Raw genomic sequence first — 115,343 nt, 5'->3', positions numbered from 1 at the left:
GCCGGGAGCTGCACACCGTCCTCGACGGGGCGCCCCCGACCGACCCCTGGTCGCCCGGGCCGGCCCCGCCCCCGGCGGAGCCCGCAGCGGAGCCCGAGGCGAACGGCGACCGGCTGCAGCGGATCGACGCCGCGGACCTCCGGGCCCTGGCGGCCGCGTCGGCGACCGCGCTCGGAGCCGTGGCACGCGACGCCCGCGAGCAGGCGCGGCACCTCGCCGAGCGGCGGCGCGAGCGCAAGCGCCGGGCGGAGACGTCGGAGACGGCCGCTCCCCCGCCGTCCCGGCCCGCCGGAACGCCCCCGCCCGCCTGGCCGCCTCCGCCGGCCTCGTCGCCTCCGCCCGCCTGGTCGCCCCCGCCCGCCGCGGTGCCTCCTGCCCCGCCGCCCGTCGCGACCCGCCCCAGGGAGCAGCGGCGGCGGCGGTTCCGCCGCCGCTGGGTCGTCGTCCCCCTGCTGCTGCTCGGGCTCGTGCTGCTCGCCGTGGCGGTCGGCGTCGTCGCCCTGTTCGGCACCCTGTACGGCTGGTGACGCGGACCGACCCGTCCTGGGGCAGGCTCGGGCCATGACGACGCCGTCCGCCGACACCCCGCAGCCCCGCGACATCGCCCTGGAGCTCGAGACCCCCGAGCAGGCCTCCGAGCTGGAGGCGCAGAGCGAGCCCGAGGAGCCGGACGGCGAGTGACCGGCCGGGCGGCGGGTAGCGGTCGACCATGCGCAGCCGCGACGTCCTGGTCTACGCCTACGAGCAGACCGAGGAGACGTTCACCCGCACCGTCGAGGGTCTGGAGCCCGACGACCTGAACCGCCGGGTGCAGCCCGGCGCCAACCCGATCGGCTGGCTGGCCTGGCACGGGCTGCGGATACAGGACGACCACGTCGCCGACGTCGCCGGCACCGAGCAGGTGTGGACGAGCGGGGGCTGGGCCGGCCGCTTCGGCCTCCCCGTCGACGACGCGGCGACCGGCTACGGCATGAGCGACGACGAGGTCGACGCCGTGCGGGTGCCCTCGGCCGACCTGCTGCTGGGCTACTCCGGCGCCGTGCACGCGCGGTCGGCGGAGTTCCTGCGCGGCCTGTCCGACGAGGACCTCGACCGGGTCGTCGACACCAGCTGGGACCCGCCGGTCACCCTGGGCGTCCGGCTGGTCAGCGTGCTGTCGGACGACCTGCAGCACCTGGGTCAGGCGGCCTACGTCCGCGGCCTGCTGGGGCGCTGAGGCTCACGTGCCGGCGCGCAGCCGGGCGGCGTCGATGCGCTGTGCGGCGACGTAGTAGAGCGTCGTCCCCTCGGGCACCGGGGTGTCCCAGCCGGGGCTGACCACCAGCGGCCCGCCGTCGGTGCGCAGGGCCAGCACCGTGGCGCCGAAGGTGCGGCCGAACCAGGTCTGGCAGTCGCCGAAGGTGCGGTGCGGGAAGCCGCTCGGGACGCGCGCCGAGTACGTGTTGCCGTGTCCACCGCTGGTCATGAGGTCGGTGTAGACCTGCGCGATGCCGGGGTCGGTGGCCTCCTCGGTCAGCATGAAGGGCATGTGCCACTGCACCGCCTGGACGTCGGGGTGCACGTAGCGCAGCGTGCCCAGCCGGCCGAGGTCGCGGAGCGCGGTGACCAGGTGGATCCGCGGGTTGGCGTGGGTGACGGCGAGCGCGACCGCCAGGGCCTCGTTGTCGTCGCGGACGTCGACGACCGCCGTTCGGGCGCGGGCCACGCAGGCGCGGGCCATGACGTCCTCGGAGGTCAGGTCGCCGCGGACGAACTGCACGTCGAGCCGCTCGGGCAGCGGGTCCTCGGGGACGTCCTCGTCCCAGGCGCAGAGCACCACGCGGGTACGGCCCTCGGCGCACAGTTCGGCGACGATGCGCGCCGTCCGCCCCGGGGTGTAGCCGAGCAGGATGACGTGGTCGGCGAGGTCCAGCTCGACCAGCCCCCTCAGTCTCTTGCCCCTCACCGACTGCAGCGCGGCGGACAGCTGCGTGAAGAGCAGGGTGAGCGTGACGATGCCGCCGACGATGACGTACACGCCGACGACGCGGCCGCCGGCCGAGGCCGGGTAGACGTCGCCGTAGCCCACCGTGGCCGCGGTGACGACGAAGTACCACCAGTAGGTGCCCGGCGCGGCGATGCCGGTCGCGGCCGGCTCCACCAGGGCCATGGCCGCCCAACTGGTCAGGAAGACGACGAGCGCCACGGCCAGGGGCAGCCGCCACCCGGGCAGCCTCACGCGCAGCAGGCGCGCCAGGCGCGCGATCAGAAACGGCACCCGACCCTCCCGACGACGACCGGGGCAACGTAGCGGACGTGATCACGGATCGGTGGCACAGCGACCGACGGGGGCCGGTCAGCGGGTCGCACCCGCGCCACGGGTGCTGCACGCACCCGCGGCACGGGACGTCGAGGCACGTCCGGTCCGTGGCGAGGCCGACGACCTTGCGCCCCGGGTCGGCGGGGGGTCTCATCGGTCCGCTCGGGACGGTGCGACCACACAGCCACCGCGCAGCGCCAGCACGGGAGTCGAGATGGACCGGGAGACGGTCGTCCGCGACTGGTCGACGCCCCTGGAGGTCCGCCTGGGGGGACAGCGCTGGATCGTCCCCGTGGGCGAGTCGCTCACGATCGGTCGCGACGACTCGTCGTCGATCCCCGTCGACCACGCCCGGGTGTCCCGGCACCACGCCACGGTCGACGCCACGGCCGAGGGATGGCTCCTGGTCGACCACAGCCGCAACGGGGTCTTCCTCGACGGGCGCCGGATGCCACAGGTGTTGATCACCACCCCGACCGCCGTGGCGCTGGGCCACCCCGTCGACGGGGTCGTGCTCACCCTGGCCCCGGTCCGGGTTGGTGCGGGGCCAGAGACCGCGGAGTCCACCCACGCCGCGAGGACCGGGGTGCACGACGTCGCGGGCTCCCGGATCACCGTCGGGCGGCTCGCGGACAACGACGTCGTCATCGACGACCTCCTGGTCTCCCGGCACCACGCCGTCCTCGAGCGCGTCGGTGGCAGGTGGCACATCCGCGACGCCGGCAGTGCCAACGGCACGTACCTCAACGGGCAGCGGGTCACCGAGGCCGACGTGGCCGAGGGTGACCTGATCGGCATCGGGCACGCGGTCCTCCACCTGTCCGGGAACCGCTTGCTGGCTCACCAGGACGACGGGGACGTCGACATCGAGGCGGCGGACCTGGTCGTGACCCGCGACGGACGCCGCCTGCTCGACGGCCTCGCCCTGCGGGTGGCCGGGCGCAGCCTGCTGGCGATCCTCGGGCCGAGTGGCTCCGGCAAGTCGACCCTGCTCGGCGCCCTGACCGGGACCCGCCCGGCGGATGCGGGCGTGGTGCGGTACGGCGGACGGGACCTGTACGCGGACTACGAGGAGGTGCGACACCGGATCGGGGTGGTCCCCCAGGACGACATCCTCCACCCGCAGCTGAGTGTGCTGCGCGCCCTGTCCCACGCGGCCCGCCTGCGCTTCCCCCCGGACGCGCCGCGGGAGGACCGCACCAGGCGCATCGAGGAGGTGCTGGAGGAACTCGGACTCACCGAGAGGGCGCACCAGCGGATCGAGAAGCTCTCCGGCGGTCAGCGCAAGCGGACCAGCGTGGCGCTGGAGCTCCTCACCCGGCCCTCCCTGCTCTTCCTCGACGAGCCCACGTCGGGACTCGACCCGGGGCTGGACAAACAGGTGATGCAGACGCTGCGGGCGCTGGCGGACTCGGGACGAACCGTCGTCGTCGTCACCCACAGCGTCCTCAACCTGGAGGTCTGCGACCACCTCGTCGTCCTCGCGCCCGGCGGGCGGATGGCCTACGACGGTCCACCGGACCGGGTGTTGGAGTACTTCGGGGTCGCGGACTTCGCCGACGTGTTCCTGCTGCTGGAGCGCCAGACAGGGGTCGACTGGCACGACCGGCTGCGGCGCTCGGGCCTCGACCGCCGCCGCTCCGGCCGGCCGTCGGATCGGCCTCCGCCTGAGCCCGCTCCCCCGCCGAGGGGCTCCGCGCTCGTCCAGTACCGCGTGCTGTCCCGACGCACGCTCGACGTCCTGCTGGCCGACCGTACGTACCTGGCGTTCCTCGGCCTGCTGCCGGTGTTGCTGAGCGGCCTGGCCCACACCATGACCGCCCCCCGAGGGCTCTCCGTCTCGGGGGCGAACCCGGTGCAGGCCCGTCAACTCCTGCTCGTGCTGATCCTGGGGGGCGCCCTGATGGGCACGGCCAGCTCGGTCCGGGAGCTGGTCAAGGAGCGCACCATCTACCACCGCGAGCGTGCGATCGGGCTGTCACGCGTGGCGTACGTGGCGGCCAAGGTGACCGTGCTGACCGTGGTGACGGCCGTCCAGGCTGCAGCGTTCGCGGCGCTCGCGATGGTGGGCAGGCCCGGCCCGGACGGCGCGGTGCTGCTCCCTTCGGGAGAGCTGGAGGTGGCGCTCGCGGTCGTGGCCGTCACCGTCGCCTCCATGGTCGTCGGACTCGTCATCTCCGCCCTGATCAGCAACGCGGACCGTGGCATGCCCCTGCTCGTGGTGGTGGTCATGGTGCAGTTCGTCCTGTCCGGCGGGCTGTTCGGCCTCGCCGGACGGCCGGGGCTCGAGCAGCTCTCCTGGGCCGTCCCGTCCCGGTGGGCCTACGCCATGGGTGCGGTGACGATGGACCTGCGGGTGACCCAGCCGACGACGGACGACCCGCTGTGGCGGCACAGCGCCACGACGTGGCTCGCGGACGCTCTCGTCCTGGGCGGCATGGTCCTCCTGCTGGTCGTCCTGGTGGGCATCGTGCTGCGGCGCCACGAGCCACGTCGGCGCCGACGCCGGCACTGAACAGCCGGGGGCGTGCCTCCCTCTCGGGCGGGACGGCTGGGTCGGTCGGCCCTGGACACGGTGCTGACGGTGAAGCCAGACTGGCCGCCCCCGCGGGCCAGCGGGTCAGCCGGCGCCTCCGATCCCCGGGACGGCGATCATGGTCGTGGAGCTCTTCGGACCCTACGAACTCCAGGAACTCCTCGGCCGCGGGGGCATGGGTGAGGTCCACCGGGCACACGACACGGTGCACGGACGGATGGTCGCCCTCAAGCGGCTGCGCCCGGAGTTCGTCGCCGACGAGCGTCTCCGCGCGCGGTTCCTGTCGGAGTGCCGGCGAGCCGCGCAGCTGACCGAGGCGCACGTCATCCCGATCCACGACTTCGGCGAGATCGAGGGTCGGCTCTACCTCGACATGCGGCTGGTCGACGGCGAGGACCTCGGGGAGGTGCTGGCGGCTCAGGGGCCGATGACACCGGCCCGCGCCGTTGCCGTCATCGGTCAGGTGGCGGCCGCGCTGGACGCCGCTCATGGGGCAGGCCTCGTGCACCGGGACGTGAAGCCGTCCAACGTGCTGCTCGCCGACGACGGCCACGGACCACACTGCTACCTGGCGGACTTCGGCGTGGTCGCCGCCGTGGGTGGCAGCCGACGGCACACCACGGCCGGGACGACGGTCGGGACCATCGACTACATCGCGCCCGAGCGGCTCCTCGGCCGCCCCACCGACCACCGGGTCGACGTCTACTCGCTGGCCTGCCTCCTGTACGAGACCCTCACCGGGCGCCCGCCGTTCCAGGCTGACGAGATCCCCGCCCTGATGTACGCCCACCTGACCCTGGAGCCACCGAGGGCGTCGGAGGCGGTGCCGGACGTCCCGGCGAGCCTCGACGAGGTCGTGGCCCGCGGCATGGCCAAGGACCCGGACCGGCGCCACCGGAGCGCCGGTGAGCTGGCCGCCGCCGCAGCTGCAGCGCTGCGCGGGCCCCGGAACGCCTCCCCGGCCGCCGCGGCGACGGTGTCCGTGGACCTGTCCCAGGTGGCTCCCGCCGCCAGGGCGCTCACCGGCGCGTCGGTCGGGAGGCGCGGGTCGCATGGCCGGTGGCGACGCCTGGTGTCGCAGGTGCTCCTCGTCGCGCTGACGGTCCTCGCGGCAGGAGCTGTCGTGGTGGGTGTCGACCTGCTGCGGTCGGTCGAGGCCGTGCCGGCAGAGGCCGTGCGGGTCGAGGCCGAGCCCGCGACGTCCACCGGTGAGGACCCCTTCGTGCCCCCGGACGGCAACGCGACACCCGGGTCGCCGCCGGCTCCCTCCTCCGAGGCGGCCGGCAGCAGCCCCGGGAACGGGACGCGCCCGCAGGCGGACGTGCCCGTGTCCGGGGACACGGCGGGGCTGTACGGCGGCACGGGCGCCGAGGTGTGCGACTCCGACGAGTTGGCGACCCACCTCGAGGCGCACCCGGCCAAGGCGCGGGCGTGGGCCGGCGCGCAGGGCATCCAGGGCGAGGACATCCGATCGTTCCTGGTGTCGCTCACCCCGGTCGTGCTCCGCGCCGACACGGCCGTCACCAACCACGGGCACCGCGACGGCCGGGCGAACGCATACCAGTCCGTCCTGCAGACCGGGACCGCGGTGCTGGTCGACGATCGCGGCGTCCCCCGGGTGCGGTGTTCCTGCGGCAACCCGCTCGGCGATCCCGTGCCGCGCGACCGGGCCCGCTACGAGGGGCAGACGTGGCCGGAGCTCGAGAGCCGGCCCGTGACCGTGGTGCAGCCGGCTCCCACCGTCGTCGAGGACTTCGTCATCGTCCACGAGGCACCGGACGCCACCGTGGCCGTCGAGCGGCCGCAGGGCAGTCACGGCGACGAGGACGGACCCACCGATCCGGAGGAGGTCCGGGCGGCCCTGGACTTCTCCCCCGAGGCAGCGGCCGAACAGGCCGACCAGGACTCGCACGCACCGGCACCGGGAGGCGGGACGGGGTCCGGCTCCCCCTCGCCGGCCACGCCCACGCCCCCCGGGCCGAACGGCGAGAGCCCGATCGACCAGGACACGACCTCCGCCGGCTCCAGCCCCTCGGGGTCGCCGTCCGGCGCCAGCACCACGCCCGTCGGCCCGACGTCCGCCAGCCCCACCCCCGGCGCCAGCACCACGTCCGCCAGCCCCACCTCGGACAGCACGCTGCCCGGCCAGGGGGTCACCGACCAGCGCGCGCTCCCCTCGGACGGCACCGCCTCCGGCGTCACCGTCCCCGACGTGTCGGCGCCCCCGGGCTGACCCCGCGCGTCGACGTCGTCCCTGTGCTCGGCCGTCCTGGTCCTCTGGCGCGTGTCTGCGCGCATGCGGACGCCGATCTCCACCGGCTGCAGCCGAGGACACCCGTCACCGCCGGGAGTCGTCACGCGCTGCCGGACCGGGCGGATCAGCCACGCCGGTCGTAGCGTCCGTGCATGAGCGAGTCGAGCCCTGACTTCTACGACCTGGAGGAACTCCTCGAGCCCGAGGAGATCGAGATCCGCGACCGGGTGCGCGCCTTCTGCGAGAAGGAGGTGACCCCGCGGATCAACGAGTACTGGGAGCGCGCCGAGTTCCCCTTCGAGCTGGTGCCCAAGCTCGCCGAGGTGGGCATCGCCGGCGGCACCATCGAGGGCTACGGCTGCCCGGGGATGAGCAACGTCTCCGCCGGGCTGGTGGCCGCGGAGCTCGCCCGCGCCGACGGCAGCATCGGGACCTTCAACGGCGTGCACAGCTTCCTGGCGATGCAGTCGATCGCGATGCTCGGCGACGAGGAGCAGCGCGAGCGCTGGCTGCCCGCCATGGCCCGGCTGGAGGAGGTCGGCGCCTTCGGCCTCACCGAGCCCGCCCACGGGTCGGACGCCGTCGGCCTGGAGACCTCCGCCCGCCGCGACGGCGACTCCTACGTGCTCAACGGGCAGAAGAAGTGGATCGGCAACGGCAGCATCGCCGACCACGTGATCATCTGGGCCCGCGGTGAGGACGGCGCGGTGGGCGGCTACGTCGTCGACAAGGGGACGCCGGGCTACGAGGCCCGGGTGATGACCGGCAAGACGGCGCTGCGCGCGGTGTGGCAGGCCGAGATCACGCTGACCGACGTCCGGGTGCCCGCGGAGAACAGGCTGGCCAACTGCCACAGCTTCAAGGACGTCTCGAAGGTGCTCGACCGCACCCGCTACACCGTCGCCTGGCGGGCGCTCGGGCTGGCCACCGCCTCCTACGAGCTGGCGCTGGCGCACGCCCTGCGCCGGGAGCAGTTCGGCCAGCCGATCGCCGGATACCAGCTGGTGCAGGACAAGCTGGCCCGGATGCTCGCCGAGATCACCGCGATGCAGCTGATGTGCTGGCGGCTGTCCAAGCTGGCCGACGCCGGCCGGATGACCGCGGCCATGGCCTCCCTGGCCAAGATGAACCACGCCGCCAAGGCCCGGGCCATCGTCGCCGACGCCCGCGACATCCTCGGCGGCGACGGGATCCTCATCGACCACCACGTGGCCCGGCACCACGCCGACATGGAGGCCGTCTTCACGTTCGAGGGCACCGACTCGGTGCAGGCGCTCATCGTGGGCCGGGAGATCACCGGGCTCTCGGCGATCAGCGGGCGGCGGCCCGAGCGCCGCTGATCGGACGGCGGAGGTGCCGGCCGCTCAGCCGACCCGGCTGAGCGGCCGCGACACCGACGTCAGCTCACGGCACTCCGGGCACGCCGTCCGGCCGGCGCCGACGCGCTGCCAGTCCTGCGAACCCCACACCTGCACGATCGCCCCGCAGACGGCGAGCTCCACCTCGCCGTCCAGCTCGGTCGACGGCCGGTGGGCCTCGACGGCGTGCCACGGTCTGCTCTGCTCGGTCGGCCGCCCCGGCGACCAGCGGTCCGGCCGGGCAAACCCCACTGCATAGGACTGCACGCTCGAGTTGTGCCCTACCTCACATCGGCAAAACAACACGAACAGGTCACGGCGGTCCTGGTCAGGAGGTGTGTCCGTCGCCACCGCGGGGAACCCAGCAGGGGTCCCCGCACCCCGAGGAGTCAGCCGTGACCCAGACCGAGAGCCAGCGCGACGTGGTGGACCTGCTGAGCGCCGACCACCGGGAGTTCGACGCCATCTTCACCCAGCTCGAGGGCCTGCTCGGGCAGACCGACCCCGACTCCCTGCGGCGCAAGCGGGAGCTGGTCGATGAGGTGACGATCGGCCTCGTCAAGCACTCCGTCGCCGAGGAGACGCAGGTCTATCCGCGCGTGGAGAAGCAGGTGGACAAGGAGGAGGCCGAGCACTCCAAGCACGAGCACGCGGAGGCCGAGGAGACCATGAAGCGGCTGGAGCGGATGGACCCCGACGACCCGCAGTTCGACACCGAGGTGGCCACCCTGATCCGCGAGATCCGCCACCACGTCGAGCACGAGGAGAGCCGGATGTTCACCGAGCTGCGCGCCAGCTTCAGCCGCGACGAGCTGGTGGAGATGGCCCAGAAGGTGGAGCGGGTCAAGGCCATGGCGCCGACTCGCGCGCACCCGATGACCCCGAACGAGCCGGGCGTGCGCACCGTCCTCGGACCGGTCGCCAGCCTGCTGGACCACCTCCGCGACGCCGTCAGCGGCCGAGGCAAGCACAAGAGCTGAGCGCACCGGCCGAGCCCACCGGCGGCTCCTCGCGCGCGCTACCGTCGAGGGGTCGCGATCACGGAGGAGCACGTCGGTGGAACCTGTCAGCCTGCTGGTCGGTGCGGCGCTGCTCGCGGTCGGCTTCCTCGGCGGTCGGCTGAGCCGCCGCCGTCCCGTTCCCCCGCCGCAGCCGCCCGCGCCGCTGTGCGGATGCGGCCACACGCTCAGCCAGCACGACACCGAGACCAACACCTGCTATGCCGAGCTGCGCCGCGACGTGCACGACAAGCGCGGCCGTTGGACCGGGCACCAGTGGGTGCCGTGCACCTGCCGGCAGTACGTCGGCCCGCGCCCGATCGACGAGGTGTTCATGCCGCGGCTGCTGCCGCCGGCCACCGACTGAGTGAGCCGCCGTCCTGGAGAGCGACCAGGGACACCCTCGTGGTGCCGTCGCGTTCGACGGCGTGCACGACCGCCTGCGGGAGACCGCGGCGGCCTACCTGGCGCAGCGCTGACGACGCTGCGGGGGAGCCCGGTCCGGGCTCCCGCGCAGGGCACCGGGTCGGTGATCCGTTGTCGAGACGGTATCGTTCCGTTAGCCTGTCCTCGGGTCCAGACGCCGGCCCGCCGCTCGTCCCGCAGCACGGTGGCCGGCTCCCCGTCGCCTGGTGTGCGCCCGGAGGTGATCGCTTGCCCCTCCCGCCGTCTCCCCAGGCCGGAGCTCTCGTCGTCGAGGTCGACCTCGGTGCCGGCCGCCTGAGCGTGACCGGCCGGCTGGACGCCCGGACCGCCCGCGTCCTGCACTCCGCGGTGTCCGGCCTGCTGCTCACCGAGCAGCAACGGTGGGTGCTCGACGTCGGCGGGGTCACCGTGACCGACCACACCGGACTGCGCGCGATCGGCGCGGCCTACCGTCGCCTGCTGCGACACGGCCGCCGGCTGACGCTGTGCCGCGCCTCTCCCGAGCTCCAGCGGGTGCTGGTGCGGCTGCACCTCGGCCGCCACCTGCTGGACGACGACCACGCCGAGCGCGTCCCGGCCTGACCGGCGTCCGGCGCCGGACCCGGGGACCGCGACGACCCCACCCACCGGTCGCCTCGCGCGGCGGAGGCCGGCCGACGCGGTCACACCGGGACGACGGCCCCGGGCCGGCGACCGACCCGGGGCCGCGGGTGGGGAGGACGGGGTCCTCTGTCAGTCCGGGGTCTCGACGGCGGCGAGGACCTCGTCGTCGCTCGGGTTGCGCAGGACCCCACCGTGCCGCCACACCACCACGGGCAGGTCGTCCTCGGTGACCCCCAGCTCGGCGAGCACCGCAGCGCCGTCGCCGCCGGCGTCCAGGTCGACGAAGCCGGCCGCCAGCCGGTGGCTGCGCGCCAGCTCCTGCAGCCGCCGGCTGTCCGGTGACCCGCCCCGGCCGACGATGCGCAGGTCGGCGGCGAGCTCCAGCAGCCGGGAACGGCGCAGCAGGAAGGCCCGCAGCACCATCTCCTTGAGCGCCGGGTCGGCCGTGAACACCTGCCGCAGCTGCTCGCGCTCGACGCGCAGCACCTCGGCCGGCTGCAGCACCAGCGCGGTCAGGGACACCGGCTGCTCGCTGAACAGGTCGAGCTCGCCGAGGAAGCGGTGCGGTCCGTGCACCGAGATGACCCGCTGATCGGGCCGGCCGAGGTCCTCCACGATGGCGACGGTCCCCGAGACGACGACGTGGAAGGCGTACCCGGCGTCGCCCTCGCGGAAGAGCGTGTCCCCCGGCGCGCACCGCAGCCGGGTGGCAGAGCGCTCGACCAGCGCGATCTGCTCGTCGGTCAGCCGGGGGAAGGCGCCGTCCCGGTCCGGGCTCTCGGGGAGGTCGGCCGGCACGTCCGCGGGCACGTCGCCCGCCTCGGGGCGGGACTGGCCGCGCCGTTGACCGAGCGCCGGCACCACGAGCCCGGTCAGTCCGTCGTCGCCGGAGGGCGACAGCGCCTCCTCCCCGGCGGCGGCGAGCAGCGCGGCGGTCAGGGAGTCGGTGTCGAACGGCCCGGTGTGCCGGCGGCCGTTGACGAAGAAGGTCGGGGTACCGGTGACACCGCTGGCCTCGGCCGACTCGACGTCCTCCTCGACCCGGCGGGCGAACCGGCCCGACCCCAGGTCGCGGGCGAAACGGGACACGTCGAGGCCGACTGCCGCGGCGTACTCGAGGAGGTCGGTCGGCATCAGCCGGTCCTGGCCGGCGAACAGCCGGTCGTGCATCTCCCAGAACCGGCCCTGGGCCCCCGCCGCCTCGGCGGCCTCCGCGGCCAGCCGGGCGTGCGGGTGGACGTCGACCAGCGGCACGTGCCGGAAGACGTAGCGCAGCCGGTCGCCGAAGCGCTCCCGCAGCTCCTCGACCGTCCCGGTGGCGCGGCCGCAGAACGGGCACTCGAAGTCGCCGTACTCGACGAGGGTGAGCGGCGCGTCGACCGGCCCGCGGACGTGGTCGCGCTCGAGGTCCACCGGCGGGTCGAGCAGGACCGGGCGGATCCCGGCACCGGGGGGGCGGCGACGGTCGGCCACCCGGAACAGCGCCCAGCCCAGCAGCGCGGCCAGGACCGAGGCGACCAGGACGCCGACCCGCGCCTGGTCGGCCCGCCCCTCGTCGTCGAAGGCGAGGTCGACGATGAACAGCGAGATGGTGAAGCCGATGCCCGACAGCGCGGCTCCGCCGGCCAGCTGCAGCCAGGTCAGACCGGGGGCCAGCTCCCCGAGGCGCAGCCGGACCGCGAGGCCGGTGCCGAGCAGGATGCCGACGAGCTTGCCGAGCACCAGGCCCGCGACGACGCCGAGGGTGATCGGCGAGGTGGCCGCGGTGCGCAGCGTCTCCCCGGTGAACGGGACGCCGGCGTTGGCGAGGGCGAACACCGGGACGATCACGAAGCTGGTCCACGGCTGCCACAGCTGCTGCAGCCGCTCGCTGGCCGACACCGACCGGTCGATCGACAGCCGGGCGGCGCGGGCGAACTCGGGGTTGGGCGACTGCTGGTAGGCCCGCGTCAGCCGGGCGGCGTCCGCCACCTCGTCCCGGCGGGCCGCGTAGGCCGGCGTGAAGAGGGCGATCACCACCCCGGCGAGGGTGGGGTGGACGCCGGAGAGGTACATCGCGATCCAGACCGCGATGCCGAGCACCAGGTAGGCGGGCCCGCGCCAGACGTTGAGGTAGGGCAGGCCCACCATGAGCGCCAGCCCGAGCAGTGCCAGGACGAGCGGGCCGACGGCGAGGTCCTCGGTGTAGAAGAGCGCGATCACGGTCAGCGCACCGACGTCGTCGGCGATGGCCAGGGTGAGCAGGAACAGCCGCAGCTGCGCCGGGCAGGCCGGCCCCACGAGGGCGAGCACGCCCAGCAGGAACGCGGTGTCGGTGGAGATGACCACGCCCCACGCCGAGGCCGCCTCGTCGCCGAGGGTGAAGCCGACGTAGACCAGCGCCGGCACCGCGAGGCCGGTGACCGCCGCCAGCGCGGGCACCGCGGCCCGCCGCCGGTCGGTGAGCTCGCCCAGCACCAGCTCGCGCTTGATCTCCAGGCCGACGACGAAGAAGAAGAACACCATCAGGCCGTCGTTGACCCAGTGCTGCAGGTCCAGGGCGAGCTCGGCGCCGGCGAACCGGACGGCGAACTCGGTGTGCCAGAAGTCCTCGTAGCTGCCACCCCACGGCGAGTTGACCCACAGCAGCGCGGCGACGGTGGCGGCGAGCAGCAGCCCGGCGCTCCCGGCCTCGGTGCGCAGCCGCCGCCGCAGCGGGGCGACCCGCGCCAGCAGGCCCCACCCGCCGGACGTGGACTGCCGGGTGACGCTGGTGCTCACCGCGACGCCTCCCCCGCCGTCGGAGTCGGCTGCTGGGGGTAGAGCTGGGGCCCGGTGACGCCGCAGTGCAGGCACTCCTCCAGGGGGATGCGGGTGGCCGGCCCCGGTTGCTCGACGCCCAGCGGACGGCGGACGAGGACGGCAGCCACGAGCGCCCCGGCGACCAGCAGCCCGGCGCAGAGGAGCATCGCCGTCCGGAAGCCGGCGTCGAGAGCGGTGGGGTCGGTGTACGCGTCGCCGGTGATGCCTGCCGCGACGGGCACCACGGCGACCGCGAGCAGCCCGGCGGCCCGGGCGACGGCGTTGTTCACGCCCGAGGCGACACCGGCGAAGCGGTCGGCGGCGGAGTCCAGCACCGTCGCGGTCAGGGGCGCCACGAGCAGGGTCAGCCCGGCGCCGAAGAGGGCCGCCGCAGGGAGCACGTCGGGGACGTAGGAGGCGTCGGGTCCGATCCGCCGCATGAGCAGCACCCCCGCGGCGGCGACCAGCGGACCGGCGGTCATCAGCGGGCGCGGACCGATCCGCTGGGCGAGGGCCCCGACGCGGGCGGAGAACAGCAGCATCAGCACGGTGACCGGCAACAGCGCGGTGCCGGCGAGCAGGGGGGAGAAGCCGGAGACCACCTGCAGCTGGAGCACGAGCAGGACGAACAACGCGCCCAGGGCGGCGTAGACCAGCAGCGTCACGGCGTTGGCCGCACTGAACTGGGGGTCCCGGAAGAGGGCGGGCGGCACCAACGGGTCCGTCGAGCGGCGCTGGGCGAACGCGAAGGCGACGAGCGCGACCACCCCGACCGCGCCCCAGGCCAGGTACGCCGTACCACCCCCGGGCTCCCCCGCCGCCGTCAGTGCGTAGGTCAGGCAGCCCAGGCCCGCGGCGACCAGCGCCGTCCCGGCCCAGTCCAGCCGCTGCGTGGCCTCCGGGTCCCGCGACTCGGGCACGTGCCGGGCGGCCACGGCGACGATCACCACGGCCAGCGGCAGGTTGACCAGGAAGACCGCGCGCCAGCTCCACTCCACCAGCCAGCCGCCGACGAACGGACCGATCGCTCCGGCGACCCCGCCCAGCCCCGACCAGGCACCGACCGCCGCGGCACGGTCACTGCCGTGGAAGGACGCCGAGATGATCGCCAGGCTGCCGGGGGTCAGGAGCGCCCCCCCGACCCCCTGCAGGGCCCGGGCCGCGACGAGGGTCCGCACGTCGGGCGCCAGGCCGCAGAGCAGGGAGGCGCCGGCGAACCAGACGACGCCGACGATGAACACCCGCCGCCGGCCGAACCGGTCGCCGAGCGAGCCGCCCAGGAGGATCAGCGACGCCAGGGTGAGGGTGTAGGCGTTGACCGTCCACTGCAGGCCGGAGAAGCCGGCGTCGAGGTCGGTGCCGATCCGCTCGAGGGCCACGTTGACCACGGTCGCGTCGAGGAACGCCAGGCCCGAGCCCAGCACCGTGGTGAGCAGCACCCACCGGGCCCGCGGCGTGCCCATGCGCAGGCCGCCGTCCGGGGCCACCGCTGCTCGACCCATGGCACCTCCCACTCCTGCCTTCCTGCAGGCGGCCCCTGCAGGGTCCCACCGCGAGCCTGCGAGTGGTGGGGGCAGGGAGTCCTCGGTCAGCCGTACCGCGCGACGAAGTTGGCCAGCAGGCGGCTCGGCTCGGTGACCACCGCCTGGCTGACCCGGGTGATGAGCTCCTCCATCTCCGCGGGCGGGAAGTAGCCGGCGTGCTGGTAGACCCGCACCCGGGTGACGACGCCGGCGACGTCGAGCTCGGGGTGGAACTGGGTGGCGTAGACGTTGCGGCCGACCCGGAACATCTGCACGGGGCAGCGGGCCGACGTCGCCAGGAGCACGGCCGAGCGCGGCAGCACGCGGCAGGCCTCCTTGTGCCCGACCAGCGCGTCGAAGACGTCCGGCACCCCGGCGAGCAACGGGTCGGCCCGGCCGGCGTCGGTCAGCGTCACCGGGATGCAGGAGACCGGCTCACCGTGGGTGCGGTCGACCACCCCGCCCTGGTGGACGCCGAGGGTGCCGATGCCGTAGCAGGCGCCGAGGAAGGGCAGGTCGCGGGCGACGACCTCGTCCAGCAGTCCCGACAGCTCCGCCTCGATCCGGTGCTGGACGGCGGACTTGTCCTCGGCCGGGTCGCTGGAGTTGAACGGCCCGCCGCCGAGGAACACCCCCGCGTAGTCGTCGAGGTCCAGGGGCGGCAGCGGGCCGGCCTCCAACCGGATCCGCCGCAGCTGGTGCTCCTCCAGGCCGGTCGCGCGCAGGAAGGCGGCGTACTCGTCGTCCGCGGCCTCGTCCTCGGGCCGCGAGGCCAGCAGGAGGAAGGGCCGCACGGGCGCCGATGCTAGGACGTGCCCGACGGGCCCGTGCCGACGGGAGCGCCGCACAGGTGGGTGCTCGGCGAGGCCGACGGGCCGTCGGCCACCGGGTTCGTGCCCGACGGTCCGTCGGGCACCGCGGAGCGCCGCCGCGGCGCCACCGACGCCGGAGGTCCGTGGGACACCCCCTGGCCGCGCGACCCCCGCCCCGGAAGTCCTTCCGCCGCTCGCGCGTCCGTGGTCGACTTCGCTGCACCGCCCCGGCGGGGGTGTGACCGGCACCTGGAGGCAGGGATGTCCCTGGAGCAGGACGTGGCGGCGGCCCGCCGGGCCGTCGACGAACTCGAGGCGGCGTGCAGCCCGCTCACCCGGTACTTCGGGGACACGGTGGACGCACGCCGGCTCAGGATCGACGTCGCCCGCTTGCGCGACGACCTGACCCTGTTGTGCGGGGCCGCGGCGACCCGGGGGGTGCCCGGCGTCCCGTTCTCGCCCGGCGTCTCCTGGGACGACGGCTACGACGACGGGGTCGCCGGGTCCGGGCGCACCGTCCGGTGACGAGGACCGCGCCGCACGGCACCGGGGCGGCCTCCCCGGGGCACGGCGACGGGCCCGCCCCGGGGCGTGCGGCCATCACGGCGCGCACCCTGCGCACGGACCGGTGGTGGGTGCAGCCGCTGCTGACCGCGCTGGCGCTGGTGGCCTTCGTCGTCTACTCGAGCTTCCGGGCGTTCCAGAACGCGTACTACTTCTCCGAGCCCTACATCTCGCCGTTCTACTCACCGTGCATCACCACGGCCTGCGAGGGCGACACCTTCCCGAAGCTGTTCACCGGCCCGGACTGGATCTCCCCGGCGATCTACATCCTGGTCTTCCCGCTGGGCATCCGGCTCACCTGCTACTACTACCGCAAGGCCTACTACCGGTCCTTCTGGCTCTCCCCACCGGCCTGCGCGGTCGCCGAGCCGCACCGGCGCTACAGCGGTGAGACGCGCTTCCCCCTCATCGGGCAGAACCTGCACCGCTACTTCCTCTACACGGCGCTGGTCATCAACGTGATCCTCTTCTACGACGCCGTCCTCGCGTTCCGCGACGAGACCGGCGCGTGGGGGCACATGGGGCTCGGCACGGTGATCCTGCTGGTCAACGCGGTCCTGCTGTTCCTCTACTCGCTGTCGTGCCACTCGTGCCGGCACATCGTCGGCGGCCGGCTCAACTCCTTCTCCCGGCACCCGGTGCGCTACCGCTTCTGGACCGTCGTCTCCCGGCTCAACGCCCGGCACATGCAGTACGCGTGGGCCTCGCTGGCCAGCGTGGCGCTCGCCGACCTCTACGTGTTCCTGCTGGCCACCGGCACGATCTCGGACCTGAGGTTCTTCTGATGACGGAGTCCATCTGATGGAGCTCGAGAGGCACGCCTACGACGTCGTGGTCGTCGGAGCCGGCGGCGCCGGCCTGCGGGCCGCGATCGCCGCGCACGAGGCAGGGGCGCGCACGGCCGTCGTCTGCAAGTCCCTGCTCGGCAAGGCGCACACCGTCATGGCCGAGGGCGGGATCGCCGCGGCGATGGGCAACGCCTACCCCGAGGACGACTGGCGGGTGCACTTCCGGGACACCATGCGCGGCGGGAAGATGCTCAACCACTGGCGGATGGCCCAGCTGCACGCGCAGGAGGCGCCCGACCGGGTGCGCGAGCTCGAGGACTGGGGCGCGCTGTTCGACCGCACCCCCGACGGGCTGATCAGCCAGCGCGACTTCGGCGGCCACCGCTACGCCCGCCTCGCGCACGTCGGCGACCGCACCGGTCTGGAGCTGATCCGCACCCTGCAGCAGCGCACCGTCGCGCTCGGCGTGGACGTCTACATGGAGTGCACGGTCACCCGGCTGCTCACCGACGAGGAGGGGATCACCGGCGCGTTCGGCTACTGGCGCGAGTCGGGGCGCTTCCTCGTTTGGGAGGCCCCGTCGGTCGTGCTGGCCACCGGCGGGATCGGCAAGGCCTGGAAGGTCACCTCGAACTCGTGGGAGTACACCGGCGACGGGCACTCCCTGGCGCTGGCGGCCGGCGCCGGGCTGGTGAACATGGAGTTCGTCCAGTTCCACCCCACCGGGATGGTGTGGCCGCCGTCGGTGCGCGGGATCCTGGTCACCGAGAGCGTCCGGGGCGACGGCGGCGTGCTGAGGAACTCCAGCGGCAACCGCTTCATGTTCGACTACATCCCGGACTTCTTCCGCAAGGAGACGGCGGAGACCGAGGACGAGGCCGACCGCTGGTACGACGACAAGAAGAACAACCGGCGTCCGCCCGAGCTGCTGCCCCGCGACGAGGTCGCCCGCGCCATCAACAGCGAGGTCAAGGCCGGCCGGGGCTCGCCGCACGGCGGGGTGTTCCTCGACATCGCCAGCCGGCGCCCCGCCGAGTACGTCCGCCGGCGGCTGCCGTCGATGTACCACCAGTTCAAGGAGCTGGCCGACGTCGACATCACCGCCGAGGCGATGGAGGTCGGCCCCACCTGCCACTACGTGATGGGCGGCGTCGAGGTCGACCCGGACACCGCTGCGGCGTCGGTCCCCGGGCTGTTCGCGGCCGGCGAGGTCGCCGGCGGCATGCACGGGTCCAACCGGCTGGGCGGCAACTCGCTGTCGGACCTGCTGGTGTTCGGCCGGCGCGCGGGTGCGGCCGCGGCCGAGCACGCGAGCAAGCGGGCCGGCGTGGTCGCGCTGCGCGAGGAGGCGCTCGCCGAGGCGGCGCGGGCGGCGCTGGCACCGTTCGAGCGGGAGGGCGGGGAGAACCCGTACGCGGTGCAGTCCGAGCTGCAGCAGACGATGCACGACCTGGTCGGCATCATCCGCACCGCCCCGGAGATGGAGCGCGCGCTGGAGCGGATCGCCGTCCTGCGGGAGCGGGTGGCGGCGCTGTCGGTGGAGGGCCACCGGCAGTACAACCCCGGCTGGCACCTGGCGCTGGACCTGCCCCACCTGCTGGCGGTCAGCGAGTGCGTCGCGCGGGCCGCGCTCGCCCGCGAGGAGAGCCGCGGCGGGCACACCCGCGACGACTTCCCCGCCACCGACCCGGAGTGGGGGCGCACCAACCTCGTCTGCCGGCGGGCGCCGGACGGCACGGTCGTGATCGACCGGCAGCCGCTCCCGCAGATGCCGCCGGAGCTGGCCGAGGTCTTCGAGGAGCAGCCGTGACGGAGCCGGGTGAACCCAGCATCGGTGCGACCGACGACGGCCGGGGCGGTGGCGCCGGTGACGGAGGCGGCGGGGGCTACGACGCCACCTTCCGCGTCTGGCGCGGCGACGCCTCCGGCGGTCAGCTGCAGACCTTCACCGTCCCGGTCAACGAGGGCGAGGTGGTCCTCGACGTCATCCACCGCCTGCAAGCCACCCAGGCCGGCGACCTCGCCGTCCGGTGGAACTGCAAGGCGGGCAAGTGCGGGTCGTGCAGCGCGGAGGTCAACGGGCGGCCGCGGCTGATGTGCCTGACCCGGATGAGCACCTTCGCCGAGGACGAGACGGTGACGGTCACCCCGCTGCGGACCTTCCCGGTCATCCGCGACCTGGTCACCGACGTCTCCTACAACTACGAGAAGGCCGCGCGGATCCCGGCGTTCACCCCCCGGCCCCGGGACCCCGACGGCAACCACCGGATGCAGCAGGTCGACGTCGACCGGCCGCAGGAGTTCCGCAAGTGCATCGAGTGCTGGCTGTGCCAGAACACCTGCCACGTCATCCGGGACCACGAGGAGAACAAGCGCGCCTTCGCCGGGCCGCGGTTCCTCATCCGGCTGGCCGAGCTCGACATGCACCCGCTCGACGTCGTCGACCGGCGGGACGCCGCCCAGGAGGAGTTCGGCCTCGGCTACTGCAACATCACCAAGTGCTGCAGCGAGGTCTGCCCGGAGGGCATCCACCTCACCGACAACGGGATCATCCCGCTCAAGGAGCGGGTGGTCGACCGCAGGTACGACCCGCTCACCTGGCTCGGCTCGAAGATCCGGCGGCGCCGCCCGGACTGATCACGGGCGCTGGCCGGAGTGATCACGGCGCCCGCTCACCCCGGGCAGGCGCGCGCCGTCCGCGGTGACGGCTGCTTGACGTCCTCGTGACGCCCGCGCCCGATGCTGTGCGTGGAGCCCGCGTGCCCGTGGGCACGCGGGAGGGCCGGCGTCCGCCACGCGCGCCGGTGTCGCTGCTGGGGCTCGCCGGCCGCGGCGTCCTCCGCGTCGCCCGGCGGCTCCGTACGTGATCCACCCACCCGAGAGGAGCAGTACCCCCATGACCGCTCCAGAGCCCGAGATCGACTGCGACGACTCCCCGAAGCTCACCGCCGAGGAGTGGGAGGCGGTCGCCGTCCTGTCCGCGGAGCAGGAGGACGACGCCTGATGGCCCGGATGCCCGGGGCCCACTGGAAGCCCCTCCCCCGCCCCTCCAACTCCCGCATGGCCCGCTACGACCTCGTGGTCATCCACACCATGGTGGGCTCCCTGGCCGGCACCGACGGCTACTTCCGACGGCTGACCAACGGCGTCAACTCCCACTTCGGCACCGGCGGCGGTGGCGAGGTCTACCAGTGGGTCGACACCGCCGTCCGCTCCGGCGCGAACGCCGCCGGCAACCACCGCTCCATCACCATCGAGAACGCCGACATGGGGCCGGGCTTCGCGCCCTGGAACACCAACGACGGCGCGGCCGTGCCGGCCTTCACCGACGACCAGGTCGAGACCATCGCCCAGATCTGCGCGTGGGCTCACCGGGAGCACGGCGTCCCGCTGGTGGCCGCCCCGAACAGCCTGCCCCGCTCCCGCGGCGTCGCGTTCCACCGCCAGGGCATCGACCCGTGGCGCGTCCCCGGTGGCGAGGTCTGGTCCTCGAGGCGCGGCAAGGTCTGTCCGGGCAACCGCCGGGTGGCCCAGATCCCGCAGATCATCGCCCGCGCTCGGCAGATCGCGGGGCTCGACCACATCCCCGAGGAGGACTGGACCTCCGCACCCATCAGCGAGGAGGACCCCGGCCGCACCCGCCGGGCGGTGCACCACACCCCGATCGCGCCCAACGGCTAGATCGAGAACGGCAGCCCTGGGCGGCTACCCGCGACGCCGGTGTCGACGCCGAGACCGGGCCCCGGCAGCGCGAGGGGACCGACGCGGGTCCCGGGGACCGGGAACACCACCCGACCCCCGAGGATGGGCGCCGACGGGCGTCGGGTGGTACCGGGACGACCGCCGGGCGGCCCCCGTGGGGCCTGCGGTCAGCCGTCCCGCTGCTCGGCGGCCCGCCGCTCGGCGCCGGTCTCCTCGGCGTAGCCGACGTCCTGACCGGCCACCCGGCCGACGAACGTGTCCGACTCGCCGGTCCCGGTGGTGGCCTGCGCATCAGGGGCGTCGTCCGGCCCGCCGCCGGTCGCGCGGCTCAGTGCCTCGGCGTCGTCGCGGTCGACGTCGTCCTCACCGGGTCGGGGGTCTGTGTCCATCGTCGTCCTCCCGTCGACGTGCGCGGTCCGCGCCGTCCCGGAGTACCCCGGCGGCCGCGGCCAGAGCCCACCGACCACGCCCGTCACGGGCGTCACACGCGACCTGGGCGGTTGGCGGGATCTGCCAGCATCACCTCATCAGTTCGTGGGACCTGCTGCACAACCTCGCCCCCGGGTCCGCCGATGGTGGCGGCATGGCACGCCGCCTCTCCCTCGCGAGGACCCAGACCCAGCGCCGGGTCGCCCCCGCAGCCGCGCCTGCCCCCTGGTGGCGGGACGCGGTCGTCTACCAGGTCTACCTGCGCTCGTTCGCCGACAGCGACGGCGACGGGATCGGTGACCTGCGCGGGCTGCGGCAGCGGCTGCCCTACCTGTCCTGGCTCGGCGTGGACGCCGTGTGGATCAACCCGCACTACCCCTCGGGCGGCGCGGACGGCGGCTACGACGTCGTCGACTACCGGGCGGTGGACCCCGACTACGGCGACGTGTCCGACCTCGAGGCGCTGGTGGACGACGCCCGCAGGCTGGGTCTCCGGGTCGTGCTCGACGTCGTCCCCAACCACACCTCGGACCAGCACCCGTGGTTCCAGGCGGCGCTGGCCGACCCGGACTGCCCCGAGGCCGCGCGCTACCACTTCGCCCCGCCGTCGGAGGAACCGCCGAACAACTGGCAGTCGCTGTTCGGCGGACCGGCCTGGTCGCGCACCCCGGACGGTCGCTGGTACCTGCACCTGTTCGCCCCTGAGCAGCCCGACCTGAACTGGCGCGACCCGGCCGTGGCCGAGGACTTCGAGCGCACGCTGCGCTTCTGGCTGGACCGCGGCGTGAGCGGCTTCCGCGTCGACGTCGCCTACGGCCTGTACAAGGACGCCGGCCTGCGGGACAACCCCGGCGCCTACTCCCCCACGCTGTTCGGCCACGGCCCCGAGCAGGCGATGACGTGGAACCAGCCCGAGGTGCACGACGTGTGGCGCCGCTGGCGGTCCATCTGCGACGAGTACCCCGACACCATGCTGGTCGGCGAGGTCTGCCTGGCCGACCTCGATCAGGTCGCGCTGTACTCCCGCCCCGACGAACTGCACCAGTCGCTGTCGTTCCGGCTGCTGAAGTCGCCGTGGGCCGTCGCACCGTTCGCCGAGGCCATCACCAGTGCCCTGGACGCCTACGGGCGGGTGGGCGCCCCGGTGTCGTGGGTGCTGGGCAACCACGACAAGGAGCGGCAGGTCACCCGCTTCGGCGGCGGCGAGGTCGGGGCCGCCCGCGCCCGGGCCGCGGCGCTGCTGACGCTGGCGCTGCCGGGCTCGGCCTACCTGTACGCCGGTGACGAGCTGGGCCTGCCGCAGGCGCACGTGCCCGACGAGGCCAAGCAGGACCCGATCTTCCACCGCAGCGGCGGCGCCCGTGCCGGCCGCGACGGCTGCCGCGTGCCGATGCCGTGGAACCCGACCGAGGGGGTCGGTTTCTCCCCCGAGGGCGCGGCCGAGCCGTGGCTGCCCATCCCCGCCGACTGGGGCCGCTACGCCGTCTCGGTGCAGACCGGGCAGGGCGGCTCCACGCTGACCCTGCACCGGCGCGCGCTGGCGCTGCGCAGGGCGCACCCGGCGTTCTCCGCGGGTGCGGCGACGGTGACCACCCGCGGCGACGTGCTGACCATCCGGTCGGTCGGCCACGGCGAGGCGGTGCGCTGCGTGGTCAACACGGGCAGCGAGACGGTGCTCGCCGGCTGCCCGGGCCAGGTGCTGCTCGCCTCCACCGCGGCGGTCCGGCGCTCCGGCGGCACGGTCGCGCTCCCGCCGAACAGCGCGGTCTGGGTGCTCGAGGAGTGAGGAAGGCCCCCTGGCCGGCGGACGTGACGGGGCGTTGACGGCGGCCTGCGACCGTGTCTCCCCTGCGTGTCCACCGACCCGGGAGGAGGGCCATGAGCGAGCTCCTGCTCTGCGGCGCGACCGGCGACCTGGGCGGCCGGATCGCCGTCCGGCTGGCCGAGCGACGGATCCCGTTCCGGGCGCTGGTCCGGCCGTGCAGCGACACCGCCGCCCTGCGGTCCGCGGGCGTCGAGCTCAGGGTCGGCGACCTCACCGACCCGCCGAGTCTCGACCGGGCGCTGGCCGGGGTGCGGACGGTCGTCACCACCGTCCACGGCATGGGACGCAGCCTGGGCGGGGCGCGGGACGTCTCCATCGAGCGGGTAGACCGCGACGGGAACGCCGCGCTGGTCCGGGCGGCCGAGGCGGCCGGCGTCGAGCGGTTCGTGTTCGTCTCCGCGCAGGGCATGACCGACGCCATCGTGGACCTGGTGCCCCTCTTCGCCGCGAAGCGGGCCACCGAACGGTTGCTGCAGGCCTCACCCGTGCGGTCGGTGCTCGTCCGGCCGGCCGCGTTCCAGGAGACCTGGTTCGGCCCGGAGGCCGGCATCCGGCCGGACAAGCGGCTGGCCGTCATCCACGGTCGCGGTCGCACGCCGCAGCCGTACGTCGCCGAGGACGACGTCGCCGAGGCCTGCGTGCGCCTGGCCACGATGGACGACCCGCCCGAGGCGGTGGACCTCGGAGGACCGGAGGCGCTGACCCGGCACGAGGTCGTCGACGCCTTCGAGCGCGCGCTCGGCGTGCGCATGCGCCGGGTCGTCGTCCCCCGCCGGGTGCTCGCGGTCGGCGCCCGGGCCCTGCGCCGGCGTCGCCCGGAGCTCGCCTCGGCCCTGGGCATCGCGTGGTGCAGGGACGTGCGCGAGGACGGGGGCGCCGAGTCGCTGCGGGCCCTCGGCATCGAGCCGCGGGCGGCATCGGCGCACATCGCCGCCCGGGCACGAGCCGTCGCCGCCGCCTGACGTCGCGGGTCCCCGCGGCCGCCGCTCGGGCACGTGCGCAGTGACCGCACCCCGCCGCAGCGTCCGGCCGAGGGCCTCGCTCAGCCCTCGGTGCCGGTGGCCGTCGTGAGCTGGTCGGCGTACCTGCGCCGGGCGTCCTCCAGCGCCTCGACGGCCTTGTCCCGGCGCTCCCAGCCGCGGGTCTCGGCGGACTTGTCGGGTGCGAGGGCCTCGTAGATCTCGAAGAAGTGCCAGATCTCGGCGATCTGGTGCATCGGCACGTCCTCCAGCTCCTGCAGGTGGCGGTGCCGCGGGTCGGTCGCGGGGACGCACAGCAGCTTGGCGTCCGGGCCCCGCCGGTCGTGCACCCAGAACACGGCGATGACCCGGGCGCGGACGAGGCACCCGGGGAAGGTGGGCTCGGCGAGCAGCAGCAGGGCGTCGATGGGGTCGCCGTCCTCGGCCAGTGTCTCGGGGACGAACCCGTAGTCGCCCGGGTAGCCGGTCGCGGTGAAGAGCATCCGGTCGAGCCGGATCCGACCGAGCCGCTGGTCGTACTCGTACTTGTTCCGGGATCCCTTGGGGATCTCGACGATCACGTCGGCTTCCACGGACTCCCCCTCCTCGGTGGGACCCCAGCGCCCGGGTCCGTCATGGCCCAGGCGACCCTGGCCCGGCGCCCGCCGTGCGTCAACCCGATCACGGGCGGTTCCAGGACACGGGCCGATCCCGCCCGACCCACTCCCGGAGCCGACGCGTCGGGGAGTGCGAGGACCCGGGCCGACGCCGCGCGCGCCGCGACGGCCGACTCAGTCGCCGGTCACCGCGTCGGCGGGGGTGCGCAGCCGGACGGCGTCCAGGCCGACCAGCACGCCCAGCTCGTCGGCGACCATGACGATGTCGGTGATCCGACCGTCGGCGACGGTGAGGACGTCGATCACCCGCAGCCAGAACTCCCGCCCGGTGGCCGGTAGCGGACCGGCGGACGTCGTCCAGGTGCCGACCTGGCGGCCGCCCATCCGGAAGGCGACGGCGACCCGGTCCCCCTGCTCGACGACCGACAGCACCTCGCGCCGCACCGGGGCGAAGGCGTTCTGCACCGCCCGCGCCCGGGCGACGAAGTCCGCGGGCGACATCGACGTGCCGTTGACCGTCACCGGATCGGCGTACAGCTCGCGGAAGGCCGCGGCCGCGGCACCGTCGTCCACCGGCAGCGGGTCCGACCAGAGGCGCAGCAGTCGCTCGACGTCGAAGGCCACCCGTCCAGGCTGGCGACCGCGGCTCGACCCGCACAGGGCCCGACGTCCCGCCGCGGGTCCGATGCGGTGTACAAGGAGGAGGCACCGACCCGCGGCACGAGGAGCCCCATGGTCCCCCTGACGAGCAGCCCGGCGACCGACCTGACCGCGGCGCTGCGCCGCGCGGGGGTCGGCGACGTCGACGACTCCGGCCTGGCCCGGGCGCTGTACTCCTCCGACGGCTCCCTGTACCGGGTGCTGCCCCGCGCCGTGGTGCGACCGCGGCACCCCGACGAGATCGAGGCGACCCTCGCCGTCTGCCGCGAGCTCGGCGTGCCCGTCACCGCCCGGGGCGCGGGCACCTCGATCGCCGGCAACGCGGTCGGCCCCGGCGTCGTCCTCGACACCAGCCGGTACCTGTCCCGCGTGCACGGCATCGACCCCGAGGCCCGCACGGCGACCGTGGACCCCGGCCTGGTGCAGGCGGCGCTGCAGACCGCTGCCCGGCCGCACGGGCTGCGCTTCGGCCCCGACCCGAGCACCCACAACCGCTGCACGATCGGCGGGATGATCGGCAACAACGCCTGCGGGTCGCGTGCCCTGGGCTACGGCCGGACGTCGGACAACGTGGTCGGCCTCGACGTCGTCACCGGTGCCGGCGAGCGGCTCAGGCTCGGGCCGGGCGGCGCGGCGAGCGGCGGCGTGCTCGACGAGCTGCGACGGCTGGTGGACGGCGAGCTGGCGGCGATCCGCACGGAGCTGGGCCGCTTCGGCCGGCAGGTGTCGGGCTACTCGCTGGAGCACCTGCTGCCCGAGCGCGGCTTCGACGTCGCCCGTGCGCTGGTCGGGAGCGAGGGCACGCTCGCGGTGGTCCTCGGCGCGACCGTGCGGCTGGTCGCCGACGCCCCCTTCCGCGGCCTGGTCGTGCTCGGCTACCCGTCGATGGCCGACGCCGCCGACGCCACCCCGGGCCTGCTGCGGCACGGGCCGACCGCCGTCGAGGGGCTCGACCAGCGGATCGTGCAGCGGCTGCGGGACGTCCCTGCCGCCGTCGTCCCGGACCTCCCCCGTGGCGACGGCTGGCTGATCGTCGAGCTGACCGGCGACAGCGTCGCCGAGATCGAGGCGACGGCGAAGGGCCTGGTCGCCGACGCCGGCGCGCTGGACACCCTCGTGGTCACCGACGCCGCCGAGGCCGCGGCGATCTGGCGGATCCGCGAGGACGGCGCCGGGCTGGCCGGCCGCACCTCCGAGGGCCGGCCCGCGCACGCCGGCTGGGAGGACGCCGCCGTCCCGGTCGAGCAGCTGGGCGCCTACCTGCGCGACTTCGAGGCGCTGCTGGACCGGCACGGGCTGCAGGGCGTCCCGTACGGCCACTTCGGCGACGGCTGCGTGCACGTGCGGATCGACTTCCCGCTCGGCAAGGGCCCCGACCGCGGCCGCGAGGCCTACCGGGCCTTCGTGACCGACGCCGCCGCGCTGGTCGCCCGCTACGGCGGCTCGGTGTCCGGCGAGCACGGTGACGGCCGGGCGCGCAGCGAGCTGCTGTCGGCCATGTACTCGCCGCACGTGCTCGGCCTCTTCGAGCGGGTGAAGGGCCTGTTCGACCCCGACGACGTGCTCAACCCCGGCGTCCTGGTGCGTCCGGCACGGGTCGAGGACGACATCCGGGTGGCCGCCGCACCGCGGTGGGCGGCGACCACCCCGCCCACCCTGGCGCTGGCCTACCGTCACGACGGCGGCGACTTCTCCGCCGCGGTGCACCGCTGCACCGGCGTCGGCAAGTGCCGGGCCGACCTGCAGGCCAGCGGCGGGGTGATGTGCCCGTCGTGGCCGGCGACGCGGGAGGAGAAGGACACCACCCGCGGCCGGGCCCGCGTGCTGCAGGAGATGCTGGCGCCGGGTGGGCCGGTGCGGGACTGGCGGTCCCCGGAGGTGCACGCGGCCCTGGACCTGTGCCTGTCGTGCAAGGGCTGCTCGCGCGACTGCCCGACCGGCGTGGACATGGCCTCCTACAAGGCCGAGGTGCTGCACCAGAGCTACCGCCGCCGGCTGCGCCCGCGCTCGCACTACACGCTGGGCTGGCTGCCGCGCTGGGCCGACGTCGCCGCCCGCGCGCCCCGGCTGGCCAACGCGGTCACGAGGTCGCGTCTCGGCGGCCGGCTGGCCAAGTGGGGCGCCGGCGTCGACCAGCGCCGCTCCCTGCCGGCGTTCGCCTCCCGCACCTTCCGCGATCAGTGGCGTTCCCGCCCCGACCGAGGGCCGGCTCCGGCCGGGGACGGCCGCGGGGCGGGTGGGCGCGCGGTGGCGCTGTGGGTCGACTCCTTCACCGACCACTTCGCCCCCGAGGTCGCTCTCGCCACCGCGGCGGTGCTGGAGGACGCCGGCTACCGGGTGCAGGTGCCCCCCGCCGAGGCGTGCTGCGGGCTGACCTGGATCACCACCGGACAGCTGGACGCCGCCCGCCGCACCCTGGGCCGCACCGTCGAGCTGCTGACCCCCCTGGTGGACGACGGCATCCCGGTGGTGGGCGTGGAGCCCTCGTGCACCGCGGTGCTGCGGCACGAGGCCCTCGAGCTGGTCGGCGGACCGGCTGCCGGACGGGTCGCCGCGGGCACCCGCACGCTGGCCGAGCTGCTGCGGGAGACGCCGGGCTGGTCGCCGCCGTCCCTGGCCGGCGTCGAGGTCGTCGCCCAGCCGCACTGCCACCACCACGCCGTCCTGGGGTGGGCGACCGACGAGCGGCTGCTGCGCGAGGCCGGCGCCACGGTGACCCGGGTCGGCGGCTGCTGCGGGCTGGCCGGCAACTGGGGCGTCGAGCGCGGCCACCACGAGGTGTCGGTGGCGATCGCCGAGCACCAGCTGCTGCCCGCCGTCCGGGCCGCGGGGCCGGACGCCGTCGTCCTCGCCGACGGCTTCTCCTGCCGCACGCAGCTCGACCAGCTGGCCGGCCGCGACGCGGTGCACCTGGCCCAGCTGCTGGCCCGGGCCGCGGGTGCCTGACGTCATGGCGGGATTCGACGACGTGACCGTCGAGGAGCTGCGGGCGGGTGGCAGCCTCAAGTGGTCGCTGTACCCCGACGCGATCGGGTCGTTCGTCGCGGAGATGGACTTCGGCACCGCGCCGGCGGTCACCAAGGCCCTGCACGCGGCGGTCGAGGGCGCCGTGTTCGGCTACCTGCCGCCGGCGCTCCTGGAGGGGATGTCGGAGGCGTACGCGGCGTGGTCGGCCGACCGGTACGGCTGGGCGGTGCCGCCCGCGCGGGTGCGGCCGCTGGCCGACGTCCTGGCCGGCCTGGCCGCGGCGATCGAGCACTGCTCCCGGCCGGGCAGCCCGGTGATCCTGCCGACGCCGGCCTACATGCCCTTCCTCGTCGTGCCGCCGGCGCTGGGCCGCGAGGTCCTCCAGGTGCCGATGGCGCGGGACGGCGACCGGTACGTCTACGACCTCGACGCGCTCGACGCGGCGTTCCGGGCCGGCGGTCACCTGCTGGTGCTCTGCAACCCGCACAACCCGATCGGCCGGGTGCTGGAGCCCGCGGAGATGACGGCGGTCGCCGAGGTGGTGGAGCGGCACGGCGGCCGGGTGTTCTCCGACGAGATCCACGCGCCGTTGGTGTACGAGGGCCACCGGCACGTGCCCTACGCCGCGCTCGGCGAGGTCCTGGCCGGGCACGCGATCAGCGCGACCTCGGCGTCCAAGGCGTGGAACCTGCCGGGCCTGAAGTGCGCGCAGCTGGTGCTCTCGAACGACGCCGACGCCGCCACGTGGGCCCGGGTCGGCCAGCACGCCGAGCACGGTGCCTCGACCCTCGGCGTCGTGGCGAACACCGCCGCCTACACCGGCGGCGCCGGCTGGCTGGACGAGGTCCTGGCGTACCTGGACGGCAACCGCCGGCTGCTGGCCGACCTCGTCGCCGAGCACCTGCCCGGCGTCCGGTACACCCCGCCCGAGGGCACCTACCTGGCCTGGCTGGACTGCCGGGAGCTGGATCTGCCCGAGCCGGGCGCCTTCTTCCTCGACCGGGCCGGGGTGGCCCTGACCGACGGCGTGCTGTGTGGCGCCGCCGGCGCGGTCCGGCTGAACTTCGCCACCCCGCGGCCGGTGCTGACCGAGGTCGTCGAGCGGATGGGCGCCGCGCTCGCGGCCCGTTGACCGCGGCAGGGGCCCGCCCTGCCAGCGGGCGGGAGCGCGCTGCCGCGTCCGCCGGGCTACGTGCCCAGGTGGAGGACCACCCGGCCCTCGATGACCTCGGGGACGCTCACCGCCGACTGGGGCAGGTTCTGCCTGACCCAGTCCGCCGCCGCGCGGGTGGACTCGTCCGTCCCGGACCTGTCCTGGTAGACGCTGATGCTGAAGCCGCCGTCCGCCGTCCGCACCAGGAAGTAGCCGACGAGACCGGACACACCGCGGATCACCTGCTCGACCTCAGCGGTCCGCCGCTCCAGCTCGTCGAACAGTTGCGAGTTGTCCCTGTAGTGCCGGATGACCGCGTGCACCTCGCCCTCCCGCACAGCCTCGACGGTCGACCTCACCCCGGTGGGATGTTGTGGTTCACGTGGAAGAGGTTCTCGGGGTCGTAGCGTCGCTTCACCCCGACGAGCCGCTCGTACTTCGTCGGTCCGAAGACCGCGCGGGGGTCGAACGCGCGGTGCCCTGCCGGCTCGAGGCCCTGGAAGTTGACGTACTGACCTCCGGTGGCGAACGGCTCCATGTCCGCGGACAGGCCACGGACGAACGCGATCCGGTCGGCGTCGTCGGCCGGATCGCTCCAGAACCCGTAGATGTTGAGCCAGAACCGGGCGCCCCGGTGGGGGAACGGGGTCGCCTCCTCCGGCACGCGGCCGAACGCGCCGCCCATGTGGTGGACGTCGAACCCGGTGCCGGCCCAGGTCTGCTCGGCCCCCCGGCGGACCAGGACGTCGATCACCTCGTCGTCCAGCCGGTCGAAGGAGGTGTTGCGCCAGTACGCCCGCACACCCTTGGGGAACACGGGGTCGAAGGCCTGTTGCCACTCGACCCACCGCATCTCGCCGACCTCCTCCTCGTCCGGAGGCGCGAGCTCCCGCAGCCGCCCGACGAGGGCCTCCCCGGTGGCGCGGTCGGCGGAGGCCCACGTGAACCCCACCAGCAACAGGGGTTCGTCCCCCATGTCCGCGATGGGGGGTGGGGTCATCGTCGTCGTGATCGCCGTCATCGCGTCCGGCAGGTCCCGGGTCCACTCCTCCAGCGCCGCCCACGCCCGTCCCCAGCGGTCCTGGCGGTACACCAGGTTGCCGGCGAACAGTCGGGGACCGTGCGGGTGGGCGCGGAAGGTGAACGCGGTGACGACGCCGAAGTTGCCGCCGCCGCCGTGCAGCGCCCAGAAGAGGTCGGGGTGCTCCGTCTCGCTGGCCGTGATCTGCCGGCCGTCGGCGGTCACCAGCTCGACCGAGACCAGGTTGTCGGCAGCCAGCCCATGGGGTCGGGTCAGCCAGCCGACGCCCCCGCCGAGGGTGAGCCCCGCGATCCCGGTGCTCGACACCACCCCGCTCGGGACGACGAGCCCGTACGGCTCGGTGGCCGCGTCGACGTGGGCCAGCGTGGCCCCCGCCTCGACCCGCACCGTCGCCGCCGCCGGGTCGACGGACACGGCGTGCACGTCCCCGAGGTCCAGCACGAGACCGTCGTCGACCACTCCGTTGCCGGCGACGTTGTGGCCACCGCCGCGCACGGCCAGGTCCAGCCCGTGCTCCCGGGCATAGGTGACGGCCGGGACGACGTCGCCCACGCCGGCCGCGCGGACCACCGCCCAGGGGCGACGGTCCGTCATCCCGTTCCACACGGCGCGGGCCTCGTCGTAGCCCGGCTCCTCGCGCCCGGTCACGGTGCCCGACACGCGGGTGCGGAGATCGTCCAGCTCGGGTCGCAGCGCCGAGGTGGTCATGGCAACGCCTCGTCCGGCCAGGTCATCCCAGGCCACCATGCTCAGTCGGGCGCCGAGGGCGGGTCCAGAGGACAAGGGCCTGTCCGGGGTGCGCCGCCCCGGGACACCGGGCACGGTCCCGCCCCCCGGGTGACCTCGGCCGCGCCGCCGCGCGCTGAGCCGGGCCACCGGCCGGGTCAGTTCGACGGGGTACCCGGGGGTGGGCCGCTCGGCGGCGTGCCGCCGGGGCCGCCGGTCGGCGGAGCACCGGAGGGCGCTCCGTCCCCACCCGTGCCACCACCGGTCGGGGTCGTGGTGGTGTCGACGCCGACCGCGAGCCGGACGGTGTAGCCGCTGGTGACGTCACCGGTCACGGAGGCGAGCTGGCCGGCGCCGCCGTCGTCCCCGAAGACGTTGTCGCTGGCGAGGCCGACCCGCGCCAGGTTGCCCACCGAGGCCTCGTAGCCGGGAGTCGCGTAGACCGCCTCGCAGACGTCCTGGGGCAGCGCGACCTGCGAGGTGGCGATGGCGTTGGTGGAGTCGGCGATGCTGCTCTGGTCCGGGTAGACCTCGAAGTGCACGTGCGGCCAGCGCCCGTCGTAGCAGGCCGGGAAGACGCTGCTGAAGCGCACGAGGCCGTCGGCGTCGGCGACCTGCACGCCGCGCAGGTAGTTCTGGTCCTCGATGCCCGCGGAGTACAGCGAGTAGCCGCCCTCGCGGGTGCAGTGCCACACGTAGACCGCGACACCCTCGAACGGCACCCCACCGTCGGCGAGGTCCCGAACGGTCAGCTCCAGGGTCATCGGCACGCCCTCGGCGGTCCCGCTGTACTGCCCGAAGCTGGAGCGGATGTCGCTGCGGACGATGCCGCTCTGCTCCAGCACGTCCGGGCCGTTGGAGCCGTCGCCCGGGAAGGGGCCGGCGGTCTCGTCGGGGATCTCGCCCGCGGTGGCGGTCGAGGACGGCGACGCCGACGAACTCGTCGACCCGCCCCCGCCGCAGGCCGCCAGCCCCACCGACGCCGCGCCGAGACCGAGCACGGTCAGCAGCCGGCGCCGGCTGAGCAGCGTCCCGACGTCGAAGCCGAGCCCCTGGTCGACCAGCTCCTCGTCGGGCCGGGGCAGCGGGCGCCCCTCGTAGGTGGGCGTCCGGTCCTGTCGCGGGTGCTGCACGGGGTCTCCTGGGCTCGTCGCTACGGACAGCGACGGTAGGACCCGTCTCCGCGCCCGGGCTGGACGCGACCTGGGAGTCGGCTGGGTCTCAGCGCACCCGGAGCTCCCGGGGGACGCGCGCCACCGACGGGTGCAGCCGGAGGTGCGGGTGGGCGGACACCGCGGTCGGCAGCGCCATCGGCAGGTGCTCGGGCGGCGCCGGGCGGGCCAGCAGGTAGCCGCAGGCCGAGTCGACGCCGAGCGCGCCGAGCACGCGCAGTTGCTCGAGGGTCTCCACGCCCTCGGCGACGACGTCGGCGTCCAGGGCGTGGGCGAGGGTGACGATGCTCGACAGCAACGCCTCCCCCCGCGCCGTCCCGAGGTCGCACACGAACGACCGGTCGATCTTGATGACGTCGACGGGGACCGTGCCCAGCCGGGCCAGCGAGCTGTAGCCGGTGCCGAAGTCGTCGATCGCGACCGCGACGCCCAGCGCCCGAACCTCGGCCAGCACCGCCGCCATGCAGGAGGAGTCGGCGAAGGTGGACTCGGTGACCTCGATGCCCAGCCGGTCCGCGGCCACGCCCACCCGGGTGAGGTGTCCGGCGATCAGCTCGGGCATCCGGCGGTCGACCAGCTGCTGCGGGGAGACGTTGAGCCACACCCGCAAGCCGGGGACGTGCGCCCAGCGGGCGGCCTGCTCGACCACCCGCGCGAGCACCCACTCCCCCAGCCGCGAGACCAGCCCGGCCTCCTCGGCGACCGGGACGAACTCCCCCGGCGGGACGACGCCGCGCTCCGGGTGCCGCCAGCGGACCAGCGCCTCGACGTGGGTGATCCGCTCGAAGCGCAGGTCGAAGGCCGGCTGGTACTCCAGGAAGAGCTCGTCGCGGTCCAGCGCCAGGCGCAGGTCGCGCTCGGTCCGCACGCGGTGCACCGACTGCCGGTGCATCTGCTCGTCGAACCAGGCCGCCCGTCCGCCGCCGTCGTCCTTCGCCCGGTGCAGGGCCGCGTCGGCCTCGCGCAGCAGGGTGTCCAGGTCGGCCGGCCCGGCCGACGAGGAGAGCCCGACGCTGGCGGTGACCGCCAGGCGGGCGCCGCTCTCCACCGGCTCGGAGAGCGCTGCGACCACCGCGGCCGCCATCCGGTCGGCCGCGGCGGCGGAGGCGTCGAACATCGCCATGACGAAGGCGTCCCCGCCGAACCGGGCCACGAGCTCGGTCGGCTTCGCCAGGTCGGCCAGCCGGCGCGCGGCGACGGCGAGCAGCGCGTCACCGGCACCGTGGCCCAGGCCGTCGTTGACCAGCTTGAGGCGGTCGAGGTCGACGAACAGCACGGTGACCCCGACGCCCGGCCACCGGTCGAGGACCGCGCCGACCTGCTGCACGAGCCCGGCGCGGTTGGGCAGGCCGGTGAGGTCGTCGTGGGTGGCCCGGTGGGCGAGATCGTGCTGCGCCTGCTCGGCCGCGGCGCGGGCCCGGCGCTCGGCGGCCAGCAGCCGGTCCCGCTCCTGCTCCATGGCCCGCCGTTCCCCGACGTCCCGGAAGTAGACGCCGAGTCCGCCTCGCCGCAGCGGGAACACCCGCGTCTCGGACCACAGGTCGGCCGCCGTGTAGCGGGCCTCCACCGTCACCGGCCGCCCGGTGCGCACGGCCTCGCGGTAGGCCGCCTCGATCGGCGTGCCGAGGAGATCCGGGAAGCACTCCCAGACGTCCCTGCCGACGACGTGGGCCCGCGAGACGCCCAGTCGCGCCTCGGCCTGCGCGTTGATGTAGGTGATCCGCCAGTCGGCGTCCACCCCGACGTACATGTCGCTGAACGACTCGAGGCTGTCGACCACCTCGGCTGCCGCGCGACGGCTCTCCGCCGTCCGGGCCGCCTCGGCCTCGGCCGCGGTCATGTCGCGGAACACGGCGTAGGCCATGGTGGTCCCGCCGTCGGAGAAGAGCGCGGTGGTGACCTCGGCGGGGAAGGTGGAGCCGTCGCGCCGGCGCATGCGGAGCACCCCGCGGTAGGCGCCGTCCCGGCGGCGCACGGCGGCGGCCTCGGCCCAGCCCGCATCCCGCCGGTCGGCGATGTCCGCCCGGCCGAGCCGGACGATCTCGGCCTCGGTCCAGCCCAGCAGCTGGCACGCCCGCGCGTTCGCCCGGTGGATGCGTCCCTCCGGCGAGGCCAGCAGGAAGCCGTCGATGCCATGGGTGAACATCGCCTCGTAGACGCCACCGGGCAGCGACGGGTGCGGCGAGACCTGAGACATGGCAACGGAGTCGGCCGGAACCCGGTTCCACTTGATCCGGTTCCACAATCGGGGTGAGGGACGCGGTGGTCGCGCGGGTCGGCATGCCGAGCGCGTGACCGCCGAGGGGGTGCGGGCGCTACGCGTCCCCGCTCGACCGCCGGGCGCCGACCGTCCGCCGCCCGCGGGTCGGGGTGTCCTGGGACCCGAGGAGCTCGAGGGCTCTCGGGACCTCGTCCACCACCACGGCGTCGGCCCCCGCCTCGAGCAGCGCACCGGCCGAGGCCGGCGCGGGGCACCACACCATGAGCCGCCGACCGGCGCCGTGCACGAACGGCAGCGCCCCGGCGACGGTCGCCGGTCCGACGGTCCCCGAGCCGCGGTGGGCGAGCGATCCCACGTGCAGCCCGAGGACGTCCACGTCCATGTGCGCGCAGGCTGCGACCGCGGCGTCGAGGGGGAAGTGGTGCCAGGTGAGCCAGCCCAGCGGCAACGAGGGCTCCTGGCCGCGCAGCCAGCACAGCGCCGCCGGGTCGAACGACGTGACCAGCAGCGGGCGACGCCGCACCTCGGCGGCGGCGACGGGCGCGAGCAGGGCCGCGGTGGTGCGCGAGGGCGGTCGCAGGCTGTCGTCGATCGCGGACTTGAGGTCCAGGTCCAACCCCACCGCAGGTGGCAGGTGCTCCACCAGCGTGAGCAGCCGGAGCGTGCCGCGGCGGTCGGCCTCCGCCACGTGGACGTCGGCCACGCGCGTGCCGTCCGGGTACACCTCGTCGTGCGCCACCACCAGGACGTCGTCCGCCGTCCGCCGCACGTCGGCCTCCACCCAGGTCATCCCCAGGGCGGCCGCGGTCGTGAACGCCTCCAGCGTGTTCTCCCGGTGGCCGCGGACGACCCCGCAGCCCAGGCCGCGGTGCCCGATGACCACCGGACCGGCGCCGAACACGCGGGCCGTCGGGCGCGGGGACGCGGTGGGCACGGCCTGGTGCCCGCTCGTGCGCCCGCTGCGGGGAGGAGGCACCCCGATGTGCGTCATGAGCGGTGTCCCCTCTGTTCGGGACAGGTAGAGCGGCCGTGCCCGTCCATTCCACCGCCGCGCTCGACGCACGTCGAGGAGGAACGGCGCCGATCGGTCAGTCAGCGGCGCAGGGCCCGCACCAGCCGGCGGGCGCCGGTGTAGGTGACCGCGGCGCCGGCGATCCACGGCCCGGCGACGACCACCGGGTCGAGGACGTGGTGCCGGGCGTCCGAGCGTCCGCGTCGCGAGCGCAGGCCGCCGCGGGTGAACTCGGCCGTCACGCCGGTCTCGGTCACCGGGTTGTCCGGGTGCAGCGTGGCGAACGAGCGCAGGTGGCTCCCCCAGGCGTCGACCCGGTCACCGACGATCAGCAGCAGCCAGTGCGCCAGGCGGCCCTCGCTGAAGCGGCGGTAGGCCAGCTTCCGGATGGCCCCGGACAGTCCCCGGGGCGGCTGCGCGGTGCCGAAGACCGGGGTGACGAAGGCGTGCTCGATGGACCGCTCCCGCGGCTCCTTCTCGGGCTGCCGCTCCGGGAAGTCCCAGTGCGCGCCGGTGGTGTCCGGCGCGTAGCGCAGCTTGGGGTGCGACGGCCGGTCGGCGGGGTCGAGGTCAGCCCCCCAGCCGGGGATCCGGGCCCGCAACTGCTCGGGCGTCTCGCGGGGTGCGCGCTTGTCCCGGACGTAGGCGCTCGGGATCTCGGGGTCGGTCATCGTTCCTCCTCGCTCAGGCCGCGTCGGGCAGGACCAGCGGCTTGATGCAGCCGTCGAGCTTGGCGGAGAACACGTGGTAGGCCTCGGCGATGTGCTCCAGCGGGAACCGGTGGGTGACCACCGCCCGCGGCGTCAGGTGGCCGTTGCGCACGTGCTCGAACATCCGCGGCCACTGCCGCTTCACCGGCGTCTGGTTCATCCGCAGGGTGAGCCCCTTGTTCAGGGCGTCACCGAACTTCACCGCGTTGGGGATCGGCCCGTAGGCGCCGACGACGGAGATGGTGCCGCCCTTGCGGGCCGCGTCGATCGCCCAGTTCAGCGCGACCGGGGAGCCGCCCTGCAGCTTCAGCTTGGTCCCGGTCACCTGCTGCAGGAGGTTGCCGTCGGCCTCCGCGCCCGCCGCCTCGATGACGACGTCGGCGCCGAGGAAGTCGGTCTGCTTCTTCAGCTCGACCACGATGTCGTCGTACTGGTCGTAGTCGAGGGTCTCGGCGTAGGCCATGCTCCGCGCCTTCTCCAGCCGCTCCTGCAGGTGGTCGACGACGATGACCCGGCCCGCACCCATCAGCCACGACGACTGGGCGGCGATCAGGCCGACCGGCCCGGCGCCGAGGACGACGACCGTGTCGCCCTCCACGATGTCGCCCAGCTGCGCGCCGAAGTAGCCGGTGGCGGCGGCGTCGGTCAGCAGGACGGCGTCCTCGTCGTGCATCCAGTCGGGGATCCGCACCGGCCCGACGTCGGCGAACGGGACGCGCACGTACTGCGACTGACCGCCGTCGTAGCCGCCGGTGGTGTGCGAGTAGCCGTAGATCCCACCGACGGCCGTGGCGTTCGGGTTGACGTTGTGGCAGTTGGAGTACAGGCCGCGGGCGCAGAACCAGCAGCTGCCGCAGAAGATGTTGAAGGGCACCATCACCCGGTCGCCGACCTGCAGGTTCTGGACCGACGACCCGACCTGCTCCACGACCCCGATGAACTCGTGGCCGAACGTGTGCCCGATCCGGGTGTCCGGCATGAGGCCGTGGTACAGGTGCAGGTCCGAGCCGCAGATCGCGGCCAGCGTGACGCGCACGATCGCGTCGTTGGGGTGCTCGACGGCCGGGACGTCCTTGTCCTCGACCCGCACCTTGTAGGGACCCCGGTAGACCATGGCCCGCATCGCAGGACCTCCTCGCACTCGCAGGTGGCGGAACGACTGCCACCCCTCGCCGGGGACGGTCTCCCGGCGTCCTCCGCACCCTGACCGACCCGCCGGCCGGCGGCCAGTCGGGACCAGCCGGCGCACTGGTCCCCCGGACGGGTGAGGCGCGCCGGACCGCGCTGGAGCGTCCCGGCCGCGGGGTCGAGGACAGCTGCATGCTCACCGCACTGCACCAGCGGCTCGCCACGGCCCTGCCCGAGGGCCGGCACCTGCCCGAGGAGGTCTGGCAGCGGCGTCACCGGGCCGTCCTGCGGGTGGCCGCCGCGCAGGCGGGGGGTCTGGGCGTCACGGCGCTGCTGCTCGGCCGGTCGCCGCTGACCGCCCTGCTGCTCGTGCTGGCGGTCGCCTACCCCCTGGTGTTCACGGCGCTGCCCGGGGCCGGCCGTGGGCTGCGGTCGGCGGCGGCCACGGCCTCCCTGCTCGCCGCCTCGGTGGTCCTGGTCTACCTGATGGACGGCCTCACCGAGGCCCACTTCCACTTCTTCGTCATGGTCGGGCTCTCGGCCCTGTACCAGAACTGGGTGCCCTTCGGGATGGCGCTGGCCGTCGTCCTCGCCCACCACGGCGTCGTCGGCACGCTGTTCCCGCACTCGGTGTTCGGGCACGCCAACGCGCAGCACTCGCCGTGGACGTGGACCCTGGTGCACGGGGTGTTCGTGCTGGCCGCGAGCCTGGCCCACCTCGCCGCCTGGCGGCTCAACGAGCAGCAGGGGCTGCGCGACCCGCTCACCGGCCTGGCCAACCGCACCCTGCTGCTGGAGACCACCGCCCGGATGCTGGCCCGCCGCTCGGGTCCCACCAGCGTGCTGTTCCTCGACCTCGACGACTTCAAGGACGTCAACGACTCCCGCGGGCACGCCGTCGGTGACCGGTTGCTGACCGCGGTCAGCCAGCGGATCGAGGGTTGCGTGCGCTCGGTGGACCAGGTGGCCCGGCTCGGCGGCGACGAGTTCGCCGTCGTGGTCGCCGGCGCCGCCCGCGCGGCGGCGGAGGTCGCCGAGCGGGTGCTGGGAGCCCTGGCCGACCCGGTGGTCGTCGACGGCCGGGCGATCCACGTGCGGGTGAGCATCGGCGTCGCCGACTCCACCTCGGCCGGGGACCGCTCCGCGGACACGCTGCTGCGCAACGCCGACCTGGCGATGTACCTGGCGAAGTCCTCCGGCAAGAACCGCGTGGTCGTGTACGCGGAGGGCATGGAGCAGGCCGCCCAGACCAAGGCCGAGCTGATCACCGACCTGGACTCCGCCGTCGCCGAGGGCCAGCTCGCCGTCCACTACCAGCCGACCGTCGAGCTGGGCGAGGGAGTGACCACCGGCTACGAGGCCCTGCTGCGCTGGGAGCACCCTGCCCGCGGGCTGGTACCTCCCGTGGAGTTCATCCCGCTGGCCGAGGAGAGCGGCGCCATCGTCGAGATCGGCCGCTGGGTGCTCGCCGAGGCGACCGGCCAGGCGGCCCGGTGGTCGCGGGAGGCCGGCCGGCCCATCGACATCGCGGTCAACCTCTCCCCGCGGCAGCTGCTCGACGACGACGTGGTGTCCACCGTCCGCGCCGCGCTGGTCGAGAGCGGGCTGCCCGCGGGGCAGCTGACCCTCGAGGTGACCGAGGGCGTGCTCATCGACGACGTCGAGGCGGTGGTCGACGTCCTCCGCGCGCTGCGCGGCCTGGGCGTCCGCATCGCCATCGACGACTTCGGCACGGGCTACTCGAGCCTGTCCTACCTGCGCCGGCTGCCCGCGGACGTGGTGAAGATCGACCGCAGCTTCGTGCAGGACCTGGGCTCCGGTGGGCGGTCGACCACCCTGGTGGCCTCGATCATCGAGCTGGCCCGCAGCCTCGAGCTCGAGGTGGTCGCCGAGGGCGTCGGGACCGAGGAGCAGCACGCCGTCCTCGGCCGGCTGGCCTGCTCGCACGCGCAGGGCTACCTTTTCGGCCGCCCCCGGCCCGCCGCCGTGCAGCGGCCGGCCGCCCCCGCGGAGGTCCCGCTGCCCCGCCCGGAGCCGCTGCTCGCCGTCCGGACCTGACCGGCCCGGTCAGGACGGCCGGTCGCCCACGGCGACCGGCCGGTCCGGGTCGGCGCTGTACTGCGACCAGGAGCCCGGGTAGAGCCGCCCCTGCGGGAGGCCGGCCAGTTCCAGCGCGAGCAGGTTGTGGCAGGCCGTCACCCCGGAGCCGCAGTAGGAGACCACGTCGCTGTCGGCGGTGACCCCGGCCGCGGCGAAGGTGGCCCGCAGCTGCTCGACCGGCAGGAAGCGGCCGTCGGCGTCGAGGTTGGCCCGGCACGGCACGTTGACCGCGCCAGGCACGTGCCCGGCGCGCGGGTCGACCGGCTCGCGGTCCCCGCGGTAGCGCTCGGGGTCGCGCGCGTCGAGCACCACCGCGGCCGGGTCGAGGGCGTCGTCGGTCCCGGCCAGCCGCTCCGCCGGCCACGGGCGCGGGGTGAAGACCGCTGGCGGCCGCTCCGGGACGGCCTGCTCCAGCGACCCGTCCCACGCCGCCGTGCCCCCGTCGAGCAGCGCGGCGTCGTGCCCGGTCACCCGCAGCATCCAGACCAGCCGGGCGGCGGTCACCCCACCGGCGTCGTCGTAGGCCACCACGGGATCGCCGTCCCCGATGCCGAGCGCGGCCATGCCCTCGGCGAAGACCTCCGGCTCCGGCAGCGGGTGCCGCCCCGCGTCGGGCCCCGGGGGCGCGGCCAGCCAGCGGTCCAGGTCGACGAAGACCGCACCCGGCAGGTGACCGGCGTCGTAGGCGGCGCGGCCGGACCGGCCGTCGAGGTACCAGCGGACGTCGGCGAGGACGACCTCGTCGCGGTGCTCGCGCACCCAGGACACGTCGACGACGGGAGGCAGCACGGCGGCGACCCTACGACCGGGCTCCCCGCCCGGCCGCCCCCACCCCGTGCGGCCGTGCCCCGCGTCGGCGGACGCCGCGGCCGGCCTCACCATCGGTGACCGCGGTCCACCGCGGCGCCGCGCCACTCCGTCGCCGACCCCGCCGCGGGTTTGCGCCGGCCGCGGGCGAGGCACGGCACCAGCCCCCCGCGTAGAGGCACGCAGCCGGGCTCACCCGAGGAGCTGCCCGTGACCCTGCCGACCGTGGCCGCCTCCCCGGAGGCCCTGCAGCAGCTGCCCACCCCCGCCCGCCCTCGGCTGGACCCGGCCGACGTCGTGCTGCCGCCCGGCTACCGCGCCGAGGTGGTGCTCGCCGGGCTGTCCATGCCCTGCGGGATGGGCGTGGACGACGAGGGCACCGTCTACGTCCTGGAGGGCGGGAGCACCTGGCCCACCCGCCCCCACCTGCCGGCCCGCATCCTGCGGCTGCGCCCCGACGGCACCCTGGACACCCTCGGCGAGGAGCCGCTCGGCGGCCCCCGCCACATCGCGCTGCGCGACGGCGCGGCCTACGTCTCCGCGAAGGGCGGGCACCAGGCACGGATCGTGCGCTACGACCTGGCCGACGGTGGCGTCACGACCATCGTGGACGGGCTGCCCGACGGCGGCTGGCACGAGCCGGGCGGCCCGGTCTTCGGCCCCGACGGGCTCATGTACTTCGGCCAGGGCTCGGTGTCGCAGAACGGCGTCGTCCTGCCGCAGGGCTACGTCGTCGACCTCGCCCGGCACCAGCGCGTCCACGACGTCCCCGGCGTGGACGTGACGCTCACCGGCAACGACGTCGTCACCCACGACCCCACGGCGCCCTACCCCTTCTACGCGACCACCGGCGCCTTCAAGCCCTTCGGCGTCCCCGCCGAGCCCGGCGAGGTGGTGCGCGGCGAGCTCAGGTGCAGCAGCGGCATCTGGCGCGCCCACCCCGACGGCAGCGGGATGGAGCTGCTGGCCTGGGGGGTGCGCAACCCGTACGGCATGGTCTTCGCCGAGGACGGGGAGCTCTACGTCACCGACAACGACTACGAGGAGACCGGCGACCGGGCGATCGCGAACGACCCCGACCGGGTCTGGCGGATCGACGCCGCGCGGAGGCCGCACGGCGAGGTGGGGACGCCGGCCTGGTACGGCTTCCCCGACCTGTGCGGTGACGGCCTGCCGGTCTGGCACGAGTCGCACCGGCCGTCCCGCGGCCGCCCGGCCGAGCAGCTGATCGCCGACCCGCTGCCGGAGTGGGCGGGGCCCGCGGTGTGGCTGGAGCAGCCGCACTCGGCGCTGTGCGGCCTCGACGTCTCCCGGTCGGACGCCTTCGGCATGCGCGGCCTGCTGCTGGTCGCCGAGTGGGGCACCCTCGCGCCGATGAACTCGCCCCGCGCGGAGGACCTCGACCACGGGTTCCGGGTGGTCGCCGTCGACCCGGCCACCGGGTCGGCCGAGCCGTTCATGGCCAACCGGCACCCCGGACCGGCGTCGGCGCACGGCAGCGGCGGCATCGAGCGGCCGGTCGACGTGAAGGTCGCGCCCGACGGGAGCCTGTACGTCCTCGACTTCGGCGTCTCGACCGTCGACCCGAGCAAGCACCTGTCCTACGGGCACACCGGCGTGCTGTGGCGCGTCGTCCGCGACGGCTCCGGGACGGCGTCGTGACGACGACACCACTGCTGGTCGAGCTGGACGAGGCCACCCTCACCGCCCAGCGGCAGCGCGCGGCGACCTGGCTGGCCACCCTCGCCTCGCTGCAGACCGGCTACCAGCAGCTGCTCGGCCGGACCGTGCCGCTGGTCCGCGACCCCCAGGTGCGGACCTGGTTGACCGAGCTGCACGACGCCGCGCGCCGGCACGAGGCCGCGGTCGACGAGATCGCCGCCGGCCTGGAGGTGCGTCCCGCGGCCCCGCACCCGCTCACCGCCCTGACCGGGGCCGTGCTCGGCCTGGGCCGGGAGCTGGCCGGCCAGGTGCAGGGACTGCTCGCCGGCGGCCGCGGCCCGGCCTGGCGCGACCTGCGGCAGCTGAACCTGTCCAACCTCGACTCGATGAGCGCCTTCGCCGTCGCCGAGCAGCTCGGCCTGGCCCTCGGCCGGCCGCGGGCGGTGGACGTCGCCTTCCGGGTCGTGGCGGAGAAGAGCGCGCACCAGCTGCTGCTGCGCGAGGTCTTCCTGGAGTTCGCCGCGGACGCCGTGCTGTACCGCCGCGACGTGTGACGCCCGTGCTCCCCCGCGGCTACCGGCTGGTCGTCGCCGTCCTGGCGGGCACCTCGGTGCTGCTGTTCGCCGTGGTCGAGGCGGCCGGCGTCCCGCTGCTCACCGATCCGCTGCCCACGCTGCGGGCCGCGGGCGCGCTGGCCGCGGTGCTCGGCGTCGCCCTGCTCGTGGCCGACGTCGCCGTCCCGGTCCCGGCCAGCCTGGTGATGCTGGCCCACGGCGCGCTCTTCGGCCTGCTGCCCGGGGCCGCGCTCTCCCTGCTCGGCGGCGTGGGCGCGACCGCCGTGGGCTTCGCCGTGGGACGCCGCGCACGCGGGCTGGTCGACCGGGTGACCACCCCGGCCCAGCGGCAGCGGGCCGACCGACTGCTGGCCCGCTGGGGCGCGCTCGCCATCCTGGTCACCCGCCCGGTCCCGGTGCTCGCCGAGACCGTCGCCGTCCTGGCCGGCACCTCGCCGCTGCGCTGGCCGGCCGCCGTGCTCGCCGCCACGGCCGGGACGGCGGTACCCGCGGTGCTCTACGCCGCGGCGGGTGCGGCCGCGGCGGACGCGGTCGACGGCGTGCTCGTCTCCGTCCTGGGCGCGGGCCTGGCCGCCACCCTGGGGCTCACCGGGCACCTGCGTTCGCGCCGTGCCCGGTGCCCGCACACGTGAGGGGCTGCCTCAGCCCCGGGGCAGCCAGGTCAGCACGTCCCTGCTGTGCGCCCCGCCCCGGAACACCGGCGCCGGCTCGAGGTGCCGCACGGTCCGCCACTGACCGGGAGCCCAGGCGCGCAGTACCAGCCCCTCCTCGGAGAACGCGATGAGCGCTCCTCCCTCCGTGACCAGGATCCCGGCCTCGACCTGCTCGTCCTGGTCCTCCGCGACCTGCACCGTCCACGCCGGCATACCGTGCTCCCCCCTGGCCCAGGCACCCTGTGCGACACCTGGTGTCAGGAATCAACTCGGGTCACCCCCGGCCGTCAACTGCCCGCCTCGCGCGCCTTGGCCCTGTGTGACGAGACCACGCCTGACGGGATGGGCTTTCGGACCCCCGGGCGTGTCGGGACCGCCTCAGGCCGCGGACCGGCCGAGCACGTCGGCCAGCGTGAGGCGACCGGCCCGCACCCGGTCGACGACGGTCACCGCGTCCGGCCCGGCGCCGCCGTCCGGGCCGGCGACCGCTCGCAGCAGCGCGTCCCAGCGCTCGGCGTGCCGACGCATCGACCGCGCCGGGATCCCGCGCCCGCGGGCGGCCTGCCCGCTCTCGGCCAGCGCCCGCGACGCGTCGAGCAGCACCAGCCGCACCGAGCGCCCGGCCCGCCGCGCGGTCCGCAGGACGGCGGCCCGCCACCACGGGCGGGTCCAGGGGTCGGTGAGGACCACGACCGGCGCGGGCCCGGCGACGACGCGCAGCACCCGCACCCGGTGCCAGGCGTGCACCAGCGGCCGGAGCACCCGGTACGGGACGCGGACGGCGACCGCCTGCACCCGCGCGGCGACGTCCTCGGAGTCCAGGCCGACGACCCCGGGCGCGCCCTCGGCCAGGAGCCGGCGCAGCAACGTCGTCTTGCCGCTGCCCGGGAGCCCGCCGACGACCACTAGGACGCCGTGCGGCCCCCCGTGTCCGCGGCCCACGGTGGGGGCGGGTCCGGTCTGCACGACCACGTGCGGCCACCTCCTCCTTCTCGCCTCCCATGGTCCCCGCCGGACCTCCCCGGGAGCAGGGAAACGGCTGCGAGGAGGCTGTGGGATCCGGCCGTCCGGGTTCCACTGGCAGGACGCTGACCTGCACGTTAGGGCAGGCTCAGCTTGCTGGCGGGTCCCTCCGGTACGTGCCAACCTGGGGCATGACGTCTCTCCAGGACATGCCCCAGGTCCAGAACTGCGCCGTCGACAGCTGTTCGTACAACGCCGAGCACCACTGTCACGCGGGCGCGATCACCGTGGGTGGCGACCACGCGCACTGCGGCACCTTCGTGGAGATCAGCTTCCGCGGCGGGCTCGACCGGAACGGACTGGTCGGCGCCTGCCACCGCTCGGACTGCGTGCACAACGACAAGCTCGAGTGCCACGCCCCCGGAGTGCAGGTCGGGCCGGGCACCGACGCCGCCGACTGCCTCACCTACGAGGCCAGGTAGTCCAGGTCCCCGAGCGACTCGGCGGACAACCCGCCGGCCGGGTCGGCGCGCAGCGCGCCGTCGGCCACCGCCAGCGCGGCGACCGGGTCGTCGTCGTCCACCAGGACCGCTCGGCCGCTCGTGGCCACCGGACGCAGCGCCGCGAGCACCGAGCGGCGGTCCGGCGCGGCCAGCCCCTCGGTGAGCCGGTCGACGAGCACGATCGTCGCCCCGGCCTCGCGCACGGCCTCGATCGCCGCGATGCGCCGCTGCACGTCGTCGTCCGCGGCCGCCGCGAGGCGCTGCACGCCGACGGCGGAGTGCCCGGAGGCGCAGCGGCCACCGTCGTCGTCGAGCGCGGCCATCACCCGACGGCGGGCCGCCGCCGGGCCCAGCAGCACGGTCACGTCGCCGACCGGCAGTCGCAGCCCCACGCGGATCTCCCTCGCCTCGTACTCCCGCCCGTCCGGACGCGGTAAGGCGAGGCTAACCTCCGCTCCGCGCCACCGTCCACTCCCTCCCGGACACGGCAGCGGCGCCGTCCCCCCGGGGGGACGGCGCCGCTGCCGTGTCCGGTGTCAGTCGTCCTTGCTGCCGCGGTGGCCCCACCAGCCGCCCCACGGCCGGTCGTCGCTGGTCGAGTTGACCCACTCGGTGACCTCTTGCTGCAGGTCGGCCAGCCGCTGGTCGGCCTGATCCTGGGTGAGCCGGCCCGCCTGGACGGCCTCGGCGACGCGCTCCCGCACGTCCGCGGCGAGCGCGTCGACGACCGTCTGCGCGTCGACACCCCGGTCCTGTGCGACCTTCGCCAGCGACGCCCCGTCGGCCTGGAGCGCGGTCCGCAGGTCGTCCTCGGTCATGCCCAGCGCCTCGGCGGCGGTCTCGAGGCCGTGCCAGCCGCCGTGGTGGCCGTGCCACCCGAGGTCGGCCTGGCCGAGCGTGGTAGCCACCTCGTCGGCCTGCTCCTGGCTGATCGACCCGTCCTGGACCAGGCCGGAGAGCGCGTCCTTGATCCGGTCCACGACGGACGACGACGTGCTGCCCGTCTCGTCGGTCTCGGCCAGTGCGGGAACGGCCACGGCCAGCCCGGTCAGCGTCAGGGCTCCGGCTGCGGCGGCGACGACCAGCTTCTTGCGCACGGCATCTCCTCGATCAGCGACCGGTGTGTCCGGCCGTCGGGATCAGCCTCGACCGGGAACCTGTGACGGAGCTGTCAGCGGCCCGTGGCGTCGCTGGAGACCGCGACGGACGACGTCCCGCCGGGGCCGCCGGTCTCGGCCACCAGCGCCTCGAGGGTGGCCCGGGCGCCGCGCTCGTACAGCGAGCGCAGCGTCGCCAGGTACGGCGCGGTGAAGCGCTCGTCGTCCACCAGGTCGCCGAACAGCTCGCGGTCGGCGATGAACGCCAGGGGGTCCTCCCGCTGGCGGAGGGCGGTGACCATGAGCGTGTCCCGCCTCCGGTCAGCGATCTCGATCGGCTGCCCCTGCTCGTCCACGCCCTCGGAGTACCGCGCCCAGCCGGCGACGACCGCGGCCGACCGGCGGACCTCGCCACCGGCGGCGAGGTTGTCCCGGACGACCGGGAGCAGCCACTTCGTCAGCCGCTCGGAGCCGTCGAAGGCCAGCCGCGCGAGGGTGTCCCGGATGTGGGGGTTGGAGAAGCGGGCGATCAGCTCCTTCCGGTAGGCGTCGAGGTCGATCCCGGGGACCGGCCGGAGGGTGGGCGTCGCCTCCCGCTCCATGTAGCCGAGCAGGAACGACTGGAAGAGCGGGTCCTGGGCGGTGTCGTGGACCAGCCGGTACCCGGCGAGCCGGCCGAGGTAGGCCAGGCCCTGGTGGCTGGCGTTGAGCAGCCGCAGCTTCATCCGCTCGTAGGGGTCCACGTCCTCGACGACCTGGACGCCGGCGTCCTCCAGCGGCGGGCGCCCGAGGCCGAAGCGGTCCTCGAGGACCCACTGGGTGAAGGGTTCGCAGACCACCGGCCACCGGTCCTCGACGCCGAACCGCCGGGCGACCTCGGCCCGGTCCTCGTCCGTGGTCGCGGGGGTGATCCGGTCGACCATGGAGTTCGGGAACGGCACCTCCCGCTCCACCCAGGCGCCCAGCTCCGGGTCCCGCAGCCGGGCGAAGGCGGCGAAGCTGCGCCGGGCGACGTCGCCGTTGTGCTGGATGTTGTCGCAGGAGACCACGGTGAAGGGGGCCAGGCCGCGGTCGCGCCGGCGCACCAGTGCCTCGGTGACCAGCCCGAAGGACGTCCGCAGCGCAGCGCCGGGCCGGAGGTCGGCGACGACGTCGGGATGGGTCGCGTCGAACTCGCCGGTGACCGCGGCGATGTTGTAGCCGCCCTCGGTGACCGTCAGGGAGACGATCCGCGTGGTCTCCGCCGCCATCTTCTCCACCACGGCGTCCGGGTCGTCGGGCGCGAGGAGGTACTCGACGATCGAGCCCACCACCCGCGGCTCGAAGGTGCCGTCGGCGTGCTTGACGACCAGTGTGTAGAGGCAGTCCTGGGCGGCCATGGTGTCGGCCATCCCCCGGTCGGAGGGCAGCACCCCGACGCCGCAGATCGCCCAGTCCTGGGCCTGCCCCTGCTCGAGGAGCCGGTCGACGTACATCGCCTGGTGCGACCGGTGGAAGGCGCCCACGCCCAGGTGCACGATGCCGGCCCGCAGCCGCGACCGGTCGTAGGTGGGCACGGGCAGGGAACCGGCCAGCGAGGGCAGGGACCGGGTGTCGAGCTGCTGCATCGCGAGGACTCCTGCGGTCAGACCGGCAGCCGACGGCCGGTCGACGGTGAGAAGAGGTGCTCCTTGCCGGGCTGGATGCGCAGGTGGACCCGCTGGCCCTTCGCCGGCGGCTGGGCGGGGTCGACCCGCGCCACGATGTTCTCGCCGAGGGGGCCCGAGGCCTCACGGAGCTCCGGCAGCGTGCCGTGCAGGAACGCGTCGGAGCCGAGCTCCTCCACGACGCCGACGTCCACGGGGAAGGCGCCGGGCTCCTGCTCCGTGGTGAGGTCGAGGGCCTCCGGACGGAAACCGACGACGACGCGGTCGGCCCCCTCGGCAGAGAGCGCACCGAGGGCCGTGGTGGTCAGCGGCAGGCGCGCCCTCCCGAGCACGGCGTGCCCGTCGTCCAGCCGGAACTCCGCGATGTTCATCCCGGGGGAACCGATGAACCCGGCGACGAAGACGTTGGCCGGCTCCTGGTAGAGCCGCAGCGGGGTGTCGCACTGTTCCAGGAGGCCGGCCCGGAGCACCGCCACGCGGTCCCCCATGGTCATGGCCTCGACCTGGTCGTGGGTGACGTAGACGGTCGTGGTGCCGAGCCGGCGCTGCAGCGCGGCGATCTGGGTGCGGGTCTGCACGCGCAGCTTGGCGTCCAGGTTGGACAGCGGCTCGTCCATGAGGAACACCTGCGGCGAGCGCACGATCGCCCGGCCCATGGCGACGCGCTGTCGCTGCCCACCGGAGAGGGCCTTCGGCTTGCGGTCGAGGAAGCTCTCGAGGTCGAGGATCTTCGCCGCCTCCCGGACCCGCTGGGCGATCTCGTCCTTGCCGACACCGGCGATCTTCAGCGCGAAGCCCATGTTGTCCCCGACCGTCATGTGCGGGTAGAGCGCGTAGCTCTGGAAGACCATCGCGATGTCGCGGTCCTTGGACTTGAGGTGGGTGACGTCGCGGTCACCGATGAGGATGCTCCCGCGGTCGACGTCCTCCAGGCCGGCGAGCATCCGGAGGCTGGTGGACTTGCCGCAGCCCGACGGGCCGACGAGGACGAGGAACTCACCGTCGGCGATCTGGAGGTCGAGCGAATCCACCGCGGGCTTCTCGGCACCGGGGTAGATGCGGCTCGCCCGGTCGTAGGTGACGGAGGCCATCGGGTTCTCTCCTTCTCGGAGGGGGCTGGAGGGACGGGCGTCAGAGCTGGGGGTGGACGACGACCTTGACCGCCTGTGGGTCGCGGCGGCCGGCCGTCAGCGCGTCCTCGGCCTGGTCCAGGCGGTAGGTGCCGGTGACCAGGCGGTCGAGGTCGATCCGTCCGGCCGCGACCAGCGCGATCGCCGTCGGCCAGGTCCCGGCGTAGCGGAAGGTGCCGGTGATCTCGAGCTCGCGCTCCTGCACCACCGACAGCGGCAGGGCCAGCTCGTCGCCGCCCATGCCGACGAGCACCGCCCGGCCCGCCCGGTCGAGGGCGCGGATGGCCTCCCCGGTTGCCGCCGGGTGACCGGAGCACTCCAGCAGCACCTCGGGCGGGCGCGGCAGGTCCGTGACGCGGGCGGTCCGGGCGTCGACGACGTCGGTGGCACCGAGGTCACGGGCGAGGGACAGCCGCGCGGGGTTGACGTCGGACACCACGACCTCGGTGGCGCCGAAGGCCAGCGCGGCCTGGACGCCGACCAGCCCTATCGGTCCGGCCCCGGTGACCAGCACCCGGGACCCGGCACCCACCCGGCCCTTGCGGCAGGCCCAGATGCCGACCGACAGGGGCTCCATCAGCGCGGCGGCATCGTCGCTGATCGTGTCGGGGACCGGGTGGGCGAAGGCTCCGTGGACGACGACGTACTCGGCGAAGGCCCCGTCGATCGGCGGGGTCGCGAAGAACCGCATCGCCGGACAGAGGTTGTAGCGCCCGGCCAGGCACTGCGGGCAGGTCAGGTCCGGGACGCCCGGCTCGACCGACACCCGCTGGCCGACGGTCAGCGCGGTGGCACCGGGGCCGAGTGCGGCCACCTCGCCCGCCGCCTCGTGACCCAGCACGAGCGGGGACTCGACGACGAACCGACCGATGCGCCCGTGGTCGTAGTAGTGCGTGTCCGACCCGCAGACCCCGACCGAGGCGACGCGGACCACCACCTCGCCGGGTCCCGGCTGCGGGACGGGCCGCTCCTCGACCACCACGTCGCCGGGCCCGCGCAGGACCGCGGCCCGCATGGTGGCCGCCGAACGGAGGTCCTCGGTCCCCGGGACCGTCCCGGTCGCCGCGCTCACTTGACCGCTCCCAGCGACAGCCCCTGCACCAGCTTGTCCTGGGCGGCGAAGCCGGCGACGAGCACCGGGAGTGACACCACGAACGAGGCCGCGCAGACCTGGGCGAGGAACAGCCCCTGGCTGGTCACGAAGCCGGTCAGGTACACCGGCGCGGTCCCGGCCACAGTGCCCGTCAGGGTCCGGGCCAGCAGCAGCTCGTTCCAGCTGAAGATGAAGCAGATCAGCGAGGTCGCGGCGATGCCCGGCAGGACGATGGGCGCCACGACCTGCCGGAGGGTCAGCAGGAGCCCCGCGCCGTCCATCGACGCCGCTTCGAGGATCTCGACCGGGACCTCGGCGAGGAACGAGCGCATCATCCACACCGCGATCGGCAGGTTCATGGCCGTGTACAGCACGATCAGCAGCCAGATGTTGTCCAGCAGGCCGCTCCACTGGGCGAACAGGTAGATGGGCAGCAGCCCGGCCACGATCGGCAGCATCCGGGTGGAGAGGAAGAAGAACATGACGTCGGTCCACTTGCGGACCGGCTTGATCGACAGCGCGTAGGCGGCCGGGATGGCCAGCACCAGCACGATGATCGTGGAGACGACGCTGGCCGTCAGGGAGTTGAGCAGCGACGGCCAGGGACTCGTGCCGGTGCCCACGCCGAAGAAGGACTGGTAGCCCTCCGTGGTCAGCGGGGCGAAGACCGATGGTGGGTTGGTGGCGGCGTCCTCCTCACTGTGGAACGACGTGAGCACCATCCACAGCACGGGAACGACGAAGAGGAAGCCGATCAGCCAAGCGGCCACCCCCAGCAGGGCCCCGGACCGCGGCTTGCGCGGCCGGCGGGGCTCGCCCTCGGGCGTGCGGGTGGCGGGGACCGGTGCGACGTCGGTGACGGAGCTCATCGCGCGTTCTCCTCCTGGAACAGCGTTGACACCGTCCGCAGCGCCAGCGTGGCGATGACGATCGTGCCGATGACGACCACGACGCCGGCGGCGGACGCCCGGCCGTAGTCGTGGGCCTGGTAGAAGGTCTGGTAGATCACGTACGGCAGGTTCGCCGTGCCGAGCCCGCCCGAGGTGATCGTGAAGACCGCGTCGAAGTTCTGCACGATGTAGATCGACCCCAGCAGCCCGCCCAGCTCCAGGTAGCGGCGCAGGTGCGGGAAGGTCATGTAGCGGAAGATCTGCCAGCTGCTCGCGCCGTCGATGCGCGCCGCCTCGATGACGTCCAGCGGCCGGCTCTGCAGCCCCGCCAGCAGGATCAGCATCATGAACGGCGTCCACTGCCAGATGAGGGCGACCTCGACCGAGACCAGTGGCGCCATGGTGATCCAGTCCGGCTGCGGCGCATTGTCGGAGCCGAACAGCCGCCAGATCGCGGTGAGCGTGCCGTTGAGCAGGCCGTACTCGGGGTTGAACAGCGCGTGCTTCCACAGCAGCGCCGCGGCGACCGGGACGATGAGGAACGGCGTGATCATCATGGTGCGCACCGCGCTGCGGCCGCGGAACTGCCGGTCCAGCAGCAGCGCGATGACCATCCCCAGCAGCAGGCTCACCAGGACGACGACCGCGGTGAGGATGACCGTGGTGAGGATGGCCTGGCGCATGTTGACGTCGGTCAGCACGCTCGCGTAGTTGCCGAACCCGGCGAAGCCGCGCTCGTCGGGGTAGTAGGCGTTCCAGTCCATGAACGAGACGATCAGCGTGACCACGAACGGCAGCTGGGTCACCACGATGGTGAAGATCAGGGCCGGTAGCAGTGGTGCGCGCCGAGCCCAGTCGGCGGACCGGCGGAGCGCTCCCCCCGGCGACGGCGTGGGCGGCGCCGGAGGCGGTGGGGGCGGTTGCTGACCGCGCCCGCGGCTGGTCTCGAGAGTCGTGCTCATCCCGCTGCCTTCCCCTGGTGTCGTGCTGCCGGCTCGGTCACTTCGACTCCCGCTCCCGGTAGCGCTCGGCCACGTCCTCGGCGAGCTGCTGTCCCCGCTGGAGCGCCTCGTCCACCGTCGTCCGGCCGGCGATAGCGGAGCTGACGTCCTGGGACACCTGGGTGGCCAGGTCCGGGAACTCCGGGATGCCGATGAACTGGATCCCCGGCGCCGGACGGGGCTGCACGCCCGGGTCGTTGGGGTCGGCGGCCTGGATGGCCGCCAGCGTGGGCGCGGCGAACGCCGACGCCTCGGCCAGGTAGTCCGGGTTCTCGTACGTCGACGCCCGCTTGCCCGCAGGGACCTTGGACCAGCCGAGCTCCTCGCCCACGAGCTGCTCGTACTCCGCGCTGGAGGCCCAGGAGATGAACTCCCAGGCGGCGTCCTTCTTGGCGCTCGCCTGCTGGATGCTCCAGGACCAGGCGTACAGCCAGCCCGAGCTGTCGGTCTCGACCACGGGGGCGGCGACGTAGCCGATCTTGCCCTTCACCGGGGAGTCGGCGGCCTCGAGGGACCCGGCGGCCGAGGTCGCGTCGTACCACATCGCGGCGTTGCCTTGGATGAGGTTGTTGAGGCACTCGGTGAAGCCGGCCTGCGGGGCACCGACCTCGCCGTGCTCGCGGACCAGGTCGACGTAGAACTGGGTGGCCTCGCGGAACTCCGGGCTGTCGACGCCGGGCTGCCAGTCCTCGGTGAACCAGGTGCCCCCGAAAGTGTTGACCACCGTGGTGAGCGGTGCGAACAGCTGGCCCCAGCCGGGCTGGCCGCGCAGGCAGATCCCGGCCATCCCCGGCTCGGCGCCGTCGACCTGCGCGGCGATGTCCGCGACCTGCTGCCAGGTGGGGTTGGCCGGCATCTCGATACCGGCGGCCTCCAGGACGTCGGTGCGGTACATGAGGAAGGACGACTCGCCGTAGAACGGCTCGCCGTAGAGCCGCCCGTCGTCCCCGGACAGGGACGCGGTCATGGGGGCCAGGATGTCGTCCTGGTCGAACTCGGCGTCGGCGGCGACGTAGTCGTCCAGCGGGGCGATCCACTCGCTTCGGGCATAGATGGGGATCTCGAAGTTGCTCAGCGTCGCGACGTCATACTGCCCGGCCTGACTGGAGAACTCCTGACTGATCTTGTCCCGGACGTCGTTCTCGGGCAGGACCGTGTAGTTCACCGTGATACCGGTCTCGGCGGTGAAGTGCTCGGCGGTCAGCTGTTGCAGGTCGACCATCTGCGGGTTGTTGACCATCAGCACGTTGATGGTGTCCTCCCCACCGGCAGCGGGACCCCCGCCCCAGCCGGCGCACCCGCCGACGCCCACGGCCAGTGCGGTCGCCGTCGCGGCGGCGAGTGCCGGTCGCACGTGTCTGTGCACGATGCAGTCCTCCCTGAGGCCGACCACCGGGCGCTCATATGAGCGAAAAAGGTCTCAGATGTGTGTGAGGTGAGTCTCATGCTGGCACCCGAGTCCGTCAAGAGCTGTGTCATAGTGAGCAGCGGAACGCTCATCTGAGCAGAGGTGACACATGGCAGAGGTGGACGACGGCCCGGCCCGGGTCGTCCTCACGGCATCGGTCGCGCGGCGGTACTACCTCGACGGCCGGTCGAAGGTCGAGATCGCCGAGGAGTTCGGCCTCAGCCGCTTCAAGGTCGCCCGGCTGCTCGACGCGGCGCGCGCGAGCGGACTGGTGCGCATCGAGATCCGCCACCAGGGCGAGATCGACGTGGACCTGTCGGCGCGGCTGCAGGACCGGTTCGGGCTGCAGCACTCGGTCGTCGTCGACACTCCCGACGACGACGCCGACTCCCTCCGCGGTCACCTCGGGCGGGCGGCGGCCCGACTGCTCGCGGAGATCATCACGCCGCAGGACGTGCTGGGTCTCGCCTGGGCCCGGGCGGTGAGCGCGATGGCCCGGGCGCTGCCGCCGCTACCGGGGACGCCGGTCGTCCAGCTCACCGGAGCGCTCTCGATCCCGGGTGGCCCCGACACCTCGGTGGACGTCGTCCGGGAGGTGGCCAGCGCGTCCGGCGGCGCGGCGCACGTGTTCTACGCGCCGTTCACGGTCCCCGATGCGGCCACCGCACGGGCGCTGCGGGGGCAGCCCGAGGTGGCGCGCGCCTTCGCCCAGCTGCCCCTCGTGACGAAGGCCGTGGCCGGGGTCGGGCTGTGGGAGCCCGGCCAGTCCACCCTGCACGACGCCCTGTCCGAGGACGACCGCGCGGCACTCCACCGGCTCGGGGTCTGCGCCGACGTGTCGGGGGTGTTCCTCTCGGCCGACGGCGAGCCGATCAGGACGGAACTGTCCGAACGCATGATCGGCATCACCGCCGAGCAGATGCGGGCCATCCCCGAGGTGATCGTCATCCCCTACGGCGAGGGGAAGGGCTCCGCTGTCCGCGCCGCGCTCCGCAGCGGTCTGGTGGGTGGCATCGTGACCCACACGGCCCTGGCCCACGCCGCCCTGGAGCGGTGAGCGTCGGCGCCGACCGGCCGCCGACGACCTGAGGGAGGCCGATGCCCAGGGAAAGCGAACCCGAGGTCCTCCTCCACGGCGGCACCGCCAACCGCGGCCAGGTCGTCCGCGTCGGCGACACCGTCCGCCGGCCGCAGCGCGCCACGAGTCCGGCCACCCACGCCCTGCTGTGCCACCTGGCGGACGTCGGGTTCGCCGGCGCGCCCCGGTTCCTCGGCGTGGACGAGCACGGGCGCGAGGTCCTCTCGTACGTGCCGGGCACGGCCATCACCCCGCCCTATCCCGCGTGGGCCCTCACCGACGACGCGCTCGTGAGCGTCGCCCAGTTGCTCCGCGACTACCACCGCGCGGTGAGCACCTTCGACCAGACGGCCCACACCTGGCCGCCCTCACCGCCGGCGCCCTTCGCCGGCGGGCTGGTCAGCCACAACGACGTGAACCTGGACAACGTCGTCTTCCGCGGCGGGCGTGCCGTCGCGCTGATCGACTTCGACCTCGCCAGCCCCGGCTCCCGGATCTGGGACGTCGCCTGCGCGGCGCGGCTGTGGGCACCGCTGCGGCCCGACACCGACATCGTCGACACCCGGCGCGGACGGGCGGTCGAGCGGTTCCGGCTCCTCGTCGACAGCTACGGCCTCGACCGCGGCGAGCGGGAGGCCGTCGTCCGGGCGGTTCTGCGCAACCACGACTGGTGCTACGACGTCGTCGGCACCGCGGCCGCGAACGGCCACGCCGCGTTCTCTGAGTACCTGGTCGGCGGGGCGCAGGACCGGGCCGAGCGGGCCCGCCGGTGGTACGCCGACAACGCCGACCGGCTGCGGGAGGCACTCCTCTGACAGCCCCCCGGGCGGGATGAGCAGGCGTCCCCGTGTCCACAAGGTGCTCGCGGCCCGTGCACGGGCGCGTCGTCCCGGTGCCCGCCCCGGACAGCAGCGTGGGTCCCGACCCGACACCTTGAGGAAGGAGCGCTCCGTGTCCCACTCCCCCGACGCCCTCCCCGGCCCGGCCGCGGCCGGACTGTCCCGCCGCCGACTGCTGCAGGGCGCGGCCGTCCTCGGTGCCGGGATCGGCCTGGGTGCCCTCGGCGGGTCGGCACCCGTGGCGTTCGGCACGCCGGGGCTGGTGCGGTCCCGGCCCGAGGTGCGCTGGGGCGTGCAGAGCGGCGACGTCACCGGGTGCTCGGCGGTGGTGTGGTCCAAGACCGACCGCCCGGCCCGGATGCTGGTGGAGGTCGCGGCGACGGCCGACTTCCGCCGTCCCCGCGGACGGTGGCGGGTGGACGTGGGACCGGACACCGACCACACCGGGAAGGTGCGCCTCGCCGGCCTGCCGTCCGGCACGGAGCTGTTCTACCGGGTGCACTTCGACGGGGACGGGCAGCGCAGCGAGCCGGTGGTCGGCCGGCTGCGCACGGCGCCGTGCGACCGCCGGGACGTCACCCTCGCCTGGTCCGGGGACGTCGCCGGGCAGGGCTGGGGCATCAACCCCGACAGCGGCGGCATGACCGGGTTCGAGGCGGTCCGCCGTCTGCAGCCGGACTTCTTCGTCCACTCCGGCGACAACGTCTACGCCGACGGGCCGCTGCAGGAGCGGGTCGCGCTGCCCGACGGCCGGGTGTGGCGCAACCTCGTCACGCCGGAGAAGAGCAAGGTCGCCGAGACGCTCGACGAGTACCGGGGGCAGTACCGCTACAACCTGCTCGACGCCAACGTGCGCGGACTGGCCGCCGAGGTGCCGCTGCTGGTCCAGTGGGACGACCACGAGGTCACCGACAACTGGTACCCCGGCGAGGTCCTCACCGACGAGCGGTACACCGTGACGGACGTCGACACCCTCGCCGCCCGCGCGCGCCGGGCCTTCCGCGAGTACACCCCGATCGGTGGCGCCCGGGTGCAGCGCGTGCTGCCGTACGGGCCGCTCGTGGACGTCGTCGCCCTCGACCTGCGCACCCACCGAGGCCCGAACACCGACAACCTGGCCGCGGAGGGGCCGGGCACCCGGATCCTCGGCGAGGACCAGCTGGCCCGGGTCGGCCGGCAGCTGCGGACGTCGCGGGCGCTGTGGAAGGTGGTCGCCTCCGACATGCCCATCGGGCTGGTCGTGCCCGACGGGGAGGTCGCCCAGGAGGGCATCGCCAACCGCGACCCCGGCCGGCCCGCGGGCCGCGAGCTGGAGCTCGCCCGGCTGCTGTCGGACCTCAAGCGGCACGGCGTCCGCAACGTCGTCTGGCTGACCGCCGACGTCCACTACACCGCCGCGCACCACTACTCCCCCGACCGCGCCGCCTTCGACGACTTCGACCCCTTCTGGGAGTTCGTGTCCGGACCGCTGCACGCCGGCACGTTCGGCCCCACCGAGCTCGACGGCACCTTCGGCCCCCGGGTGGTCTTCTCGCGGACCGGGGCGCGGGCGGGCGAGGAGCCCAACGACTCCTCGCAGTTCCTCGGGCACGTCCGCATCGACGGCGACAGCGGCGTGATGACCGTGCAGCTGCGGGACGTCGGCGGCCGGGTGCTGCACCGCACCGACCTGACGCCGTCCTGAGTGCCTGCTCCTGCGCGTCCCGCCGCGCTGGTCACCGAGGTCGCCGCCGAGGAGGGGGTCCGACCGCAGGTCCTGGCCGCGCGCATCGACCGGAGCTGACGGGCCCTCACGGTCAGACGAGGAAGCGGTAGGCCGTCGTCCCCGGAGCGACGTGCTGGATGCGCAGAGGGCTGGCCTCGATCCGGGCCATCAGCGTCGCGAAGTCCGCCGCGCTGCCGAGCTCGATGCCGGTGAGCGCGGCGCCGGTCTCGCGGTTGTCGCGCTTGACGTACTCGAACAGCACGATGTCGTCGTCGGGGCCGAGCACCTCGTCGAGGAAGCGCCGCAGCGCGCCGGGCTCCTGCGGGAACTCGATGAGGAAGTAGTGCTTGAGGCCGCGGTGCACCAGCGAGCGCTCCACCACCTCGCCGTAGCGGCTGACGTCGTTGTTGCCGCCCGACAGCAGGCAGACCACCGTCTGCCCCGGCTCGACCGGCACCAGCCCGCCGGTCAGCGCGGCGGTCGCCAGCGCCCCGGCGGGCTCGGCGATGACGCCGTCCACCTGGTAGAGGTCCAGCATCTCGGTGCAGATCTGGCCCTCGGGCACGGCGACCAGCTCCGCACCCGAGTCGCGCACGAGCGGGAACGTCACCGCGCCGACCCGGCGGACGGCCGCGCCGTCGACGAACGTGTCCAGCTGCGGCAGCTCCACCGGCTCCCCGGCCGCCAGCGCCGCGGCCATGCTCGCCGCCCCGGCCGGCTCGACACCGATGATGCGGGTGCCGGGGCTGTGCTGCCGCAGCCACGTCGCGCAGCCGGCCAGCAGGCCACCGCCGCCGACGGGGAGGACGACGACGTCCGGCGGGGCGGGCAGCTGCTCGAGGACCTCCAGGGCCACGGTCCCCTGCCCGACCACGGTGGTGAGGGCGTCGAAGGCGGGAACCAGCGTCGCGCCGGTGTCCCGCGCGTGGGCCAGCGCGGCGGCCGCGGCCTCGTCGTAGGTGTCGCCGGTGACCACCAGGTCGACCATCTCCCCGCCGAGCGCCGCGATGCGGTCGCGCTTCTGCCGCGGCGTCGTCCCCGGGACGACGACCGCGCCGCGCACCCCCAGCGCCCGGCAGGCGTAGGCGACGCCCTGCCCGTGGTTGCCGGCGCTGGCGCACACGACGCCGGCGGCCTGCCGGGCGGCGTCGAGCTGGCTGATCGTGTTGTAGGCGCCGCGGATCTTGTAGGACCGGCCGACCTGCAGGTCCTCGCGCTTGACCCAGATGTCGGCCCCGGTCGCCTGCGACAGCCGCGCGTTGCGCTGCAGCGGCGTCCGCTCGACCACCCCGGCCAGCCGGCGGGCGGCCGCCTCCACCTCGGCGCCCAGGCGCCCCGCCGTCCCGGCACGTGCGACGTCGACGGTGTTCTCCACGCCACCATCCTCCGCGACGGACGACCGACCACGCCCGGGTCCCCGCGGCACCGGAGGCCGGTCACCACCGGTCGACGCACACTGGGGCGGTGAGCCCGGAGACGCCCGACAGCCCCGCGAGCCGGCGCGGCGTCGTCCGCCTGCTGAACACCACCGGGGGGCGGCTGCTCTGCCTGGCCGGCGCGGTCGACGCCGCCGCCGTCGACGCGTTCTGGCGGCGCTACGGCCGCGAGCCGGCGCGCATCGACCGCATCGACGCCCGCTCGGTGACCGCGCTGTCCGAGCCCGGCGTGCGGCTGCTGCTCGACCACGTCGAGGCCGCCGAGCTCGCCGGCCGCCCCGTGGAGCTGCGCCCCTCCCCCGCGGTGACGAGCGTGCTCACCGGGCCGGGCGGTCCCGAGCGACGGTGAGTGGAGTCGCTACACCACGGGTACCCCGGCGGCCATGAGCGGGAAGTCGGCGGAGGACTACGCGGCGGACTACACGGACCCGGAGCTGCGTGCCCGGCTCAAGGAGGAGATCAAGGCGGGCGACCGCGGCGGGCAGCCGGGGCAGTGGAGCGCCCGCAAGAGCCAGCTGCTCGCGCACGAGTACGAGGCGCACGGCGGCGGCTACCGGCACGAGGGCGAGCGCACCGAGTCCCAGGAGCACCTGCGGGAGTGGACCGAGCAGGAGTGGCACACCGCGGACGGCGGCGACCGCGCCCGCGGCGCCGACGGGACCCGGCGCTACCTGCCCGACGCCGCCTGGCAACTGCTCAGCGACGACGAGAGGGAGGCCACCGACCGGCGGAAGCGGAGCGGCGACGCGCAGCACGTGGCCGACACCGACGCGGCCAGGGAGGCCCGCAAGGCCGCCGAGCTCCTCGACGTCGACGCGGCCGAGGCGCGCAGGCGCGTGTCGGCGATGAGCGGCGACTCCCAGCTCGACCGCGCCGAGCGGGCCGAACGCGAGCTGGGCAAGGGCCGCAAGACGGTGCTCGACGCGATCGAGCGCCGGCGCGATCGCGCCTAGCCCAGCCGCCCCTCCGCGGCGTCCCAGGCGGCGCCCGAGCCCGGCGTCGGCAGGTAGAGCTGCGCGTCTTGGGTCTGCCGCAGCAGCGCGCGCAGCTCCGGCAGCCCGCCGGAGAGCACGCCCAGCCCGCGGGCCTGGACCAGGACGTTGCCCAGCGCGGCGGCCTCCACCGGCCCGGCGAGGACCGGCAGCCCGCAGGCGTCCGCGGTGAGCCGGCAGAGCAGGGTGTTCCGCGCTCCCCCGCCGACCAGGTGCACCACCTCGATCTCGCGCCCGGACAGCTCGGCCGCCCGGCGGACGGTCCTGCGGTAGGCCAGCGCGAGGCTGTCGAGGATGCAGCGCACGGTCTCGGCCGGCGTGCGCGGCACGGGCTGCCCGGTCTCCGCGCAGGCCTGTGCGATCCGCGCCGGCATGTCGCCGGGCGGCAGGAAGTGCGGGTCGTCGGGATCGACCAGCGCCGTGAAGGCCGGCACCCCGGCCGCGGCGGTGAGCAGGTCGGGCAGGTCGGCCAGCACCCCCTGCGCCGTCCAGGTGCGCTGCGACTCCTGCAGCAGCCACAGTCCCATGACGTTGCGCAGGTACCGGACCGTGCCGTCCACGCCCAGTTCGTTGGTGAACCCGGCGGCCCGGCTGGCCTCGGTGAGCACCGGCTTCTCCAGCTCCACGCCGACCAGCGACCAGGTGCCGCAGGAGACGTAGGCGAACCTCTCGGTCGCCGCCGGGACACCGACGACGGCCGAGGCGGTGTCGTGCGACCCGACGGCGACGACCGGCACCGGCCCGGTGAGCCCGGTCTCGGCCAGGACGTCGGCGGTCAGCTCACCCAGCCGCTCGCCCGGCTGCCGCAGCGGCGGGAACAGGCCGCGGTCGAACCAGAGCCGGTCGACCAGCTCCCACGACCACTCCCGGGTCGTCGCGTCCAGCAGCCCGGTGGTCGAGGCGTTGGTGACCTCCGCGCCGACCGCGCCGGTGAGCCAGTGCGCCAGCAGGTCGGGGACCATGAGCGCCGTCCGGGCCGCGGTCATCCGGGCGCTGCCGCGGGCGGCAGCCAGCTGGAAGACCGTGTTGAACGGCAGGTGTTGGAGGCCGTTGACCCGGTACAGCTCCTCGGGTGGGACGACGGCGTGCACCCCCGGCACCCCCGTCTCGTGCCGGGCGTCCCGGTAGTGCACCGGGTTGCCCAGCAGCGCACCGTCGGCGTCGAGCAGGCCGACGTCGACCGCCCAACTGTCGATCCCGATCCCGTCGACCCGTCCCACGTCGCGGCCGGTGGCACGCAGCCCGTCGAGGACGCCCGCGTACAGGCCCAGGACGTCCCACTGCAGGATGCCGCCGGCCCGCACCGGCCGGTTGGGGAACCGGTGCACCTCGGTGAGGTCGAGCCGGTCCGGGCCGACCCGCGCGGCCATCACCCGGCCGCTGGACGCGCCCAGATCGACGGCCGCGAGGGTCAGCTCCTCGCTCATGGCTCGACTCCGGCTCGCTCCGCTCCTCGCTCGTTCCTCGCTGCGATGCTCACTCGCTCGTCGTGTTCGTACGTCATCGCAGGAATGCCGCCGCGACGCCGGAGTCGACCGGGACGTGCAGGCCGGTCGTCCGGGTGAGGTCGCCGCCGGTCAGCGCGAAGACGGCGTCGGCCACGTGGTCGGGCAGCACCTCGCGCTTGAGCAGGGTCCGCTGGGCGTAGAACTCCCCCAGCTTCTCCTCCGGGACGCCGTAGACCGCGGCGCGGGAGGCGCCCCAGCCGCCGGCGAAGATGCCCGAGCCGCGGACGACGCCGTCGGGGTTGATGCCGTTGACCCGGATCTGGTGGGGGCCGAGCTCGGCGGCCAGCAGGCGCACCTGGTGGGCCTGGTCGGCCTTGGTGGCGCCGTAGGCGATGTTGTTCGGCCCGGCGAACAGCGAGTTCTTGCTGGAGATGTAGACGATGTCCCCGCCCATCCCCTGCTCGATCATGATCCGGGCCGCCTCGCGGGAGACGAGGAAGCTGCCCTTGGCCATGACGTCGTGCTGCAGGTCCCAGTCGCGCTCGGTGGTCTCCAGCAGCGGCTTGGAGATCGACAGCCCGGCGTTGTTGACCACCAGGTCCACCCCGCCGAAGGCCAGCACCGCCGACCGGAACGCCTCGGCCACCGCGTCGGCGTCGGACACGTCGGCGGCCACCCCCACCGCGACGTCGGTGCCGCCGATCTCGGCCGCGGCGTCGGCCGCCTTCTGCAGGTCGAGGTCGGCGGCGACGACGCAGGCCCCCTCGGCCGCCAGGCGGTGCGCGATGGCCTTGCCGATGCCGCTCGCTGCGCCGGTGACCAGGGCGACGCGGGTGGCCAGCGGCTTGGGCCTCGGCATCCGCTGGAGCTTGGCCTCCTCCAGCGCCCAGTACTCGATGCGGAACTTCTCGCGCTCGTCGATCGGCGCGTAGGTGGAGACCGCCTCGGCGCCGCGCATCACGTTGATCGCGTTGACGTAGAACTCGCCGGCCACCCGGGCGGTCTGCTTGTTCGCGCCGAAGCTGAACATGCCGACGCCCGGCACCAGCACGATCGCCGGGTCGGCGCCGCGCATGGGCGGGCTGTCCGGGGTCGCGTGCCGCGAGTAGTAGGCGGCGTACTCGGCGCGGTACTCCTCGTGCAGTTCGCGCAGCCGCGCGACGACGTCCTCCAGCGGTGCCGTGGCCGGCAGGTCGACGACCAGCGGGCGCACCTTGGTGCGCAGGAAGTGGTCCGGACACGAGGTGCCCAGTGCCGCCAGGGGCCGCAGCTTCTCCCGCGACAGGAACTCCAGGACCACGTCGGAGTCGGTGAAGTGCCCGACCTGCGGCCGGTCCGTGCTGGCCAGCCCGCGAACCACCGGGGCGAGTGCGGCGGCCCTGCGGCGGCGCTCGGCCTCGGGCAGCGCCTCGAAGCCGGGGACGACGGCGCCGAAGGGCTCGGCCGTGCCGCGCTCGGCGAGGAACCGCTCCGCCGTCCGGATGATCTCCAGGCTGTTGGCCTCGCACTGCTCGCCGGTCTCGCCCCACGCGGTGATCCCGTGGCCCCCGAGGATGCAGCCGATGGCCTGCGGGTTCTTCTCCTTGATCTCGGCGATGTCCAGGCCGAGCTGGAAGCCGGGACGGCGCCACGGCACCCAGACGACGCTGTCGCCGAAGCACTCGCGGGTCAGCGCCTCACCGTCCGCGGCGGTGGCCAGCGCGATGCCGGAGTCGGGGTGCAGGTGGTCCACGTGCGCGGCCTCGACCAGCCCGTGCATCGCGGTGTCGATGGACGGCGCCGCGCCGCCCCGGCCGTGCAGGCAGAAGTCGAAGGCGGCGACCATCTCGTCCTCGCGCTCGACGCCCGGGTAGACGTCGACCAGCGAGCGCAGGCGGTCCAGCCGCAGGACGGCGAGGCCTGACTCGGTCAGGGTGCCCAGGTCGCCGCCGGAGCCCTTGACCCAGACCAGCTCGACCGGCTGCCCGGTCACCGGGTCTGTCTCGGTGCCCTTGGCGGAGGTGTTGCCGCCGGCGTAGTTGGTGTTGCGCGGATCGGCGCCCAGCCGGTTGGAGCGGGCGAGCAGGTCACTGACCACGGAATTGGTCATGATGTCTGGTCCTTCCGAGGCTGTCGTGAGTCGCGCGGCCCTGCTGCAGGGGCCCGCCGCGAGCGGAGCGAGTGGGGGCAGCAGGGTCCTTCTTCAGGCGCCCCAGCCGGCCTGCTGGCCGCCGACGCGCTCGCGGGCGATGCGCTCCTGGTGGCCGGAGCGGGCGTAGGCGGCGTACGGGTCGGGGGCCAGGCCCTTCGACGCGCGCAGCTCGGCCAGCAGGGGGCGGACGTCGGTGGAGTAGGCGTCCATCAGCACGCCGTGGGCGCCGAGCACGTCACCGGCGAGCTGCGCCTCGCGCAGCGCGGCGCGGTCGACCAGCAGCGCCTTGGCCGTGGCCTCCTGGACGTTCATCACCGAGCGGATCTGGCCGGGGATCTTGGGCTCGATGTTGTGGCACTGGTCGAGCATGAAGTTGACGCCCGACTCGGGACGGTGGGCGTCCTGGGCGACGATCTCGTTCATGATCCGGAACAGCTGGAAGGGGTCGGCCGAGCCGACGATGAGGTCGTCGTCGGCGTAGTTGCGCGAGTTGAAGTCGAACGCGCCCAGCCGGCCCACCCGCAGGAGCTGCATGACGATGAACTCGATGTTGGTGCCCGGCGCGTGGTGGCCGGTGTCGAGCACGACGGTCGCCTGCTCGCCCAGGGCCAGGCAGTGCACCAGCGAGGTGCCCCAGTCGGGGATGTCCATCGCGTAGAAGTAGGGCTCGAAGAACTTGTACTCGAGCAGGATCCGGTGCTGCGGGTCGAGCATCGCGTAGACCTGCTGCAGGGAGTCGGCGAGCCGGTCCTGGCGGGCGCGCAGGTCGTCCTGGCCCGGGTAGTTGGTGCCGTCGGGCAGCCAGATCTTCAGGTCGGTCGAGCCGGTCTGGCGCATGACCTCGATGCACTGCGCGTGGTGCTCGACGGCCCGGCGGCGGATCGCGGGGTCGGCGGAGGTCAGCGAGCCGAGCTTGTACTCGTCGTCCTGGAACAGGTTGGAGTTGATCGCCCCGATCGAGACGCCCAGGTCGGCGGCGTGCGCGGCGAGCTTGCCGTAGTCGTCGACCAGGTCCCACGGGATGTGCAGCGACACCCGCGGGGCGGCACCGGTGTAGCGGTGCACCTGGGCGGCGTCCTCGAGCTTCTCGAACGGGTCGCGGGCGACGCCGGGCTGGCCGAACACCTTGAACCGGGTGCCGGAGTTGCCGAACGCCCAGGAGGGCAGCTCGATGGTCTGCTCGGCCAGCGCGGCGAGGGCGCGGGTGCGGTGCTCGGTCACGGTCGGGCTCCTGTGGGTGCGGTCGCTTCTCCCGCCGCCCTGAGCTGGGCGTCGAGGTCGAAGACGAGGTCGAGCGTGGACTTGCCGCGGCCGTCGCCGGTCGCGAAGAACGGGGCCATCTCCGCCTCCCAGCGGGCGCTCACCTCGGTGGCGTCCACGGCCGCCTGCGCGGCGGCGAGGTCGTCGGTCTCCACGACGCCGACGAGCAGGCCGTCCTCGCGCAGGAAGAGCTGGTAGTCGTGCCAGCCGGCGTCGCGCAGCGCGCAGAGCATCTCCGGCCAGACGGTGGCGTGGCGTTCCCGGTACTCGGCCAGCCGGTCGGGCCGGACCTGGAGGGTGAAGCAGACGCGGGGCACGGGGTGCCGGTCCTCTCGGGTGGGTCCCCTGCCGCTGCCGGTGCCGGCGGCGGCAGGGGGACGACGTCAGAAGTCGAAGTCGTCGATGTTCTCGGCGTTGAAGACGGTCGGGTCACCGAGGACGACGACGCCGTCGGCCCCGACGGTGAACTGGCCCAGCTCACCGGCCTCGAAGGTCTCCCCCTCGGCGCCGGTGATCTGGCCCGCGGCGAGCGCGGCGCCGGCGTAGGCGGCCAGGTAGCCCAGGTCCTCGGGGTTCCAGAGCGCGAAGGACTGCACCGTGCCGTCCTTGACGTACTCGCGCATCTGGTTGGGCGTCCCCAGGCCGGTCAGCGCCACCTGGCCCTTGAACTCCGAGCCGGACAGGTAGCGGGCCGCGGCGGCGATGCCGACGGTGGTCGGCGAGATGATCCCGGCGAGGTCGGGGTACGTCTGCAGCAGACCCTGGGTCTCCTGGAAGGACTTCTCGTCCTCGTCGTCGCCGTAGACGGTGGCCACGAACTCGATGTCGGGGTACTTCGAGGAGGCGTACTCCTGCATCTCCGCGATCCAGGTGTTCTGGTTCGTGGCGTTCGCCGTCGCCGACAGGATCGCCACCTGGCCGGCGCCGCCGATCTGCTCGGCGATGAGGTCGACCTGGGTCTGGGCGATGCCCTCCGTGGTCGCCTGGTTGATGAAGACGTCGCGGCACTCCGGGTCGGTGTCGGAGTCGAAGGTGACCACGCTCGAGCCGGCCGTCCGCGCCTGGTCCAGGGCGCTGCAGATGGCGTTCGGGTCGTTGGCGGAGGTCAGGATGACGTCGGTGCCCTGCTGGCTGAGCGTGTTGATGTAGCTCACCTGGGACGAGGCGCTGGCCTCCGAGGGACCGGTCTCGGTGTACTGGCCGTTGAACTCGCCGGTCGCGGCCTCGGCGCCGGCGGAGGCCACCGAGAAGTACGGGTTGTTGACCTGCTTGGGCAGGAAGCCCACCGCCAGGTCGGCGGGGATCTCGGCGTCCGGGTTTGCGCTGGCGGCCGCGCCGCCGCCGTCGGAGGTGGTCTCCTCCTCCCCGCGGGTGGTGCCACCGCACGCGGCGGTGGTGAGCACCATGGCGGCCACGGCGACCCCGGTCACCGCGCCCTGCAGGCGGCGGCGGGTCAGGAAGCTGGTCATCGGTTCCCTCTCTGGTCAGCCGGCACCTGGGGAGCCGGGTCGGTCGATGGGCGCGGGTCCGGGGCTGGACGCGCGGGTGGTGCGCTCGGGGGGCCGCCGGGCCGGGCGCGGGTCCGACCACGGACCCATCCGGCGACCTGCGGAGCGACGACGGCGACGACGAGCAGTCCGCCGGTGACGATGTTCAGGACGTCGGCGGGCACGTTCTCCAACTGCAGCGCGTTGCGCACCGAGCCCAGCAGCAGGGCGCCGGCGAGGACGCCGAGCAGCCCGCCGCGGCCGCCGAAGATCGACACCCCGCCCAGCAGGATCGCCGCGATGACCTGCAGCTCCAGGCCCTGGGCGTTGTCGGCGCGGGCGCTGCCGTACCGCAGGGTCCAGTAGACGCCGCCCAGCGCGCTGACCACGCCGGTGACGACGAACAGCCAGGCCTTGGTACGGGCGACGTCGATGCCGCTGAAGCGGGCGGCGTCCTCGCTGTTGCCCATGGCGTACAGCGACCGGCCGATCGGGGTCGCGTGCAGCACGACCGCGGTGACGAGGACGAGGACCAGCAGCGGGACGACCACCACCGGGATGCCGGTGCCGCCGATGCTGCTGATCGCCCAGGTGGTCCAGGACCGCGGGAAGTCCGCGACCGCCCGGTCACCGAGGACGACGAAGGCCAGCCCGCGGTAGAGGGCCAGGGTGCCGATGGTGACCGCGAGCGAGGGCAGCCCCAGCCGGGTCACCAGGAAGCCGTTGACCGCGCCGAGCACCGCGCCCAGCAGCAGGCACAGCGGGATGATCGTCTCCAGCGGCAGCCCGGCGAACCACAGCTGACCCATGACCGCGCTGGACAGGCCCACCGTGCTGGCCACCGACAGGTCGATCTCGCCGGTGACGATGACGAGGGTCAGCGGCAGCGCGATCAGCACGATGACCACGACGTCCAGCAGCAGGAAGCCGGTGTTGCGGGCCGAGGCGAAGCCGTCGACGGTGAGCGCCGCGACGATCAGGAACAGCACCAGCACGCCGGTGATCACCGCGTCGCCGCTGCCGAGCAGGCGCAGCCGGGACCCCGTCCCCGGCCGCTGCGCCGACGCCTGACCGGCCGGGGTGGCGGGGGTGGTGTCAACTGCCACGGAGGTTCCTCCCTCGGAGGCGGCGGGCCAGCCGCAGGGACAGCGACCGGTCGAGCACGATGGCGGCGAGGATCAGCGCGCCGACGGCGGCCTCCCGCCAGAACGGGTTGAGCCCCAGCTGTGGCAGCGCCGCGCCGATGGTGGTGAGCAGCAGCGCACCCAGCGCCGCGCCGTAGACCGAGCCGCTGCCGCCGAAGATCGCCACGCCACCGACGACGGCGGCCGCGACGACGAAGAGCTCCTGGCCGGTGCCGGCGGTGGCATCCAGGGTCTGGAAGCGGGCGGCGTACATGACCCCGGCCAGCCCGGCCAGCGCGCCGCTGACCACGAAGGCGGCCAGCACGCGCCGGCCGACCGGGATGCCCGACAGCCGGGCCGCCTCCGGGTCGCTGCCGATGCCGTAGAGCTCCCGGCCGCTGCGGTAGGTGCGCAGGTGGTACCCGACCGCCACGACCACGAGGACGGCGACGAGGAACAGCACCGGGACGCCGAGGACCCGTGCGCCGGCGATGGCCTTGAACCCCGAGGGGAGGTCGGCGGCGTTGATCTGCAGCCGGCCGCTCTGGCTCGCCCACAGCGAGTCCAGCCCGCGGATGGCGTACAGCGTCCCCAGCGTGACCACCAGCGACGGCACCTTGGCCACCGCGACGATCACCCCGTTGAGCAGGCCGCACAGCGCGCCGACCGCGATGCCGGCGAGGACGGCCAGCACCACCGGTGTCCCGGGGGCGGCGACCAGCAGGGTGCCGGTCGCGTAGGCCGACAGCCCCAGCGTCGAGCCGACCGAGAGGTCGACGTTGCGGGTGATGATCACGACCGTCTGCCCCGCTGCCAGGACCGTGAGGATGGACGCCGAGATCAGCAGGTCGCGCAGGTTCTGCGCCGAGAGGAAGCGCGGGTTGGCGGCCACCGTGACGACCACGAGCAGCAGCAGCGCGGCGAGGATGCCCAGCTCGCGGACGACGACCAGCCGGTGCACCAGGGCGGCGCCGCGACCGGCGCGCTCGGCTGCCGGCGCGGTGGGAGGGGCGGGCACGGTCGTGCTCGCTTCGCTCGCACGTGCTGCTGTGTCCATGCGTGAGCTCGCACGCTCGCTCACGGCGCCACCGCCGTCCGGCCGCCCTGCCCGGTGGCCGCGAGCATGACGCTGTCCTCGTCGGCGCGGGCACGGGGGATGTCGTCGACGAGGCGGCCCTCGTGCATGACGAGGACGCGGTCGGCCATGCCGAGCACCTCCGGCAGTTCGCTGGAGACCATGACGACGGCCAGGCCGTCGGCGGCGAGCTGGGAGAGCAGCCGGTGCACCTCCGCCTTGGTGCCGACGTCGATGCCGCGGGTCGGCTCGTCGACGATCAGCACCTTGGGGTCGGTCGACAGCCACTTGGCGAGCACGACCTTCTGTTGGTTGCCGCCGGAGAGCGTGGACACCGGGTCGGCCAGCTTGCCTGCCTTGACCTGCAGCTTCCTCGACCACTCGGCGGCCGTGGCGCGCTCCGCGCGGGACGAGAGCAGGCCGCCCCTCGCCAGTTGCCAGCGCCGGGTCAGCGTGGCGTTGCGCTCGACCGAGAGCTCCATGACCAGGCCCTGCTGGCGACGGTCCTCGGGCACCAGGGCGATGCCGGCAGCCATCGCGGCGGCGGGTCGACCGGGACGCAGCGGGCGGCCGGCCACCTCCACACTGCCCTCGTCGTAGGGATCGACGCCGAAGACCGCGCGGACCACCTCGCTGCGGCCGGCGCCGACCAGGCCGGCCAGCGCGACGATCTCGCCGGCGCGGACGTCGAAGGAGACGTCGGAGAAGACGCCCCGGCGGGTCAGCCCGCGGACCGACAGGACCACCTCCCCGGGCTCGACGTCGATCTTCGGGAACAGCGAGGAGACGTCCCTGCCGACCATGCGGCGGACCACCTGGTCGACGGTGAGCTCGGCCGTCGGGTCGGTGGACACCCACTGGCCGTCGCGCATGACGGTGATCCGGTCGCAGAGGTCGAAGACCTCCTCGAACCGGTGCGAGATGAACAGCACGGCGGCGCCGCCGTCCCGCAGCGAGCGGGCGACGGTGAACAGCCGTTCGACCTCGACGCCGGAGAGCGCCGCGGTCGGCTCGTCCATGACCAGCACGCGGGCGTCGAAGGACAGCGCCTTGGCGATCTCGACCATCTGCTGGTCGGCGATGGAGAGCCCGCGCGCGGGGCGCTCGGGGTCCAGCCGGACCCCGAGCCGCTCGAACAGTGCCGCGCAGCGGGCGTGCAGCTCCCTGCGGTCGATCCGCCGTCCGGAACTCAGCGGCTGGCGCCCCATGAAGATGTTCTCCGCGACCGAGAGGTCGGGGAACAGCGTCGGCTCCTGGTAGATGACCGCGATGCCGGCTGCGCGGGCCGCGGCCGGGCTGTCCAGGTGCACGGGCCGCCCGTCGAGGAGCACGCGGCCGCTGTCCGGGCCGTGCACGCCGGCCAGGACCTTCACCAGCGTCGACTTGCCGGCCCCGTTCTCGCCGACCAGCGCGTGGGCCTCCCCCGCACGCAGCTCCAGGTGCGCACTGCGCAGGGCAGCGACCGCGCCGAAGGACTTGCTCACGTCGTCGAGGGCGAGCACGACCGCTCCCGGCGCGGGGATCCGCGGCGTCTGGTCCATGTGGACCACCTTCCGTGAAACGATTCACAGGCAATGTGGCGCAGACCATACGGAGGGGGCCGGAGTGTGTCAACGACCACGTGCGTGCCCGGCCCGTCGCCTCGTCGGGACCGGCCCAGCACGCCGTTGACACGTTTCACGCGGTACCGGACGATGTGGTCCGCCACACTGGACCTCGACCGAGGAGGGGCCCTGAGTGCGAGCATCCGCGATGTGGCCGGCCGGGCCGGGGTGTCGGTCGGCACGGTGAGCAACGTCCTCAACCGGCCCGACGTGGTCAGCGAGGCCACCCGTACCAAGGTGCTCGACGCGATCGCCGCCCTCGGCTTCGTGCGCAACGAGTCGGCTCGTCAGCTGCGCGCGGGCTCCAGCCGCACCGTCGGCCTGGTCGTGCTCGACATGGCCAACCCCTTCTTCACCGACGTCGCCCGTGGGGTCGAGGACGTCGTCAACGCCGCAGGCCTCGCGATGGTCCTGTGCAACTCCGACGACCGCCCGGAGAAGGAGGCCGCGCACCTGGGCCTGCTCGCCGAGCAACGGGTGCACGGGGTCCTCATCACCCCGACGGCGGAGCTGACCCCCCAGTTGGACGCCCTCCGCGACCGCGGCGTCCCCGTCGTGCTGGTCGACCGGCGCGCGCCGAACCCGCACCAGTGCGCCGTCGCGACCGACGACGTCCTCGGCGGCCGGCTCGCCGCCGAGCACCTGCTCGAGCGCGGGCACCGGCGGATCGCCTTCGTGGGCGGGCACGCCGCCCTCCCCCAGATCCAGGAGCGGCACGCCGGCGTGGTCTCGGCGGTGCGCGAGGTCCCCGACGCCGAGCTGACCGTCCTGTCCCCCGACGAGCTCAGCGTCGCCGGCGGGCGCGAGGCCGCCGCCCGGGTCATCGGCCTGCCGGCGTCCCGCCGTCCCACGGCCGCCGTCTGCGCCAACGACCTGCTCGCCCTGGGCGTGCTGCAGGAGATGGTGCGGCACGGGGTCCCGGTGCCCGGGGACTTCGCCATCGTGGGATACGACGACATCGACTTCGCCGCGGCCGCCGCCGTCCCCCTGAGCTCGGTGCGCAAGCCGCGGCAGGAGCTCGGCCGGCGCGCGGCGGAGCTGTTGCTGGACGAGGGTCGGGAGGGACACCGGCACGAGCAGCCGGTGTTCGAGCCGGTCCTCGTGGTCCGGGAGTCGAGCATGGTGCGCCGCGACGTCGCGGCCGATCGGGAGGGAGCGGCATGAGGGTGGCGCTGTTCGCCACGTGTCTGGTGGACACGGTGGCGCCGCAGGTCGCGATGGCCACGGCGAGGCTGCTGGAGCGGCTCGGTCACGAGGTCGTCGTCCCGGCCGGGCAGGCCTGCTGCGGGCAGATGCACGTCAACACCGGCTACCGCCGCGAGGCGGTGCCGATCGTGGCCAACCACGTGCGCGCCTTCGCCGGTGCGGAGGCGGTCGTGTCGCCGTCCGGGTCGTGCGTGGCCTCGATCCACCACCAGCAGGCCATGGTGCTGCGGCGGGCCGGCGAGGACGAGCTGGCCGCCGAGGCCGAGGCCCTGGCCGAGCGCACCTACGAGCTCTCGCAGTTCCTCGTCGACGTCCTCGGGGTGACCGACGTGGGCGCCTACTACCCGCACCGGGTCACCTACCACCCGACCTGCCACTCGCTGCGGCTGCTCCGGGTCGGCGACCGGCCGCTGCAGCTGCTGCGCGCGGTGCGCGGGCTGGAGCTGGTCGAGCTGCCGGCCGCCGAGCAGTGCTGCGGCTTCGGGGGCACCTTCTCGATCAAGAACTCCGACACCTCGACGGCGATGCTGACCGACAAGATGGCCAACGTCCTGTCCACCCACGCGGAGGTGTGCACCGCCGGTGACGCCTCCTGCCTCATGCACATCGGCGGTGGGCTCTCCCGGCTGCGGTCGGGGACGCGCACCGTGCACCTGGCCGAGATCCTGGCCTCGACGGAGGACGCCGTGAGCCCGCACCAGACCACGAAGCCATCACTCCCCCGCCCCACCACCCCGGTGGCGACGGCATGACCACCGCTCCCGAGCGCACCGGACCCACACCGCTGGCCCCGGGCGCGCCCCGGTCCGGGACGACGTTCCTCGGCCTGCCCACCGCACCCCGCGGGGTCGGCCACCTGCGCGGCGACCGGCCCTTCCCGGACGCCGCCCGCGACGCGCTGCGCGACGGCCAGCTGCGCGCCAACCTCGGCCACGCCACCACGACCATCCGCGGCAAGCGCGCCCGGGTCGTCGGCGAGGTGCCCGACTGGGAGCAGCTGCGCCAGGCCGGCAAGGCGCTGAAGACCACCACCATGGCCCGCCTCGACGAGCACCTGGTGGAGCTCGAACGCCAGGTGACCGCCCGCGGCGGCACGGTGCACTGGGCGCGCGACGCCGAGGAGGCCAACGCGATCGTCACCCGGTTGGTGCAGGCCACCGGCACCGACGAGGTCGTCAAGGTCAAGTCGATGGCCACCCAGGAGATCGGCCTCAACGAGGCGCTCGAGGCCGCCGGCATCACCGCGCACGAGACCGACCTCGCCGAGCTGATCGTGCAGCTCGGGGACGACGCGCCCAGCCACATCCTGGTGCCGGCGATCCACAAGAACCGCGCCGAGATCCGCGAGATCTTCCTGCGCACCATGCCGCAGTTCCAGGGACCCGGTGCCGATCGCGACCTCCCCGACGAGCCGCGCCGGCTGGCCATGGCCGCGCGCACGCACCTGCGCGAGCGGTTCCTGCGGGCCAAGGTGGCGATCAGCGGCGCCAACTTCGCCGTCGCCGAGACCGGCACCCTCGCCGTCGTCGAGAGCGAGGGCAACGGCCGGATGTGCCTGACGCTGCCGCAGACGCTGATCACCGTCATGGGCATCGAGAAGCTGGTGCCGACCTGGCGGGACCTCGAGGTCTTCCTGCAGCTGCTGCCCCGCTCCTCCACCGGGGAGCGGATGAACCCCTACACCTCGATGTGGACCGGCGTGACCCCCGGCGACGGCCCGCAGGAGTTCCACCTCGTGCTGCTCGACAACGGGCGGACGGCGGTGCTCGCCGACGAGGTGGGCCGCGAGGCGCTGCACTGCATCCGCTGCTCGGCCTGCCTCAACGTCTGCCCGGTGTACGAGCGCACCGGCGGGCACTCCTACGGCTCGGTGTACCCGGGACCCATCGGCGCCGTCCTCTCCCCACAGCTCACCGGGGTCGAGGACAACGCCTCGCTGCCGTACGCCTCCTCGCTGTGCGGCGCCTGCTACGAGGTCTGCCCGGTGGCCATCGACATCCCCTCCATCCTGGTGCACCTGCGCGGCGAGCACGTCGAGGCGCAGGAGAGGACGACGCCGGAAGCAGTGGCCTTCAAGGCGCTGTCCACGGCGATGTCACACCCGCGGCTGTGGCGGCTGACCCAGCGGGCCGCCGGTCTCGGCCGGTTCCTCGCCGGTGGGAGGCCGACGATGCCGCCGGTGCTCCCACCACCGGCCTCGAAGTGGACCCGCAGCCGCGACCTGCCCGCCCCGCCGCGGGAGACCTTCACCCAGGCCTGGGCGCGGGAGCACGGGGGTCGGTCGTGACCGGCGCGCGCGAGGAGGTGCTCGGCCGGATCCGCACCGCGCTCGGCGAGCGCCGTCCCGACGTGGTGGTCCCCCGCGACTACCGCACGACCGACGAGCGCTCGGCCGAGCAGCTGCGCGAGGTCCTCGTCGACCGGCTCGAGGACTACAAGGCCTCGGTGCTGCACTGCGGCCCGGACGAGGTGGGGGCCACCGTCGCCGCCGCCCTCGACACCGGGCTGGGTCCCGGCTGGGACCCGGCGTCGGTCGTCGTGGCCCCGGGGGTGCCGGCCGCGTGGCGGCCGGATGGCGCCACCGAGGACGACGGCCGCCCCGCCGTCGAGCTCGCCGCGTTCGCCGCCACGCTGACCGGGGTGGCCGTGGCGATCGCGGAGACCGGCACGCTCGTGCTCGACGGCGGTCCGGTGTCCGGACGGCGGGCCGTCTCGCTGCTGCCCGACTGCCTGGTCTGCGTGGTGGAGGCCGGGCAGGTCGTGGGCGGCGTGCCCGAGGCGCTGCGCCGGCTGGACCCGAACGCGCCGCTGACGATGGTCAGCGGCCCCTCGGCGACCAGCGACATCGAGCTGGAGCGGGTCGAGGGCGTGCACGGCCCGCGGACGCTGGTCGTGGTGCTGGTCGCCTGACGGCGCCGGGGAGCACCGCAGCGGTGCTCCCCGGCCACTCCCGCGCGGGTCCTGCAGCACGCGCGCTGGTGCGGCTGCACCAGCGCGCGGAACAGCGCGAGAGTGGCCGCCGTCCGCCTCCGGTCGCCGCCGCCCGTGACCCGGGTGCCGCCGCGAGGCGGCCGACCGGCCCGGCCGTGCGTCCTCACCGGAGGACGACGAGCAGGTCACCGCCCTCCACCTGCTGGACGGCGCTGATGGCCAGCCGCTCCACGGTGCCGCTGACCGGCGCGGTGATCGAGGCCTCCATCTTCATCGCCTCGATGGTGGCGATCGCCTGACCGGACTCCACGGTGTCGGCCTCCTTCACCTGCAGGGTGACCACGCCGGCGAACGGCGCGGCGACCTGGCCGGGGTCGCTGCGGTCGGCCTTCTCGGCGGCCTTCACCGCGGCGTCGACCGAGCGGTCGCGCACCGACACCGGCCGGAGCTGTCCGTTGAGCGTGCACATGACGGTGCGCATGCCGCGCTCGTCGGCGTCGCTGATCGCCTCGATGCCCATGAGCAGGGTGACGCCGGGCTCGAGGTCCACGGCGTGCTCGTCGCCGGGTCGCAGGCCGTAGAGGAACTCCTTGGTGGGCAGCACGGAGACGTCGCCGTACTGCTCGTCGTGGGCGTGGAACTCGCGGGTGGGCGCCGGGAAGAGCAACCGGTTGAGGGTCTCCCGCGGCGCCTCGGCCAGTCCGCGCTCGTCGTCGGCCGACAGCTCGGCCGGCGGCTCGGCGGGACGGCGGCCCTCCAGCGCCCGGGTGCGGAAGGGCTCGGGCCAGCCGCCGGGCGGGTCGCCGAGCTCGCCGCGCAGGAACCCGATCACCGAGTCGGGCAGGTCGTACTTGCCCGGTTCGGCGGCGAAGTCCTCGACGCTCACACCCGAGCCGACCAGCTGCAGCGCCAGGTCGCCGACCACCTTGGACGACGGCGTGACCTTGACCAGCCGGCCCAGCAGCCGGTCGGCGGCGGCGTAGGCGTCCTCGACCTCCTCGAAGCGCTGCCCGAGGCCCAGGGCGATGGCCTGCTGGCGCAGGTTGGACAGCTGCCCGCCGGGGATCTCGTGCCGGTAGACCCGCCCGGTGGGAGCGGCCAGGCCGGACTCGAACGGCGCGTAGACCCGGCGCACCGCTTCCCAGTACGGCTCCAGGTCGTTGACCGCGGCCAGCGAGAGGCCGGTGGCCCGCTCGGTGGCGTCGGTGCCGGCGACGATCGCCGACAGCGGCGGCTGGCTGGTCGTGCCGGCCATGGCGGCGACCGCGCCGTCGACGGCGTCCACCCCGGCCGACCACGCGGCCAGCAGGGTGGCCAGCTGCCCGCCGGCGGTGTCGTGGGTGTGCAGGTGGACGGGGAGGTCGAAGCGCTCCCGCAGCGCCGTCACCAGCCGGGCGGCCGCCGGCGGCCGCAGCAGGCCGGCCATGTCCTTGATCGCCAGCACGTGCGCGCCCGCCTCGACGATCTGCTCGGCCAGCCGCAGGTAGTAGTCGAGGGTGTAGAGCGTCTCGCCCGGGTCGGAGAGGTCACCGGTGTAGCAGAGCGCCACCTCGGCCACCGCCGTCCCGGCCCCGCGGACGGCGTCGATCGCCGGGCGCATCTGGGAGACGTCGTTGAGCGCGTCGAACATCCGGAAGACGTCGAGGCCGGTGGCCGCCGCCTCGCGGACGAAGGCGTCGGTGACCGCCTCGGGGTAGGGCGTGTAGCCCACGGTGTTGCGCCCGCGCAGCAGCATCTGCAGGCAGGTGTTCGGGACCGCCGCGCGCAGCGCGGCCAGCCGTTCCCACGGGTCCTCGTGCAGGAACCGCAGCGCGACGTCGTAGGTCGCCCCGCCCCAGCACTCCAGGCTGAACAGCTGCGGGACGGTGCGGGCGACGTGCCCGGCGACGGCGAGCAGGTCCTTGGTGCGGACCCGGGTGGCCAGCAGCGACTGGTGGGCGTCGCGGAAGGTGGTGTCGGTGACCGCCAGCGCGGTCTGCCCCCGCAGCTCCGCCGCGAACCGCTCCGGCCCGAGCGCCAGCAGCCGCTGCCGGGAGCCGTCCGGCGGCGGGGTGCGCAGGTCCACCCGCGGCAGCTTCTGCACCGGGTCGACCAGGTGCGGGCGCTCCCCGTGCGGCTGGTTGACGGTGACGTCGGCCAGGAAGGTCAGCAGCCGGGTCCCCCGGTCGGCCGAGCTGCGCGCGGTGAGCAGGTGCGGCCGCTGCTCGATGAACGACGTCGTGATCCGCCCGGCGGCGAAGTCCGGGTCGTCGAGCAGCGCCTGCAGGAAGGGGATGTTGGTGGCCACGCCGCGGATGCGGAACTCGGCCACCGCGCGGCGGGCACGGGCGACCGCGGTGGCGAAGTCCCGCCCGCGGCAGGTCAGCTTCACCAGCATCGAGTCGAAGTGCGCGCCGACCTCCGCGCCCAGCGACGAGCCGCCGTCCAGGCGGATGCCGGCCCCACCCGGGGAGCGGTAGGCGGTGATCCGGCCGGTGTCCGGGCGGAACCCGTTGGCCGGGTCCTCGGTGGTGATCCGGCACTGCAGCGCCGCGCCCCGCAGGGCGATGGTGTCCTGCGACAGGCCGAGGTCGGCGAGGGTCTCCCCCGAGGCGATCCGCAGCTGGCTCTGCACCAGGTCGACGTCGGTGACCTCCTCGGTGACCGTGTGCTCGACCTGGATCCGCGGGTTCATCTCGATGAACACGTGCCGGCCCTCGCGGTCGAGGAGGAACTCCACGGTGCCGGCGTTGACGTAGCCGATGGCCCGGGCGAAGGCGACCGCGTCGGCGCAGATCCGCTCGCGCAGCGCGGGGTCCAGGTTCGGCGCCGGCGCCAGCTCGACGACCTTCTGGTGCCGGCGCTGCACCGAGCAGTCGCGCTCGAAGAGGTGGACGACGCCGCCGTGGGCGTCGGCGAGGATCTGCACCTCGATGTGCCGTGGGTCGACCACCGCCTGCTCGAGGAAGACGGTGGGGTCGCCGAAGGCCGACTCGGCCTCGCGCATGGCCGCCTCGATGGCACCGCGCAGCTGGGCGCGGTCGTCGACCCGGCGCATGCCGCGCCCGCCGCCACCGGCGACCGCCTTGACGAAGACCGGTCCCTCGATCTGCTCGGCGGCGCCGAGCAGCGCGTCGACGTCGTCGCCGGGGTCGGTCCCCTGCAGCGTCGGCAGCCCGGCCTCGCGGGCGGCGGCGATCGCGCGGGACTTGTCACCGGTCAGCTCGAGCACCGACGCCGGCGGGCCCACGAAGGTGATGCCCGCCTGGGCGCACGCCTCGGCCAGCTCGGGGTTCTCCGACAGGAAGCCGTAGCCCGGGTAGACCGCGTCGGCGCCGGCCCTCCGGGCGGCACCGACGATCTCGTCGACGGAGAGGTAGGCCCGGACGGGGTGCCCCTCCTCGCCGATCTGGTAGCTCTCGTCGGCCTTGAGCCGGTGCACCGAGTTGCGGTCCTCCCACGGGAAGACGGCCACCGTCTGCGCACCCAGCTCGTAGGCCGCGCGGAACGCCCGGACCGCGATCTCGCCTCGGTTCGCGACCAGCACCTTGGTGAACACAGCACTCCTCCAGGGTCGGGACGGCGCGACGAGCCTCTCAGAACACCCCGCGTGACGCGGTACCCCTGCAAGCCGTCCGCCGACCCCGTCGGCGTGTCGACCGGCCCGCGGCGGTGCACTCTGCACCTCGGGGACGGCGGGATCGGTGCGGGACGACCTGGGGAGCGTGAACCCCGTCACGCAGGATGAGGACCTCGTCGGGACGGGAGGCGACACGTGGCGGTGCGCAGTACGGTCCGCTGGGCCGCGACGCACGGGGCGATGCGGCTGGCGATCCGCGCCCGGGCGCGGGCGGGGAACCCGGACGCCCAGGTGCTCGTCGACCCGGGGGTCCGCGAGGACCCCTACGCCCACTACGAGCGGCTGCGGACCGCGGCACCCTTCACCGGTGGCGCCTTCGCGCGGGTCAGCGTCCACCACGACGTGTGCACCGACGTCCTGCGCAGCGACGACTTCGGGCAGATCGGCGGGTCCCGCACCGAGGGCCTGCCGCCCCTGCTGGCCGCGGCGCTGCGGCTGGCCGGCCCGCGGCCGAGCGTGGGCCCCATCGACCCGCCGTCGATGCTCGCCGTCGACCCCCCGGAGCACACCCGCTACCGCCGGCTGGTCACCCGGGCCTTCAGCGCCCGCGCCGTCGCCCGGCTGCGCGACCGCACCGAGGCGATCGCCGACGAGCTGCTCGACGACCTCGAGCGGGAGGCCGCAGCGAACGACGGCCGGGTCGATCTGGTGGCCCGCTACGCGAGCCTGCTGCCGGTCACGGTGATCTCCGAGGTGCTCGGCGTCCCGGTGGCGATGCGCGAGCAGTTCCTCGCCTGGGGCGACGGCGCCACCCCGAGCCTGGACATGGGGCTGGACCTGCGCACCCACCGCAGCGTCGAGCGCAACCTCGGCGAGCTCGACGCCTGGTTCCGCGGGCACCTGCGGCACCTGCGCCGCTCCCCCGGCGAGGACCTGCTCTCCACGCTGGTGAGCACCGCCGACGACGACGGCAGCGGGCTCACCGAGCACGAGCTGCTGTCCACGGCCGCGCTCGTCTTCGGCGCGGGGTTCGAGACGACGGTCAACCTGGTGGCCAACGGCGCCGCGCTGCTGTTCGCCCACCCCGACCAGCGGCGGCTGCTGGCCGAGGACCCGTCGCTGTGGCCCGACGCCGTGGACGAGGTCCTGCGCGTCGAGTCCCCGGTGCAGCGGACCGGACGGCGGGCCAGGCGCGACACCACGGTGCACGGGGTGCCGATCGCCGAGGGCGAGCTGGTGCTGTGCCTGCTGGCCGGGGCCAACCGGGACCCGCGGGTGTTCACCGACCCGCACGTCTTCGACGTCACGCGCGCCAACGCCCGCGACCACGTCGCCTTCTCCAGCGGCATCCACTACTGCCTCGGCGCCGCGCTGGCCCGGATGGAGGGCGAGGTGGCGCTGCGGGCGCTGTTCCAGCGGTTCCCCGACCTCGCCGCCGCGGCTCCCGGCCGCCGGCGTCGCACGATCGTCCTGCGCGGCTACGAGTCGCTGCCCGCCCTCGTCCCGTCACTGACCCGCACCGGCTGAGCGGCGCGCGGCGGGGTGTGACGAAGACGACCGACCGAAGTGGTCTGTCGACCGACCGAAATGGTCGGTGAGGACGTACCGTCCCTCCCGTGACACGACCGTTCCGGCAGCAGGTCGACGAGGGCATCCTCGACCGGGCCGCTGCCCTCTTCGCCCGGCGCGGGTTCGCCAAGACCTCGGTGCAGGACGTCGCGGACGCCGTCGGTCTGTCCAAGACCGGGCTGCTGCACCACTACCCGAGCAAGGACGCGCTGCACGAGGCGGTGCTGGCCCAGGCCGGCACGCTGGGCCGGCGGGTGCTCGACCAGGTGGGCGACCTGCCTCCCGGTCCGACGCGCGACCGGCACGTGCTGGAGGTGCTGGTCGACGTCGCGCTGGCCCACCCCGGGCTGGTCGCGCTGCTGCTGGCGCCGGTGACCGACCTCGACGCCGAGCCGCACCCGGCCGTGACCGGCCCGGTGCTGCACGCCTTCGGCGTCGACCCGGAGACCACCGAGGCGCCGCGGCTGGTCCGGGTCATCGGCGCGCTCGCCGCGCTGGCCGTCCTGACCCTGGCCGCGCACGCCCAGGACCGGACCACCGCGTGGCGGCAGCACATCGTCGCCACCTGCTTCGACGCGCTCGGCCACCGCCGCCCGGACGCCGCTCCTTCCCATCCCGACCAGGTGGAGGCCTGATCACGCATGGCTGTTCTGTTGTCCCGGCTCGGTGCGTTCTCGCACCGGCACCGCGTGGCCGTCGTCCTCGTGTGGCTGCTCGTGCTCGTCGGCGGAGGCGTGGGAGCGGGGACCCTGGCGGGTGAGACGTCGGACAGCTTCTCCATCCCCGGCCAGGAGTCGACGACCGCGCTGGAGCGCATCAGCGAGGAGTTCGGCGCCGCGGGCGGTGCGACCGCGCAGGTGGTGGTCGTCGCACCGGACGGCCAGACGCTGACCACCCCGGACAGCGCCGCGGCCGTCGGCGCGCTGGTCGCCGAGCTGGGCGAGCTGCCCGGCGTCGCGTCCGCCAGCAACCCGCTGGACCCGGCCGCCCCCTCGGTCGACCCCGAGCTGACCACCGGCTACAGCACCGTCACCTACGAGGCGCCGGTCGGCGAGGTCACCCCCGCGCAGCAGGACGCGTTGACCAGCGCGGTCGAGGACGCCGGAGCGGGCCCGCTGACCGTCGAGGTGACCGGCCAGGCGATCCAGGCGCCCCCGCACGTCAGCGGCCCCGCCGAGGTAATCGGTGTCGTCGTCGCGCTCGTCGTCCTCGCCGTCACCTACGGCTCGCTGGTCGTCGCCGGCCTGAACCTGCTGACCGCGCTCGTCGGCGTCGGCATCGGCGTCCTGGGCATCACCATCGCCACCGGCTTCACCGACCTGTCGTCGACCACCCCGATCCTGGCCGCGATGCTCGGCCTGGCCGTCGGCATCGACTACGCGCTGTTCATCGTCAGCCGGTTCCGGCAGGAGCTGCGGCGCGGTGCCGACGTCGGCACCGCGGTCGCCACGGCCGTCGGCACCGCGGGCTCCGCGGTCGTCACCGCCGGGCTCACCGTCGTCATCGCGCTGACCGGGCTGTTCGTCGCCGGCATCCCGTTCCTCACCCAGATGGGCCTCGCCGCGGCCGCGACGATCGTCGTCGCCGTCCTCGTCGCGCTCACCCTGGTCCCCGCCGCCCTGGGCTTCCTCGGCCTGCGCGCGCTGCCGAGACGGCAGCGCGCCACCGCGCCGACGCACCACGCGGCGAGCCAGGGCCTGCTCGCCGGCTGGGTCGGCGCGGTCACCCGGCACCGCCTGGTCGCCCTGCTGCTCACCGTCGTCGCGCTGGGCACCGTCGCCGTCCCCTTCTTCTCGATGCAGACCACGTTGGTGCAGACCCCGCCGGAGGACAGCACCCAGGCCCGGGCCGAGCAGCTGCTCGCCGACGGCTTCGGCGCGGGCTTCAACGGCCCGCTCACCGTGCTGTTCGAGGGGGACGGCGCGGTGCAGGCGGCGACCACGGCCGCCGGCGAGATCCCCGGGCTGGACGACGTCGCGATGGTGACCCCGCCGGTGCCCGACGCCGACGGCACCGCCGCGCTGGTCACCGTCGTCCCGCAGTCCGGCCCGACCGACCCGGCCACCGAGCAGCTCGTCACCGACCTGCGCGACCTGCTGGCCGACGTCGACGGCGCGCAGGCCTCGGTCACCGGCGCCACCGCGGTCAGCGTGGACGTCGCCAGCAGCCTGGACGCCGCCCTGCCGGTCTACCTGGCGCTGGTCGTGGGCCTGGCCCTGGTGCTGCTGGTGCTGGTCTTCCGCTCGCTGCTGGTGCCGCTGGTCGGCGTCCTCGGCTTCGTGCTCACCGTCGGCGCCGCACTGGGCGCCACCGTCGCGGTGTTCCAGTGGGGCTGGCTGGCCGACCTGGTCAACCTCGAGGGCACCGGCCCGCTGATCAGCCTCACGCCGATCCTGGTCATCGGCATCCTGTTCGGGCTGGCGATGGACTACCAGATCTTCCTGGTGTCCCGGATGCACGAGGCACACAGCCACGGCGCCTCGCCGCTGGAGGCGATCCGCACCGGGTTCCGGCAGGCCGCCCCGGTCGTCGTCGCGGCCGCGCTGATCATGTTCTCGGTGTTCGCCGGCTTCGTGCCCTCCGGGGACGCGACCATCAAGTCGATCGCCTTCGCGCTGGCCGCCGGCATCGCCTTCGACGCCTTCGTCGTCCGCATGGTGCTCGTCCCCGCGGCGCTGGCCCTGCTCGGCGACCGGGCGTGGTGGCTGCCGCGCTGGCTGCGCTGGCTGCCCCTCCTCGACGTCGAGGGCGCCGCGCTGGAGCGGCAGGCTCCCCGCCCGCGGGTCCCGCAGCCCGAGGTGGTCGGCGCCGGCGAGCGCTGAGCCCTCCCGCTCGAACGGCGCGGCCCGTCTCCCCCGAGGGGAGGCGGGCCGCGCTGCTACTCGGAGCGGTCCGGCGTCACTCGTCGAAGACGAGCGAGGGGGTGTCGACCCGCAGGGTCTGGCCGCGGAAGAACTCCGGGTGCCGCGCCCGCCAGGCCAGCATGAGGACTCCGCCGAGGAGCAGCAGTCCGATGCCGACGACGAAGACGCTGCCGATGCCGAACACCGAGGAGCCGCTGCCGTAGGCGGGGTCGAGGGTGTCGACCGCCGTCTGCACGAACACCGCGGTCAGCATCAGCGCGCCCAGCAGCGGCAGGACGCCCTTGAACACCAGGTCCCGCGCGCTGCGACGCAGCTCGTGCCGGAAGTACCAGACACAGGCGTAGGCGGTCAGGCCGTAGTAGAAGCAGATCATCAGGCCCAGCGCGTAGATGGTGTCGATGAGGACGTTCTCGCTGATGATCGTCATCCCCACGTAGAACGCCGCCGTGGCGGCCCCGGCGACCAGGGTGGCGGTGGACGGCGCCCGGAAGCGCGGGTGCACCTCCGCCAGCCGCTGGGGCAGGGCCCCGTAGGTCCCCATCGCCAGCATGGTCCGGGTCGTCGGCAGGAACGTCGTCTGCAGCGACGACGCCGAGCTCGCGACGACAGCGAGGAAGAGCAGGAACGCCAGGCCCGGGCCCATCACCGGGCCGGCCAGCGCGGCGAAGACGTTGTCCCCGGTCTCGGGGTTACCCAGGCCGGTGCCCTCGGTCCCGATGCCGGCGTACATCTGCACGGCGATCGCCACGCCGACGTAGGTCACGATGATGACCACCATGGTCAGGAGGGCGGCCCGGCCCGGCGTGCGGGCGCTCCCGGCGGTCTCCTCGTTGACCGTCAGGCAGGTGTCCCAGCCCCAGTAGATGAACAGGGAGAGCGACAGGCCGGCGGTGAAGGCGCTGAAGCTGGTGACGGCCGTCGGGTCGAGCCAGGAGATGTCGAAGGAGATGGCGCCGGGTGCGGAGCCGGACTCGACCAGCGCGAGGACGGCGAACACCGCGAGCACGGCCATCTGGAAGCCGACCAGCACGTACTGCACCCGCTTGGTGGCCTCCACGCCCCGGTAGGTGATCCAGGTGGCGACGGCGACGAAGGCCACGCAGGTGAGGGCGTTGACGACCGTGTCGTCGCCGAGCGTGGCCACCGACTCCGAGCCGGTGATCTCACCGAGCAGCAGGTAGAAGAAGGAGACCGCCACGCCGGCGAGGTTCGACAGCACGATGACCGTGGCCAGCAGCGCACCCCAGCCGCACAGCCAGCCGACGTAGGGGTTGAACGCCTTGGTCGTCCAGGTGAAGGACGTCCCGCAGTCCGGCGCCACCCGGTTGAGCTCCCGGTACGCGTAGGCGACCAGCAGCATCGGCAGGAAGCCGGCCAGGAAGATGGCCGGCATCTGCAGGCCGACCTCGGTCACCGTGGGGCCGAGGGTCGCCGTGAGCGCGTACACCGGCGCGATGCTCGAGACGCCGAGCACCACGCTGGCCAGCAGGCCGACGGAGTTCCCCGCCAGCCCCTTGGCCCGCAGATCGGCCTGTCGCCCGGTCCCCCGGTCCTGTCCCACCGCCATGCGGCCCTCCTCTCGTAGCACCGCACGAAGCGGCCTGTCCTCAGCCGGCGGGTGTGCCGCGCCTCACACGCGACAGCCAGCCAGGTCGGCACGGATCGCGGAAGACGCCAGGGTGTACACCCGGCCCGGGCTCCGTCGACACTCCGGCGCGGCCGGCGTGCACGGATCCGAGCGCGAACAGCATGCAGCACGACTGTTTCGCGTGCGTGTCGCCCCAGCGTTCACCCATTCCGTCGAGTGACCCTGGACCCCACGGGCGCGGGGGTGTCCCACCCACCCCTTCCGGCACCATCCGCGGAAATAGCGGCGCCACCCCCGCCGATCGCCGTGGGGGTCGACCCGATGCGGGACCCGTCCGGAGGCTTGGCAACACGGATACCGTCGCATAACCTCTGCTGCAGTACGGATTTCGTCGTCTGACGAGCGCACCGCGCGCCTCCGGCTTACCCCACCGCACGACCGATCGGACCTCGACACCATGACGCGCTACGGCGCCCAGTTCGGGCCTGACATCACCTACCTCGGCGTCGACCGCTGCGACCTCGGCGACCCCGCGACCTTCGCCGACGCCGACGTCGTCGTCCTCGGCGCGCCCTTCGACGGCGGCACCTCGCACCGTCCGGGGACCCGCTTCGGCCCGCAGGCGATCCGGATGACCGACTACCTGGCGCACGACGGGTCCCGGCCGAGCCTGGCGCTGCGCACCGACGGGCTGCGCGACCTGCGGGTGCTCGACGCAGGCGACGTCGAGATGTACTCCGGCGACATCGAGACGGCGCTGGGTGCGCTCGAGGCCGCCGTCGAGACGGTGGCCCGCAGCGGAGCCATCCCCGTCGTCCTCGGCGGTGACCACTCGATCGCCTTCGCCGACGCCAAGGGCGTGGCCAACGTCCTCGGCCACGGCCGCGTCTCGATGGTCCACTTCGACGCACACGCCGACACCGGCGACATCGAGTTCGGCTCCCTGTGGGGCCACGGCCAGCCGATGCGGCGGCTCATCGAGTCCGGCGCACTGCGCGGCGACCGGTTCCTGCAGGTCGGCCTGCGCGGCTACTGGCCACCGCCCGAGACGCTGGACTGGATGGCCGCCCAGCGCATGCGGTCCTACGAGATGACCGAGATCGGCCACCGCGGGCTCGACGCCTGCCTCACCGAGGCGTCGGCCATCGCCACCGACGAGTGCGACGGCGTCTTCCTGTCGGTCGACATCGACGTCTGCGACCCCGGACACGCCCCCGGCACCGGCACCCCGGAGCCCGGTGGGTTGACCGCCCGCCAGCTGCTGGACGCCGTCCGCCGGCTCTGCCTCGAGCTGCCCGTGGTCGGCGTCGACGTGGTCGAGGTCAGCCCGCCCTACGACCACGCCGACATCACCGCGGCCCTGGCCAACCGGGTCGTCCTCGAGGCGCTCTCGGCGATCGCCCGCCGCCGGCGCGACGCCCGCGAGGGCACCCGCTGGGACCCGGCCCTCCCCCTGCTCGCGAACCGCCCCGACACCACCCAGGAGAACCCGTCATGACCGAGCTCGCGACGTCCTGCCACGGCTCCGGCTCGGCCGGCACGCGCGCCGCCGCCGGCACCCCGCACCCGCTCGACCCGCTGACGGCCGACGAGTTCCGCGCGGCGGCCGCCGTCCTGCGCCGCGACGAGGGGGTCGACGAGCGCTGGCGGTTCGCCTCCATCGAGCTGCGCGAGCCGGCCAAGGACGTCGTCCGCGCGTTCCGTCCCGGCGACCCGATCCGCCGCGAGGCCCGGGTGACCTGCTGGAGCCGCGACGAGGGGACGCCGTACAAGGCGGTGGTCTCGCTGACCGACGACGCCGTCGTCTCGTGGGAGGCGGTGCCCGGCCAGCAGGCGAACATGACCCTCGACGAGTGGCACGAGGCCCACGAGGTGCTGATCGAGCACCCCGACGTCATCGCTGCACTCGCGAAGCGCGGCATCACGGAGCTCGACCTCGTCCTCATCGACACCTGGGCATACGGCCACTCGCTGATCCCCCAGGGACTGCAGGACCGCCGGGTCGGGTGGACCGACGTGTGGCGCCGCTCGGTGCCGGGCGGCAACCCCTACGCCAACCCGGTCATGGGCCTGCACTTCGTCGTCGACCTCAACACGATGGAGCTGCTGCGGATCGAGGACACCGCGCCCCCGGCCGAGGCTCCGGTCATGGGCGAGTACGTGCCCTCCCTGGTCCCGGGCCTCGAGCAGCGCACCGACGTCAAGCCGCTGGAGATCACCCAGCCCGAGGGCGTCTCGTTCGCCCTCGACGGCCACGAGCTGCGCTGGCAGAAGTGGTCGATGCGGCTGGGCTTCAACCACCGCGAGGGCCTGGTGGTCCACCGGGTGGCCTACGACGGCCGCCCGGTCGCCCACCGGATGTCGTTCGCGGAGATGGTCGTGCCCTACCGCGACCCCAGCCCCGACCACCACCGCCGCACCGCCTTCGACGTCGGCGAGTGGGGCCTGGGCTTCATGACCACGTCGCTGAAGCTCGGGTGCGACTGCCTCGGCGACATCACCTACGTCGACGCCGTGCTGCACGACACCCGCGGCGAGCCGTACACGATCGAGAACGCGATCTGCCTGCACGAGGAGGACGACGGCGTGCTGTGGAAGCACGTCGACGAGCAGGCCGGCGCGGAGGTGCGCCGCTCGCGGCGGATGGTGGTCTCGTTCCACGCCACGGTGGCGAACTACGAGTACCTGACCTACTGGCGCTTCTACCAGGACGGCACCATCCAGTGCGAGGTCCGCGCCACCGGGATCATGGTGACCAGTGCCTACGAGGGCACCCCGCCGGCGTACGGCACCGTCGTCGACGAGCGCACCTACGCGCCGATCCACCAGCACTTCGTCGTCGCCCGGCTGGACATGGAGGTCGACGGCCCGGAGAACACCGTCGTCGTCACCGAGAGCGAGGCGCTGCCGGTGTCGGAGGACAACCCGTACGGGCTCGCCGTGGTCACCCGCAGCCGCGCGGTGGAGACCGAGGCCGAGGGCCGTCTGGACGTCGACTTCGCCACCCAGCGCAGCTTCAAGGTGGTCAACCGCACCAAGCCCAACCGCCTGGGGACGGCGCCGGGCTACAAGCTGTCCCCGAACTCGGCGCTGCCCGCGCTGGCCGACCCGAGTGCGCCGTTCCGGCAGCGTGCCCAGGTCATCGACCACCCGGTGTGGGTGAGCCGGTTCGACGAGGAGGAGCGCTGGCCCTCCGGGGAGTTCTGCAACCAGAGCCGCCTCGACGCCGGCCTGCCGGTCTGGCAGGAGGCCGATCGCCCGCTCGTGGACACCGACCTCGTGCTCTGGCACGTGTTCGGCATCCACCACGTGCCGCGACCCGAGGACTGGCCGGTCATGCCGGTCGACGTCGTGTCCTTCGAGCTCAAGCCGGTCGGCTTCTTCGACCGCAACCCGGCCCTCGACGTCCCGCCGGCCCCGGGCACGTGCCACTAGCAGGACCTTCCTGCCCCCCGCCACATGCAGTACAAGGACCCCGTTCTCCCCACCCTTCGCAGGCTCAGGGCGGGGACCCGGAACGGGGCCAGGGTCCCTGCAGGGGGGCCGGACGTGCCGTTGCCGCTCGGCCCGGCGGCCCTGCCGCGGTTCCTCGCCCGCAGTGCGGCGGGGACCGCGGCAGGGTGCGCCTCGGTGCACGTCCTCGTACAGGTCGCCGCCCCGCACCCGGGGGCGGTCGGCACCGCCGCACTCGCCGTGGCCTGCCTGCTGTGCGCGGTGCACCTGTGGCGGCGGCCGGGCCGGGCGGCGTGGACGGCGCACGCCGTCCTGACGACGGCGATGCTCGTGGTCCACCCGCCCGCCCTGCACCACCACGCCGCGACGAGCCTGGCCGCATGGGCCGGCCCGGTCGCAGGGCTGCTGGCGGTCGTCGCGCTGCTGCTCGCCGTGGTGCGCGGGATCGGTGCGGTGCACCGCACCTTTCGCAGCTGACCGTCGGCAGCGATCCGCTGGTCACGGGGGCCGATGCGCCGTCTCCGACACGGGTCCCTGCCGCCGTGGGCCTGGCTGACGGTGCGCGGCACGCGGCGGACGGTCCGGTGCCGCTTCCTGCCGTGCCGTGCCACCATCGGCTGGGACGCCGTCGGGGCTCCGGGGCCACGCCAGCCCCTCTCCGGTGCCGGCACGGAGGGAGTCCCAGGATGACCACGTGGACGCGGAACCGGCTGGCCCTGATCCCGGCGGCACTCCTCCTCCTGGCCGGGTGCTCCTCGAACGGCGTCGGCGCGGCTGAAGAGACGCACGGGGGGCACGCTCCGGGGACCGGCGCCGCCGAGCCGGTTCCGCCGTCCGCCTCCGCGCCGGCGCCGGCGGTCCCCGCCGGCCTGCCCGGCATGCCGCCGGTCAACGATCCCACCAACGTCTACGCGGAGGCCGGCGCGGGGATGCTCAGCCCCGCCGCCCGAGCCGCCCGCCCTCTGGTCTACGTGCCGCACAACGACTCCGGCGACGTGTGGGTCATCGACCCGGCCACGTTCACGGTGGTCGACCGCTTCCCCGCCGGCGTGGAGGTCCAGCACGTCGCCCCCTCCTACGACATGCGGACGCTCTACGCCTCGGACGACCTCGGCAACAGACTCACGCCGATCGACCCCACCACCGGGGAGCCCGGCCCGGCCATCCCCGTCGTGGACCCCTACAACCTGTACTGGCTCCCCGACGGCAGCTCGGCGGTCTCGGTCGCCGAGAGGCTGCGGACGCTGGTGTTCTACGACCCGCACAGCTGGGCCGAGCAGGGGCGGCTGGAGATCCCCGAGTGCGCGGGCATCGATCACGCCGACCTCACCGCCGACGGACGGCTCGCCGTTTTCAGCTGCGAGTTCGCCGGCCGGGTCGCCGTCGTCGACGTCGCCACCCGTCGGCTGGTGCGGCTGATCGACATGCCGGTCCGCAACACCCACATGGGCCCCCAGGACGTGAAGCTCTCCCCGGACGGCTCCCGGTTCTACGTCGCCGACCACGACCAGGGCGGCCTCTGGGTGATCGACGGGGCCGCGACCCGGGTGATCGGCGAGATCCCGACAGGGGCGGGCGCCCACGGCCTCTACCTCAGCCGGGACGCCTCGGTGATGTACGTGTCCAACCGGCTGGCGAGCAGCGTGAGTGTGCTCGACGCCCGCACCGGGGAGCTCCACAGCACCTGGCCGATCCCGGGTGGCAGCCCCGACATGGGCGGGGTGACCGCCGATGGCAGCCAGTTGTGGCTGTCGGGCCGCTACGACGACGAGGTGTACGTGCTCGCCACCGACGACGGGCGTCTGCTGGCCCGCATCCCCGTGGGCAGGGGGCCCCACGGGCTGTGCGTGTGGCCGCAGCCGGGTCGCTACTCCCTCGGGCACACCGGTGTGACGCGCTGACGCGGACGGCGCCCGGCGGCGACCGGCCGGCACCCGGCCGTCAGTCCTCGGGCAGCCGCACCGGGGCGAGCTCGTCGAAGAGGTCACCCGGGCCGGGGTTGTCCGGGTGGCTGCGCCCACCGAGGTGGTGGACGACGCCCCACACCGCGTTGAGCGCCGTCTGCACCGCACCCTCGGCCCAGCCGGCGGTCCAGGAGATGTCGTCACCGGCGAGGAACAGGCCGCGGTACCGCTCGGGCAGCTCGTCCTGCATGAAGTGGGTGAACAACCGCCGCTGGTAGCGGTAGTGGCCGGGCAGGTTGGCCTTGAACGCGCCCATGAAGTCGCGCTCGGACTCCCACGACACGGTCACCGGCGAGGCGATGACGTGCCGGCGCAGGTCGACGTCGGGGTAGATCTCCCGCAAGGAGGACAGCATGACCTCCATGCGCTCGGTCGCCGACAGCGGCAGCCACTTCAGCGAGTCGTCGGCCCAGGTGTAGCTCAGGCAGATCAGCCCGGGCCTCCCCTCCCCCTGGTCGAGCAGGTACGTGCCGCGGGTCATCCGGTCCGACAGCGTCATGCTCATCCGGTGCCGGCCGGTCTGCGGGTCGACGTCCTTCCAGAACGGCCGGTCGACCAGGCAGAACAGCTTGGTGGAGCCCATGTAGTGGGTGCGCTCGATCGCCGTCCAGTGGTCGATCGGGAACAGCTCCTCGTCGCAGACGATGCGGGAGAGCAGGTTCCAGCTCTGCGCGGTGAACACCGCCGCCGGGTAGGTGCGGATGCCGCCGTCGGTGTCGGTGACGGTCAGGCAGTTGGGCGCGGTCCGGTGCAGCCGGGTCACCCCGGGCAGCGGCCGCCCGCCGGGGTGCAGCGCGGCCAGGCTGGTGCCGGCCGGCCAGTGCACCGGCGCCTCGACCTCGCGGTGCCACAGCCCCACCGGCACCTGCTGGGAGCCGCCGACGATGGACAGGTGGTCGTCGTCGGCCGCGGTGTAGACCACCCGCAGGATCTCGAGCATCGAGTTCGGGTAGTCGGTGTCCCAGCCGCCGGTGCCGAAGCCGACCTGGCCGAAGACCTCGCGGTGCCGGAAGGAGCGGAACGCCGGCGAGGCGGCCAGGAACCCGTAGAAGGTCGTGTCGTCGAGCTGCTCGACCAGCTCGTCCCAGATCGCCTTGATCGTCTTGACGTCGCGGTCGCGGATGGCCTCCTGCATCTCCTCCAGGCGGGCGCCCTGCACGAGCGTCTCGCGCCAGGCGTCGGCGACCTCGCGGTAGAGCGGGGGCAGGTCGTCGAGGGTCCGCGCGTAGTGCGTCTCGCCCTTGAGGTCGACCACGGTGCTGGGGGTGGCGACGTCGAGCGGGTTCGGGAAGCGCACGGTCCGCAGGCCGAGGTCGCGCACGTAGGAGAACAAGGCCGTCGACGACGGCGGGAAGCGCATCGCGCCCATCTCGGCCACCACGCCGGGGTGGCCCTCGAACGGCGTCGAGCGCAGCCGGCCGCCGATCTGGTGGGCCTCGTAGACGACGGGTCTCAGGCCCAGCCGCATCAGCTCGTACGCGGTGACGATGCCCGACAGGCCGCCGCCGATGACGGCGACCTCGGTGCCGTGGTGGGCGCGGGGCACCTCGCCGAGCCCGGCCGGGTGGGCCAGCCAGTCGTCGTAGGCGAAGGGGAAGTCCGGGCCGAACATCGTCAGCGGCCGGACCGGGCGCTCCTCGCCCGGCTCGTGGGCGGCGACGGGGATGGCGGAGGTCATGCGGGGGTCTCCGTGGGGTAGAGCTCGGGGCGGCGGTCGGCCAGGTGGGTGTTCACCCGGCGGGAGGCGGTGAGGACGGCGGGGTCGACGTCGGCGAGCAGCAGCTCCTCGCCCCGGCCGGCCCGCGCCAGCTCGGTGCCGTCGGGGGCGATGACGCAGCTGGCACCGCAGTAGACGAACCCCCCCTCGACACCGGTGCGGTTGGCGTAGGCGACGAACAGCTGGCTCTCGTAGGCGCGGGCCGGCACGAGCACCGTGCCGACGTGGCCGTAGGGGTCCATCAGCCCGGTGGGGACGACGAGCAGCTCGGTGCCGGCGAGGGCGTGGGCGCGCACCGCCTCGGGGAACTCGACGTCGTAGCAGACCAGGATGCCGACGGTGAGGTCGTCGAGCCGGAACTGCACGACCCCGACGTCCCCGGGCACGAAGGCGTCGCGGTCGACGTCGCCGTACAGGTGCGTCTTGGCGTAGCCGACCGGCCCGCTGCCGTCGCGGTCGACGACGACCACGGTGTTGGCCACGCCGGCCGGCGTGCGCACCGGCATCCCGACCGCGATCGCCAGGCCGTGCTCGGCGGCGATCGCGGCCACCCGGTCGGTGAGCGGGCCGGGCACCGGCTCGGCCAGCTCGGCGACCCGCTCGGCGCCGATGGCGTAACCGGTCAGCGACATCTCCGGCGTCACCAGCAGCCGGGCGCCGGCCGCGGCCGCACGGCGCGCGGCATCGGCGACCGCGGCCAGGCCGGCGTCGGGATCCGGCGTCTCGGCCGGCCCCTGCAGGAGTGCGATGCGCACGGTCCCCCCTCGCGCTCAGGCGCCGGCCGACGGGGTCCGCAGCGCCGAGTGGCGGTACCCGTAGCCGGCGTACACGGCCAGCCCCACCAGCATCCACGCGAGGAACACCAGCCAGGTCGCCGTCCCGAGGCCGAACACCAGGAGGACGCAGAACAGCACGCCGAGCACCGGGGTGAGCGGGTACAGCGGGGTCCGGAAGGTGCGCGGGAGGTCCGGCCGGGTGCGGCGGAGCAGGACGACGCCGACGTTGACCAGCGCGAAGGCGAACAGCGTGCCGATGCTCGTGGCGTTGGCCAGCTCGCCGAGCGGGATCAGACCGGCGAGCAGCGCGATGACGACGCCGACGATGACGGTGTTGGCCACCGGGATCCGGCGGCGGGCGCTCACCTTCGAGAACACCGGCGGCACCAGGCCGTCGCGCGACATCGCGTAGAGGATGCGGGTCTGCCCGTAGAGCACGGTCAGGACGACGCTGGCGATCGCGATCACGGCGCCGATCGAGAGCAGCACCGCCGTCCAGGTCTGCCCGGTCGCGCTGCCGAGGACGTCGGCGAGTGCGGCCTCGGAGCCGCTGATCTGCGGCCACGGCACCGCGCCGACGGCGGCCAGCGCCACCAGGACGTAGACGACGGTGACCACGGCCAGCGACAGCACGATGGCGCGCGGGAGGTCGCGGCGGGCGTCGCGGGCCTCGTCGCCGGCGGTCGAGGCGGCGTCGAAGCCGATGTAGGAGAAGAACGCCTGCGAGGCCGCGGCGGTGACGCCGGCGATGCCCATGGGGACGAACGGCGCCAGGTTGCCGGCGCGGAAGGCGGTGAAGGCGACCGCGCAGAAGAACAGCAGGACGCCGACCTTGAGCACGACCATCGCGGTGTTGACCTCCGCGCTCTCGCTGGTGCCGCGCAGCAGCAGCACCGTCGCGAGCAGGACGACGACCACGGCCGGGACGTTCACGATCCCGCCGTCGCCGGGCGGCGCGGACAGCGCCTCGGGCAGCACCGCGCCGACCGTGCCGGAGGCGAGGTCGTCGATGTAGGCGCCCCAGCCGACGGCGACGGCGGCCACCGAGACCCCGTACTCGAGCATCAGGCACCAGCCGCAGACCCAGGCGACGAGCTCGCCCATGGTGGCGTAGGTGTAGGAGTACGACGACCCCGAGACCGGGATGGTGCCAGCCAGCTCGGCGTAGGACAGCGCACTGAACAGCGCGGTCACCGCGGCCAGCACGAAGCCGAGCACGACGGCCGGGCCGGCCAGGGGTACCGCCTCGCCGAGGATGACGAAGATGCCGGTGCCGAGGGTGGCGCCGATGCTCAGCGCGGTGAGCTGGAGCAGGCCCATCGAGCGGCGCAGCGCGGAGCCGGCCGTCTCCTGGTGCTGGGCGACGATCACGTCGACCGGCTTGAGCCGGAGGAGCTGACTGCGGCGGGCCGGGGCCGTGCCCCGCGGGTCGGCGCTGACTGTGCTCACGGGGGCTCCTCTGCGGCTGCTGCTGTGGTCTGGATCGCAGCGAGCATCACCACACGTTGCCCATCTGTCAACAACTGTTTCCTAGATCGGCTCCCGTCCCACCGGCAGGGCGGGGGCGAAGACCCACAGCACCCGGGTGGTCCCGTCCGTCCGCAGCGAGCGGAAGCCGTGCTCGGTGCCGGGCGAGAAGGTGAAGGCGTCACCGGGGCCCAGCGTCGTGACGTCCCCGCCGACCGTCACCTCGAGGTCGCCCTCGAGGACGAAGACGAACTCGACCTCGGCCGGCAGGGCGTAGGTCTCCTCACCGCTCCCGCCCCCCGGGGCGATCTCGGAGAGGATGGCCTGCAGCCGCCGCTCCCCCGTGGGCGTGAGCAGGTACTCGGTCAGACCCTGGCCCCCGAAGGCGATGGGCGGGTAGCTGCCGGCGCGGACGGCCTCCCCGCTGGGCGCGGCCTCGAACAGACTGCCCGGCGAGATGTCGAGTGCGGCGCAGACCCGCACGAGGGCCGCCACCGAGGCGCTGGCCTGGTCGCGCTCGAGCTTGCTGAGGAAGCCCTTGGTCAGCCCGCTGGCCGCGGCCACGTCGGTGAGCGTCAGCCGGCGCGCCTGCCGGGCCGCCTTGAGCCGCCCGCCGATCCGCGGCGGGCTCGTGTCGGTCACTGCCTCCATCACCACCTCCCCGTCCTGGCCGGACAGTAGTTGCCGGCGGGTCGTTGACAAATGGGAAACACGAGTTGACAGTGGCGACGGACCCGGACGGGGGATCGGCGGCGCCGGTCCCGCAGACCCCAGGAGAGCTCGTGGACGACCAGACCCCGATCGGCCCCGTCGACGCCACGCGGGTCCCCCGCTACGCCGGGCCGGCCACGCTCGCCCGGCTGCCGCGGATCGACGAGGTCTCCCGCGCCGACGTCGCCGTCCTCGGGGTGCCGTTCGACTCCGGGGTCAGCTACCGGCCCGGCGCCCGCTTCGGCCCCGGGCACGTGCGGGCGGGCTCCAAGCTGCTGAGGCCCTACAACCCCGCACTGGACGCCACCCCGTTCGGCACCCAGCAGGTGGCCGACGCCGGCGACATCGGCGTCAACCCCTTCGACCTCGGTGAGGCGATCGAGACGATCGACCGGGAGGTGACCGCACTGCGCGCCGACGGGGCGCAGCTGCTCACCATCGGCGGCGACCACACCATCGCGCTGCCGATCCTGCGCTCGCTGGCCCGCGACCACGGGCCGGTCGCCGTCCTGCACTTCGACGCCCACCTCGACACGTGGGACACCTACTTCGGCGCCCCCTACACGCACGGCACGCCGTTCCGCCGCGCCAGCGAAGAGGGGCTCATCGACCTGGAGCGGTCGCTGCACATGGGCATCCGCGGCCCGCTGTACGGCAAGCAGGACCTCGAGGACGACGCCGTACTGGGCTTCCAGGTCATCCGCTCCGACGACTACGAGGTCGACGGCGTGCGCAGCATCGTCGAGCGGATGCGCAGCCGGCTGGCCGGCGGCCCGGTCTACGTGTCGGTCGACATCGACGTCCTCGACCCGGCCCACGCACCGGGCACGGGGACGCCGGAGGCCGGTGGGCTGACCAGCCGCGAGCTGCTCAACACGCTGCGCGGGCTGGTCGGCCTCGACGTCGTCGGCGCCGACATCGTCGAGGTGTCCCCGCCCTACGACCACGCCGAGCTGACCGCCATCGCCGCGTCCCACGTGGCCTACGACCTGCTGTCGGTCCTCGCGCTCAACCGCGCCGGCGCCTGAACCTCAGAGCCCGGCGTCGGGCGACGTCGGGCTCTGTGGCCCGCGGGTGCCCCAGGCGTAGGTCTGCTTGGCCAGGCCCAGGTAGAGGTGGGTCTCGGTGGACTCCACGCCGTCCACCGCGCGGATGCGGGCGACGGCGTCGAGCAGCTGGTCGTCGTCCTCGCAGACCACCTCCACCAGCAGGTCCACCGAGCCCGCGGTGATGACGACGTAGTCGACCTCGGTGAACGCGGCGATCCGGTCGGCTGCGACGCGGGCGTCACCGCTGGTGCGCACGCCGACCATCGCCTGCCGTGAGAACCCGACCTGCAGCGGGTCGGTGACCCCGACGATCTGCATCACGCCGGCGTCGAGCAGCCGCTGCACCCGCTGCCGGACGGCGGCCTCGGACAGCCCGACCGCCGCGGCGATGCGCGCGTAGGGACGGCGGCCGTCCTCCTGCAGCTGCTCGATGATCGCCCGCGAGACGTCGTCCAGCACGAACTGCCGACGGATGCTCATGCCAGTCCTCCCCGCACGTGGTCCCGGCGGACCCGGGCCCCCGGATCGTAGCCAGGCGCGGCGCTGACGACGTGGCCCGTTGGGGTGGCCCGCCGCTACGATTCTGATACTTGCAGCCTCTCAGGACGACGGGATCCGCAGCCATGACCACCACCGAGCAGGATGTCGCAGCGCCCGGTCAACCCGTCGGCGCGGACGCCACCGCCAACCTCTGGCTGCACTTCTCCCGGATGGGCGCGTACCGCGACACCCCGCCGCCGGTGATCGTGCGCGGACGGGGCGCGGAGGTCTTCGACGACCGCGGCCGGCGCTACCTGGACGGCCTGGCCGGTCTCTTCGTCGTCCAGGCCGGCCACGGGCGCCGGGTGCTGGCCGAGGCGGCCGCGCGGCAGGCGGAGGAGCTGGCGTTCTTCCCGCTGTGGTCCTACGCCCACCCGGCGGCCATCGAGCTCTCGCAGCGGCTGGCCGCCGCCGCTCCCGGCGACCTGAACCGGGTCTTCTTCACCACCGGCGGCAGCGAGGCCGTGGAGACGGCGTGGAAGGTGGCCAAGCAGTACTTCAAGCTGACCGGCAAGCCGGGGAAGACCAAGGTCATCAGCCGGGCGGTCGCCTACCACGGGACCACGCACGGCGCCCTGTCGATCACCGGGATCCCCGCGCTCAAGCAGGCCTTCGAGCCGCTGGTCCCGGGCAGCATCCGGGTACCCAACACCAACGCCTACCGGGCGCCGCTGTTCGGTGACGACCCCGAGGCGTTCGGCCGGTGGGCCGCCGACCAGATCGAGCAGGCCATCCTGTTCGAGGGCCCGGACACCGTCGCGGCCGTGTTCCTCGAGCCGGTGCAGAACGCCGGCGGCTGCTTCCCGCCACCCCCCGGCTACTTCGCGCGGGTGCGCGAGATCTGCGACCGCTACGACGTGCTGCTGGTCAGCGACGAGGTGATCTGCGCCTTCGGCCGGCTGGGCACGACCTTCGCCTGCGACAAGTTCGGCTACGTGCCCGACATGATCACCTGCGCGAAGGGGATGACCTCGGGGTACTCCCCTATCGGCGCGATGATCGCCTCGGACCGCGTCGTCGAGCCGTTCCTCCGCGACACGGCGTCCTTCTCGCACGGCTACACGTTCGGCGGGCACCCGGTCAGCTGCGCGGTGGCCCTGGCCAACCTCGACGTCTTCGAGGAGGAGCGGCTCAACCAGCGGGTGCTCGCCAACGAGGGGGCCTTCCGCGCCACGCTGGAGCGGCTGCTGGACCTGCCCATCGTCGGCGACGTGCGCGGCGACGGGTACTTCTACGGGATCGAGCTGGTCAAGGACGAGGCGACCAAGGAGACCTTCGACGCCGAGGAGTCCGAGCGGCTGCTGCGCGGCTTCCTCTCCGGTGCGCTGTTCGACTCCGGCCTCTACTGCCGGGCCGACGACCGCGGGGACCCGGTCATCCAGCTCGCCCCGCCGCTCATCTGCGGTCAGGCGGAGTTCGACGAGATGGAGCAGATCCTGCGCAGCGTGCTGACGGAGGCCTGGGCGAAGCTGTGAGCAGCCTGGTGATCCATCGGGGGGTGGTGCTCCGTCTCGGCGTCTCGAGCAGCCACCCGCCCGTGACCACCGGGGGAGTCGTCGGACAGACGTCCTGGACGGCGGTGCCGACCGCGGAACGTCCTGTCACCCTTCCGGCGGCCTGTGGGACACCGCCCGGCTTCCAGGTCATCCCCGCCGCCGGGTCGTGGCACGCACCCTGGCCTGGATCAGCGGGCACCGCCGCTGCGTGCGCGACGACGAGACCCGGCCCGAGCACGCCGAGGTGATGGTCTCGCTCGCCATGATCATGGCCATGTCCCGCCGGCTGGCCCGGTGAGCGAGTTCCCGGACGCGTCCCGAGGCTGAGGCGACGCGGCCGACACGCGTCCATGAACGGCCCATCTCGACGCGGACACCCGTGACGGGGGTCCGCGGACAGTCGTCCAGGTGCTCGGCGTGTCACCACCGGCTGGTCCTGGAGCGCGTGGACGATGGGCCCGCGACCGCTTCGTCCACGAGCAGCCGGCCGCGCTGATGGTGGCGGTCGCGGCCGACCTGCGGATGCCGTTCGAGCCCGGTCGGACTCGGCATCCGCCCACGATGCCAAGCGGAAGGGCTCGGCCACATGAGCGGGTTGTCTCGGCGGGAGTTCCTGGAATACGCGTCGGTAGCACTGCTGGGGATCGGGCTGGGTCGTGGCCTGACCAGCCACGACCCTGCTGGTGAGAGCAGTGACCGAACCGGGCGGCTCATCGGCGACGGGTCGACCGCCGACACAGGTCCCCAGCCGCACCAGCCAGTGCCCGAGCGGCTGGAGCCAGGACAGACGCCACCGCAGTTCGTCGTCTTCTCCTGGGACGGAGCGGCCAACCTGGAGACCGGACTGTTCCCGCGGTTCCGCTCGCTGGCGGCCGAGTACGGCGCGGCGATGACCTTCTTCCTCAGCGGCATCTACGCCCTGCCGTCCGAACACCGGATGCTGTACGCCCCGCCGCGGCACCCGGTGGGCGCCTCGGACATCGAGTTCCTGTCCACCGCCGAGGTCGTCGCCACCATGAGCGAGATCCGCGCCGCCTGGCTGGACGGCCACGAGATCGGCACCCACTTCAACGGGCACTTCTGCGGGGACAACGGGGTCTCGCTGTGGACGCCGGCCGACTGGGCCGAGGAGATCGCCCAGGCCAAGCGGTTCGTGCAGACCTGGAAGACCACCACCGGGCTGGCCGGCCGACCCGACGTGCCGCCGCTCCCCTTCGACTACGAGCGCGAGCTCATCGGCGGCCGCACCCCCTGCCTGCAGGGCCAGGAGGGGCTGCTGCCCACCGCCGCCGCGCTGGGCTGGAAGTACGACGCCAGCTCACCCGGCGGCGTGCAGGTCTGGCCCGACCAGCGGGCGGGCCTGTGGGACTTCCCCCTGCAGGCCGTGCCGTTCCCCGGCGCCACCGCCGGCAAGGCCCGCCACGCCCTGGCGATGGACTACAACATCATGTACAAGCAGACCGACGGCGACACGGACGGCGACCCGGGCATGTACCCGACCTGGCGAGCCCAGGCCCGCGACGCCTACCTCGCGGGCTTCCAACGCGCCTACACCACCAACCGGGCGCCGCTGTTCATCGGCAACCACTTCGAGCAGTGGAACGGCGGCATCTACATGGACGCCCTCGAGGAGGCCCTGCGCCAGATGGCCGAACGGCCTGACGTCCGCCTGGTGTCCTTCCGCCAACTCGTCGCCTGGCTGGAAGCCCAGGACCCGACCACGCTGGCCCGGCTGCGGACGCTCTCGCCGGGTCAACCACCTCCCGACGGATGGCGCACCTTCCTGGCGCCCTGATCACGGCTGTGGTGTCCATCAGGGGCCAGGACGCCGGAGCCTCGCAGGCCACGTAGGACGTGTGTCGCACGACGAAGACGACGGCGGCCGGCGGTTCCTGTGCGGCACCACGAACGACCCTGGAGGCGGCCGCATCGTCCACCTCTCGCACGTCATCAACGAGCACCCGGAACCCGCCGCCATGGCGGACCCACCGCTCGGGTGGATCGCGCTCCGATGACGTTGCGGTGACGCGGGACCAGCATCGTGGGCCCCCGGCTCCTCGGCGTCGGGCACGCATCGGTCCCACCTGCAGGAACCACTCTGCTGCCGAACTCGTCGACTGGACACGGCATGACTCTCCCTGGAGGACCCACGAGTCGAGCGTCGGGAACCTCACCCGACCTCGGAGGACCCGAACCCACGAGTGTGGTCAGCGAGCAGCCGGCGCCCGAGATCCACTCGTACCCGGTCAACCGGCCCTGGCGAGAGGGTGTGATCACTCGCGCGAAGGAGCTCGAAGAGCTGAACCGGTGGATCGGACGACATCCGGAGCGGATGGGTTCGGAGGAGTTGTCGCAAGCCGTCTGTTCGCACGTACGGGTCGCCATCGGGCGCGCCAGGGACAGGAATCCGTGGCGAGCCATCACGGGGAGCAGCCTGCAGGGCGCCACCACGAACCTGGACGCGGCCGAGGCATGCCTGTTGCGTCTCGCACCCGATTCCTACCTGCGCGGTCAGATGCCGAGCTTCCTCGCCCACGTGCGTCGTCAACTACCTCCGCACGACCCACGCCGGTCACGGCTGGAGGAGATCTCAGCCGCTCGACGAGGTTCGCACCAGCGACTGAACGGAAACGCTCCGGCCGAGCGGCGCGGGTCCGCCGAGGAGGCGCGGGGGATCATCAACAGCGCGGTGCGCGCAGCTCGCCGAGGTCCTCAGCGGAACCTCAACGGGAACGCTCCGACCGAGCCGCACGAGTTCTCCGACGAGGAGCGGGGGATCATCATCGGCGCGGTGCGCGCGGCCAGTTCCAGGAACGCCCGCGAGTTGATGCTGGCGAAGAGCTTCCTCAACACCCTCGTCTTCACATCGCTCATCCTGGTACTGCTGGCCGTGGCCGTAGCCGTGTTCGGATTCGTGACCCCCTCCACCGTCTCACTCTGCTTCGCGCCCGAGACGGCCGAGGGCGTCACGGTCGTGTGTCCAACGGCGCAGTCAGTGGTCGGGTCGGGTGACACCGGCGCTGCCATCGACCAGGTCATGGACGAGACGGCCGCGCACTGGGACCTGTTCACGGTGGAGGCGCTCGGCCTCGCAGCGGCCGCCATCTCGGCGGCCGTCGCGCTCCGGAACATCCACGGGACCCACACCCCGGTCGGGATCCCCATCTCGCTCGCGCTCCTCAAGTTGCCCCTCGGATCGCTCACCGCCGTCCTGGGCCTCCTGCTGATGCGGGGAGGATTCGTTCCCGGCCTCACTGCGCTCGACTCGCCGCCGCAGATCCTCGCCTGGGCCGTGTTGTTCGGCTACGCCCAGCAGATATTCACCAGGCTCGTCGATCGACAGGCCCACACCGTGCTCGAGGGGGTGACGGTGGAAGTCCCTGAGGAGACCGCCTCGTACGACACCGCGTCCGCGGCGAGACGATCCGGGCGAGGCAGGACCGGATCGGGCGTCTCCACTGCCGACTCCTCGGGCTGACGTGACCGACTCGCCGGGACCTCCGGGGACCGCTGACCCCTCGACCATCGGCGGGAGGCTCCCTGCACCGGCCGGTGCGACAGCCACCCGCCGGTGATCGACGCACGGGATGCGTCAGCCGCCGTCCTCCGACACCGGCACGCAGAGCACCGGGCGGTCGGACAGGTGCAGCAGCTTGTGCGACACCGAGCCGAGGACGGCGCCGCGCAGCGGGCTCTCGCCGCGCGTGCCCACGACGATGACCCGGCCGTCGTGCCGGTGCGCGGCGTCGATCAGCGCCTGGGCCGGCTTCTGGGGCAGCACCTCGACGACCGTGCGGACGCCGGCCTCCTCCGCCTCCGCGACCGCGTGCGACACCGCCGCACGGCCCATCTCGGTGAGCGCCCGCTGGTGCGCCTGGAACTCCTCACCCACCCCGCCGGGCGGCTCGACGCCGTACACGAGGACGAGGGGCTCGTCGAACCGCGCGGCCAGCGAGATCGCCGTGGTCAGGGCCGGCCGGGACCCCGGCGACTCGTCGTAGCCCAGGACGATGCTCACCGCAGGTCCTCGTCGACGTGGATGCGGTCGCCGGCGATCCCCGGCCGCTCCTGCCAGTACCTGCTGTCCCTGGCCCGCCAGACGACCATCAGCACGAGGCCGACGAGGAAGATCCCGACGCCGATCACCAACGGCGGGCCGACGCCCAGCCACGCCTGTCCGGTGTAGGAGTTCTCCGGGTCGGCGAGGTCGCGGATCGACAGCACCAGCAGCCAGATCAGCAGCCCGGCGCCCACCAGCGGCCCGACCCCGATGAGCAGGAGCGCCGAGACGCTGCTGGTCAGCTGCCTGCGGTGGTAGACGGCGCAGGCGATGCCGGTCAGTGCGTAGTAGAAGGCGATGAGCAGCGACAGCGCGGTGATCGAGTCGAACAGCGCGTTCTCGCTGAGCAGGCTGACGCCCACGAACCAGACGCTGGCGATGCCGCCCACCCACCAGGTGGACACGTCGGGGGTGCGGTGGCGCGGCGAGATGTGGCCGAAGCGTCGGGGGAACGCGTGCCGCCGCGCCATCGACAGCCCGGTGCGCGAGGCCGGGAGGATCGTCGTCTGCGTCGAGGCGATCGCCGCCGTGGCCACCGACAGGAGGACCACCCAGTCCCAGCCGCCCATCACCTCGGTGGAGAGCAGGGCGAAGACCGCCTCCTCCTCGTCGGCGTTCTCCGCGAGGTAGTCGGTGCCGGCGAAGGCGAGCACGGCGACGGCGACGCCGACATAGGTGGCCAGCAGGACGACCGTGGAGGCGATCGCGGCCCGGCCGGGGGTGGACGTCGAGTCACGGGTCTCCTCGGTGAGGTTGACCGCCGACTCCCAGCCCCAGTACGCGAACACCCCGAGGAGCAGGCCCCCGGACAGCGCCGCCCCGCCGGCGCCGAACGGGTTGAGCCAGCTCCAGCTCGGGTCCAGGCCGCCGAGCGGGCTGTCTCCCGTGACCCCGCGGTAGATGGCGACCGCGGCGAAGACCAGCAGGGCGAGGGTCTGGGCGATGATCAGCCCGTTCTGCACGTGGGCCGAGAGCTCGGTGCCCAGCACGCAGATCCACGTCATCAGCAGGATGAGCGCGACGGTCAGCACGAGGACGACCGCCGTGTTCTCGGCCAGCGAGTCCAGGTCCAGCGTCCGCAGCGTGAAGACGACGCCCACGTTGGCCAGCGACCCGATGATCAGGACGCCGGTCATCGTGATGGCCCAGCCGCCGATCCAGCCGGCCCACGGCCCCATCGCCCGGGTGACCCAGGAGAACGTCGTCCCGCAGTCGGGATCGACCCGGTTGAGCGCGGCGAAGGCCGACGCGATGAGGAGCATCGGCACGAACGAGGCCAGCAGCACGCCGGGCGCGTTGACCCCCGTGAGCGCCACCAGCGCGCCGATGATCGCCGCCAGTGAGTAGGCCGGCGAGGTGGAGGCCAGACCGATCACGAGGGCGTCGAGGAACCCGATGGCGCCCGGGCGGAGGGTGGCCTCCTCGCCCGGGCGGACGGTGGAGTCGGGAGGGTCCGGCTGCATCCCACGGTTATCGCAGCAGATCGACCTCGCGACAAGGGTTCTGTGTTCGCAGACCTGTCCTGACCACGGAAGTCGTAGCTACAGTGGCCGCCTCCCGTGGAGGTGGACATGCGCATCCTGCTGGTCGGCGCCGGCGGTGTCGGCAGCGCGGTGACGGCGATCGCGGCGCGCCGGAGCTTCGTGGAGCGACTCGTCGTCGCCGACTTCGACCCCGCCCGCGCGGAGAAGGCCGTCGCCGCGGCGGGCGATCCGCGGTTCCTCGCCGCCCGGGTCGACGCCTCCGACGAGGCCGGCGTCCGGGCCCTGCTCGCCGAGCACGGCTGCGACGTGCTGCTCAACGCGACCGATCCGCGGTTCGTCATGTCGCTGTTCCGCGCGTCGCTGGCAGCCGGCGTCGACTACCTGGACATGGCGATGTCCCTGTCACGTCCGCACCCGGAGCGCCCGTACGAGGAGACCGGGGTCAAGCTCGGCGACGCGCAGTTCGCGCTGGCCCCCGAGTGGGAGGCGGCCGGCCGGCTGGCCCTGGTCGGCATGGGCGTGGAGCCGGGTCTCTCCGACGTGTTCGCCCGCTACGCCGCCGACCACCTGTTCTCCCAGATCGACGAGCTCGGTGTCCGGGACGGGTCCGACCTGACCGTGCAGGGCCACGCCTTCGCGCCGTCCTTCAACATCTGGACGACGATCGAGGAGTGCCTCAACCCGCCGGTCGTGTGGGAGAGGGACAGGGGCTGGTACACCACCGAGCCGTTCAGCGAGGCGGAGGTCTTCGACTTCCCCGAGGGCATCGGCCCGGTCGAGTGCGTCAACGTCGAGCACGAGGAGGTGCTCCTCATGCCGCGCTGGATCGACGCCCGGCGGGTCACCTTCAAGTACGGCCTCGGGTCCCAGTTCATCCAGGTGCTGAAGGTGCTGCACGAGACCGGACTGGACTCGACGACGCCGGTCCGGGTCGGGGACGTCGAGGTCGCGCCGCGCGACCTGGTCGCCGCGGCGCTGCCGGACCCCGCCTCGCTCGGCGAGCTGATGACCGGCAGGACGTGCGCGGGTCTCCGGGTCAGCGGCACGGGGACCGACGGCCGACCGCGCCGGGTGTACCTGTACCACGTCGTCGACAACGCCTGGTCGATGGCCGAGTACGGGTCCCAGGCGGTGGTCTGGCAGACCGCGGTCAACCCCGTGGTGGCCCTGGAGCTCCTCGCGACCGGGCAGTGGCAGGGCAGCGGGGTGCTGGGTCCGGAGGCCTTCGACGCCGTGCCGTTCCTCGACCTGCTGACCGCCTACGGCTCCCCCTGGGGGATGCGCGAGGGCGGCTGAGGAAGGACCCCCTTGCCCCCCGCCGCTCGCAGGCTCGCGCCAGGCCCCGTCCAGAGGCTCGCCGCGAGCTCGCGAGCGGGTGAGGAGGACGGGGTCCTTCTGCCTGCAAGGGGGCCACATCCGGCCAGCCGCACCTGTTCAGCGCAGGGTCTTCACCAGCCGGCGCAGTTCCGCCACCACCACGCAGGCCCGGCCCAGGACGTCGTCACGGGCGGACGCCGCCTGCTCGCGGACGGCGGTGAAGCGGGCCAGCGCCGCGGCGTGCCGGTCGGCGAAGGCGGTCGCGTCGCCGTCGGCGTCCCGCAGCAGCGCCGCCACGAGGGCCCCCCGCAGCTCGTCGACCTCCTCCCGCAGCGCCGCGCGGGCGGCGACGGCCCAGTGCGAGATGCCGGCCTCCTCCGCGGTCCAGGCGTGCACCCGCGGCAGTGCCAGCAGCTGCTCCACGGCCGCGTCGGCCCCGACCGCTCGGCCGATGTCGACCCCCGCGGTGCCGGCCACCCCGGCCAGGTCGACCAGATCGGCCTGGCACCCGAGGACGGCGACCCGCGCGGCGAGCTCCGGACCCGCACCGGCGGCGGCCAGCTCGGCCTGCAGCGCGCGGGCCCGGTCGCCCGCGGCACCCGGCCGGGCCAGCAAGACGGCCGGCTCGAGCTCGGCCACGACCGCGGCCAGGCCCGGTGCCGCCGCGGTCAGCGCCGCGGGGTCGGGGTGCGCCGCCAGCAGCCGGTCGGCCGCGCGCTCGGTGGCCGCCTGGAGCTCGGGCAGCGCCAGCCGCTCCACGGCCAGCGGCACCCCCTCACCGACGAGGCCGTCCACCCGCGCCCACAGGGGATCGAGGTCGAGCACCCGGGTGGCCACCGTGTACGCGCGGACCGCCACCGGCGTGGGGACGCCGTGGCGGTCCTCCAGCCGCAGCAGGAAGCCCGGGCCGACCCGGTTGACCAGGTCGTTGGCCAGTTGGGTGGCGGTGATCTCCCGGGCCAGCGGGTGGCCGGCCACCCGGTCCGGCCAGCGCTCGCGCACCGCCCGCGGGAAGTAGGCGGCCAGCACCCCGGCCACCGACGGGTCGTCGGGCAGGTCGCTGGCCAGCAGTTCCTCGCGCACCAGGTTCTTGGAGTGCGCGAGCAGCACCGCGGCCTCGGGGCGGGTGAGCCCGGCACCGGCCTGGCGCAGCCGCTCCACCTCCGCCTCCGACGGCAGCCCCTCGAGGTCGCGGTCGAGGCCGTGCCGCTCGAGGTCGCCGATCAGCTGGGCGTGCCGGTCGAGCAGGAACGGCGCCTGGGCCGCGCACACCGACAGCGCCCGGGCCTGCAGCGCGTTGTCGGCGAGCACCGCGGCGGCCACCTCGTCCTCGACCGCGCGCAGCACCGCGTCCCGCTCGGCGCGGGGCACCCCGGTCAGCAGGATCTTGAGGTTGACCTCGCGGTCGGAGGTGTCGACGCCGGCGGAGTTGTCGATGAAGTCGGTGTTCAGCGCCACCCCGGCCCGTGCCGCGGCGATCCGGGCGCGCTGGGTGAGGCCCAGGTTGCCGCCCTCCCCCACGACCCGGCAGCGCAGCTCCCCCGCGGGGATGCGGACGGCGTCGTTGGCGCGGTCGCCGACCTGCGCGTCGGTCTCGTCGGCGGCACGCACGTAGGTGCCGATGCCGCCGTTCCACAGCAGGTCGACCGGCGCCCGCAGCACAGCTCGCACCAGCTCGGCCGGCGACAGCTCCTCGGCGTCCACCCCGAGACGGGCCCGCACCTGCGGCGAGAGCGGCACCCGCTTGGCGTCCCGGCGGTGCACGCCGCCGCCCGGGGACAGCGCCGCGCGGTCGTAGTCGTCCCACGACGAGCCCGGCAGCGCGAACAGCCGCCGGCGCTCGACCGCGGACCGCACCGGGTCGGGGTCCGGGTCGAGGAAGACGTGCCGGTGGTCGAAGGCCGCCACCAGCCGCAGCTCGTCGGACAGCAGCATCCCGTTGCCGAACACGTCGCCGGACATGTCCCCGATGCCGACCGCCGTCAGCGGCCCGTCGGGGTCCACCCCGAGCTCGCGCAGGTGCCGGCGCACCGACACCCACGCACCGCGGGCGGTGATGCCCATGGCCTTGTGGTCGTAGCCGCTCGAGCCGCCGGAGGCGAACGCGTCACCCAGCCAGAAGCCGCGGCGCTCGGACACCGCGTTGGCCACGTCGGAGAAGGTCGCCGTCCCCTTGTCGGCGGCGACCACCAGGTAGGGGTCGTCGCCGTCGTGGACCACTGTGCGCGGCGGGTGCACGACGCGGTCGCCGTCACGGTCGTCGGTCACGTCCAGCAGCGCGCCGACGAAGGTGCGGTAGGCGCCGGCCACCCGCTCCTGCACCGCCGCGCGGTCCAGCCCGCGCAGGTCCTGGCGGACGACGAACGCACCCTTGGCCCCCGCCGGCACGATCACCGCGTTCTTGACCATCTGCGCCTTGACCAGGCCGAGCACCTCGGTGCGGAAGTCCTCCGGGCGCTCGGACCAGCGCAGGCCGCCGCGGGCGACGCGGGCGCCGCGCAGGTGCAGCCCCTCCATCGACGGCGCGCAGACGAAGGTCTCGACCTCCGGCCGCGGCCTGGGCAGCAGGTCCAGCTCCGCGGAGGCGATCTTCAGCGCCAGGGCGGGCCGGGGCGCCCCGGTGGCGTCGGTCTGGTAGCGGTTGGTGCGCACCACGGCGGCGAGCACGTCGCGCAGGCCACGCAGGATGCGGTCCTGGTCCAGGCTCGTCGTCCGGGTGAGCAGCTCGGCCAGGTGCTCGGCCGCGGACGCCGCGGCCGCGGGGTCGGCGGCGTCGGGGTCGTGCCGCGCGGCGAAGGAGGCCAGCAGCGCGCGGGCGAACTCCGGCGCGGCGAGCACCGTCTCCTCCACGTAGCCGCGGGACAGGCCCAGCCCCACCTGCGCGAGGTACCGGCAGGCGGCACGCAGCACCGCGACGTCGGGGACCGGCAGGCCGGCACTGACGGTCAGGCGGGAGAGGCCGTCGAGCTCCGTCTCCCCCGCCCAGGCCGCGGCCAGGGCCTGCTCGAGCCGGGGCAGCACCGTGGCCGGTGCCGTGCCGGGCGGCAGGAGCAGCTCCAGCCGGGTGGCCGGCGCGTCGTCGTCCCCGGGGACGGCGACGGCGTCGGCCACCCGCACACCGAGCCGGTCGAAGACCGGCACGACGTCGGCGAGCAGGGGCCGGCCGGTCGGCCAGGTGACGAGACCGCCCACCCGGTCGCTCCGAGCGGGGCCCTCCGGACGCAGGGTCAGCCGGCGGTGCACACCGGCTGCGGCCGGGGCGGTCACTTCCCCGCGTGCGCGTCGAAGGCGGCGTCGAGGACGTCGAGCGCCTCGGTGAGCAGGTCCTGCCCGATGACCAGCGGCGGCAGGAAGCGCAGCACGTTGCTGTGCGTGCCGGCGGTCAGGGTGATGACGCCCTCGGCGTGGCAGGCCTTGGAGATGGCGTTGGTCAGCGCCGAGTCGGGCTCGTTCGTGCCAGGCTTGACCAGCTCGACGGCGAGCATCGCGCCGCGGCCGCGGACGTCGCCGACCACGCCGGTGCGCTCCTGCAGCGCGCGCAGCCGCGGCAGCATGGTGGCCTCGATCGCGCGCGCGGCAGCGCCCAGGTCCCGCTCCCGCATGGTGCGGATGCTGGCCAGCGCGGCGGCGCAGGAGACCGGGTTGCCGCCGTAGGTGCCGCCCAGGCCGCCGGTGTGCACGGCGTCCATGAGCTCGGCGCGGCCGGTCACCCCGGCCAGCGGCATGCCACCGGCGAGGCCCTTGGCGGTGGTGACCAGGTCGGGGACGACGCCCTCGTGCTCCGAGGCGAACCACGCGCCGGTGCGGCAGAAGCCGGTCTGCACCTCGTCGGCGATGAAGACCGCGCCCGAGCGGCGGCACCAGTCGGTCAGGGCCGGCAGGAAGCCCGGCGCCGGGACGACGAAGCCGCCCTCGCCCTGGATCGGCTCGATGAGCACGGCGGCCACGTTGGCGGCGCCGACCTGCGTCTCGATCAGGTCGATCGCCCGCGCGGCGGCCTGCTCGCCGGTCGTGCCCGGCTCGTCGCGGTACGGGTAGGACATCGGCACCCGGTAGACCTCGCCGGCGAAGGGCCCGAAGCCGTGCTTGTACGGCATGTTCTTCGCCGTCAGCGCCATCGTGAGGTTGGTGCGCCCGTGGTAGGCGTGGTCGAACACGACGACGGCCGAGCGGCCGGTGGCCACCCGGGCCACCTTGACCGCGTTCTCCACGGCCTCGGCACCGGAGTTGAACAGCGCCGTGCGCTTCTCGTGGTCACCGGGCGTGAGCCGGTCCAGCTCCTCGGCGACGGCGACGTAGCCCTCGTAGGGCCCGACCATGAAGCAGGTGTGGGTGAAGGCCGCGACCTGCGCCTGGACGGCGGCCACGACCTCGGGCGCGGCGTGGCCGACGTTGGTGACGGCGATGCCCGAGCCCAGGTCGATGAAGGAGTTGCCGTCGACGTCGACCACCACGCCGCCGGCGGCGCGCTCGACGTAGACCGGCAGGACGCTGCCCACGGCGGAGGTGACCGCCGCGGCACGACGGGCGGCCAGCTCGCGCGAGCGGGGGCCGGGCAGCTCGGTGACCAGGCGCCGCTCCTGGGCGACGCTGTGGGTGCCGGTCAGCAGGTCGGTCATCGCTGTCTCCTCGTGGAGCCCGCCTCCCCCGACGGGGGAGGTCCTCGCGTCCAGGGTCCGTGGCGTGCGTCTCTCCCGGTACCGTCCGGATCGGCACTCCCGGGGCGTCCGGGTGTCCAGATCGTCGAGAGGTCCTCCCGTGCCGGTCACCGTCGCGACCCTGCTCGGCACGCCGTCGCTGGCGCTGACGCTGCACACCCGCAGCGCGCCGGTGGACCGGGCCATCTCCTGGGTGCACGTCAGCGAGCTCGCCGACCCCACGCCGTTCCTCGAGGGCGGCGAGCTGCTGCTGACCACCGGCCTGGCCCTGCAGCCCGACATGGCCGCGGCCTACGTCCGCCGGCTGGCCCGGGCCGGCGTGGTCGGCCTCGGCCTGGGCACCGGCCTCAGCCACGCGGAGGTGCCCGCGGAGCTGGTCGCCGCGGCCGACGAGCACGGGCTGGCGGTCCTCGAGGTGCCGCGGCAGACGCCGTTCATCGCCCTGTCGCGGGCGGTCTCCAGCGCGCTGGCCGCCGAGGAGTACGCCGCGGTCACCCGGACGTCGACGGTGCAGCGGGAGCTGACCCGGGCCGCGGTCGCCCCCGGCGCCCCGGGCACCGTCGTCGACCGGCTCGCCCGGCACCTCGGCGGCTGGGCGCTGCTGGTCGACGCCGCGGGGACGCCGCTGGAGGCGGCGCCGCCGTCCGCCCGGGGCCGCGCCGACGGCCTGACGGCCGCGGTCGACCGGCTGCGCACGGCCCGCCCCCCGGCCGGCGCCGCGCTCACCCAGCCCGGCGAGACGGTGCTGCTGCAGTCGCTGGGCACCGGCACGCGGGTCCGCGGCTTCCTCGCCGTCGGGCGGCCGGGCCCCTTCTCCGCGGGCGACCGGCACGTGGTCAACGCGGCCGCGCTGCTGCTCACGCTGCGGCTGGAGCAGTCCCGCGCGCTCGACAGCGGTACCGCGGCGCTGCGGGCGGCGATCCTGCAGCTGCTGCTGGCCGGGCAGACCGCCGCGGCCGAGCCGGTGGTGGCGGCGCTGGGCGAGCGGCTGCCGGGTGAGCCGGTGCAGGCGCTGGCCGTGCTGGGCAGCCCGGAGCAGCGGGCCGCCGCCGTCGACGTGGCCGCCGACGCGGCCGCGCACGTCCGCGAGCCGGTGCTGTCCGCCCAGCTCGACGACGCCCTCGTCGTCCTGGTGCCGGCCGAGGGGCCGCTGGCCGGGCGACTGGCCGACCTGCCCGAGCGGGTGCCCGGCGCCGTCCTCGGGACCGCGCCCCCGGTGCCGTGGGCGCGACTCGCCGACGGCGTGCGACAGGCCCGGCAGGCGGCCGGGTACGGGCGGGCCGCGGGACGGCCGGTCACCGCCTTCGCCGACCTGGCCGGCCGGGGACTGGCGGCACTCCTCGACCCGGGGGCCACCAGCGCGTTCGCCGAGGCCGCGCTCGCACCGCTGGCCGCCGCCGACCGGGCCGGCCCCGGCGACCTGGTGGAGTCGCTGCGGGTCTGGCTGGCCGCCCACGGGCAGTGGGAGCCGGCCGCGGCCCGGCTGGGGGTCCACCGGCACACGCTGCGCAAGCGGATCCGGCGGGCCGAGGAGCTGCTCGGCCGCGACCTGGACTCCCCCGGCGTCCGGGCCGAGCTCTGGCTGGCCCTGCACCCGCCGTCGCCTTGAGGAATCCGTCGTCGTCCCGCCATGAGGCTGGACAGATCGACTGTCAGCGGTGACGATGGCCACTGGATCAGCGGTCCCGAGACCTCGGGACGTGAGACGAGAGGACCTCCGGTGAGCGACAAGGCCGAGCTGCGCAACTTCGTCGGCGGGGAGCACGTCGACGCCACCGACGGCCGACGGGCCGACCTGGTCGACCCGGCCACCGGCGAGGTGTTCGCCTCCGCGCCGGTGTCCTCGGCCGAGGACGTCGACCGCGCCTACACGGCCGCGGCGGGCGCCTTCCCCGGCTGGCGGGACGCCACCCCGTCGGAGCGGTCCCTGGCACTGTTCCGCATCGCCGACGCGATCGAGGCGCACGCCGACGAGCTGGTGGCGCTGGAGAGCCGCAACACCGGCAAGCCGCTCGGGCTGACCGCGAGCGAGGAGATCCCGCCGATGGTCGACCAGATCCGGTTCTTCGCCGGTGCCGCGCGCAACCTGGAGGGCAAGGCGGCCGCGGAGTACATGGCCGGCCACACGTCCTGGATCCGGCGCGAGCCGGTCGGGGTCGTCGGGCAGGTGACGCCCTGGAACTACCCGATGATGATGGCGGTCTGGAAGTTCGCGCCGGCGATCGCGGCCGGCAACACGGTCGTCCTCAAGCCCAGCGACACCACCCCGGCGACGACGCTGCGGATGGCCGAGCTGGCCGCCGAGTTCCTCCCGCCGGGTGTGTTCAACGTGGTCTGCGGCGACCGGGACACCGGCCGGGCGCTGGTGGAGCACCGCACCCCGCAGATGGTCTCGATCACCGGATCGGTGCGGGCGGGCATGGCGGTGGCCGAGTCGGCGGCGCGTGACGTCAAGCGGGTGCACCTGGAGCTCGGCGGCAAGGCGCCGGTCGTCGTCTTCGACGACGCCGACCTCGAGGCCGCGGCCGAGGCCATCGCGGTCGCCGGCTACTTCAACGCCGGGCAGGACTGCACCGCGGCCACCCGGGTGCTGGCCGGGCCCGGCATCCACGACGACTTCGTCGCGGCGCTGACCGAGCAGGCGAAGAGCACCCGGACGACGTACGAGAAGGGCGCCGGCGACGAGGACGCCCTCGTGCCGCCGGTGAACAACGCCAACCAGCTGGCGCACGTCACCGGGTTCCTCGACCGCGCCCCCGACCACGCCGAGATCACCGCCGGTGGGCGTCGGCAGGGCGACCGCGGCTTCTTCGTCGAGCCGACCGTCGTGGCCGGGCTGCGGCAGGACGACGAGCTGGTGCAGAGGGAGGTCTTCGGCCCGGTCATCACCGTGCAGCGGTTCTCCGACGAGGAGCAGGCCCTCGCCTGGGCCAACGGGGTGGAGTACGGGCTGGCCTCCAGCGTGTGGACGAAGGACTTCGGCAAGGCCATGCGGATGAGCCGGGCGCTCGACTTCGGCTGCGTCTGGATCAACACGCACATCCCGCTGGTCGCCGAGATGCCGCACGGCGGGTTCAAGCACTCGGGCTACGGCAAGGACCTGTCGATGTACGGGTTCGAGGACTACACCCGCGTCAAGCACGTCATGGCCAACATCGACAGCTGAGCGCGACCAGGACGGCCCCGGTGGGAGTCCCACCGGGGCCGTTCCACGTCCGGGGCCCGGCACCCGCACGCCCGCACGCCCGCACGCCCGCACGCCCGCACGCCCGCACGCCCGCACGCCCGCACGAGTTGATCACCCGCACGAGTTGATCATGGGGTTGGTGCAGGCGACACGCGCGGACACGCCGCTCCAGCTGACGACAGCCCCATGACCAACGCCGGGCGGGGGACGATAGAGGGGGACGGCACCTGGCCGCGGTGTCGTGCGGCGGCACGGGGCCGGCGGCCTCCTGACGCCGCGCGACGGAGTGCTCAGACGTCGATGCCGGTGAGGACGAGGACGCGTTCCTCGGTGAGGTCCTCCATCGCCGCCTGCACGCCCTCGCGTCCGGTACCGGAGTCCTTCACGCCGCCGTAGGGCATCTGGTCGGCGCGGAAGCTCGGGACGTCACCGACCACCACTCCCCCGACCTCGAGCACCGAGGCCGCGCGGAAGGCCACCTGCAGGTCGCGGGTGAACACGCCGGTCTGCAACCCGAAGCGGCTGTCGTTCACCCGGGCGAACGCCTCGTCGACGGAGTCCACGGTGTCCAGGACGACGACCGGCCCGAACACCTCCTCGCAGGACACCTTCGCGTCGACCGGGACGTCGGTGAGCACCGTGGGCGCGTACGTGGCCCCGTCGCGGGTGCCGCCGGTGAGCACGCGGGCGCCCGCGGCCACCGCCTCGTCGACCCAGCTCTCCACCCGCCGGGCGGCCTGCTCGTCGATCAGCGGCCCGACGTCGGTCGCCGGGTCGGTCGGGACGCCGGTGACCAGCCCCTCCACGGCCTTGACGACCCGCTCGGTGAGGGCGGCCGCGACGTCCCGGTGGGCGAACACCCGCTGCACCGAGATGCAGGACTGCCCGGCCTGGTACATGGCGAAGGTCGCGATGCGGGCGGCCGCCCAGTCCAGCGCGGCGTCGTCCTGGTCGGGGGCCACGATGGCCGCCGCGTTGCCGCCGAGTTCCAGGGTGACGTGCTTGCGCGGCGCCGACTCGCGGATGGACCAGCCGACCGGCACCGACCCGGTGAAGGAGACCACGGGCAGCCGCGGGTCCTGCACCAGCCGGGCGGCGACCTCGTTGGGCACCGGCAGCACCGACCAGGCGCCGGCCGGCAGGTCGGTCTCGGCCAGGATCTCGCCGAGCAGCAGCGCCGACAGCGGCGTGGCAGGAGCGGGCTTGACGACGATCGGCGCCCCGGCGGCGATCGCCGGCGCCACCTTGTGCGCCACCAGGTTGAGCGGGAAGTTGAACGGCGCGATGCCCAGCACCGGGCCGCGCGGCACCCGGCGCACCAGGGCCATCCGCCCGGTCGCGGCCGGGTCGGTGTCCAGCCGCTGCAGGGTGCCCGACCAGCGCCGCGCCTCCTCGGCGCCCCAGCGGAAGGTCGACACGGCACGGGCCACCTCGAGCCGGGCCCACTTGAGCGGCTTGCCGGACTCCGCGGTGATCAGCGCGGCGACCTCCTCGCTGCGCTCGGCCAGCCGCCGGGAGACGTGGTCGAGGGCGGCGGCCCGCGCGTGGGCGGGCAGCGCGGCACAGGCGGCGCGGGCGTGGTGGGCGGCCGACACCGCGGCCTCGACGTCCTCGGCGGTGGCGTTCGTCGTCCGGCCGGCCTCGGAGCCGTCGAACGGCGAGCGCACCTCGACGACGTCGGTGCCGGTCCGGGGTTGCCCGGCGACCCAGTAGGGGGTGGTCATGCGTCCTCCTCGGGACGGAAGCGGTGTCGACGCTGAATCTGCGAGACCCGACGCCCGTCGGGCCAGTGCCGGTCCGTCCACCCGGAGGCGGTGCGACGCACCGACCTGGCACGCGGGCCCGCCTCTCTACGGTGAGCCGCGGACACCCGCACGGACGTCGTCTGGAGGAGCCGTGGCCCACACCGAGCCCGACCCGGTCGGGAGGAGCGCGCTGCGCAAGGTCGCGTGGCGGCTGGTGCCCTTCCTCGGGCTGCTGTACTTCGTCAACTACCTCGACCGCACCAACATCGGCTTCGCCAAGCTGACGATGAGCGAGGACCTCGGCCTCACCGAGACGATGTTCGGCCTGGCCTCGGGGTTGTTCTTCATCGGCTACCTCCTCTTCGAGGTGCCGAGCAACCTGGCGCTGCACCGCTTCGGCGCCCGCCGCTGGATCGCCCGGATCCTGGTCAGCTGGGGGATCGTCGCCAGCGCGATGGCCTTCGTCGACTCGGCGGGCTGGCTGTACGCGCTGCGGGTGCTGCTCGGCATCGCCGAGGCCGGCTTCTTCCCCGGCGTCCTGCTCTACCTGACCTGGTGGCTGCCGCGCACCCAGCGGGTGCAGCTCATCGGCGCCTTCCTCGTCGCCGTCCCGCTGTCCTCGGCGCTGGGAGCGCCGCTGTCGGGCGCGGTCATCCAGTACGGCGACGGGCTGTTCGGGCTGGAGGGATGGCGGGTGATGTTCCTCGTCGAGGGTCTGCCCGCCGTGCTGCTGGGCGTCGCGTGCTGGTTCTACCTGACCGACCGTCCCGAGCAGGCCCGCTGGCTCACCCCCGAGGAGCGCGGCTGGCTGACCCGGACCATCGCCGACGAGGGCGAGGCGTCCGGTCCGCGCGAGGCCTCCCCGTGGCGGGCCATGGCCAGCCCGCGCGTGGTGGGGCTCGGCTTCGTCTACTTCGGCGTCGTCTACGGGCTGTACGCGGTGTCGTTCTTCCTGCCCACCGTGGTCGCCGGCTTCGCCGAGCGCTTCGACGCCGACTACTCGATCTTCGAGACCGGCGCGATCGTCGCGGTCCCGTTCCTGGCCGGTGCGGTCACGATGCTGCTGTGGAGCCGGCACTCCGACCGCACCGGTGAGCGCCGCTGGCACCTGGCCCTGCCGGCCGCGCTGGGCGGGGTGACCATCCCGGTGGCGCTCTACCTCGACTCGCCGTTCACCGTCATGGCCGTCATCACCCTGACCGCGATCGGCATCTGCTGCGCGCTGCCGGTGTTCTGGCACTTCCCGCCGCTGATCCTCACCGGCGCGGGCGCCGCGGCCGGCATCGCGCTGATCAACTCGCTGGGCAACACCGCCGGCTTCGCCGCCCCCTACATCACCGGGTGGGTCTCCGACGCCACCGGCAGCATCCGGCCGGCGCTGTGGCTCGTCGGCATCGCGATGCTGCTGTCGGCGGTCGGCGCCCTGCTGCTGTCCCGGTCGGCGCGGGAGCCGGTCGGCGCCACGACGGTGACGGGGCAGCGCTCGGTGCTTGACTGAGTTCCGTGATCCAGGCATCCGCACTGCAGTCCGCCGTCGTCGACGCCCTGCGGGCAGCGCTGCCCGCCGACCGCGTCCTGGCCGACGACGACGTCGTCGGCTCCTACGTGCACGACGAGGCCGAGTGGGCGCCCCACGGCGCGCCGCTCGCCGTGGTCCGCCCCCGGTCCACCGCGGAGGTGCAGGCCGTGGTGCGCGCCTGCCTGGCGCACCGGACGCCGCTGGTGCCGCGCGGTGCCGGCACCGGGCTGTCCGGCGGGGCGAACGCCGTCGACGGGTGCGTCGTGCTCTCCACCGAACACATGCGCGACGTCGTGGCCATCGACCCGGTGGAGCGCTACGCCGTCGTGCAGCCGGGCGTGGTCAACGACGACCTGCGCGCGGCCTGCGCCGAGCAGGGCCTGTGGTACCCGCCCGACCCGGCCAGCTCCCCCTGGTCGACGATCGGCGGCAACGTGGCCACCAACGCCGGCGGGGTGTGCTGCGTGAAGTACGGCGTCACCCGCGACTACGTGCTCGAGCTCGAGGTGGTCAACGGCCTCGGCGAGGTCGTGCGGCTCGGACGACGCACCGCCAAGGGCGTCGTCGGCTACGACATGGTCGGACTCATGGTGGGTTCCGAGGGCACGCTCGGCGTGGTCACCGAGGTGACCGTGCGGCTGCGGCCGGCGCGGGCGCCCGAGCGCACCGTCGTCGGCTACTTCGACTCCGTGGTCGACGCCGGCCGCGCGGTCGAGGCGGTCGGCGCGGCAGGGGTGACGCCCTCGGCCCTGGAGCTGGTCGACCGGCACTGCCTGGCCGCCGTCGACGAGTGGAAGAACATGGGGCTGTCGGTCGACGCCGCCGTGGTGCTGCTCGGCCGCACCGACGCCCCCGGCCCGGCCGGCGACGCCGAGGCCGACGCGATGCTGCGCAGCTTCGAGCTCGGCGGGGCCACGTGGGCCGCGGCGTCCACCGACCCGGCCGAGGCCGAGGCGCTGTTCGCCGCGCGGCGGCTGGCCTACCCGGCGCTGGAGCGGCTGGGCCCGCTGCTGACCGAGGACGTCTGCGTGCCCAAGGCCGCCGTCCCGGAGATGCTCGCCAGGATCGAGGCGGCCGCCGTCCGCAACGACGTGCTCATCGCCAACATCGCGCACGCCGGTGACGGCAACCTGCACCCGCTGCTGATCACCCCGCCCGGCGACGCGGAGGCGCGGGCCCGGGCGCAGGTCGCGTTCGGCGAGATCATGCGCGATGCCGTGGCGCTGGGCGGGACGGTGACCGGCGAGCACGGCGTCGGCCTGCTCAAGCGCGACGGGCTGGCGATCGAGCTGGCCCCGGAGGTGGTCGCGATGCAGCGCGCGGTCAAGGCCGCGCTCGACCCGCACGGCATCCTCAACCCCGGCAAGGTCCTCCCCGACGAGGGCACCGCGTGAGCGCCGACGACTTCGCCGAGCACCTCGAGGTCCAGCGGCCCGACGGCCGCCGCGTGCACGCCTGGCGGCGACCGGGCAGCACCCGGTCGGTGCTGGGGATCCACGGCATCAGCAGCA

The 115,343-nt window shown here is 74.1% G+C and carries 96 protein-coding genes (2 of these 96 running past the window's edge); 49 read left to right on the top strand and 47 right to left on the bottom strand.

Going from position 1 to position 115,343, the window contains the following annotated elements:
- Positions 1-527, top strand: the final stretch of a protein-coding gene (locus ACU610_RS02680) for a serine/threonine-protein kinase (RefSeq protein ID WP_446766178.1). Its footprint begins 799 nt before the window's first position; the window shows 527 of its 1,326 coding nt (coding positions 800-1,326); the start codon falls outside the window, past its left edge; the stop codon is at positions 525-527.
- 182 nt (positions 528-709) lie between these two features.
- Positions 710-1,216 carry a mycothiol transferase gene (locus ACU610_RS02675; protein ID WP_446766177.1) on the top strand — a complete coding sequence of 169 codons (507 nt, stop codon included), beginning with the start codon at positions 710-712 and terminating at the stop codon, positions 1,214-1,216.
- 3 nt (positions 1,217-1,219) lie between these two features.
- Here ACU610_RS02675 and ACU610_RS02670 read toward each other — a convergent pair whose 3' ends face one another.
- Positions 1,220-2,257 (bottom strand): ion channel, encoded by a 1,038-nt coding sequence (locus ACU610_RS02670; protein ID WP_446766176.1) that lies wholly within the window; start codon positions 2,255-2,257, stop codon positions 1,220-1,222.
- A 256-nt stretch (positions 2,258-2,513) separates the two neighbouring features.
- Between ACU610_RS02670 and ACU610_RS02665 the strand changes: the two genes are divergently transcribed.
- From ACU610_RS02665 to ACU610_RS02655, 3 genes are all read left to right on the top strand, one after another.
- Complete coding sequence (locus tag ACU610_RS02665; RefSeq protein ID WP_446766175.1) at positions 2,514-4,814, top strand: FHA domain-containing protein; 2,301 nt, start codon at positions 2,514-2,516, stop codon at positions 4,812-4,814.
- Between the two features lie 145 nt (positions 4,815-4,959).
- Positions 4,960-7,068, top strand: coding sequence for a DUF6777 domain-containing protein (locus ACU610_RS02660; RefSeq protein WP_446766174.1), 2,109 nt, complete (start codon positions 4,960-4,962; stop codon positions 7,066-7,068).
- A 173-nt stretch (positions 7,069-7,241) separates the two neighbouring features.
- The gene (locus ACU610_RS02655) at positions 7,242-8,429 is read left to right on the top strand and encodes an acyl-CoA dehydrogenase family protein (protein WP_446766173.1); all 1,188 of its coding nucleotides are present in this window, start codon (positions 7,242-7,244) and stop codon (positions 8,427-8,429) included.
- A gap of 24 nt (positions 8,430-8,453) precedes the next feature.
- Here ACU610_RS02655 and ACU610_RS02650 read toward each other — a convergent pair whose 3' ends face one another.
- Positions 8,454-8,714: a hypothetical protein gene (locus tag ACU610_RS02650; protein ID WP_446766172.1), complete on the bottom strand. Its 261-nt coding sequence runs from the start codon at positions 8,712-8,714 to the stop codon at positions 8,454-8,456.
- A gap of 128 nt (positions 8,715-8,842) precedes the next feature.
- Here ACU610_RS02650 and ACU610_RS02645 point away from each other — a divergent pair, with 128 nt between their 5' ends.
- The 3 genes from ACU610_RS02645 (at position 8,843) to ACU610_RS02635 (ending at position 10,453) form a co-directional block, all read left to right on the top strand.
- Entirely contained in the window at positions 8,843-9,427 is a 585-nt protein-coding gene (locus tag ACU610_RS02645) for a hemerythrin domain-containing protein (protein WP_446766171.1), read from the top strand.
- A gap of 76 nt (positions 9,428-9,503) precedes the next feature.
- On the top strand, positions 9,504-9,812 hold the full coding sequence (locus ACU610_RS02640; protein WP_446766170.1) for a hypothetical protein: 309 nt from the start codon (positions 9,504-9,506) through the stop codon (positions 9,810-9,812).
- A gap of 287 nt (positions 9,813-10,099) precedes the next feature.
- Positions 10,100-10,453: an STAS domain-containing protein gene (locus ACU610_RS02635; RefSeq protein ID WP_446766169.1), complete on the top strand. Its 354-nt coding sequence runs from the start codon at positions 10,100-10,102 to the stop codon at positions 10,451-10,453.
- Positions 10,454-10,603: 150 nt separating this feature from the next.
- Here ACU610_RS02635 and nhaA read toward each other — a convergent pair whose 3' ends face one another.
- The 3 genes from nhaA to ACU610_RS02620 all read right to left on the bottom strand — a co-directional run bounded on the left by nhaA (position 10,604) and on the right by ACU610_RS02620 (position 15,572).
- Positions 10,604-13,234 (bottom strand): Na+/H+ antiporter NhaA, encoded by a 2,631-nt coding sequence (gene nhaA / locus ACU610_RS02630; RefSeq protein WP_446766168.1) that lies wholly within the window; start codon positions 13,232-13,234, stop codon positions 10,604-10,606.
- On the bottom strand, positions 13,231-14,757 hold the full coding sequence (locus ACU610_RS02625; protein WP_446766167.1) for an MFS transporter: 1,527 nt from the start codon (positions 14,755-14,757) through the stop codon (positions 13,231-13,233). Before ACU610_RS02625 ends, nhaA begins: the two co-directional genes overlap by 4 nt.
- A gap of 86 nt (positions 14,758-14,843) precedes the next feature.
- The gene (locus ACU610_RS02620) at positions 14,844-15,572 is read right to left on the bottom strand and encodes a glutamine amidotransferase (RefSeq protein ID WP_446766166.1); all 729 of its coding nucleotides are present in this window, start codon (positions 15,570-15,572) and stop codon (positions 14,844-14,846) included.
- Between the two features lie 279 nt (positions 15,573-15,851).
- On the opposite strand from ACU610_RS02620, the gene ACU610_RS02615 reads away from it, so the two are divergent.
- From ACU610_RS02615 to ACU610_RS02595, 5 genes are all read left to right on the top strand, one after another.
- Positions 15,852-16,115 (top strand): hypothetical protein, encoded by a 264-nt coding sequence (locus tag ACU610_RS02615; protein ID WP_446766165.1) that lies wholly within the window; start codon positions 15,852-15,854, stop codon positions 16,113-16,115.
- On the top strand, positions 16,112-16,939 hold the full coding sequence (locus tag ACU610_RS02610) for a hypothetical protein (protein WP_446766164.1): 828 nt from the start codon (positions 16,112-16,114) through the stop codon (positions 16,937-16,939). The genes ACU610_RS02615 and ACU610_RS02610 overlap by 4 nt, the downstream gene beginning before the upstream one ends.
- Before the next feature lie 16 nt (positions 16,940-16,955).
- Complete coding sequence (locus ACU610_RS02605) at positions 16,956-18,752, top strand: fumarate reductase/succinate dehydrogenase flavoprotein subunit (protein ID WP_446766163.1); 1,797 nt, start codon at positions 16,956-16,958, stop codon at positions 18,750-18,752.
- A complete protein-coding gene (locus ACU610_RS02600) occupies positions 18,749-19,579 on the top strand; it encodes a succinate dehydrogenase/fumarate reductase iron-sulfur subunit (RefSeq protein ID WP_446766162.1) in 831 nt (276 codons plus the stop codon). The genes ACU610_RS02605 and ACU610_RS02600 overlap by 4 nt, the downstream gene beginning before the upstream one ends.
- A gap of 366 nt (positions 19,580-19,945) precedes the next feature.
- On the top strand, positions 19,946-20,623 hold the full coding sequence (locus tag ACU610_RS02595; protein WP_446766161.1) for a peptidoglycan recognition protein family protein: 678 nt from the start codon (positions 19,946-19,948) through the stop codon (positions 20,621-20,623).
- A 188-nt stretch (positions 20,624-20,811) separates the two neighbouring features.
- Here the strand turns inward: ACU610_RS02595 and ACU610_RS02590 are convergent, their stop codons facing one another.
- Positions 20,812-21,033 (bottom strand): hypothetical protein, encoded by a 222-nt coding sequence (locus ACU610_RS02590; protein WP_446766160.1) that lies wholly within the window; start codon positions 21,031-21,033, stop codon positions 20,812-20,814.
- A gap of 194 nt (positions 21,034-21,227) precedes the next feature.
- On the opposite strand from ACU610_RS02590, the gene ACU610_RS02585 reads away from it, so the two are divergent.
- Complete coding sequence (locus ACU610_RS02585; RefSeq protein WP_446766159.1) at positions 21,228-22,859, top strand: glycoside hydrolase family 13 protein; 1,632 nt, start codon at positions 21,228-21,230, stop codon at positions 22,857-22,859.
- Positions 22,860-22,951: 92 nt separating this feature from the next.
- The gene (locus ACU610_RS02580) at positions 22,952-23,860 is read left to right on the top strand and encodes an SDR family oxidoreductase (RefSeq protein ID WP_446766158.1); all 909 of its coding nucleotides are present in this window, start codon (positions 22,952-22,954) and stop codon (positions 23,858-23,860) included.
- An 80-nt stretch (positions 23,861-23,940) separates the two neighbouring features.
- Here the strand turns inward: ACU610_RS02580 and ACU610_RS02575 are convergent, their stop codons facing one another.
- Together ACU610_RS02575 and ACU610_RS02570 are read right to left on the bottom strand one after the other, a co-directional pair.
- Entirely contained in the window at positions 23,941-24,450 is a 510-nt protein-coding gene (locus ACU610_RS02575; RefSeq protein ID WP_446766157.1) for an inorganic diphosphatase, read from the bottom strand.
- 198 nt (positions 24,451-24,648) lie between these two features.
- The gene (locus ACU610_RS02570; protein ID WP_446766156.1) at positions 24,649-25,098 is read right to left on the bottom strand and encodes an ester cyclase; all 450 of its coding nucleotides are present in this window, start codon (positions 25,096-25,098) and stop codon (positions 24,649-24,651) included.
- Positions 25,099-25,206: 108 nt separating this feature from the next.
- Here ACU610_RS02570 and ACU610_RS02565 point away from each other — a divergent pair, with 108 nt between their 5' ends.
- The gene (locus ACU610_RS02565) at positions 25,207-28,080 is read left to right on the top strand and encodes an FAD-binding and (Fe-S)-binding domain-containing protein (protein WP_446766155.1); all 2,874 of its coding nucleotides are present in this window, start codon (positions 25,207-25,209) and stop codon (positions 28,078-28,080) included.
- 4 nt (positions 28,081-28,084) lie between these two features.
- The gene (locus ACU610_RS02560) at positions 28,085-29,233 is read left to right on the top strand and encodes a MalY/PatB family protein (protein WP_446766154.1); all 1,149 of its coding nucleotides are present in this window, start codon (positions 28,085-28,087) and stop codon (positions 29,231-29,233) included.
- A gap of 56 nt (positions 29,234-29,289) precedes the next feature.
- Here ACU610_RS02560 and ACU610_RS02555 read toward each other — a convergent pair whose 3' ends face one another.
- From ACU610_RS02555 to ACU610_RS02525, 7 genes are all read right to left on the bottom strand, one after another.
- Positions 29,290-29,613: a hypothetical protein gene (locus tag ACU610_RS02555; RefSeq protein ID WP_446766153.1), complete on the bottom strand. Its 324-nt coding sequence runs from the start codon at positions 29,611-29,613 to the stop codon at positions 29,290-29,292.
- On the bottom strand, positions 29,610-31,004 hold the full coding sequence (locus ACU610_RS02550) for an FAD-binding oxidoreductase (RefSeq protein WP_446766152.1): 1,395 nt from the start codon (positions 31,002-31,004) through the stop codon (positions 29,610-29,612). Before ACU610_RS02550 ends, ACU610_RS02555 begins: the two co-directional genes overlap by 4 nt.
- A 176-nt stretch (positions 31,005-31,180) precedes the next feature.
- Positions 31,181-32,155, bottom strand: a complete 975-nt coding sequence (locus tag ACU610_RS02545; protein WP_446766151.1) for an intradiol ring-cleavage dioxygenase — start codon at positions 32,153-32,155, stop codon at positions 31,181-31,183.
- Positions 32,156-32,243: 88 nt separating this feature from the next.
- Positions 32,244-34,391: a putative bifunctional diguanylate cyclase/phosphodiesterase gene (locus ACU610_RS02540; protein WP_446766150.1), complete on the bottom strand. Its 2,148-nt coding sequence runs from the start codon at positions 34,389-34,391 to the stop codon at positions 32,244-32,246.
- A 118-nt stretch (positions 34,392-34,509) separates the two neighbouring features.
- Positions 34,510-35,406 (bottom strand): glycerophosphodiester phosphodiesterase, encoded by an 897-nt coding sequence (locus ACU610_RS02535; protein ID WP_446766149.1) that lies wholly within the window; start codon positions 35,404-35,406, stop codon positions 34,510-34,512.
- Positions 35,407-35,507: 101 nt separating this feature from the next.
- Positions 35,508-36,098 carry a hypothetical protein gene (locus ACU610_RS02530; RefSeq protein ID WP_446766148.1) on the bottom strand — a complete coding sequence of 197 codons (591 nt, stop codon included), beginning with the start codon at positions 36,096-36,098 and terminating at the stop codon, positions 35,508-35,510.
- Positions 36,099-36,111: 13 nt separating this feature from the next.
- Complete coding sequence (locus ACU610_RS02525; protein ID WP_446766147.1) at positions 36,112-37,260, bottom strand: zinc-dependent alcohol dehydrogenase; 1,149 nt, start codon at positions 37,258-37,260, stop codon at positions 36,112-36,114.
- Between the two features lie 197 nt (positions 37,261-37,457).
- On the opposite strand from ACU610_RS02525, the gene ACU610_RS02520 reads away from it, so the two are divergent.
- Entirely contained in the window at positions 37,458-39,323 is a 1,866-nt protein-coding gene (locus tag ACU610_RS02520; RefSeq protein ID WP_446766146.1) for a putative bifunctional diguanylate cyclase/phosphodiesterase, read from the top strand.
- Positions 39,324-39,332: 9 nt separating this feature from the next.
- Here the strand turns inward: ACU610_RS02520 and ACU610_RS02515 are convergent, their stop codons facing one another.
- Positions 39,333-40,154 carry a sulfurtransferase gene (locus ACU610_RS02515; RefSeq protein ID WP_446766145.1) on the bottom strand — a complete coding sequence of 274 codons (822 nt, stop codon included), beginning with the start codon at positions 40,152-40,154 and terminating at the stop codon, positions 39,333-39,335.
- A gap of 228 nt (positions 40,155-40,382) precedes the next feature.
- Between ACU610_RS02515 and ACU610_RS02510 the strand changes: the two genes are divergently transcribed.
- From ACU610_RS02510 to ACU610_RS02500, 3 genes are read left to right on the top strand one after another with little or no spacing between them, the layout of a single operon-like run.
- Positions 40,383-41,834: a PQQ-dependent sugar dehydrogenase gene (locus tag ACU610_RS02510; RefSeq protein WP_446766144.1), complete on the top strand. Its 1,452-nt coding sequence runs from the start codon at positions 40,383-40,385 to the stop codon at positions 41,832-41,834.
- Complete coding sequence (locus tag ACU610_RS02505) at positions 41,831-42,388, top strand: hypothetical protein (RefSeq protein ID WP_446766143.1); 558 nt, start codon at positions 41,831-41,833, stop codon at positions 42,386-42,388. Before ACU610_RS02510 ends, ACU610_RS02505 begins: the two co-directional genes overlap by 4 nt.
- On the top strand, positions 42,385-43,041 hold the full coding sequence (locus ACU610_RS02500; protein WP_446766142.1) for a VTT domain-containing protein: 657 nt from the start codon (positions 42,385-42,387) through the stop codon (positions 43,039-43,041). The genes ACU610_RS02505 and ACU610_RS02500 overlap by 4 nt, the downstream gene beginning before the upstream one ends.
- Positions 43,042-43,050: 9 nt before the next feature.
- Here the strand turns inward: ACU610_RS02500 and ACU610_RS02495 are convergent, their stop codons facing one another.
- Positions 43,051-43,275, bottom strand: a complete 225-nt coding sequence (locus ACU610_RS02495; protein WP_446766141.1) for a hypothetical protein — start codon at positions 43,273-43,275, stop codon at positions 43,051-43,053.
- 165 nt (positions 43,276-43,440) lie between these two features.
- Positions 43,441-44,034, bottom strand: coding sequence for an ATP-binding protein (locus ACU610_RS02490; protein WP_446766140.1), 594 nt, complete (start codon positions 44,032-44,034; stop codon positions 43,441-43,443).
- A gap of 182 nt (positions 44,035-44,216) precedes the next feature.
- Between ACU610_RS02490 and ACU610_RS02485 the strand changes: the two genes are divergently transcribed.
- The gene (locus ACU610_RS02485; RefSeq protein ID WP_446766139.1) at positions 44,217-44,507 is read left to right on the top strand and encodes a DUF1540 domain-containing protein; all 291 of its coding nucleotides are present in this window, start codon (positions 44,217-44,219) and stop codon (positions 44,505-44,507) included.
- Here ACU610_RS02485 and ACU610_RS02480 read toward each other — a convergent pair.
- From ACU610_RS02480 to ACU610_RS02445, 8 genes are all read right to left on the bottom strand, one after another.
- Entirely contained in the window at positions 44,492-44,920 is a 429-nt protein-coding gene (locus tag ACU610_RS02480; protein ID WP_446766138.1) for a hypothetical protein, read from the bottom strand. The two genes, ACU610_RS02485 and ACU610_RS02480, sit on opposite strands and share 16 nt — an antisense overlap.
- 144 nt (positions 44,921-45,064) lie before the next feature.
- Positions 45,065-45,625, bottom strand: a complete 561-nt coding sequence (locus tag ACU610_RS02475; protein WP_446766137.1) for a hypothetical protein — start codon at positions 45,623-45,625, stop codon at positions 45,065-45,067.
- A gap of 74 nt (positions 45,626-45,699) precedes the next feature.
- Positions 45,700-47,232: a mannitol dehydrogenase family protein gene (locus ACU610_RS02470; protein ID WP_446766136.1), complete on the bottom strand. Its 1,533-nt coding sequence runs from the start codon at positions 47,230-47,232 to the stop codon at positions 45,700-45,702.
- 17 nt (positions 47,233-47,249) lie between these two features.
- Positions 47,250-48,362 carry an ABC transporter ATP-binding protein gene (locus ACU610_RS02465; RefSeq protein ID WP_446766135.1) on the bottom strand — a complete coding sequence of 371 codons (1,113 nt, stop codon included), beginning with the start codon at positions 48,360-48,362 and terminating at the stop codon, positions 47,250-47,252.
- A gap of 40 nt (positions 48,363-48,402) precedes the next feature.
- Positions 48,403-49,473, bottom strand: a complete 1,071-nt coding sequence (locus ACU610_RS02460; RefSeq protein ID WP_446766134.1) for an NAD(P)-dependent alcohol dehydrogenase — start codon at positions 49,471-49,473, stop codon at positions 48,403-48,405.
- On the bottom strand, positions 49,470-50,363 hold the full coding sequence (locus ACU610_RS02455; protein WP_446766133.1) for a carbohydrate ABC transporter permease: 894 nt from the start codon (positions 50,361-50,363) through the stop codon (positions 49,470-49,472). Before ACU610_RS02455 ends, ACU610_RS02460 begins: the two co-directional genes overlap by 4 nt.
- Positions 50,360-51,193, bottom strand: a complete 834-nt coding sequence (locus ACU610_RS02450; protein WP_446766132.1) for a carbohydrate ABC transporter permease — start codon at positions 51,191-51,193, stop codon at positions 50,360-50,362. Before ACU610_RS02450 ends, ACU610_RS02455 begins: the two co-directional genes overlap by 4 nt.
- Before the next feature lie 190 nt (positions 51,194-51,383).
- On the bottom strand, positions 51,384-52,751 hold the full coding sequence (locus ACU610_RS02445) for an ABC transporter substrate-binding protein (RefSeq protein ID WP_446766131.1): 1,368 nt from the start codon (positions 52,749-52,751) through the stop codon (positions 51,384-51,386).
- 151 nt (positions 52,752-52,902) lie between these two features.
- Here ACU610_RS02445 and ACU610_RS02440 point away from each other — a divergent pair, with 151 nt between their 5' ends.
- From ACU610_RS02440 to ACU610_RS02430, 3 genes are all read left to right on the top strand, one after another.
- Complete coding sequence (locus ACU610_RS02440) at positions 52,903-53,850, top strand: sugar-binding transcriptional regulator (RefSeq protein WP_446766130.1); 948 nt, start codon at positions 52,903-52,905, stop codon at positions 53,848-53,850.
- Positions 53,851-53,891: 41 nt separating this feature from the next.
- Entirely contained in the window at positions 53,892-54,686 is a 795-nt protein-coding gene (locus tag ACU610_RS02435) for a phosphotransferase (RefSeq protein ID WP_446766129.1), read from the top strand.
- A 136-nt stretch (positions 54,687-54,822) separates the two neighbouring features.
- A complete protein-coding gene (locus ACU610_RS02430; protein ID WP_446766128.1) occupies positions 54,823-56,394 on the top strand; it encodes an alkaline phosphatase D family protein in 1,572 nt (523 codons plus the stop codon).
- Positions 56,395-56,506: 112 nt separating this feature from the next.
- On the opposite strand, the gene ilvA is transcribed toward ACU610_RS02430, so the two are convergent.
- Positions 56,507-57,790 carry a threonine ammonia-lyase IlvA gene (ilvA, locus tag ACU610_RS02425; RefSeq protein ID WP_446766127.1) on the bottom strand — a complete coding sequence of 428 codons (1,284 nt, stop codon included), beginning with the start codon at positions 57,788-57,790 and terminating at the stop codon, positions 56,507-56,509.
- Between the two features lie 89 nt (positions 57,791-57,879).
- On the opposite strand from ilvA, the gene ACU610_RS02420 reads away from it, so the two are divergent.
- Together ACU610_RS02420 and ACU610_RS02415 are read left to right on the top strand one after the other, a co-directional pair.
- Complete coding sequence (locus tag ACU610_RS02420) at positions 57,880-58,200, top strand: hypothetical protein (protein WP_446766126.1); 321 nt, start codon at positions 57,880-57,882, stop codon at positions 58,198-58,200.
- A 34-nt stretch (positions 58,201-58,234) separates the two neighbouring features.
- Positions 58,235-58,804 (top strand): hypothetical protein, encoded by a 570-nt coding sequence (locus ACU610_RS02415; protein WP_446766125.1) that lies wholly within the window; start codon positions 58,235-58,237, stop codon positions 58,802-58,804.
- On the opposite strand, the gene ACU610_RS02410 is transcribed toward ACU610_RS02415, so the two are convergent.
- The 8 genes from ACU610_RS02410 to ACU610_RS02375 all read right to left on the bottom strand — a co-directional run bounded on the left by ACU610_RS02410 (position 58,801) and on the right by ACU610_RS02375 (position 68,909).
- Positions 58,801-60,270 (bottom strand): rhamnulokinase, encoded by a 1,470-nt coding sequence (locus tag ACU610_RS02410; protein ID WP_446766124.1) that lies wholly within the window; start codon positions 60,268-60,270, stop codon positions 58,801-58,803. The two genes, ACU610_RS02415 and ACU610_RS02410, sit on opposite strands and share 4 nt — an antisense overlap.
- A gap of 73 nt (positions 60,271-60,343) precedes the next feature.
- The gene (locus ACU610_RS02405; protein WP_446766123.1) at positions 60,344-62,380 is read right to left on the bottom strand and encodes a bifunctional aldolase/short-chain dehydrogenase; all 2,037 of its coding nucleotides are present in this window, start codon (positions 62,378-62,380) and stop codon (positions 60,344-60,346) included.
- A 93-nt stretch (positions 62,381-62,473) separates the two neighbouring features.
- Positions 62,474-63,643, bottom strand: coding sequence for an L-rhamnose isomerase (gene rhaI / locus ACU610_RS02400; protein WP_446766122.1), 1,170 nt, complete (start codon positions 63,641-63,643; stop codon positions 62,474-62,476).
- Entirely contained in the window at positions 63,640-63,999 is a 360-nt protein-coding gene (locus ACU610_RS02395; protein WP_446766121.1) for an L-rhamnose mutarotase, read from the bottom strand. Before ACU610_RS02395 ends, rhaI begins: the two co-directional genes overlap by 4 nt.
- Before the next feature lie 66 nt (positions 64,000-64,065).
- On the bottom strand, positions 64,066-65,151 hold the full coding sequence (rhaS, locus tag ACU610_RS02390) for a rhamnose ABC transporter substrate-binding protein (protein WP_446766120.1): 1,086 nt from the start codon (positions 65,149-65,151) through the stop codon (positions 64,066-64,068).
- Positions 65,148-66,275 (bottom strand): ABC transporter permease, encoded by a 1,128-nt coding sequence (locus ACU610_RS02385; protein WP_446766119.1) that lies wholly within the window; start codon positions 66,273-66,275, stop codon positions 65,148-65,150. The genes rhaS and ACU610_RS02385 overlap by 4 nt, the downstream gene beginning before the upstream one ends.
- A complete protein-coding gene (locus ACU610_RS02380) occupies positions 66,265-67,311 on the bottom strand; it encodes an ABC transporter permease (RefSeq protein ID WP_446766118.1) in 1,047 nt (348 codons plus the stop codon). Before ACU610_RS02380 ends, ACU610_RS02385 begins: the two co-directional genes overlap by 11 nt.
- Before the next feature lie 59 nt (positions 67,312-67,370).
- A complete protein-coding gene (locus ACU610_RS02375) occupies positions 67,371-68,909 on the bottom strand; it encodes a sugar ABC transporter ATP-binding protein (protein ID WP_446766117.1) in 1,539 nt (512 codons plus the stop codon).
- A 213-nt stretch (positions 68,910-69,122) separates the two neighbouring features.
- Between ACU610_RS02375 and ACU610_RS02370 the strand changes: the two genes are divergently transcribed.
- The 4 genes from ACU610_RS02370 to ACU610_RS02355 are packed head-to-tail and all read left to right on the top strand — an operon-like array spanning position 69,123 to position 73,088.
- Entirely contained in the window at positions 69,123-70,136 is a 1,014-nt protein-coding gene (locus tag ACU610_RS02370) for a LacI family DNA-binding transcriptional regulator (protein ID WP_446766116.1), read from the top strand.
- A complete protein-coding gene (locus ACU610_RS02365; RefSeq protein WP_446766115.1) occupies positions 70,133-70,930 on the top strand; it encodes a (Fe-S)-binding protein in 798 nt (265 codons plus the stop codon). The genes ACU610_RS02370 and ACU610_RS02365 overlap by 4 nt, the downstream gene beginning before the upstream one ends.
- On the top strand, positions 70,927-72,465 hold the full coding sequence (locus tag ACU610_RS02360) for a LutB/LldF family L-lactate oxidation iron-sulfur protein (RefSeq protein ID WP_446766114.1): 1,539 nt from the start codon (positions 70,927-70,929) through the stop codon (positions 72,463-72,465). Before ACU610_RS02365 ends, ACU610_RS02360 begins: the two co-directional genes overlap by 4 nt.
- Complete coding sequence (locus ACU610_RS02355) at positions 72,462-73,088, top strand: LutC/YkgG family protein (protein WP_446766113.1); 627 nt, start codon at positions 72,462-72,464, stop codon at positions 73,086-73,088. The genes ACU610_RS02360 and ACU610_RS02355 overlap by 4 nt, the downstream gene beginning before the upstream one ends.
- A 184-nt stretch (positions 73,089-73,272) precedes the next feature.
- On the opposite strand, the gene ACU610_RS02350 is transcribed toward ACU610_RS02355, so the two are convergent.
- Positions 73,273-76,647 (bottom strand): pyruvate carboxylase, encoded by a 3,375-nt coding sequence (locus ACU610_RS02350; protein ID WP_446766112.1) that lies wholly within the window; start codon positions 76,645-76,647, stop codon positions 73,273-73,275.
- 216 nt (positions 76,648-76,863) lie between these two features.
- On the opposite strand from ACU610_RS02350, the gene ACU610_RS02345 reads away from it, so the two are divergent.
- The 3 genes from ACU610_RS02345 (at position 76,864) to ACU610_RS02335 (ending at position 81,059) form a co-directional block, all read left to right on the top strand.
- Positions 76,864-78,195 carry a cytochrome P450 gene (locus ACU610_RS02345; protein WP_446766111.1) on the top strand — a complete coding sequence of 444 codons (1,332 nt, stop codon included), beginning with the start codon at positions 76,864-76,866 and terminating at the stop codon, positions 78,193-78,195.
- Between the two features lie 89 nt (positions 78,196-78,284).
- Positions 78,285-78,872 carry a TetR/AcrR family transcriptional regulator gene (locus tag ACU610_RS02340; RefSeq protein WP_446766110.1) on the top strand — a complete coding sequence of 196 codons (588 nt, stop codon included), beginning with the start codon at positions 78,285-78,287 and terminating at the stop codon, positions 78,870-78,872.
- A gap of 6 nt (positions 78,873-78,878) precedes the next feature.
- Complete coding sequence (locus ACU610_RS02335) at positions 78,879-81,059, top strand: MMPL family transporter (protein WP_446766109.1); 2,181 nt, start codon at positions 78,879-78,881, stop codon at positions 81,057-81,059.
- Between the two features lie 76 nt (positions 81,060-81,135).
- On the opposite strand, the gene ACU610_RS02330 is transcribed toward ACU610_RS02335, so the two are convergent.
- A complete protein-coding gene (locus tag ACU610_RS02330) occupies positions 81,136-82,668 on the bottom strand; it encodes an APC family permease (RefSeq protein ID WP_446766108.1) in 1,533 nt (510 codons plus the stop codon).
- Positions 82,669-83,146: 478 nt separating this feature from the next.
- Here ACU610_RS02330 and speB (ACU610_RS02325) point away from each other — a divergent pair, with 478 nt between their 5' ends.
- The 4 genes from speB (ACU610_RS02325) to ACU610_RS02310 all read left to right on the top strand — a co-directional run bounded on the left by speB (ACU610_RS02325) (position 83,147) and on the right by ACU610_RS02310 (position 88,043).
- On the top strand, positions 83,147-84,187 hold the full coding sequence (gene speB / locus ACU610_RS02325; protein ID WP_446766107.1) for an agmatinase: 1,041 nt from the start codon (positions 83,147-83,149) through the stop codon (positions 84,185-84,187).
- A complete protein-coding gene (locus tag ACU610_RS02320; RefSeq protein ID WP_446766106.1) occupies positions 84,184-86,124 on the top strand; it encodes a primary-amine oxidase in 1,941 nt (646 codons plus the stop codon). Before speB (ACU610_RS02325) ends, ACU610_RS02320 begins: the two co-directional genes overlap by 4 nt.
- A gap of 114 nt (positions 86,125-86,238) precedes the next feature.
- Complete coding sequence (locus tag ACU610_RS02315; protein WP_446766105.1) at positions 86,239-86,619, top strand: hypothetical protein; 381 nt, start codon at positions 86,239-86,241, stop codon at positions 86,617-86,619.
- 209 nt (positions 86,620-86,828) lie between these two features.
- Complete coding sequence (locus ACU610_RS02310) at positions 86,829-88,043, top strand: YncE family protein (RefSeq protein WP_446766104.1); 1,215 nt, start codon at positions 86,829-86,831, stop codon at positions 88,041-88,043.
- Between the two features lie 40 nt (positions 88,044-88,083).
- Here the strand turns inward: ACU610_RS02310 and ACU610_RS02305 are convergent, their stop codons facing one another.
- The 4 genes from ACU610_RS02305 to ACU610_RS02290 form a co-directional block, all read right to left on the bottom strand.
- Positions 88,084-89,784 carry a flavin monoamine oxidase family protein gene (locus tag ACU610_RS02305; RefSeq protein ID WP_446766103.1) on the bottom strand — a complete coding sequence of 567 codons (1,701 nt, stop codon included), beginning with the start codon at positions 89,782-89,784 and terminating at the stop codon, positions 88,084-88,086.
- Positions 89,781-90,578, bottom strand: coding sequence for a carbon-nitrogen hydrolase family protein (locus ACU610_RS02300; protein WP_446766102.1), 798 nt, complete (start codon positions 90,576-90,578; stop codon positions 89,781-89,783). Before ACU610_RS02300 ends, ACU610_RS02305 begins: the two co-directional genes overlap by 4 nt.
- Before the next feature lie 15 nt (positions 90,579-90,593).
- A complete protein-coding gene (locus ACU610_RS02295) occupies positions 90,594-92,048 on the bottom strand; it encodes an amino acid permease (protein ID WP_446766101.1) in 1,455 nt (484 codons plus the stop codon).
- Between the two features lie 81 nt (positions 92,049-92,129).
- On the bottom strand, positions 92,130-92,717 hold the full coding sequence (locus ACU610_RS02290; RefSeq protein WP_446766100.1) for a helix-turn-helix domain-containing protein: 588 nt from the start codon (positions 92,715-92,717) through the stop codon (positions 92,130-92,132).
- Between the two features lie 131 nt (positions 92,718-92,848).
- Here ACU610_RS02290 and speB (ACU610_RS02285) point away from each other — a divergent pair, with 131 nt between their 5' ends.
- Positions 92,849-93,805, top strand: coding sequence for an agmatinase (gene speB, locus ACU610_RS02285; RefSeq protein ID WP_446766099.1), 957 nt, complete (start codon positions 92,849-92,851; stop codon positions 93,803-93,805).
- A 3-nt stretch (positions 93,806-93,808) separates the two neighbouring features.
- On the opposite strand, the gene ACU610_RS02280 is transcribed toward speB (ACU610_RS02285), so the two are convergent.
- On the bottom strand, positions 93,809-94,306 hold the full coding sequence (locus ACU610_RS02280) for an Lrp/AsnC family transcriptional regulator (protein WP_446766098.1): 498 nt from the start codon (positions 94,304-94,306) through the stop codon (positions 93,809-93,811).
- 143 nt (positions 94,307-94,449) lie between these two features.
- On the opposite strand from ACU610_RS02280, the gene ACU610_RS02275 reads away from it, so the two are divergent.
- From ACU610_RS02275 to ACU610_RS02260, 4 genes are all read left to right on the top strand, one after another.
- The gene (locus ACU610_RS02275) at positions 94,450-95,841 is read left to right on the top strand and encodes an aspartate aminotransferase family protein (protein ID WP_446766097.1); all 1,392 of its coding nucleotides are present in this window, start codon (positions 94,450-94,452) and stop codon (positions 95,839-95,841) included.
- Between the two features lie 187 nt (positions 95,842-96,028).
- A complete protein-coding gene (locus ACU610_RS02270; RefSeq protein ID WP_446766096.1) occupies positions 96,029-96,160 on the top strand; it encodes a hypothetical protein in 132 nt (43 codons plus the stop codon).
- Between the two features lie 462 nt (positions 96,161-96,622).
- A complete protein-coding gene (locus tag ACU610_RS02265) occupies positions 96,623-97,657 on the top strand; it encodes a hypothetical protein (RefSeq protein WP_446766095.1) in 1,035 nt (344 codons plus the stop codon).
- A 408-nt stretch (positions 97,658-98,065) separates the two neighbouring features.
- Entirely contained in the window at positions 98,066-99,340 is a 1,275-nt protein-coding gene (locus ACU610_RS02260) for a hypothetical protein (protein WP_446766094.1), read from the top strand.
- Between the two features lie 114 nt (positions 99,341-99,454).
- On the opposite strand, the gene ACU610_RS02255 is transcribed toward ACU610_RS02260, so the two are convergent.
- Positions 99,455-99,880, bottom strand: coding sequence for a universal stress protein (locus ACU610_RS02255; protein WP_446766093.1), 426 nt, complete (start codon positions 99,878-99,880; stop codon positions 99,455-99,457).
- A complete protein-coding gene (locus ACU610_RS02250) occupies positions 99,877-101,385 on the bottom strand; it encodes an APC family permease (protein ID WP_446766092.1) in 1,509 nt (502 codons plus the stop codon). Before ACU610_RS02250 ends, ACU610_RS02255 begins: the two co-directional genes overlap by 4 nt.
- 108 nt (positions 101,386-101,493) lie before the next feature.
- On the opposite strand from ACU610_RS02250, the gene ACU610_RS02245 reads away from it, so the two are divergent.
- Complete coding sequence (locus ACU610_RS02245) at positions 101,494-102,702, top strand: saccharopine dehydrogenase C-terminal domain-containing protein (protein WP_446766091.1); 1,209 nt, start codon at positions 101,494-101,496, stop codon at positions 102,700-102,702.
- A gap of 138 nt (positions 102,703-102,840) precedes the next feature.
- Here the strand turns inward: ACU610_RS02245 and ACU610_RS02240 are convergent, their stop codons facing one another.
- Both ACU610_RS02240 and gabT read right to left on the bottom strand, forming a co-directional pair.
- A complete protein-coding gene (locus ACU610_RS02240; protein ID WP_446766090.1) occupies positions 102,841-105,915 on the bottom strand; it encodes an NAD-glutamate dehydrogenase domain-containing protein in 3,075 nt (1,024 codons plus the stop codon).
- Positions 105,916-105,986: 71 nt separating this feature from the next.
- Entirely contained in the window at positions 105,987-107,342 is a 1,356-nt protein-coding gene (gene gabT / locus ACU610_RS02235) for a 4-aminobutyrate--2-oxoglutarate transaminase (RefSeq protein WP_446766089.1), read from the bottom strand.
- Positions 107,343-107,481: 139 nt separating this feature from the next.
- Here gabT and ACU610_RS02230 point away from each other — a divergent pair, with 139 nt between their 5' ends.
- On the top strand, positions 107,482-108,990 hold the full coding sequence (locus ACU610_RS02230) for a PucR family transcriptional regulator (protein ID WP_446766088.1): 1,509 nt from the start codon (positions 107,482-107,484) through the stop codon (positions 108,988-108,990).
- A gap of 111 nt (positions 108,991-109,101) precedes the next feature.
- Positions 109,102-110,547, top strand: a complete 1,446-nt coding sequence (locus tag ACU610_RS02225; protein WP_446766087.1) for a gamma-aminobutyraldehyde dehydrogenase — start codon at positions 109,102-109,104, stop codon at positions 110,545-110,547.
- A gap of 311 nt (positions 110,548-110,858) precedes the next feature.
- Here ACU610_RS02225 and ACU610_RS02220 read toward each other — a convergent pair whose 3' ends face one another.
- On the bottom strand, positions 110,859-112,292 hold the full coding sequence (locus tag ACU610_RS02220) for an aldehyde dehydrogenase family protein (RefSeq protein WP_446766086.1): 1,434 nt from the start codon (positions 112,290-112,292) through the stop codon (positions 110,859-110,861).
- A gap of 172 nt (positions 112,293-112,464) precedes the next feature.
- Here ACU610_RS02220 and ACU610_RS02215 point away from each other — a divergent pair, with 172 nt between their 5' ends.
- The 3 genes in view from ACU610_RS02215 to ACU610_RS02205 are tightly spaced (at most 5 nt apart) and all read left to right on the top strand, a layout consistent with a single transcriptional unit that may run on beyond the window.
- The gene (locus ACU610_RS02215) at positions 112,465-113,811 is read left to right on the top strand and encodes an MFS transporter (RefSeq protein WP_446766085.1); all 1,347 of its coding nucleotides are present in this window, start codon (positions 112,465-112,467) and stop codon (positions 113,809-113,811) included.
- Between the two features lie 5 nt (positions 113,812-113,816).
- Complete coding sequence (locus ACU610_RS02210) at positions 113,817-115,226, top strand: FAD-binding oxidoreductase (protein ID WP_446766084.1); 1,410 nt, start codon at positions 113,817-113,819, stop codon at positions 115,224-115,226.
- Positions 115,223-115,343: the start of an alpha/beta fold hydrolase gene (locus ACU610_RS02205; RefSeq protein WP_446766083.1), read on the top strand. It continues 767 nt past the right edge of the window; only the first 121 of its 888 coding nucleotides appear in the window; the start codon lies at positions 115,223-115,225; the stop codon falls past the right edge of the window. The genes ACU610_RS02210 and ACU610_RS02205 overlap by 4 nt, the downstream gene beginning before the upstream one ends.

It is taken from the genome of Geodermatophilus sp. URMC 61, from assembly GCF_052931555.1.
Note: the sequence above shows the minus strand (reverse complement) of the source record. Positions and strands in the feature narration are given on the sequence as shown.

Coding starts and splice junctions, on each gene's coding strand:
- ACU610_RS02590 (WP_446766160.1), bottom strand. CDS start 21,033: ATGGACACAGACCCCCGACCCGGTGAGGACGACGTCGACCGCGACGAC.
- ACU610_RS02495 (WP_446766141.1), bottom strand. CDS start 43,275: ATGCCGGCGTGGACGGTGCAGGTCGCGGAGGACCAGGACGAGCAGGTC.
- ACU610_RS02525 (WP_446766147.1), bottom strand. CDS start 37,260: ATGCGGGCCATGGTCTACCGGGGTCCCTACAAGGTGCGGGTCGAGGAC.
- ACU610_RS02585 (WP_446766159.1), top strand. CDS start 21,228: ATGGCACGCCGCCTCTCCCTCGCGAGGACCCAGACCCAGCGCCGGGTC.
- ACU610_RS02540 (WP_446766150.1), bottom strand. CDS start 34,391: ATGTCTCAGGTCTCGCCGCACCCGTCGCTGCCCGGTGGCGTCTACGAG.
- ACU610_RS02560 (WP_446766154.1), top strand. CDS start 28,085: ATGGCGGGATTCGACGACGTGACCGTCGAGGAGCTGCGGGCGGGTGGC.
- ACU610_RS02320 (WP_446766106.1), top strand. CDS start 84,184: ATGACCGAGCTCGCGACGTCCTGCCACGGCTCCGGCTCGGCCGGCACG.
- ACU610_RS02535 (WP_446766149.1), bottom strand. CDS start 35,406: ATGACGCACATCGGGGTGCCTCCTCCCCGCAGCGGGCGCACGAGCGGG.
- ACU610_RS02305 (WP_446766103.1), bottom strand. CDS start 89,784: ATGACCTCCGCCATCCCCGTCGCCGCCCACGAGCCGGGCGAGGAGCGC.
- ACU610_RS02605 (WP_446766163.1), top strand. CDS start 16,956: ATGGAGCTCGAGAGGCACGCCTACGACGTCGTGGTCGTCGGAGCCGGC.
- ACU610_RS02520 (WP_446766146.1), top strand. CDS start 37,458: ATGCTCACCGCACTGCACCAGCGGCTCGCCACGGCCCTGCCCGAGGGC.
- ACU610_RS02365 (WP_446766115.1), top strand. CDS start 70,133: ATGAGGGTGGCGCTGTTCGCCACGTGTCTGGTGGACACGGTGGCGCCG.
- ACU610_RS02405 (WP_446766123.1), bottom strand. CDS start 62,380: ATGACCAATTCCGTGGTCAGTGACCTGCTCGCCCGCTCCAACCGGCTG.
- ACU610_RS02310 (WP_446766104.1), top strand. CDS start 86,829: ATGACCACGTGGACGCGGAACCGGCTGGCCCTGATCCCGGCGGCACTC.
- ACU610_RS02675 (WP_446766177.1), top strand. CDS start 710: ATGCGCAGCCGCGACGTCCTGGTCTACGCCTACGAGCAGACCGAGGAG.
- ACU610_RS02360 (WP_446766114.1), top strand. CDS start 70,927: ATGACCACCGCTCCCGAGCGCACCGGACCCACACCGCTGGCCCCGGGC.
- rhaS (WP_446766120.1), bottom strand. CDS start 65,151: ATGACCAGCTTCCTGACCCGCCGCCGCCTGCAGGGCGCGGTGACCGGG.
- ACU610_RS02275 (WP_446766097.1), top strand. CDS start 94,450: ATGACCACCACCGAGCAGGATGTCGCAGCGCCCGGTCAACCCGTCGGC.
- ACU610_RS02550 (WP_446766152.1), bottom strand. CDS start 31,004: ATGACCACCTCGGCGCTGCGACCCGAGCTGGACGATCTCCGCACCCGC.
- ACU610_RS02455 (WP_446766133.1), bottom strand. CDS start 50,363: ATGAGCTCCGTCACCGACGTCGCACCGGTCCCCGCCACCCGCACGCCC.
- ACU610_RS02485 (WP_446766139.1), top strand. CDS start 44,217: ATGACGTCTCTCCAGGACATGCCCCAGGTCCAGAACTGCGCCGTCGAC.
- speB (WP_446766107.1), top strand. CDS start 83,147: ATGACGCGCTACGGCGCCCAGTTCGGGCCTGACATCACCTACCTCGGC.
- ACU610_RS02415 (WP_446766125.1), top strand. CDS start 58,235: ATGAGCGGGAAGTCGGCGGAGGACTACGCGGCGGACTACACGGACCCG.
- ACU610_RS02470 (WP_446766136.1), bottom strand. CDS start 47,232: ATGCAGCAGCTCGACACCCGGTCCCTGCCCTCGCTGGCCGGTTCCCTG.
- ACU610_RS02465 (WP_446766135.1), bottom strand. CDS start 48,362: ATGGCCTCCGTCACCTACGACCGGGCGAGCCGCATCTACCCCGGTGCC.
- gabT (WP_446766089.1), bottom strand. CDS start 107,342: ATGACCGACCTGCTGACCGGCACCCACAGCGTCGCCCAGGAGCGGCGC.
- ACU610_RS02375 (WP_446766117.1), bottom strand. CDS start 68,909: ATGGACCAGACGCCGCGGATCCCCGCGCCGGGAGCGGTCGTGCTCGCC.
- ACU610_RS02435 (WP_446766129.1), top strand. CDS start 53,892: ATGCCCAGGGAAAGCGAACCCGAGGTCCTCCTCCACGGCGGCACCGCC.
- ACU610_RS02580 (WP_446766158.1), top strand. CDS start 22,952: ATGAGCGAGCTCCTGCTCTGCGGCGCGACCGGCGACCTGGGCGGCCGG.
- ACU610_RS02565 (WP_446766155.1), top strand. CDS start 25,207: ATGGTCCCCCTGACGAGCAGCCCGGCGACCGACCTGACCGCGGCGCTG.
- ACU610_RS02440 (WP_446766130.1), top strand. CDS start 52,903: ATGGCAGAGGTGGACGACGGCCCGGCCCGGGTCGTCCTCACGGCATCG.
- ACU610_RS02595 (WP_446766161.1), top strand. CDS start 19,946: ATGGCCCGGATGCCCGGGGCCCACTGGAAGCCCCTCCCCCGCCCCTCC.
- ACU610_RS02290 (WP_446766100.1), bottom strand. CDS start 92,717: ATGGAGGCAGTGACCGACACGAGCCCGCCGCGGATCGGCGGGCGGCTC.
- ACU610_RS02280 (WP_446766098.1), bottom strand. CDS start 94,306: ATGAGCATCCGTCGGCAGTTCGTGCTGGACGACGTCTCGCGGGCGATC.
- ACU610_RS02655 (WP_446766173.1), top strand. CDS start 7,242: ATGAGCGAGTCGAGCCCTGACTTCTACGACCTGGAGGAACTCCTCGAG.
- ACU610_RS02665 (WP_446766175.1), top strand. CDS start 2,514: ATGGACCGGGAGACGGTCGTCCGCGACTGGTCGACGCCCCTGGAGGTC.
- ACU610_RS02530 (WP_446766148.1), bottom strand. CDS start 36,098: ATGACCGACCCCGAGATCCCGAGCGCCTACGTCCGGGACAAGCGCGCA.
- ACU610_RS02335 (WP_446766109.1), top strand. CDS start 78,879: ATGGCTGTTCTGTTGTCCCGGCTCGGTGCGTTCTCGCACCGGCACCGC.
- ACU610_RS02245 (WP_446766091.1), top strand. CDS start 101,494: ATGCGCATCCTGCTGGTCGGCGCCGGCGGTGTCGGCAGCGCGGTGACG.
- ACU610_RS02330 (WP_446766108.1), bottom strand. CDS start 82,668: ATGGCGGTGGGACAGGACCGGGGGACCGGGCGACAGGCCGATCTGCGG.
- ACU610_RS02410 (WP_446766124.1), bottom strand. CDS start 60,270: ATGAGCGAGGAGCTGACCCTCGCGGCCGTCGATCTGGGCGCGTCCAGC.
- ACU610_RS02220 (WP_446766086.1), bottom strand. CDS start 112,292: ATGACCACCCCCTACTGGGTCGCCGGGCAACCCCGGACCGGCACCGAC.
- ACU610_RS02625 (WP_446766167.1), bottom strand. CDS start 14,757: ATGGGTCGAGCAGCGGTGGCCCCGGACGGCGGCCTGCGCATGGGCACG.
- ACU610_RS02250 (WP_446766092.1), bottom strand. CDS start 101,385: ATGCAGCCGGACCCTCCCGACTCCACCGTCCGCCCGGGCGAGGAGGCC.
- ACU610_RS02615 (WP_446766165.1), top strand. CDS start 15,852: ATGTCCCTGGAGCAGGACGTGGCGGCGGCCCGCCGGGCCGTCGACGAA.